This is a genomic window from Massilia timonae CCUG 45783, from assembly GCF_000315425.1.
Lineage (GTDB): Bacteria > Pseudomonadota > Gammaproteobacteria > Burkholderiales > Burkholderiaceae_D > Telluria > Telluria timonae.
The window spans coordinates 946,971-1,060,842 of sequence record NZ_JH992924.1 but is presented as its reverse complement, the minus strand read 5'-3'; the positions used below and the strand labels follow the sequence as shown (position 1 = coordinate 1,060,842).

At 66.5% G+C, this 113,872-nt stretch carries 101 protein-coding genes and 1 tRNA gene (1 of these 102 running past the window's edge); 26 read left to right on the top strand and 76 right to left on the bottom strand.

Annotated elements, in window-relative coordinates:
• The 6 genes in view from HMPREF9710_RS19845 to cobA are tightly spaced (at most 30 nt apart) and all read left to right on the top strand, a layout consistent with a single transcriptional unit that may run on beyond the window.
• Window positions 1–207, top strand: the end of a protein-coding gene (locus HMPREF9710_RS19845; RefSeq protein ID WP_005669312.1) for a nitrite/sulfite reductase. It extends 1,482 nt beyond the left edge of the window; 207 of the gene's 1,689 nt are visible here — the last part of the coding sequence; its start codon lies beyond the left edge, outside the window; its stop codon occupies window positions 205–207.
• Window positions 200–769 (top strand): DUF934 domain-containing protein, encoded by a 570-nt coding sequence (locus HMPREF9710_RS19840; protein WP_005669310.1) that lies wholly within the window; start codon window positions 200–202, stop codon window positions 767–769. The genes HMPREF9710_RS19845 and HMPREF9710_RS19840 overlap by 8 nt, the downstream gene beginning before the upstream one ends.
• Before the next feature lie 11 nt (window positions 770–780).
• Complete coding sequence (locus tag HMPREF9710_RS19835; RefSeq protein WP_005669308.1) at window positions 781–1,497, top strand: phosphoadenylyl-sulfate reductase; 717 nt, start codon at window positions 781–783, stop codon at window positions 1,495–1,497.
• 30 nt (window positions 1,498–1,527) lie between these two features.
• Window positions 1,528–2,463, top strand: a complete 936-nt coding sequence (gene cysD, locus HMPREF9710_RS19830; RefSeq protein ID WP_005669306.1) for a sulfate adenylyltransferase subunit CysD — start codon at window positions 1,528–1,530, stop codon at window positions 2,461–2,463.
• The gene (locus HMPREF9710_RS19825) at window positions 2,463–3,779 is read left to right on the top strand and encodes a sulfate adenylyltransferase subunit 1 (protein WP_005669304.1); all 1,317 of its coding nucleotides are present in this window, start codon (window positions 2,463–2,465) and stop codon (window positions 3,777–3,779) included. The genes cysD and HMPREF9710_RS19825 overlap by 1 nt, the downstream gene beginning before the upstream one ends.
• 18 nt (window positions 3,780–3,797) lie before the next feature.
• Entirely contained in the window at window positions 3,798–4,514 is a 717-nt protein-coding gene (cobA, locus tag HMPREF9710_RS19820; RefSeq protein ID WP_005669302.1) for a uroporphyrinogen-III C-methyltransferase, read from the top strand.
• Between the two features lie 9 nt (window positions 4,515–4,523).
• Here cobA and HMPREF9710_RS19815 read toward each other — a convergent pair whose 3' ends face one another.
• The 4 genes from HMPREF9710_RS19815 to lptF all read right to left on the bottom strand — a co-directional run bounded on the left by HMPREF9710_RS19815 (window position 4,524) and on the right by lptF (window position 9,239).
• Window positions 4,524–6,383, bottom strand: coding sequence for a DUF4214 domain-containing protein (locus HMPREF9710_RS19815; RefSeq protein WP_005669300.1), 1,860 nt, complete (start codon window positions 6,381–6,383; stop codon window positions 4,524–4,526).
• Window positions 6,384–6,517: 134 nt separating this feature from the next.
• The gene (locus tag HMPREF9710_RS19810) at window positions 6,518–6,901 is read right to left on the bottom strand and encodes a sirohydrochlorin chelatase (protein ID WP_005669298.1); all 384 of its coding nucleotides are present in this window, start codon (window positions 6,899–6,901) and stop codon (window positions 6,518–6,520) included.
• The gene (gene lptG, locus HMPREF9710_RS19805) at window positions 6,901–8,085 is read right to left on the bottom strand and encodes an LPS export ABC transporter permease LptG (protein ID WP_005669296.1); all 1,185 of its coding nucleotides are present in this window, start codon (window positions 8,083–8,085) and stop codon (window positions 6,901–6,903) included. Before lptG ends, HMPREF9710_RS19810 begins: the two co-directional genes overlap by 1 nt.
• Window positions 8,082–9,239 carry an LPS export ABC transporter permease LptF gene (gene lptF / locus HMPREF9710_RS19800; RefSeq protein ID WP_005669294.1) on the bottom strand — a complete coding sequence of 386 codons (1,158 nt, stop codon included), beginning with the start codon at window positions 9,237–9,239 and terminating at the stop codon, window positions 8,082–8,084. Before lptF ends, lptG begins: the two co-directional genes overlap by 4 nt.
• A gap of 64 nt (window positions 9,240–9,303) precedes the next feature.
• Between lptF and HMPREF9710_RS19795 the strand changes: the two genes are divergently transcribed.
• Window positions 9,304–10,797 (top strand): leucyl aminopeptidase, encoded by a 1,494-nt coding sequence (locus HMPREF9710_RS19795; RefSeq protein ID WP_005669292.1) that lies wholly within the window; start codon window positions 9,304–9,306, stop codon window positions 10,795–10,797.
• Between the two features lie 60 nt (window positions 10,798–10,857).
• On the opposite strand, the gene HMPREF9710_RS19790 is transcribed toward HMPREF9710_RS19795, so the two are convergent.
• From HMPREF9710_RS19790 to HMPREF9710_RS19780, 3 genes are all read right to left on the bottom strand, one after another.
• Entirely contained in the window at window positions 10,858–11,244 is a 387-nt protein-coding gene (locus tag HMPREF9710_RS19790; protein WP_005669290.1) for a hypothetical protein, read from the bottom strand.
• A 138-nt stretch (window positions 11,245–11,382) separates the two neighbouring features.
• Window positions 11,383–11,589 (bottom strand): DUF1653 domain-containing protein, encoded by a 207-nt coding sequence (locus HMPREF9710_RS19785; RefSeq protein WP_005669289.1) that lies wholly within the window; start codon window positions 11,587–11,589, stop codon window positions 11,383–11,385.
• 10 nt (window positions 11,590–11,599) lie between these two features.
• Window positions 11,600–11,947: a phiTE_015 family protein gene (locus HMPREF9710_RS19780; protein ID WP_005669287.1), complete on the bottom strand. Its 348-nt coding sequence runs from the start codon at window positions 11,945–11,947 to the stop codon at window positions 11,600–11,602.
• A 456-nt stretch (window positions 11,948–12,403) separates the two neighbouring features.
• Between HMPREF9710_RS19780 and xth the strand changes: the two genes are divergently transcribed.
• Complete coding sequence (gene xth / locus HMPREF9710_RS19775; RefSeq protein WP_005669285.1) at window positions 12,404–13,171, top strand: exodeoxyribonuclease III; 768 nt, start codon at window positions 12,404–12,406, stop codon at window positions 13,169–13,171.
• Window positions 13,172–13,236: 65 nt separating this feature from the next.
• Here xth and HMPREF9710_RS19770 read toward each other — a convergent pair whose 3' ends face one another.
• From HMPREF9710_RS19770 to prpB, 5 genes are all read right to left on the bottom strand, one after another.
• On the bottom strand, window positions 13,237–15,852 hold the full coding sequence (locus tag HMPREF9710_RS19770) for a sensor domain-containing protein (protein WP_005669284.1): 2,616 nt from the start codon (window positions 15,850–15,852) through the stop codon (window positions 13,237–13,239).
• Between the two features lie 143 nt (window positions 15,853–15,995).
• On the bottom strand, window positions 15,996–17,186 hold the full coding sequence (gene prpF, locus HMPREF9710_RS19765) for a 2-methylaconitate cis-trans isomerase PrpF (RefSeq protein ID WP_005669282.1): 1,191 nt from the start codon (window positions 17,184–17,186) through the stop codon (window positions 15,996–15,998).
• Window positions 17,187–17,200: 14 nt separating this feature from the next.
• Window positions 17,201–19,807 (bottom strand): Fe/S-dependent 2-methylisocitrate dehydratase AcnD, encoded by a 2,607-nt coding sequence (gene acnD, locus HMPREF9710_RS19760; RefSeq protein ID WP_005669280.1) that lies wholly within the window; start codon window positions 19,805–19,807, stop codon window positions 17,201–17,203.
• A gap of 11 nt (window positions 19,808–19,818) precedes the next feature.
• Window positions 19,819–20,979, bottom strand: coding sequence for a bifunctional 2-methylcitrate synthase/citrate synthase (gene prpC / locus HMPREF9710_RS19755; protein WP_005669276.1), 1,161 nt, complete (start codon window positions 20,977–20,979; stop codon window positions 19,819–19,821).
• Window positions 20,980–20,991: 12 nt separating this feature from the next.
• Window positions 20,992–21,882: a methylisocitrate lyase gene (gene prpB / locus HMPREF9710_RS19750; RefSeq protein WP_005669275.1), complete on the bottom strand. Its 891-nt coding sequence runs from the start codon at window positions 21,880–21,882 to the stop codon at window positions 20,992–20,994.
• Between the two features lie 268 nt (window positions 21,883–22,150).
• On the opposite strand from prpB, the gene HMPREF9710_RS19745 reads away from it, so the two are divergent.
• The 3 genes from HMPREF9710_RS19745 to HMPREF9710_RS19735 all read left to right on the top strand — a co-directional run bounded on the left by HMPREF9710_RS19745 (window position 22,151) and on the right by HMPREF9710_RS19735 (window position 23,861).
• Window positions 22,151–22,453, top strand: a complete 303-nt coding sequence (locus HMPREF9710_RS19745) for an ArsR/SmtB family transcription factor (RefSeq protein WP_005669274.1) — start codon at window positions 22,151–22,153, stop codon at window positions 22,451–22,453.
• 62 nt (window positions 22,454–22,515) lie between these two features.
• Window positions 22,516–23,505, top strand: a complete 990-nt coding sequence (locus tag HMPREF9710_RS19740; protein WP_005669273.1) for a zinc-dependent alcohol dehydrogenase family protein — start codon at window positions 22,516–22,518, stop codon at window positions 23,503–23,505.
• A 29-nt stretch (window positions 23,506–23,534) separates the two neighbouring features.
• Window positions 23,535–23,861, top strand: coding sequence for an antibiotic biosynthesis monooxygenase family protein (locus tag HMPREF9710_RS19735; RefSeq protein ID WP_005669272.1), 327 nt, complete (start codon window positions 23,535–23,537; stop codon window positions 23,859–23,861).
• A gap of 54 nt (window positions 23,862–23,915) precedes the next feature.
• On the opposite strand, the gene HMPREF9710_RS19730 is transcribed toward HMPREF9710_RS19735, so the two are convergent.
• Together HMPREF9710_RS19730 and HMPREF9710_RS19725 are read right to left on the bottom strand one after the other, a co-directional pair.
• Entirely contained in the window at window positions 23,916–25,574 is a 1,659-nt protein-coding gene (locus HMPREF9710_RS19730; protein WP_157225678.1) for a cation acetate symporter, read from the bottom strand.
• A complete protein-coding gene (locus tag HMPREF9710_RS19725; RefSeq protein ID WP_005669270.1) occupies window positions 25,574–25,882 on the bottom strand; it encodes a DUF485 domain-containing protein in 309 nt (102 codons plus the stop codon). The genes HMPREF9710_RS19730 and HMPREF9710_RS19725 overlap by 1 nt, the downstream gene beginning before the upstream one ends.
• A gap of 164 nt (window positions 25,883–26,046) precedes the next feature.
• Between HMPREF9710_RS19725 and prpR the strand changes: the two genes are divergently transcribed.
• From prpR to HMPREF9710_RS19710, 3 genes are all read left to right on the top strand, one after another.
• On the top strand, window positions 26,047–27,651 hold the full coding sequence (gene prpR / locus HMPREF9710_RS19720; RefSeq protein ID WP_005669269.1) for a propionate catabolism operon regulatory protein PrpR: 1,605 nt from the start codon (window positions 26,047–26,049) through the stop codon (window positions 27,649–27,651).
• A 156-nt stretch (window positions 27,652–27,807) separates the two neighbouring features.
• On the top strand, window positions 27,808–29,187 hold the full coding sequence (locus HMPREF9710_RS19715) for a pyridoxal-phosphate dependent enzyme (protein ID WP_005669268.1): 1,380 nt from the start codon (window positions 27,808–27,810) through the stop codon (window positions 29,185–29,187).
• A complete protein-coding gene (locus tag HMPREF9710_RS19710) occupies window positions 29,184–30,365 on the top strand; it encodes a trans-sulfuration enzyme family protein (protein WP_005669267.1) in 1,182 nt (393 codons plus the stop codon). The genes HMPREF9710_RS19715 and HMPREF9710_RS19710 overlap by 4 nt, the downstream gene beginning before the upstream one ends.
• A gap of 7 nt (window positions 30,366–30,372) precedes the next feature.
• Here the strand turns inward: HMPREF9710_RS19710 and HMPREF9710_RS19705 are convergent, their stop codons facing one another.
• The 5 genes from HMPREF9710_RS19705 to clpS all read right to left on the bottom strand — a co-directional run bounded on the left by HMPREF9710_RS19705 (window position 30,373) and on the right by clpS (window position 35,564).
• The gene (locus HMPREF9710_RS19705; RefSeq protein WP_005669266.1) at window positions 30,373–31,968 is read right to left on the bottom strand and encodes a methyl-accepting chemotaxis protein; all 1,596 of its coding nucleotides are present in this window, start codon (window positions 31,966–31,968) and stop codon (window positions 30,373–30,375) included.
• A gap of 150 nt (window positions 31,969–32,118) precedes the next feature.
• On the bottom strand, window positions 32,119–32,433 hold the full coding sequence (locus HMPREF9710_RS19700; RefSeq protein WP_005669264.1) for a helix-turn-helix domain-containing protein: 315 nt from the start codon (window positions 32,431–32,433) through the stop codon (window positions 32,119–32,121).
• Window positions 32,430–32,777 carry a hypothetical protein gene (locus HMPREF9710_RS19695; protein ID WP_005669263.1) on the bottom strand — a complete coding sequence of 116 codons (348 nt, stop codon included), beginning with the start codon at window positions 32,775–32,777 and terminating at the stop codon, window positions 32,430–32,432. The genes HMPREF9710_RS19700 and HMPREF9710_RS19695 overlap by 4 nt, the downstream gene beginning before the upstream one ends.
• A gap of 187 nt (window positions 32,778–32,964) precedes the next feature.
• Window positions 32,965–35,265, bottom strand: a complete 2,301-nt coding sequence (gene clpA, locus HMPREF9710_RS19690; RefSeq protein ID WP_005669261.1) for an ATP-dependent Clp protease ATP-binding subunit ClpA — start codon at window positions 35,263–35,265, stop codon at window positions 32,965–32,967.
• Window positions 35,262–35,564 (bottom strand): ATP-dependent Clp protease adapter ClpS, encoded by a 303-nt coding sequence (gene clpS, locus HMPREF9710_RS19685; RefSeq protein WP_005669260.1) that lies wholly within the window; start codon window positions 35,562–35,564, stop codon window positions 35,262–35,264. Before clpS ends, clpA begins: the two co-directional genes overlap by 4 nt.
• 318 nt (window positions 35,565–35,882) lie before the next feature.
• On the opposite strand from clpS, the gene cspE reads away from it, so the two are divergent.
• On the top strand, window positions 35,883–36,086 hold the full coding sequence (cspE, locus tag HMPREF9710_RS19680) for a transcription antiterminator/RNA stability regulator CspE (RefSeq protein ID WP_005669258.1): 204 nt from the start codon (window positions 35,883–35,885) through the stop codon (window positions 36,084–36,086).
• 52 nt (window positions 36,087–36,138) lie between these two features.
• Here cspE and HMPREF9710_RS19675 read toward each other — a convergent pair whose 3' ends face one another.
• Window positions 36,139–36,447, bottom strand: coding sequence for a hypothetical protein (locus HMPREF9710_RS19675; RefSeq protein WP_005669256.1), 309 nt, complete (start codon window positions 36,445–36,447; stop codon window positions 36,139–36,141).
• 29 nt (window positions 36,448–36,476) lie between these two features.
• A complete protein-coding gene (gene icd / locus HMPREF9710_RS19670; RefSeq protein WP_005669254.1) occupies window positions 36,477–37,730 on the bottom strand; it encodes an NADP-dependent isocitrate dehydrogenase in 1,254 nt (417 codons plus the stop codon).
• Between the two features lie 129 nt (window positions 37,731–37,859).
• On the opposite strand from icd, the gene HMPREF9710_RS19665 reads away from it, so the two are divergent.
• A complete protein-coding gene (locus HMPREF9710_RS19665) occupies window positions 37,860–38,405 on the top strand; it encodes a pseudouridine synthase (RefSeq protein ID WP_005669252.1) in 546 nt (181 codons plus the stop codon).
• A gap of 51 nt (window positions 38,406–38,456) precedes the next feature.
• Here the strand turns inward: HMPREF9710_RS19665 and HMPREF9710_RS19660 are convergent, their stop codons facing one another.
• Window positions 38,457–40,688, bottom strand: a complete 2,232-nt coding sequence (locus HMPREF9710_RS19660) for an NADP-dependent isocitrate dehydrogenase (protein WP_005669250.1) — start codon at window positions 40,686–40,688, stop codon at window positions 38,457–38,459.
• A gap of 387 nt (window positions 40,689–41,075) precedes the next feature.
• Window positions 41,076–41,342 carry a 30S ribosomal protein S20 gene (gene rpsT / locus HMPREF9710_RS19655; protein ID WP_005669248.1) on the bottom strand — a complete coding sequence of 89 codons (267 nt, stop codon included), beginning with the start codon at window positions 41,340–41,342 and terminating at the stop codon, window positions 41,076–41,078.
• 259 nt (window positions 41,343–41,601) lie between these two features.
• Between rpsT and murJ the strand changes: the two genes are divergently transcribed.
• A complete protein-coding gene (gene murJ, locus HMPREF9710_RS19650) occupies window positions 41,602–43,158 on the top strand; it encodes a murein biosynthesis integral membrane protein MurJ (protein WP_005669246.1) in 1,557 nt (518 codons plus the stop codon).
• An 8-nt stretch (window positions 43,159–43,166) separates the two neighbouring features.
• Here the strand turns inward: murJ and HMPREF9710_RS19645 are convergent, their stop codons facing one another.
• The gene (locus HMPREF9710_RS19645) at window positions 43,167–43,799 is read right to left on the bottom strand and encodes a redoxin domain-containing protein (protein WP_005669244.1); all 633 of its coding nucleotides are present in this window, start codon (window positions 43,797–43,799) and stop codon (window positions 43,167–43,169) included.
• A gap of 23 nt (window positions 43,800–43,822) precedes the next feature.
• Entirely contained in the window at window positions 43,823–45,883 is a 2,061-nt protein-coding gene (locus HMPREF9710_RS19640) for a protein-disulfide reductase DsbD family protein (protein ID WP_040777117.1), read from the bottom strand.
• A 257-nt stretch (window positions 45,884–46,140) separates the two neighbouring features.
• On the opposite strand from HMPREF9710_RS19640, the gene HMPREF9710_RS19635 reads away from it, so the two are divergent.
• The 3 genes from HMPREF9710_RS19635 to HMPREF9710_RS19625 all read left to right on the top strand — a co-directional run bounded on the left by HMPREF9710_RS19635 (window position 46,141) and on the right by HMPREF9710_RS19625 (window position 48,678).
• Window positions 46,141–46,716 carry an outer membrane beta-barrel protein gene (locus tag HMPREF9710_RS19635; RefSeq protein WP_005669239.1) on the top strand — a complete coding sequence of 192 codons (576 nt, stop codon included), beginning with the start codon at window positions 46,141–46,143 and terminating at the stop codon, window positions 46,714–46,716.
• A gap of 100 nt (window positions 46,717–46,816) precedes the next feature.
• Entirely contained in the window at window positions 46,817–48,049 is a 1,233-nt protein-coding gene (locus HMPREF9710_RS19630) for a sensor histidine kinase (RefSeq protein WP_051205145.1), read from the top strand.
• Window positions 48,046–48,678 carry a response regulator gene (locus HMPREF9710_RS19625; protein WP_005669235.1) on the top strand — a complete coding sequence of 211 codons (633 nt, stop codon included), beginning with the start codon at window positions 48,046–48,048 and terminating at the stop codon, window positions 48,676–48,678. Before HMPREF9710_RS19630 ends, HMPREF9710_RS19625 begins: the two co-directional genes overlap by 4 nt.
• A 6-nt stretch (window positions 48,679–48,684) precedes the next feature.
• On the opposite strand, the gene HMPREF9710_RS28025 is transcribed toward HMPREF9710_RS19625, so the two are convergent.
• Genes HMPREF9710_RS28025 through gspG form a run of 11 tightly spaced genes read right to left on the bottom strand, consistent with a single transcriptional unit; the run spans window position 48,685 to window position 58,065 of the window.
• The gene (locus HMPREF9710_RS28025; protein WP_005669234.1) at window positions 48,685–49,368 is read right to left on the bottom strand and encodes a type II secretion system protein; all 684 of its coding nucleotides are present in this window, start codon (window positions 49,366–49,368) and stop codon (window positions 48,685–48,687) included.
• Window positions 49,368–49,742 carry a type II secretion system protein gene (locus tag HMPREF9710_RS19615; protein ID WP_143054623.1) on the bottom strand — a complete coding sequence of 125 codons (375 nt, stop codon included), beginning with the start codon at window positions 49,740–49,742 and terminating at the stop codon, window positions 49,368–49,370. The genes HMPREF9710_RS28025 and HMPREF9710_RS19615 overlap by 1 nt, the downstream gene beginning before the upstream one ends.
• 5 nt (window positions 49,743–49,747) lie before the next feature.
• On the bottom strand, window positions 49,748–50,236 hold the full coding sequence (locus HMPREF9710_RS19610; RefSeq protein WP_005669230.1) for a type II secretion system protein: 489 nt from the start codon (window positions 50,234–50,236) through the stop codon (window positions 49,748–49,750).
• Window positions 50,233–52,260: a secretin GspD/PilQ domain-containing protein gene (locus tag HMPREF9710_RS19605; protein WP_005669228.1), complete on the bottom strand. Its 2,028-nt coding sequence runs from the start codon at window positions 52,258–52,260 to the stop codon at window positions 50,233–50,235. The genes HMPREF9710_RS19610 and HMPREF9710_RS19605 overlap by 4 nt, the downstream gene beginning before the upstream one ends.
• Window positions 52,260–52,796 (bottom strand): hypothetical protein, encoded by a 537-nt coding sequence (locus HMPREF9710_RS19600; RefSeq protein WP_005669226.1) that lies wholly within the window; start codon window positions 52,794–52,796, stop codon window positions 52,260–52,262. Before HMPREF9710_RS19600 ends, HMPREF9710_RS19605 begins: the two co-directional genes overlap by 1 nt.
• A complete protein-coding gene (locus HMPREF9710_RS19595; RefSeq protein WP_005669224.1) occupies window positions 52,793–53,353 on the bottom strand; it encodes a hypothetical protein in 561 nt (186 codons plus the stop codon). Before HMPREF9710_RS19595 ends, HMPREF9710_RS19600 begins: the two co-directional genes overlap by 4 nt.
• Window positions 53,350–53,895 carry a PilN domain-containing protein gene (locus tag HMPREF9710_RS19590; protein ID WP_005669222.1) on the bottom strand — a complete coding sequence of 182 codons (546 nt, stop codon included), beginning with the start codon at window positions 53,893–53,895 and terminating at the stop codon, window positions 53,350–53,352. Before HMPREF9710_RS19590 ends, HMPREF9710_RS19595 begins: the two co-directional genes overlap by 4 nt.
• On the bottom strand, window positions 53,892–54,707 hold the full coding sequence (locus HMPREF9710_RS19585; protein ID WP_040777114.1) for a hypothetical protein: 816 nt from the start codon (window positions 54,705–54,707) through the stop codon (window positions 53,892–53,894). The genes HMPREF9710_RS19590 and HMPREF9710_RS19585 overlap by 4 nt, the downstream gene beginning before the upstream one ends.
• Window positions 54,700–56,385: a GspE/PulE family protein gene (locus HMPREF9710_RS19580; protein ID WP_005669217.1), complete on the bottom strand. Its 1,686-nt coding sequence runs from the start codon at window positions 56,383–56,385 to the stop codon at window positions 54,700–54,702. The genes HMPREF9710_RS19585 and HMPREF9710_RS19580 overlap by 8 nt, the downstream gene beginning before the upstream one ends.
• Window positions 56,382–57,569, bottom strand: a complete 1,188-nt coding sequence (locus HMPREF9710_RS19575) for a type II secretion system F family protein (protein ID WP_005669215.1) — start codon at window positions 57,567–57,569, stop codon at window positions 56,382–56,384. The genes HMPREF9710_RS19580 and HMPREF9710_RS19575 overlap by 4 nt, the downstream gene beginning before the upstream one ends.
• 52 nt (window positions 57,570–57,621) lie before the next feature.
• Window positions 57,622–58,065: a type II secretion system major pseudopilin GspG gene (gspG, locus tag HMPREF9710_RS19570; RefSeq protein WP_005669214.1), complete on the bottom strand. Its 444-nt coding sequence runs from the start codon at window positions 58,063–58,065 to the stop codon at window positions 57,622–57,624.
• 395 nt (window positions 58,066–58,460) lie between these two features.
• Here gspG and HMPREF9710_RS19565 point away from each other — a divergent pair, with 395 nt between their 5' ends.
• Both HMPREF9710_RS19565 and HMPREF9710_RS19560 read left to right on the top strand, forming a co-directional pair.
• Entirely contained in the window at window positions 58,461–59,201 is a 741-nt protein-coding gene (locus HMPREF9710_RS19565) for an NF038120 family PEP-CTERM protein (protein WP_005669212.1), read from the top strand.
• Window positions 59,202–59,252: 51 nt separating this feature from the next.
• Window positions 59,253–62,399, top strand: coding sequence for a S8 family peptidase (locus tag HMPREF9710_RS19560; protein ID WP_005669210.1), 3,147 nt, complete (start codon window positions 59,253–59,255; stop codon window positions 62,397–62,399).
• An 84-nt stretch (window positions 62,400–62,483) separates the two neighbouring features.
• Here the strand turns inward: HMPREF9710_RS19560 and HMPREF9710_RS19555 are convergent, their stop codons facing one another.
• On the bottom strand, window positions 62,484–62,897 hold the full coding sequence (locus tag HMPREF9710_RS19555; RefSeq protein WP_005669208.1) for a hypothetical protein: 414 nt from the start codon (window positions 62,895–62,897) through the stop codon (window positions 62,484–62,486).
• A 303-nt stretch (window positions 62,898–63,200) separates the two neighbouring features.
• Between HMPREF9710_RS19555 and HMPREF9710_RS19550 the strand changes: the two genes are divergently transcribed.
• Window positions 63,201–63,548 (top strand): hypothetical protein, encoded by a 348-nt coding sequence (locus HMPREF9710_RS19550; RefSeq protein WP_005669206.1) that lies wholly within the window; start codon window positions 63,201–63,203, stop codon window positions 63,546–63,548.
• Between the two features lie 16 nt (window positions 63,549–63,564).
• Here the strand turns inward: HMPREF9710_RS19550 and HMPREF9710_RS19545 are convergent, their stop codons facing one another.
• From HMPREF9710_RS19545 to HMPREF9710_RS19490, 12 genes are all read right to left on the bottom strand, one after another.
• Window positions 63,565–64,155 carry an NF038129 family PEP-CTERM protein gene (locus HMPREF9710_RS19545; RefSeq protein ID WP_005669203.1) on the bottom strand — a complete coding sequence of 197 codons (591 nt, stop codon included), beginning with the start codon at window positions 64,153–64,155 and terminating at the stop codon, window positions 63,565–63,567.
• Between the two features lie 11 nt (window positions 64,156–64,166).
• Window positions 64,167–67,148, bottom strand: a complete 2,982-nt coding sequence (locus HMPREF9710_RS19540) for an ExeM/NucH family extracellular endonuclease (RefSeq protein ID WP_005669201.1) — start codon at window positions 67,146–67,148, stop codon at window positions 64,167–64,169.
• Window positions 67,149–67,333: 185 nt separating this feature from the next.
• Window positions 67,334–68,047, bottom strand: a complete 714-nt coding sequence (locus HMPREF9710_RS19535; RefSeq protein WP_005669199.1) for a PEP_CTERM-anchored TLD domain-containing protein — start codon at window positions 68,045–68,047, stop codon at window positions 67,334–67,336.
• 53 nt (window positions 68,048–68,100) lie between these two features.
• Window positions 68,101–69,519, bottom strand: coding sequence for a mannose-1-phosphate guanylyltransferase/mannose-6-phosphate isomerase (locus HMPREF9710_RS19530; protein WP_005669198.1), 1,419 nt, complete (start codon window positions 69,517–69,519; stop codon window positions 68,101–68,103).
• Window positions 69,516–70,688 (bottom strand): nucleotidyltransferase family protein, encoded by a 1,173-nt coding sequence (locus HMPREF9710_RS19525; protein ID WP_005669196.1) that lies wholly within the window; start codon window positions 70,686–70,688, stop codon window positions 69,516–69,518. Before HMPREF9710_RS19525 ends, HMPREF9710_RS19530 begins: the two co-directional genes overlap by 4 nt.
• Before the next feature lie 16 nt (window positions 70,689–70,704).
• Window positions 70,705–71,703: a UDP-glucose 4-epimerase GalE gene (galE, locus tag HMPREF9710_RS19520; RefSeq protein ID WP_005669194.1), complete on the bottom strand. Its 999-nt coding sequence runs from the start codon at window positions 71,701–71,703 to the stop codon at window positions 70,705–70,707.
• Between the two features lie 103 nt (window positions 71,704–71,806).
• On the bottom strand, window positions 71,807–72,553 hold the full coding sequence (locus HMPREF9710_RS19515; RefSeq protein ID WP_005669191.1) for a WecB/TagA/CpsF family glycosyltransferase: 747 nt from the start codon (window positions 72,551–72,553) through the stop codon (window positions 71,807–71,809).
• A gap of 40 nt (window positions 72,554–72,593) precedes the next feature.
• Window positions 72,594–74,600 (bottom strand): heparinase II/III family protein, encoded by a 2,007-nt coding sequence (locus tag HMPREF9710_RS19510; protein ID WP_005669189.1) that lies wholly within the window; start codon window positions 74,598–74,600, stop codon window positions 72,594–72,596.
• Window positions 74,601–74,631: 31 nt separating this feature from the next.
• Complete coding sequence (locus HMPREF9710_RS19505; protein WP_005669186.1) at window positions 74,632–75,729, bottom strand: glycosyltransferase family 4 protein; 1,098 nt, start codon at window positions 75,727–75,729, stop codon at window positions 74,632–74,634.
• Window positions 75,730–75,839: 110 nt separating this feature from the next.
• Window positions 75,840–77,123, bottom strand: coding sequence for a phenylacetate--CoA ligase family protein (locus HMPREF9710_RS19500; RefSeq protein WP_005669183.1), 1,284 nt, complete (start codon window positions 77,121–77,123; stop codon window positions 75,840–75,842).
• Window positions 77,123–78,343 (bottom strand): glycosyltransferase, encoded by a 1,221-nt coding sequence (locus HMPREF9710_RS19495; protein ID WP_005669180.1) that lies wholly within the window; start codon window positions 78,341–78,343, stop codon window positions 77,123–77,125. The genes HMPREF9710_RS19500 and HMPREF9710_RS19495 overlap by 1 nt, the downstream gene beginning before the upstream one ends.
• Before the next feature lie 81 nt (window positions 78,344–78,424).
• Window positions 78,425–78,937 carry an MgtC/SapB family protein gene (locus tag HMPREF9710_RS19490; protein ID WP_005669177.1) on the bottom strand — a complete coding sequence of 171 codons (513 nt, stop codon included), beginning with the start codon at window positions 78,935–78,937 and terminating at the stop codon, window positions 78,425–78,427.
• Window positions 78,938–79,095: 158 nt separating this feature from the next.
• Here HMPREF9710_RS19490 and HMPREF9710_RS19485 point away from each other — a divergent pair, with 158 nt between their 5' ends.
• Window positions 79,096–79,524 carry a VOC family protein gene (locus tag HMPREF9710_RS19485; RefSeq protein ID WP_005669174.1) on the top strand — a complete coding sequence of 143 codons (429 nt, stop codon included), beginning with the start codon at window positions 79,096–79,098 and terminating at the stop codon, window positions 79,522–79,524.
• A 9-nt stretch (window positions 79,525–79,533) separates the two neighbouring features.
• Here HMPREF9710_RS19485 and HMPREF9710_RS19480 read toward each other — a convergent pair whose 3' ends face one another.
• From HMPREF9710_RS19480 to HMPREF9710_RS19400, 17 genes are all read right to left on the bottom strand, one after another.
• Window positions 79,534–80,391, bottom strand: a complete 858-nt coding sequence (locus HMPREF9710_RS19480) for a beta-1,6-N-acetylglucosaminyltransferase (RefSeq protein ID WP_005669173.1) — start codon at window positions 80,389–80,391, stop codon at window positions 79,534–79,536.
• Window positions 80,392–80,468: 77 nt separating this feature from the next.
• Complete coding sequence (locus HMPREF9710_RS19475; protein ID WP_005669171.1) at window positions 80,469–82,703, bottom strand: heparinase II/III domain-containing protein; 2,235 nt, start codon at window positions 82,701–82,703, stop codon at window positions 80,469–80,471.
• Between the two features lie 287 nt (window positions 82,704–82,990).
• The gene (locus HMPREF9710_RS19470) at window positions 82,991–83,821 is read right to left on the bottom strand and encodes a glycosyltransferase family 2 protein (protein WP_081589965.1); all 831 of its coding nucleotides are present in this window, start codon (window positions 83,819–83,821) and stop codon (window positions 82,991–82,993) included.
• Complete coding sequence (locus HMPREF9710_RS19465) at window positions 83,757–85,037, bottom strand: glycosyltransferase family 4 protein (protein ID WP_005669167.1); 1,281 nt, start codon at window positions 85,035–85,037, stop codon at window positions 83,757–83,759. Before HMPREF9710_RS19465 ends, HMPREF9710_RS19470 begins: the two co-directional genes overlap by 65 nt.
• 262 nt (window positions 85,038–85,299) lie before the next feature.
• Entirely contained in the window at window positions 85,300–86,937 is a 1,638-nt protein-coding gene (locus HMPREF9710_RS19460; RefSeq protein ID WP_229409863.1) for an oligosaccharide flippase family protein, read from the bottom strand.
• On the bottom strand, window positions 86,823–88,370 hold the full coding sequence (locus tag HMPREF9710_RS19455) for an O-antigen ligase family protein (protein WP_005669164.1): 1,548 nt from the start codon (window positions 88,368–88,370) through the stop codon (window positions 86,823–86,825). Before HMPREF9710_RS19455 ends, HMPREF9710_RS19460 begins: the two co-directional genes overlap by 115 nt.
• Window positions 88,371–88,388: 18 nt before the next feature.
• On the bottom strand, window positions 88,389–89,129 hold the full coding sequence (gene epsI, locus HMPREF9710_RS19450) for an exosortase-associated protein EpsI, B-type (protein ID WP_005669163.1): 741 nt from the start codon (window positions 89,127–89,129) through the stop codon (window positions 88,389–88,391).
• On the bottom strand, window positions 89,126–90,142 hold the full coding sequence (gene xrtB / locus HMPREF9710_RS19445; protein ID WP_005669161.1) for an exosortase B: 1,017 nt from the start codon (window positions 90,140–90,142) through the stop codon (window positions 89,126–89,128). The genes epsI and xrtB overlap by 4 nt, the downstream gene beginning before the upstream one ends.
• Window position 90,143: 1 nt before the next feature.
• Window positions 90,144–91,013, bottom strand: a complete 870-nt coding sequence (epsG, locus tag HMPREF9710_RS19440) for a chain length determinant protein tyrosine kinase EpsG (RefSeq protein ID WP_005669158.1) — start codon at window positions 91,011–91,013, stop codon at window positions 90,144–90,146.
• Window positions 91,014–91,042: 29 nt separating this feature from the next.
• Window positions 91,043–92,461 (bottom strand): chain length determinant protein EpsF, encoded by a 1,419-nt coding sequence (epsF, locus tag HMPREF9710_RS19435; protein WP_005669156.1) that lies wholly within the window; start codon window positions 92,459–92,461, stop codon window positions 91,043–91,045.
• Between the two features lie 66 nt (window positions 92,462–92,527).
• A complete protein-coding gene (epsE, locus tag HMPREF9710_RS19430; RefSeq protein ID WP_005669154.1) occupies window positions 92,528–93,316 on the bottom strand; it encodes a polysaccharide export protein EpsE in 789 nt (262 codons plus the stop codon).
• 42 nt (window positions 93,317–93,358) lie between these two features.
• On the bottom strand, window positions 93,359–94,378 hold the full coding sequence (locus HMPREF9710_RS19425) for an EpsD family peptidyl-prolyl cis-trans isomerase (protein WP_229409862.1): 1,020 nt from the start codon (window positions 94,376–94,378) through the stop codon (window positions 93,359–93,361).
• A 102-nt stretch (window positions 94,379–94,480) separates the two neighbouring features.
• Window positions 94,481–95,533 carry a GDP-L-fucose synthase gene (gene fcl / locus HMPREF9710_RS19420; RefSeq protein WP_005669150.1) on the bottom strand — a complete coding sequence of 351 codons (1,053 nt, stop codon included), beginning with the start codon at window positions 95,531–95,533 and terminating at the stop codon, window positions 94,481–94,483.
• 294 nt (window positions 95,534–95,827) lie between these two features.
• On the bottom strand, window positions 95,828–97,210 hold the full coding sequence (locus tag HMPREF9710_RS19415; protein ID WP_005669148.1) for an undecaprenyl-phosphate glucose phosphotransferase: 1,383 nt from the start codon (window positions 97,208–97,210) through the stop codon (window positions 95,828–95,830).
• Between the two features lie 18 nt (window positions 97,211–97,228).
• Window positions 97,229–98,377: an XrtB/PEP-CTERM-associated polysaccharide biosynthesis outer membrane protein EpsL gene (epsL, locus tag HMPREF9710_RS19410; protein WP_229409861.1), complete on the bottom strand. Its 1,149-nt coding sequence runs from the start codon at window positions 98,375–98,377 to the stop codon at window positions 97,229–97,231.
• A 111-nt stretch (window positions 98,378–98,488) separates the two neighbouring features.
• On the bottom strand, window positions 98,489–99,214 hold the full coding sequence (locus tag HMPREF9710_RS19405) for a CAAX prenyl protease-related protein (RefSeq protein WP_005669142.1): 726 nt from the start codon (window positions 99,212–99,214) through the stop codon (window positions 98,489–98,491).
• A gap of 37 nt (window positions 99,215–99,251) precedes the next feature.
• A complete protein-coding gene (locus tag HMPREF9710_RS19400) occupies window positions 99,252–101,174 on the bottom strand; it encodes an ATP-binding cassette domain-containing protein (protein ID WP_005669140.1) in 1,923 nt (640 codons plus the stop codon).
• A 228-nt stretch (window positions 101,175–101,402) separates the two neighbouring features.
• Here HMPREF9710_RS19400 and HMPREF9710_RS19395 point away from each other — a divergent pair.
• A tRNA-Arg gene (locus tag HMPREF9710_RS19395) sits at window positions 101,403–101,477 on the top strand.
• Window positions 101,478–101,545: 68 nt separating this feature from the next.
• Here the strand turns inward: HMPREF9710_RS19395 and HMPREF9710_RS27320 are convergent.
• From HMPREF9710_RS27320 to HMPREF9710_RS19370, 6 genes are all read right to left on the bottom strand, one after another.
• Complete coding sequence (locus HMPREF9710_RS27320; protein WP_081589964.1) at window positions 101,546–101,812, bottom strand: PAAR domain-containing protein; 267 nt, start codon at window positions 101,810–101,812, stop codon at window positions 101,546–101,548.
• Between the two features lie 3 nt (window positions 101,813–101,815).
• A complete protein-coding gene (locus HMPREF9710_RS19390) occupies window positions 101,816–103,417 on the bottom strand; it encodes a T6SS immunity protein Tli4 family protein (RefSeq protein ID WP_157225646.1) in 1,602 nt (533 codons plus the stop codon).
• A gap of 9 nt (window positions 103,418–103,426) precedes the next feature.
• A complete protein-coding gene (istB, locus tag HMPREF9710_RS19385) occupies window positions 103,427–104,212 on the bottom strand; it encodes an IS21-like element helper ATPase IstB (protein WP_005663619.1) in 786 nt (261 codons plus the stop codon).
• The gene (gene istA, locus HMPREF9710_RS19380; protein ID WP_005663623.1) at window positions 104,209–105,288 is read right to left on the bottom strand and encodes an IS21 family transposase; all 1,080 of its coding nucleotides are present in this window, start codon (window positions 105,286–105,288) and stop codon (window positions 104,209–104,211) included. The genes istB and istA overlap by 4 nt, the downstream gene beginning before the upstream one ends.
• Before the next feature lie 67 nt (window positions 105,289–105,355).
• Window positions 105,356–107,113 (bottom strand): esterase/lipase family protein, encoded by a 1,758-nt coding sequence (locus HMPREF9710_RS19375; RefSeq protein ID WP_005669136.1) that lies wholly within the window; start codon window positions 107,111–107,113, stop codon window positions 105,356–105,358.
• A gap of 20 nt (window positions 107,114–107,133) precedes the next feature.
• The gene (locus tag HMPREF9710_RS19370) at window positions 107,134–109,878 is read right to left on the bottom strand and encodes a type VI secretion system Vgr family protein (RefSeq protein WP_005669134.1); all 2,745 of its coding nucleotides are present in this window, start codon (window positions 109,876–109,878) and stop codon (window positions 107,134–107,136) included.
• Between the two features lie 408 nt (window positions 109,879–110,286).
• On the opposite strand from HMPREF9710_RS19370, the gene HMPREF9710_RS28935 reads away from it, so the two are divergent.
• Entirely contained in the window at window positions 110,287–110,553 is a 267-nt protein-coding gene (locus HMPREF9710_RS28935; protein ID WP_005669132.1) for an AraC family transcriptional regulator, read from the top strand.
• Window positions 110,554–110,559: 6 nt separating this feature from the next.
• On the opposite strand, the gene HMPREF9710_RS19360 is transcribed toward HMPREF9710_RS28935, so the two are convergent.
• From HMPREF9710_RS19360 to HMPREF9710_RS28285, 4 genes are all read right to left on the bottom strand, one after another.
• Window positions 110,560–111,087, bottom strand: coding sequence for a MarR family winged helix-turn-helix transcriptional regulator (locus HMPREF9710_RS19360; protein WP_005669130.1), 528 nt, complete (start codon window positions 111,085–111,087; stop codon window positions 110,560–110,562).
• Between the two features lie 8 nt (window positions 111,088–111,095).
• Window positions 111,096–112,724, bottom strand: coding sequence for an AMP-binding protein (locus HMPREF9710_RS19355; protein ID WP_005669128.1), 1,629 nt, complete (start codon window positions 112,722–112,724; stop codon window positions 111,096–111,098).
• Window positions 112,725–112,835: 111 nt separating this feature from the next.
• Complete coding sequence (locus HMPREF9710_RS19350) at window positions 112,836–113,540, bottom strand: response regulator (protein WP_005669126.1); 705 nt, start codon at window positions 113,538–113,540, stop codon at window positions 112,836–112,838.
• 62 nt (window positions 113,541–113,602) lie between these two features.
• On the bottom strand, window positions 113,603–113,872 hold a 270-nt coding region (locus HMPREF9710_RS28285; RefSeq protein WP_005669124.1), incomplete at its 5' end, for an Hpt domain-containing protein.

Sequence of the window (113,872 nt, the reverse complement as noted above, 5' to 3'; positions counted from 1 at the left end):
ATCGGCAAGATCATCGGCCCGTCGTTCTCGGCGGTGCAGATGCCTGAAGTCATCGGTCGCCTGCTCGAAGTCTATGTCCGCTGTCGCGTCGAGGGTGAGCGCTTCGTCGACACCGTGCAACGCCTGGGGATCGCCCCATTCAAGGAACACGTCTATGCCACGCCGATCGCGGCGGGCGAACTGGTTGGAGAGGACCACTATGCTTGACCGACACCCACAGATCATCAAGGGTCGCGAAGTGGTCGATGACGACTGGAGCGTGCTGAAACTCGACGAGGGACAAACCGCCGACAGCGTCGACGTCCCGGCCGGCAAGATCATCGTGCCGCTGACCGTGTGGCAAGCCCAGCGTGAAGCGCTTGCACAGCGTGCAGAACTGGGCGTGTGGCTGGCGCCTGACGAAAGCGCGGCCGTGCTGAAGGACGACCTGCAGCGCTTCCAGGTGATCGCCATCGACTTCCCGAAATTTACCGATGGCCGCGGCTATTCGATCGCCTACAACCTGCGCAAGCGCCTGGGCTGGACCGGCGAATTGCGCGCGATCGGCGACGTGCTGCGCGACCAGCTGTTCCAGATGGCGCGCTGCGGCTTCGACGCCTACGCCACCCGGCAAGACCGCAGCATCCACGACGCGCTCAAGGGCCTGTCGGTGTTTTCGGAAACCTACCAGGCGACGGTCGACAATCCGATCCCGCTGTTCCGCCGGGCTTCACGGGAACACTCGCGCGACACCCCGGCGGAGCACCGCGACGTCGGCGCCGGCATCTAGGAGCTTCCAGCATGAGCGACCTGCATCATCGCGTGGAAGAAACCCACGCGATACTGACCCGTATTGCCCGCGACTTCACGCCGGCCGTGTTCGCATCGAGCCTGGCGGCCGAAGACATGGTGCTGACCGACCTGATCCTGAAAGCGAAATTGCCGATCGCGATCTTCTCGCTCGAGACCGGCCGCCTGCATGCCGAGACGCTGTCGATGGTCGAGCGCGTCAAGGAAGCGTACGACTACGATATCGCCCTGTACCGCCCGCAACCCGAGGCGGTGGAGCGCTACGTCGCGGACCACGGCCTGAACGCCTTCTACGACAGCGTCGAGATGCGCAAGGAATGCTGCCGCATCCGCAAGGTCGAGCCGCTGGGCCGCGCCCTGGCCGGCAAGCGCGCCTGGATCACCGGCCAGCGCCGCGCCCAGTCGAGCACGCGCGCCGAGCTGGCGGTGCAGGAAGACGATGCTGCGCACGGCATGCAGAAGTTCAATCCGCTGGCCGACTGGAGCGAGCAGAACGTCTGGGACTACCTGCGCAGCAACGACGTGCCCTACAACGCCCTGCACGACCGCGGCTATCCGTCGATCGGCTGCGAGCCCTGCACCCGGGCCATCCAGCCGGGCGAGGACGTGCGCGCCGGACGCTGGTGGTGGGAAAACCCGGAATCGAAGGAATGCGGCTTGCACGTGGTGGACGGCAAACTTATTCGCATCAAATCCGTGGCTGCTTGAGCCACGACCGAGAAAAGAACAGGCACAGCAATGACAACTATCAGCGACAACGTAATACTGAGCGACGTGAACGCCGCCCACCTGGACGCGCTGGAATCGGAAGCGATCCACATCCTGCGCGAAGTGGCGGCCGAATGCAGCAACCCTGCCCTGCTGTTCTCGGGCGGCAAGGACTCGGTTGTCCTGCTGCGCCTGGCCGAGAAGGCTTTCCGCCCGGGCAAATTCCCCTTCCCGCTGGTGCACATCGACACCGGCCACAACTTCGACGAAGTGATCGCCTTCCGCGACGCGCGTGCGGCTGAACTGGGCGAACGCCTGATCGTCGGCAGCGTCGAAGACTCGATCAAGCGCGGCACCGTGCGCCTGCGCAATCCGCAGACGGATTCGCGCAACGCGGCCCAGGCGGTCACGCTGCTGGAGACCATCGCCGAGCACGGCTTCGACGCCTGCATCGGCGGCGCCCGCCGCGACGAAGAAAAAGCGCGCGCCAAGGAACGCATCTTCTCGTTCCGCGACGAGTTCGGCCAGTGGGACCCGAAAGCCCAGCGTCCCGAGCTGTGGGACCTGTATAACACCCGCGTGCACCCGGGCGAGAACATGCGCGTGTTCCCGATCTCGAACTGGACCGAGCTGGACGTGTGGCAGTACATCGCCCGCGAACAGCTGGCGCTGCCGTCGATTTATTTCGCCCACCAGCGCGACGTCATCCCGCGCAACGGCCTGCTGGTGCCGCTGACCCCGCTCACCCCGGCGCGCGAAGGCGAAACCGTCGAAAACCGCACCGTGCGCTTCCGGACCGTCGGCGACATCTCCTGCACCTGCCCGGTGGCATCAAGTGCGGATACGGTGGCCGGCATCATCGCCGAGACCGCCGTCACCGAAGTGACGGAACGCGGCGCGACCCGGATGGACGACCAGACTTCCGAAGCCTCGATGGAAAAACGCAAGAAAGCAGGATACTTCTGATGAACGCCATGACTGAACAACTCAAGCAACAAGCCGGTTCGACCCTGCTGCGCTTCATCACCGCCGGCTCGGTGGACGACGGCAAGAGCACCCTGATCGGCCGCCTGCTGTACGACAGCAAGGGCATCTTCGCCGACCAGCTGGCCGCCGTCTCGCGCGCCAAGCACAAGCGCACCGTGGGCGACACCATCGACCTGTCGCTGCTGACCGACGGCCTCGAAGCCGAGCGCGAACAGGGCATCACGATCGACGTGGCCTACCGTTATTTCGCCACGCCGAAGCGCAAGTTCATCATCGCCGACACCCCGGGCCACGAGCAATACACCCGCAATATGGTCACCGGCGCCTCGACCGCCGACGCCGTCATCATCCTGATCGACGTGTCGAAGGTGAAGCTGGGCGACGACGGCAGCGTCCAGCTCCTGACGCAGACCAAGCGCCATTCGACCATCGCCAAGCTGCTGCAGATCGAGCACGTGGTGGTGGCCCTCAACAAGATGGACCTGGTCGACTACGATCGCAACGTCTACGAGCGCATCGTGGCCGAATACGAGAAATTCGCCGCTTCGCTGGGCCTGAAGGACATCACCGCGATCCCGCTGTCGGCGCTGGCCGGCGACAACGTCGTCGATCGTTCGGAAAAACTCGCCTGGTACGAAGGCCCGACCCTGATCGAGCTGCTCGAGTCGCTGTCGGTCTATGACCAGTCGCACGCCGCGCCCTTCCGCTTCCCGGTGCAGCTGGTGGCGCGCCACAACGGCCACGAGGCGAACGACTTCCGCGGCTATATGGGCCGCATCGAATCGGGCGTGGTCAAGGTCGGCGACAAGCTGACCGTGCAACCCTCGAACCAGAGCGCGACGGTGAAAGAGATCGTCACCTTCGATGGTTCGCTCGAATCGGCCGTGGCCGGCCAGTCGGTGACCCTGGTGCTGAACGAATACGTGGACGTCTCGCGCGGCGACATGCTGGCCGGCAGCGAGCAACCGGCGACCCTGCTCAAGCAAGTGACGGCCGACGTGTGCTGGATGGCCGACGAGCCGCTCGACCTGCGCCGCAAGTACTGGATCAAGCACGGCACCCGCCAGACCGCGGCCAAGGTGGCGCGCCTGGACACCATCCTGGACGTGAACACGCAACAGCGCCATCCGGCCGAAGGCCTGAAGCTGAACGACATCGCGCGCGTGCAGTTGACGGTCCAGCAGCCGCTGGCGGCCGACGCCTACGCCGACATCCGCGCCACCGGCGCCTTCATCCTGATCGACGAAGTCACCCACCAGACCGTCGCAGCGGGTATGATCCGCATCGAAGAGTAATCGTTACAAGAGGACTGTATGGCGGCGCTGGGCAAGGTATATCTCGTGGGAGCCGGTCCCGGCGCGGCTGACCTCATCACGGTGCGCGGCGCGCGCCTGCTGGCCGAGGCCGACGTGGTGCTGTACGACGCCCTCGTCACGCCCGAGATGCTGGCGTTGTGCGCACGCGCAGAAAAGATCTCGGTCGGCAAGCGCTCCGGCCAGCGCTCGACGGCGCAGACCCTGATCAACGAACAACTGGTCGAGTGCGCGAAAAAACATGAGCTGGTGGTGCGCTTGAAGGGTGGCGATCCGATGCTGTTCGGGCGCGCCGACGAGGAATTGCGCGCGCTGGAGCTTGAAGGCATCGAGGTCGAGGTCGTCCCCGGCATCACCACCGCCGTCGCCGCGGCTGCAGCGACCAAGCAGCCTTTGACCAAGCGCGGCCTGGCGCGCAGCGTCGCCTTCTTCACCTCGAGCACGGCGCCGGACGAACCCGATCATCCTGCATTGCCCGAAACCGACACCCTGGTCCAGTACATGGGCGGGCGCGAAGCCGCCGCCACCGCCGAGCGCCTGCTGGCCGAGGGCCGGCGTCCCGACCTGCCGGTGGTGGTGGTGGAAAACTGCAGCCGCGCCGACGAGCGCATCCTGCGCCTGACGCTCCTCGAGCTGGCGCGCGGCCTGGAGCCGGGCCACGGGCCGGTGCTGGTGATGATGGGCGAGGCGCTCGCCAAACGCGAACACCAGGCCTGACGCCGGTCCTTATCCGCCCCACGGCGTGAACGCGATCCCGTCCTGGATCGACCCGATCACCTGCGCCTGGTTTTCCGGGCTCTCGCTGAACTGCACCAGCAATTCCTCGCGCGGCGCGTGATGCGCCTGCATCGCATCGACCCAGAACTGGCGTCCCGCCGCATCCGGCGCGCGGTGCAGCGTGTTCTGGTACAGCAGGTCGACGAATTGCGCATCGCTCGTGTGGGCGCCATACAGGTCGGTGAATTCCTGGCTGCCCGTGAATCCGGCGGCGACCGCCTGCAGGCTCACGCCCCGGTCCATCGCGGCGATCCAGTAGCCCAGCCCCGCCGGGTCGGGCGTGCGGTCGAAGGCCGCCGCGTACAGCCGGTAGGCTTGTCCGGCGGCGCCGTCGATGTCGAGCCTGAGCGCCTGCGGCTGCTCCTGCGCCTCCGGCACGGCGCCGGCCAGCACCCGCATCTCGATCCGGGTCTCTATCCGTCCAGCGCCATCGGCCTGGGCGTCGACCCAGGCCGCGGCGAAGCCGCCGTCCGCCAGCGCGCCCAGCGCCGGGCCGGCCTGGTCGCCCTGGCGCAGCTCGTTGATCGCGAACTCGCGCGCATCGAGCGCCTCGCCCCGGGCGTCGAAGCGGCGTCCGACAATCCCGTTGCCATCGAAGTCGCCCGCCTGCCAGGCCACGACGAAGCTGCCGTCGGCGAGCGCCGTCACCTGGGCGTCGAACCGACCGCCGATGCTGAAGTCGGTGTTGACCTGGGTGATGCCGCCCGCCGGCTGGCCGGCGGCGTCGTAGCGCTGGAAAAAAATATCGCTGCTGGCGAAGCCGAAGGGGTTGTTGGCATAGCTGTCCCAGGCGACCACGAAGCCGCCGTCCGCCAGCGCGGTCATGCCGGGCAGCGGCGCGCCGGTGCCGGCGCTGGCCGCCATGCCGTCGCCATTGACGGCGACCGGGGCCGCGCCGGCGCGCGCCAGGTAGACGTTGCCGTCGCCGATCTCGCCCCAGGACACGGCGTAGCCGTCGCCGTGCGCCACGACCTGGGGACTGTAGGCCGTGCCGAGCGCGCCGAAGGTCTCGACGGCGCCGCGCGGCGCGCCATCGGGCTCGAACTGGCGCACCGCGACCTGCCCGCCTTCGCGCCAGGCCAGGGTGAAGGAACCATCCTGCAAACACGCCAGGTCGGGCATGGCGGCGTCCGCATGCGCGCCGGTGTCAAGCCTGTGCGCTTCTCCGATGCCGCCGTCGGCGCCCACGATGCGGTAGGCGATGCCGCCATCCACGCCGTAGGCGAGCACGAAGCCGCCGTCCGCGAGCGCCGCCACCGCCGGCTCGCGCGCGGCGCCGCCGATCCCGGACACGACATCGCCGATCCGGGCCGTCAAACCGGCGCTGCCCGCCTGCCATACGGCGACCAGGCGGCCATCGGCCAGCGTGGTCATGGCCGGATCGCTCGCGGCGCCGTTCGCGCCCGCCGCGAACTCGGCGCCCAAGCTGGCCAGGTCTTGCGTGCGTCCCGCCTCCACCGCATACACCAGCGTCTCGGCGATGCCGAGGCCGAGGTCGGGCAAGGGATTGCCGCGCGCGTCGAGCTGATTGTGGTCGTAGTAGTGCACGGTCACCGAGGTCGACCGGCCTTCCTCGAGCAAGGCCGCATTCGCCACGATCAGCCGCGCCGACGTGTCGAGCGCGGGATCGTAGGCGATGCGGAACAGGCCGGGCTGCGCCTGGCCATCGATGACCCAACGGCCGCCGGTCAGCGGACCGGTGTCGATGGCGCGCAAGGTGGCGGCGATGTCGCCGTCGTGCAGGGTGGTCAGCAGCGTGTCGCGGTCGTCGACGATGCCGACCGGTGCGTAGTCGAGTTCGGTGCTCATGCGGATATCCTGAAGAAGACTTCAGGCGATCATGCACCAGGCAAGCTGTTCCTGATAGGGTGACACTAAATATTATGCGGCCTTATGACATAAAACCAACATATTATTTGAACATAAAGCCGACAAGGCAAATATTAATTGCCGAGCGCCGCCACGCAATAATCGGTCATGGCGCGTTGCACACCCGGGTCTTCGCCGATCGCGCCGACCACGTTCAGGTTCAGGCCGGGATGCGCGGCGCGGATGGTGTCGCACAGGGCCGGCAGGTCGCGCAGCAGGTGGCCGCCCTGCCCCAGGAATACTGGCACCACGGTGACGTGCGCGATGCCGCGCGCGACCATCGCCGCCACCGTGTCCGGCAGGTTCGGCGTCATCAGTTCCAGGAAGGCCAGCGTCACCGCGCAATCGGGCGCCTGCGCCTGCGTGGCGTCGCGCAGGCGCTCGAACGGCGCCGCCCAGCTGGCGGCGCGCGCGCCGTGAGCGAACAGGACCAGGCCGCGCTGGGTCGAATGCGTCATCAGTGCCTTTCCACCCACCATAGCGCCCCGAGCGCCATCAGCAGGAACAGCAGGCTGGGCGCCACCGCCGTCAGGAAGGCCGGCAGGATGGTCAGCACGCCCAGGTGCGAGAACAGTGAATTGATGAGCAGGAAGCTCACCCCGATCATGATGCCGATGAAGATCTTGAGGCTGACGCCGCCGCTGCGCGTGTGCAGGTAGGCGAACGGCAGCGCCAGCGCCATCAGCACGAAGATCGAGAACGGATCGATGACCTTCTTCCAGAACGCGACCTTGAATCGTTCGGTCTCTTGGCGGTTCTCGGCCAGGTGGCGCGTGTACACGGCCAGTTCGGCGGCCGACATGCGTTCGGGGTCGGAGCGCGACACCGACAGGATCTTGGGCGTGATCTCGGAAACGAGCACATAGCTGTCGAGCTTGCGGGTCGAGACCGAGGCCGTTTCCTGGCCATAGGTGCTCTGGATGGTCTGTCCGGCCGGGACCTTTGATCCGGGCGCCGGCAGCTCGCGGCTATTGGCGAACATGGTCTCGGTGACGTCGGAAAGGCGCCAGGTATTGTTGCCGCCATAGGTGCCGCGCGCCGCCGTGACCACCGAGCGCATGCGCATATTGTTGTCGAACTCGTAGAGGCGCACGTCTTCGAGCTGGCCGTCGGCCGCGATGCGGCGCACATTGAAGAAGCGCGAGCCGGTGATGTTGCCGCGCACGCCGTCCGCGTGCACGCTGTCCTTGGTCCACATGCCCGAGCGGAACTCGGCCGACACCGAACCGCCCTTGGCGGTCAGGCGCATGCGCTCGGCGATCGGCGCCGTGCGCGGCGTGATCAGCTCGCCGAACACGAAGGCGACCAGGACGAATACCGCGCCGATCTTGAACAGCATCATGGCGGCCTGGCGGGTCGACATCGACGAGGCGCGCATGATGGTGAATTCCGAGCTCGAGGCGAATTGCGCCATCGTATAGATGGTGCCGATCAGGGCGGCCACCGGCATCACCTGATAGACATTGCCCGGCACCAGCAGCAGCACGTACAGCAAGGCGTGCTGCATGCCGAAGTCGTTCTTGCCGACCGACGGCAGGATGCTGGTCAGGTCCATGAAGGCGACCAGGGCCAGGAAGGCGGCCAGCACGAAGGCCACCGCCTGGAAAATATTGACGGCGAAATAGCGTTGGAGGATTTTCATTCCGCGCGCGCCTCCTCGCGCTTGGCGACCGGCGATTTCTTCAGATGACGGCGGCGCTTGAAGGCGCTGATCAGGACCAGCGGATGATAACGGTGGTTCACGTTCAGGCGCCATGCGAACAGCCCCACCACCACCAGCAGCGCAGTCAGGTGCAATGGCCACCAGCCCATGGCGAAGGCGAGCTTGCCCTGCTTGACGCTGGCCTCCGACAGGCGCACCAGGTTGTTATAGGTGAAGAAGATCAGCAGCGCGACGATCAGGTTGGCCGACGACCCCGCGCGCGGATTGACGAAGCCAAGCGGAATCGCCAGCAGCATCAGGACGAGGCAGGTGATCGGCGCCGCGATGCGGGCCAGCAGCTCGGCCTGGGTAAAGCGGTTGGGCGCGACCAGCAGCGCCGGCGTGGACAGCGCCGATACCGGCACGTCGGCGCCGATCATCGGCGCCTGGGTCGCCACGCGCATGCTGTAGCGCTCGAATTCCATGGTCTGGAAATCGGCCTGGCCCGGCACGCCCTCGTAGCGGCGCCCGTTGCTGAGCACCAGGAACTGGCCGCCCTTGCCGTCCGATTCGATCACGCCCTGCTTGGCCACCACCACCGAGTGGCTGTCGCCGTCGACACCGCCGACGAACACGTTCTGCACCACGGTCGAGCCCTCGGCGCTGCGTTCGACGAAGAACACGCGGTCGCTTGAGCTGGATTCGCGGAACTGGCCCGGCGCCACCCGCTGCAGGTCTTCGCGCTTCTGGAAGCGCTCGACGAATTCGGCGCTCTTCATCTTGGCCCACGGCGTGACGACGAAGGACAGCGCGCCGACCAGGGCCACCATCGGCAGGCCGAGCGTGAGCACCGGACGGATCCAGCCAAGAAGGGATTGCCCCGACGCGAACCAGACCACCATCTCGGAATCGCGGTAGCTGCGCGTGATGGTCGCGACCACCGCGATAAAGGACGTCAGGATAAGGATGATCGGCAAGAGCTCGGCGCTGCGGAAGACGATCAGCGCCAGCACGTCGCCGGATGCCACCTTGCCGCCCGCGGCCCGGCCGAGGATGGCGATCAGGGTCCAGGTGACGAGGATGGAAAACAGCACCGTGAAAGTGGCGCCCGCGGCGCTCGCCAGTTCACGTTGCAGGGAACGTCGGAAAATCATTCAATAGAGTAGTTATAATTGCAGATTAGGCAGTCCGCCGCCAAACATCGAAACGGAGAACCAAATGGACTTTAGCATAAAAGCATTCGACACAAAAAACACCCTGGCCGCTGCGAAATCCGGCTGCATCGCGGTTGCGGTGTACGAAAACAAGAAACTGTCGGCTGCGGCAAAAGCACTCGATGTGAACGGCGACATCAGCGCGGCGCTCAAGTCGGGCGACATCAGCGGCAAGCCGGGTTCGACCCTGCTGCTGCGCGGCGTGGCCGGCGTGGCAGCTAGCCGCGTGCTGCTGGTCGGCCTCGGCGCCGATGAAGTCGTCAGCGAGAAAAGCTTTGCCACCGGCGTCACCGCCGCACTGAAGGTGTTCTCCACCCTGGGCGCGGCGGACGCCATTATCGCATTCCCGCTCGACAGCGTGAAAGAGCGCGACGCAAACTGGGCGCTGCGCGCCCTGGTGATCGGCGCCAGCGATGCGGAATTCCGTACCGACGGCCAGAAGAGCAAGAAGGATCCGGCCATTGCCGGCGTGCGCAAGATCGTCGTTGCCGCACCAAGCGCCGGCCTGGACAAGGCTGCCCTGACCCAGGCCGCGGCCATCGCCAACGGCATGAACCTGACGAAGGAACTGGGCAACCTGTCGCCGAACGTGTGCACCCCGACCTTCCTCGCCACCACCGCGCGCAAGCTGGCCGACGACTATGGCTTCGACATCGAGGTCCTGGAACGCAAGCAGCTCGAAGCGCTCAAGATGGGCAGCTTCCTGTCGGTGGCCAAGGGCAGCGACGAAGCGCCGAAGTTTATCGTCCTCAAGCACAACGGCGGCAAGGCGAAGGACGCGCCGGTGGTCCTGGTCGGCAAGGGCATCACCTTCGACACCGGCGGCATCTCGCTCAAGCCCGGCCCAGGCATGGACGAGATGAAATACGATATGTGCGGCGCCGGCTCGGTGCTGGGCACCTTCCGCGCCATCGGCGAGATGGGCCTGAAGCTCAACGTGGTTGGCATCGTCGCCGCCTGCGAGAACATGCCGTCCGGCCGCGCCAGCAAGCCGGGCGACATCGTCACCGCGATGAACGGCACCACCATCGAGATCCTGAATACCGATGCCGAAGGCCGCCTGATCCTGTGCGACGCCCTGACCTACGCCGAGCGCTTCAAGCCGGCCGCCGTGGTCGACATCGCGACCCTGACCGGCGCCTGCATCGTGGCCCTGGGCCACCACACCAGCGGCCTGTTCACCCGCGACGACGCCGCCCACGACGCGCTCGCGACCGAGCTGCTGGACGCCGGCAAGCAGGCCGGCGACGTCGCCTGGCGCTTCCCGCTGGGCGAGATCTACAACGACCAGCTCAAGTCGAACTTCGCCGACCTGGCCAATATCGGCACCCCGGGCGCGGCCTCGATCACCGCGGCCTGCTTCCTGGAGAACTTCACCCGCAAGTACACCTGGGCCCACCTGGACATCGCCGGCACCGCCTGGAAATCGGGCGCGAACAAGGGCGCGACCGGCCGTCCGGTGCCGCTGCTGACCACGTTCCTGATGAACCGAGTGTAATTGCCACCTGAGGCGTGTAACGAAGACGGCCCCGCTTGCGGGGCCGTTGTACTTGGTGGGTCAGAATACCCGCGTCTCGAGCGGATGCGCGCCCGCGGCCTCGGGCGGCGGCGCGGACGGCTGCATCACGACGGTCAGGATGGCCGGATAACCATACCCGGCCCCCGAATGGCGGTCGACGAAATACCCGAGACCCGCGCTGATGGCCAGGTTGCCCATCAGGTTGCCGGTGTCGAGCCTGGCCTGGACCACTTCGGCGGTGGTGGCCGCCGAACCCTTCTTGCAGCTGATCGACAGCGGCTGGCTGCTGCGGGTGACGGTCACGCGCCCGGGCGCGATCATGTACCAGCGGCCGACGTCATTGCTGAGGATGCAACCGACCCCGCCGATCTCGCGGTAATCGAGCACGGCGCGCACCTCGAGCTGCTGCACGGGGAAATCGGACATGGTCGCGCATCCGCCCAGGGCAAGGAAGGCGAGAGCGGCGACGGCAAACGGGCGGAATGGAAACGGCATGGCGAGCATCGAGAGGCAGATGCCTCGTTAACGGCAGGGGTGCGCCGTAACTGAAGCCCTGCCCGCTACTCACGCGCGCGGCGCGTCGAGCAGGGTGAAGCGCGGCAGGATCTTGCCGTCGACCGTCACTTCCTCGAAGAAGGCGTCACGGGGCCGTACCCACACGACACCATCCTGGCCGCGATAGACGACCACGGGTGTGTGATCGGCTTCGAGCACTGCTTCGCACACCAGCTCGTAGATGCCACCCTTGTAATGACGGTAACGCGTCGGCATGCGGACGAGGTCAAGCCTTCTCGGTCTCGGCCTTCTGCTTCTTCTTCAGGCCCTGGATGACCTTGAGCACGCCTTCCATGCCGGCGGTTTCGTCCAGTTCGCTGAAGGCGTCCAGCACTTCGTTCAGCACGCGATTGCGCACGGCTGCTTCGTCCTGGGCGATCGCCGGCTTCTGCTCGCCATCCTTGGCGAACTTCGACGGGGCATCGGCGGCGGCCTTGGCGCCATGCGCCAGCGCTGCCTGCCAGATCACCCAACGGCGCTGGGTTTCAAAAACGAGGTATTCCTCGGGCTTGTCTTCGCGGCGGCGAACAATATGACCCTCACGCTGGGCCCACGCTTCAAATGCACTGCGCATTTCTGTCCTTTTTCAAATCTGCGTTCGGATTATTAACTCGTGAAACCGAATATTTCACAATAGTACCACTACCGCGTGTCGATGGCCCTGGACAACTGTGCGGTCCGACCGAACCTGTTTCACGACCCGCTAATGGTACAATGGAAGTTGCCCTCACGCAATTTTATTATTACCGAAAAGCAACAAACTCACACTGCCGAGTTCGTTCACATCAACTCCACTGATCTGGTTTATAGCGCCGACCCGGCAATGGAGCAATACTCTTTGGCAATCTGTTAATCAATTTTATTATCACCTGTTGCGATTTCACCAAGGGACCAGCCTGCATCTCTCTCCCTGGAGAGGGCGGTCGCCCGATGGAACACCGCAAACTCGGTGATAATAGCTCGTTGGCAAGCAACTTGGCCGCACGACAGTATGTTACAGCCAACACTCTACCATGACACACATAGAACAATGAAAATAGTTACCTGGAATGTTAACTCCCTGAAAGTCCGACTCTCGCATCTTCTGCAATGGCTTCAGGCCAATCCGGTCGACGTGCTCTGCATCCAGGAGACCAAGCTCACGGATGACAAATTCCCCCTGGCCGAACTGAACGCCGCCGGCTACCAGGTCGCGTTTTCCGGGCAGAAGACCTATAACGGCGTGGCCATCCTGTCCAGGCACCCGATCGAGGATGTGGTCAGGAACAACCCGCATTATGAAGACGCCCAGCAGCGCCTGCTGGCGGCCACGATCCGGGGCGTGCGCTTCATTTGCGCTTACGTGCCTAACGGGCAGGAAGTCGGTTCCGACAAATATGCGTACAAGCTGGCCTGGCTGGACGCGCTGCGCACCTGGGTGGCGGCCGAAATGGCGGCGCACGAGCAGTTCGCGATCCTGGGCGACTACAATATCGCGCCCGAAGCGCGCGACGTGCACGACCCGGCCGAATGGGAAGGCCGCATCCACTTCTCGCTGCCCGAGCGCGCCGCGCTGCAGGAACTGATGGCCCTAGGCCTGTCGGACGCATTCCGCCTGTTCGAACAGCCCGAGAAGCAATACAGCTGGTGGGACTACCGCCAGATGGCGTTCCGCCGCAACCGCGGCCTGCGCATCGATCACATCCTGCTGTCGAAGGCGCTGGCCGAGCGCTGCACTGCCTGCCATATCGACCGCGAGACGCGCAAGTGGGAGCAGCCGTCGGATCACGCGCCGGTGGTGGCGACACTCACGGATTAAATGCCTATCCCGGTAGCGCGCAGGGTTGGCGGGCTCCCCGCCGACGCGCCCGGCGTGCGCTGGAATCACCCCGCCAGCAACCTGGCCACCTGCTCCGCCGGCAACGGCCGCGCAAACAGATAGCCCTGCGCATACTGGCAGCCGAAGGAGCGCAGCAAGGCATACTGCCCTTCGGTCTCCACCCCTTCGGCCACCACCGACAATTGCAGGCTGCCCGCCAGCGCCATCACCGCCGCCACGATGGCGCGGTCCTCGGTGCTGGCCTCCAGCTCGCGCACGAAGGCGCGGTCGATCTTGATCTTGCGTACCGGGAAGCGCTTCAGGTAGGCCAGGCTCGAATACCCGGTGCCGAAATCGTCGATCGACAGGCGCATCCCCATCGCGTTGATCTGGCGCAGGATCTCCAGCGTCTGGCCGCCGTGCTGCATCAGCGCGGTCTCGGTGATCTCGAATTCCACCAGGCCCGGCGCGATCCCGGTGTCGGCGACGATGGCGCGGATCGAGTCGACCAGGCCCTGGTGCATGAACTGGCGCGCCGACAGGTTGATCGCCAGCGGCACCACGTCCAGCCCCTCGCGCTGCCATTGCACGGCCTGGGCGCAGGCGCTGCGGATCACCCACTCGCCGACTTCCATGATCATGCCGCTCTCCTCCAGGATCGGGATGAACTCGTCCGGCCCCACCAGCGCGCCGCCGCGGCGCCAGCGCAGCAGCACTTCCAGCGCGCTCGGACGGCGCGTTTCGGTGCACATGATCGGCTGGAAATACAGCGCGAACTCCTCGCGCGCCAGCGCGCCGCGCAAGCTCGATTCGAGCTCGAAATGGCGCGCCGCCGCCAGGTTCATGCGTTCGGTGAAGAACTGGTAATTGTTGCGGCCGGCCGCCTTGGCCTGGTACATCGCGGCGTCGGCGTGGCGCATCAGGGTCTCGACGTCGACGCCGTCGTCCGGATACAGGCAGATCCCGATCGAGGGCGAGATGTGCAGGCAGTGGCCGTCGATCTGGCAAGCCATCGACAGCGCGGCGATGATCCGCCCGGCCACCTCGGCGGCATCGCCGCCGCCGGCGATCCCCGGCATCAGCACCACGAACTCGTCGCCGCCGAGACGCGCCACCAGGTCGCTGGGCCGCACCGCCGTCACCAGGCGCAGGGCGACGTCGCGCAGCAGCTGGTCGCCGACCATGTGGCCAAGGGTGTCGTTGATGTTCTTGAAGCGGTCGAGGTCGATGAACATCAGGGCGAGCTTCGCGCCCGCGTGCGGCGCGTCGCCTGCGGCCACGGCGCGCATCGCCGCCTCGAGCCGCTCGGACAGCATGGCCCGGTTGGGCAGCCCGGTCAGGCTGTCGTGGTAGGCCATGTGGTGCACGCGCGCCTCGGCCTGGCGCCGCTCGTTGATCTCTTCCTGCAGCAGGGCGTTGGCGCCGGCCAGTTCGGCGGTGCGCTCGGCCACCCGCACCTCGAGTTCGTCGCGCGCGCGCAGGATGGCGTCGGCCGCCTCGCGCTGGGCGGTGACGTCGTCCACCAGCCATACGCTCCTGCCGCCCGCCTGCGCCAGGTCGAACAGGCGGCCCGACAGGCGCGCCCAGAAGCGGCTGCCGTCGCGCCGCACCATCTCGTGCTCGGCCATGTGGGCCTGGCCCTGGGCGAACTGGCGTCCTGACAGCTCGCGCGCCTCCTTCCAGCTGGCGTGGTCGGGATACAGCGCGCGCACCGCGATGCCGTCCATGCCGCCCGGCGGCGCGCCGAACAGCTCTTCCATCTTGCGGTTGCAGTGCAGGGTGCGCCCCGCCTCGACCACGGCGATGCCCAGCACCGCGTTGTCGAGGATGGCGCGGTTTTCCATCAGCGCCTCGCGCAGCGATTGCTCGTCGCTGCGCTCGCGGGTGCGGTCCTCGAGCATCCAGATCGTGCCCTTGTCGGGGTCTTTCGCGTTGACCTGGTAGCCGATCATCTGGACCCAGGCCGGCGTGCCGTCCTTGCGCACCAGGGTGCGCGAGGTGGTGAACGGCCGGCCCTGGGCCAGCTGCGGATAGGCCTCGGCGCCGAGCTGGCGATAGGCGGCTTCGTCCGGGTAGATCACGCGCGTGGACACCCCGATCGGCTCGCCCTCGCCGTAGCCGAACATCTGGCAGAAGGCGGGATTGGCGCGCCGGATCACGCGGTTGCGGGTGAACATGATGCCGATCGAGGCGTTGGTCATGATCGCCTGCACCTCGCCCGTCGCCTGGCGCGCCTCGGTCACGTCCTCGACGATCCAGATGGTGCCGGCGCCGCGGTTGCCCGGTTCGACGGCGCAGCCGCGCAGCCGCGCCCAGAAGGTGCTGCCGTCGCGGCGCCGGAACTGCTGCTCGGTTCTCTCGAACAGGCCGCCCCGGGCCAGCACCGCGAACGCTTCGCGGATCAGGTCCTGGTAATCGTCGGGCGAGATGCACACGTCCATCGGCGAAATCCGGCCGACTTCTTCCGGCGCGAAGCCGAACATCTCGCCCGCGCGCGGGTTGAAGGAGCGGATCTGGTCGGGCTGGGTGACGGCGATGCCGACCGGCGCGTTCTCGAACACGGCGCGCTGCTCGCGCACCATGCGCCGCAAGGCGGCCAGGTCCGCCAGCTGCGCCGGGTCCGCATCGTAGCCACGGGGCTGCGCAACGTCAGCTAATTGCAGGTTCGAAAATCCATCCATCGGTGGTTGCTGTCGCGGCTAAAGCTCATGGTTGCCTTGGGTTGCCGAGCGGCAACAAGGGCGATCATCATACCGCGAAATGGGCCTGCAACTGAACTGCTTGCGGCAAGAAAGCGACACCGCGTCGATGCCGCCCCGGGGCTTCAGAACGCGTCACCCGGCACGCATACCCGCCCTTCCATCAAGACCCGCGCGCTGCGGCTCATGATGGCCTTGCCGACGCGCCAGGCGCCGCCCTCGTGAACCGCTTCGGCGCCCACGCGCAGGGTGCCGGACGGATGGCCGAAGCGCACCGCGCTGCGCTCGCCGCCGCCGGCCGCGAGGTTGACCAGGGTGCCGGGAATCGCCGCCGCGGTGCCGATCGCCACCGCCGCCGTGCCCATCATCGCGTGGTGCAGCTTGCCCATCGACAGCGCGCGCACCAGCAGATCGACGTCGCCCTGCGCCACCTGCCTGCCGCTGGACGACAGGTAGCCGGCCGGTTTCGCGACGAAAGCGACCTTCGGGGTATGCTGGCGCTTGCCGGCGTCCTCGATGCTCGCGATCAGGCCCATGCGCAGCGCGCCATGGGTGCGGATGGTCTCGAACATGGCCAGCGCGCGCGCGTCGCCATTGATCGCGTCCTGCAGCTCGGTGCCGTCGTAGCCGACCGCACCCGCTTCGATGAAGATGGTCGGGATGCCGGCATTGATCATGGTCGCGCGCAGGACGCCGACGCCGGGCACGTCCAGTTCGTCGACCAGGTTCCCGGTCGGGAACATCGCACCGGCACTGCCCTCTTCTTCGGCCGCCGGATCCATGAACTCGAGCTGCACCTCGGCCGCCGGGAAGGTCACGCCATCGAGTTCGAAGTCGCCCGTTTCCTGGACCTGACCATCCGTCATCGGCACATGGGCGATGATGGACTTGCCGATATTGGCCTGCCAGATGCGCACGACCGCGACGCCGTCGCGCGGCACGCGCGCCGGGTCGACCAGGCCGTTCGCGATGGCGAAGGGGCCGACCGCGGCCGACAGGTTGCCGCAGTTGCCGCTCCAGTCGACGAAGGGCTTGTCGATCGCCACCTGGCCGAACAGGTAGTCGACGTCGTGGTCGGGACGGGCGCTGCGCGCAACGATCACGGCCTTGCTGGTGCTGGACGTGGCGCCGCCCATGCCGTCGATCTGCTTGCCGTAGGGGTCGGGGCTGCCGATCACGCGCTGCAGCAAGGCGTCGCGCGCGGCGCCGGGCTCGCGCGCCGCTTCGGGCAGGTCTTGCAGCGTGAAGAACACGCCTTTGCTGGTGCCGCCGCGCATATAGGTCGCGGGAATCCTGATCTGGGGAACATGGGACATCGTGCGCTTCTCCATCAAGCCGCCGCCTTCGGCGCCGACGATTCAAGGAAGTCCTGGGCAAAGCGCTGCAGCACCCCGCCCGCTTCATAGATGGCGACTTCCTCGGCCGTATCGAGGCGGCAGGTCACCGCCACCGCGAGCTGTTCTCCAGTCTTGCGATGGATCACCAGCGTCAGGTCGGCGCGCGGCGTGCGCTCGCCCACCACGTCGAAGGTCTCGGTGCCGTCGATGCCGAGCGTGATGCGATTCACGCCGGGCTTGAACTCCAGCGGCAGCACGCCCATGCCCACCAGGTTCGTCCTGTGGATGCGCTCGAAGCCTTCGGCCACGATCGCCTCCACGCCCGCCAGGCGCACGCCCTTGGCCGCCCAGTCGCGCGACGAGCCCTGGCCATAATCGGCGCCCGCCACCACGATCAGCGGCTGCTTGCGTTCCATGTAATGCTCGATCGCTTCCCACATGCGGGTCACCTCGCCCGTCGGCTCGATGCGCGCCAGCGAACCGGCAACCACATTGCCCAGGCCATCCTTCACCATCTCGTTCCTGAGCGTCGGATTGGCGAAGGTGGCGCGCTGCGCCGTCAGGTGGTCGCCGCGGTGGGTGGCGTAGGAATTGAAGTCTTCTTCCGGCAAGCCCATCTTCGCCAGGTACTCGCCGGCGGCCGAGTCGAGCAGGATGGCGTTCGACGGCGACAGGTGGTCGGTGGTGATGTTGTCGCCCAGGACCGCCAGCGGGCGCATGCCGGAAAGTAGGCGTTCGCCCGCCAGCGCGCCTTCCCAGTACGGCGGGCGGCGGATATAGGTGCTCTGTGGCCGCCAGTCGTACAGCGGGCTGACCCTGGCGCCATCGTCGACGACGCGCGCGAACATCGGCGTGTACACCTTGCGGAACTGCTCGGGCTTGACGCTGGCGGCGACCACCGCGTCGACCTCTTCGTCCGACGGCCACAGGTCGGCCAGGCGGATCTCCCTGCCCGCGGCGTCCAGCCCCAGCACGTCCTTCTCGATGTCGAAGCGGATGGTGCCGGCGATCGCATACGCGACCACCAGCGCGGGCGAAGCCAGGAAGGCCTGGCTTGCGTACGGGTGGATGCGGCCGTCGAAGTTGCGGTTGCCCGACAGGACGGCGGTCGCATACAGGTCGCGCTCGATGATCTCTTGCTGGATGGTCGGGTCGAGCGCGCCGCTCATGCCGTTGCAGGTGGTGCAGGCGAACGCCACGACGCCGAAGCCCAGCTTGTCCAGCTCGGGCGTGAGGCCGGCTTCGTCCAGATACAGGGCGACAGCCTTCGAGCCTGGCGCCAGCGAACTTTTCACCCAGGGTTTGCGCAGCAGGCCCGCGCGGTTGGCGTTGCGCGCCAGCAGGCCGGCGGCGATCATATTGCGCGGGTTGTTGGTGTTGGTGCAGCTGGTAATCGCCGCGATGATCACGGCGCCGTCGGGCATCAGGCCCGGTTCGTCTTCTACTTTGCCCGCGATGCCGCGCGCCGCCAGTTCCGAGGTCGGCACGCGCTTGTGCGGATTCGACGGCCCGGCGATATTGCGCACCACGCTCGACAGGTCGAACGACAAGGTGCGTTCGTACTCGGCGTTTTTGAGGCTGTCGGCCCACAGGCCGGCCTGCTTCGCATAGGTCTCGACGAGGTGCACGGTCTCGTCCTCGCGCCCGGTCAGGCGCAGGTACTTGATGGTCTGCTCGTCGATGTAGAACATCGCGGCGGTGGCGCCGAATTCGGGCGCCATGTTCGAGATCGTGGCGCGGTCGCCCAGGGTCAGCGCGGCTGCGCCCTCTCCGTAGAACTCGAGGTAGCTCGATACGACCTTCGACTTGCGCAGGAACTCGGTCAGCGCCAGCACGGTGTCGGTGGCGGTGATGCCGGGGCCGGGCTTGCCGGTCAGTTCGACGCCGACGATGTCGGGCAGGCGCATGTACGAAGCGCGGCCCAGCATCACGCTTTCGGCTTCCAGCCCGCCGACGCCGATCGCGATCACGCCCAGCGCATCGACCATCGGCGTGTGCGAATCGGTGCCGACCAGGGTGTCCGGATACGCCACGCCGTTTTCCACCTGGATCACGGGCGACATGCGCTCCAGGTTGATCTGGTGCAGGATGCCGTTGCCGGGCGGGATCACGTCGACGTTCTGGAAGGCCTTCTTGGTCCAGTCGATGAAATGGAAGCGGTCTTCGTTGCGGCGATCCTCGATCGCGCGGTTCTTGCTGAACGCGTCCGGGTCGAAGCCGCCGCATTCGACGGCCAGCGAGTGGTCGACCACCAGCTGGGTCGGCACCACCGGATTGACCAGGGCCGGGTCGCCGCCTTGCGCCGCGATGGCGTCGCGCAGGCCGGCCAGGTCGACCAGGGCGGTCTGGCCGAGGATGTCGTGGCAGACCACGCGCGCCGGGAACCAGGGGAAGTCGAGCTCGCGCTTGCGTTCGATGATCTGCTTGAGCGCATCGTTCATGCAGGCTGGCTCGCAGCGGCGCACGAGGTTCTCGGCCAGCACGCGCGAGGTGTACGGCAAGGTGTCGTAGGCCCCCGGCTGGATGGCGTCGACCGCGGCGCGGGTGTCGAAATACTCCAGGTCGGTGCCTGGCAGGGGTTTCAGGTGATTCGAATTCATGGCGATGCTCTTTATTTGCGCTCGGCCAGCGGCACGAACGCCAGGTCTTCCGGACCGACGTAATTGGCGCTCGGGCGGATGATCTTGTTGTCGATGCGCTGCTCGATGACGTGGGCGGCCCAGCCCGAGGTGCGCGAGATGACGAACAGCGGCGTGAACATGGCGGTCGGCACGCCCATCATGTGGTACGACACGGCCGAGAACCAGTCCAGGTTCGGGAACATCTTTTTCACGTCCCACATCACCGATTCCAGGCGCTCGGCGATGTCGAACATCTTCATCGAGCCTGCATCAAGAGACAGCGAGCGCGCCACTTCCTTGATCACCTTGTTGCGCGGGTCCGAGATCGTGTACACCGGGTGGCCGAAGCCGATCACGACTTCCTTGTTGGCCACGCGGTTGCGGATGTCGGCTTCGGCTTCGTCGGCGTTTTCATAACGCTTCTGGATGTCGAGCGCCACTTCGTTGGCGCCGCCATGCTTCGGACCGCGCAGCGCGCCGATGGCGCCGGTGATGGCCGAGTGCATGTCGGAACCGGTGCCGGCGACCACGCGCGCGGTGAAGGTCGATGCATTGAATTCATGCTCGGCATACAGGATCAGCGAGGTGTGCATCGCCTGCACCCAGGACTGGCTCGGCTTGACGCCGTGCAGCAGGTGCAGGAAGTGGCCGCCGATCGAATCGTCGTCGGTTTCCACGTCGATGCGCTTGCCATTGTGGCTGTAGTGATACCAGTACAGCAGCATCGAGCCGAACGAGGCCATCAGGCGGTCGGCGATGTCGCGCGCGCCGGCGATGTTATGGTCGTCCTTCTCGGGCAGCACGCAGCCCAGCACCGACACGCCGGTGCGCATCACGTCCATCGGGTGCGCGCCGGCCGGCAGCGCTTCCAGCGCGCTTTTCACCGCCTGCGGCAGGCCGCGCAGCGACTTCAGCTTGGCTTTATAACCGCGCAACTCGGCCTCGTTCGGCAGCTTGCCGTGCACCAGCAGGTAGGCGATTTCCTCGAACTCGCAGGCGTCGGCCACGTCCAGGATGTCGTAGCCGCGGTAGTGCAGGTCGTTGCCCGATTTGCCGACCGAGCACAGCGCGGTATTGCCGGCGGCGACGCCGGACAGGGCCACGGATTTCTTCGGCTTGAAGGTCGGGGTTTCGTTGTTCTGGGTCGTCATCCTCGGTTCTCCTTATTTCGCTTTGTTCTGGGCGAACAGCGCGTCGAGCTTCTGTTCATAGCTATGGTAGTCGATGCGGTCGTACAGTTCGGCGCGCGTCTGCATGGTGTCGAGCACGTTCTGCTGGGTGCCGTCGCGGCGGATCGCGGTATACACGTTTTCGGCAGCCTTGTTCATCGCGCGGAAGGCCGACAGCGGATACAGCACCAGGCCGACGCCGGCACTTTTGAGCTCATCGACGCTGAACAGCGGGGTCGCGCCGAACTCGGTGATATTGGCCAGCACCGGCACCTTGACCGCATCGGCGAACCGTTTATACATCTCGAGGCTCGTCATCGCCTCGGGGAAGATCATGTCGGCGCCGGCTTCCACGCAAGCCACGGCGCGTTCGATGGCGGCGTCCAGTCCTTCCACCGCCAGCGCATCGGTGCGCGCCATGATCACGAACTCGTCGTACGGACGGGCGTCGGCGGCCGCCTTGATGCGGTCGACCATCTCGTCCTTGCTCACGATTTCCTTGCCCGGACGGTGGCCGCAGCGCTTGGCGCCGACCTGGTCTTCGATGTGGCAGGCGGCGGCGCCGGCCTTGGCCAGCGTGCGCACGGTGCGCGCGACGTTGAAGGCCGATGCGCCGAAGCCGGTGTCGACGTCGACCAGCAGCGGCAGGTCGCACACGTCGGTGATGCGGCGCACGTCGATCAGGACGTCGTCCAGGTTCGAGATGCCGAGATCGGGCAAGCCCAGCGAACCCGCCGCCACGCCGCCGCCCGACAGGTAGATCGCCTTGAAACCGGCGCGCTTGGCCAGCAGGGCGTGGTTGGCGTTGATTGCGCCGACCACTTGCAATGGGGATTCTTCCTGCATTGCCTTGCGGAATGCGGCGCCGGCGGAGAGCTTGGTCATGCGGTGTCCTTTCAGATGCGGTGGATGTCGATGCTGATATTGCAAAGCGCGTGCCAGGTCGATGCCAGTCCCTGGCGCGCTGACAGTTCCCTTTATATTCAGTTACTTAGCGCGAGCTGCACATACGATCCCGGCATCTCTGTTTGCCACCGCCCTCGATCTCGTTTCACATTGAAACGATGAGATGCAACACTTGAAACGATCAGGCCGAGCTTGACAGCGTAGCGGGTGTCTTGACATATCGGGATTTCCCGATATACTCGAACGTATGGAACTGCTCGACATCTTCAAAGCCCTCTCCAACCGCACCCGCCTCGATATCCTGAAAGGCTTGAAGGACCCGGAGAAGCATTTCCCTCCGCAAGACGAGGGCGACGTGCACACGGTCGGCGTTTGCGTGAGCAGTATTCAGGAAGGCGTCGGCCTGTCGCAGTCGACCGTGTCCGACTACCTTGCAACGCTGCAGCGGGCTGGCCTGGTCGAGGTGCGCCGTATCGGCCAGTGGACGTACTACAAGAGGAACGAGGCAAACATCAGCGCCCTCGCCGAGATCATCGGCAAAGAGCTGTAAATTTTTTAGGCATGTATATCGATTATTCCCGATATCCCTTTTTAACGAAACGAGGAACAATCATGAAAGCACAACTACTCAGTTCATTTGGCGGCCCGGAATCGTTCGAACTGCGCGATGTGCCGAAACCCGTACCGCAGGCCGGCCAGGTGCTGGTGCGGGTGCAGGCCACTTCCATCAATCCGCTGGACTACCAGGTCCGCCGCGGCGACTATGCCGACCTGGTGCCGCTGCCGGGCATCACCGGGCACGACGTCTCGGGCGTGGTCGAGGAAGTCGGACCGGGCGTGACCGCGTTCGCGCCGGGCGACGAAGTCTGGTACACCCCGCAAATCTTCGATGGTCCCGGAAGCTATGCCGAATACCATGTCGCCTTTGAAAACATCGTCGGCAGGAAGCCCGCATCGCTGACCCATCTCGAAGCCGCCAGCCTGACCCTCGTCGGCGGCACCGCCTGGGAAGCCCTCGCCGTCCGTGCACAACTGAAAGCCGGTGAAAGCATCCTGATCCACGGCGGCGCGGGAGGCGTGGGCCACGTCGTGATCCAGGTCGCCAAGGCCATAGGCGCGCGGGTGTTCACCACGGTGAAGGAAGAGAATTTCGAGTTCGCACGTTCCCTCGGCGCCGATGTGGTCATCGACTACACGAAAGAAGATTACGTCGAGGCCGTCGGGCGCGAGACCGGCGGCCATGGCGTCGACGTGGTGTTCGACACCATCGGCGGCGACACCCTGACGCGCAGCCCGGACGTGCTGGCGCAACTCGGTCGCGTGGTCTCGATCGTGGACATCGCGCAGCCGCAGAACCTGATCCAGGCCTGGGGCAAGAACGCGAGCTACCACTTCGTCTTCACCCGCCAGAACCGCGGCAAGCTCGACGAACTGAGCGCCCTGATCGAGCGCGGCCAGCTGAAACCCCACGTCGGCGCCGTCTATTCGCTGGCCGACATCCCGCTTGCGCATGCGCGGCTGGAAAGCCGTGATAACGGCCTCAGGGGCAAGATCGCGATCGCGGTGGGGCCACTGGCCGATCGCACGAGCGCGCAAGTCTGAGTCGTTTGATTCACTTCGAAAGGAATATCATGGTTTACGAAATCGCCACCCTGCTCGTTCGGCCTGAACACACCGACGGCTTCAGACATGCATTCGCCGAGGTCGCTCATCTGCTCACCCGCGCCAAGGGTTATCGGGGCCATTTGCTGGCGCCCGGGATCGAGCTGCCGCAACAATTCACACTGATCGTGCGCTGGCAGACGCTGGAAGATCACACTCCGAACTTCGAAACCAGCGACGACCACCAGGCATTCATGGCGGGCTTGCAGGGCTACCTCGCCGGCGAACCCGCTGTCCGCCACATCGAAGGTGCGGCCTTCAGCATCGGGCCGTGGGATGCGACGTCGGGTAAATAACAAAGGGGGCGGCCCTCACAGGCCGCCCCCTTTTTTTACATACTCGACTGCGGTTTAGTGCGCCGAAGCACCCGCCGCACCGATACCGGTCTCGGCGCGCACTTCCTGCGCCTCGAAGCCGGCGCGGTCGATGCGGGCGCGCGGGCCCTTGTCGGTGATCGAGAAGATCCAGATGCCGAAGAAGCCGACCGCCATCGAGAAGATCGCCGGCGAGGCATATGGGAAGATCGCGGCGCTGTTGCCCAGCACGTCGACCCAGACCGATTTCGACAGCAGGGTCAGCACGACCGCGGTCGCCAGGCCCAGGAAGCCGCCCACGGTGGCGCCGCGGGTGGTGCAGTCTTTCCACAGCACCGACATGAACAGCACCGGGAAGTTGGCCGAAGCGGCGATCGCGAAGGCCAGCGACACCATGAAGGCGACGTTCTGCTTTTCGAAGGCGATACCCAGCAGCACGGCGATGATGCCGAGGCAGATGGTGGTGATCTTCGACACCTTCAGCTCGTCGGCGCTGTTGGCCTGGCCCTTCTTGAACACGGTGGCGTACAGGTCATGCGAGACCGCCGAGGCGCCCGACAGGGTCAGGCCGGCCACCACCGCCAGGATGGTCGCGAAGGCCACGGCAGAGATGAAGCCCAGGAAGACGTCGCCGCCCACGGCTTGCGCCAGGTGGACCGCCGCCATATTGTTACCGCCCAGCAGTGCGCCGGCAGCATCCTTGAAGGCCGGGTTGGTGCCGACCAGCACGATCGCGCCGAAGCCGATGATGAAGGTCAGGATGTAGAAGTAGCCGATCCAGGTGGTCGCCCACAGCACCGACTTGCGCGCTTCCTTGGCGCTCGGGACGGTGAAGAAGCGCATCAGGATGTGCGGCAGGCCGGCGGTGCCGAACATCAGCGCCATGCCGAAGGAAATCGCGGAAATCGGATCCTTGATGAAGCTGCCCGGGCCCATGATCGCTTCGCCCTTGGCGTGCAGCTCGGTGGCGCTCTGGAACAGTTGGGTCGGGCTGAAGTTATATTGCGCCAGCACCGAGAACGCCATGAACGAGGCGCCCGACAGCAGCAGCACGGCCTTGATGATCTGCACCCAGGTGGTGGCGGTCATGCCGCCGAACAGCACGTAGACCATCATCAGGATGCCGACCAGCACCACCGCGATCCAGTAGTCCAGGCCGAACAGCAGCTTGATCAGCTGGCCGGCGCCGACCATCTGCGCGATCAGGTAGAAGGCCACCACGACCAGGGTGCCGGAAGCCGCGAACACGCGGATCGGCTTCTGGGCGAAGCGGTAGGAGGCCACGTCGGCGAAGGTGAAGCGGCCCAGGTTGCGCAGGCGCTCGGCCATCAGGAAGGTGATGACGGGCCAGCCGACCAGGAAGCCGATCGCATAGATCAGGCCATCGAAGCCGTCCAGGAACACGGCGGCGGAAATGCCCAGGAAGGACGCGGCCGACATGAAGTCGCCCGCGATCGCGAGGCCGTTCTGGAAGCCGGTGATGCCGCCGCCGGCGGTATAGAAGTCGGATGCCGAACGGGTCTTGGCGGCAGCCCATTTGGTGATGTACAGGGTGCCCAGCACGAACACGCCGAACATGATGATGGCGGTCCAGTTGGTGGCTTGCTTGACGCCCTGGCCGAGGTCGGGGGCGGCCTGGGCGATGCCCGCGGCGGCCAGCAGGGCAATTGCGGCTGCGGTATGGAAGCGCTTCATCATGCCCCCACTTTCGCTTTGATGGCGTCGCTCAGTTCGTCGTAGTCGCGGTTGGCGCGGCGCACGTAGATGCCGGTGATGACCACGGTGAACACGATGACGAACAGGCCCAGGGGAATACCCCAGGTCATGACGCCTTCACCGATGCGGGAACCCATGAACTCCTTGTTGAAGGCGACCAGCAGCGTGAAGCCGTAGTACACGATCATCATGGCCCAGGTCAGCGTCCAGCCGAACCGGGAACGGGTCTCTTTGAGCTTGAGGTAATTCGGGTCGCTCTTGACCCTTTGTACGACGTCTTGATCCAATTTTGTCTCCTGATTTTTCTGGTATTGCCTTTGCGGCTGAGACCCATCCTACGGCCGGCCCCTTACCGGATTCTTACGGCATGGAAGTAATTGACCGCTCGTTCGCTTAGGTCATGGCGTTTCAAATTGAAACTTGGCGCTGAAAAATGCACTAGACTTGAAACATGAATGCACCTCGCTCCCCATTGGAGGCTGGCGACAAGCCGGTCATCTGGACCGTCTCCGTCTCGCGCCTGTCCGACCTGTTCCGCGACATCACCGTCGAATACGACCACTTAGCTTTGATCGAACCGCTGCATCTTGGTTTTGACGAGGCTGCGAAACATATCCGCGAGCGCCTGGCTCTTGAACACTGTGACGTGGTCATCGCGGCCGGCTCGAACGCCGCCTGGCTCAAGGGCCGCGTGTCGGTGCCGGTGGTGGCGGCCAAGGCCAGCGGCTTCGACGTGCTGAAGGCGCTGGCGCGCGCGCGGCGGGTCTCGCACCGGATCGGCGTCATCAGCTACCAGGCGCCGCTGCCGGAACTGGCCGACTTCGCCGCCACCTTCGGCCTCGACCTGGCCCAGCGCACCTACGTCACGCGCGAGGATGCGCGCGCCGCGGTGCACGAGCTCAAGGCCGAGGGCATCGCCGTGATCGTCGGCGCCGGATTGATCACCGACCTGTCCGAGGAAGCCGGGCTGACCGGCGTGTTCCTGTATTCGGCGGCCTCGATCCGCCAGGCCTTCGACGACGCGCTCGAGCTGGCGCGCCTGACCCGGCTCGAGGCCGGCCGCGGACGGCGCAAGGGAGCCGAACAACGCGCGCGGCGCGGCATGAACGACCTGCGCGGCGACTCGCCCGCGATGGAGCGCCTGCGCCAGACCGTGGTGCTGTACGCGCGCTCGCCCAGCACCGTCCTGATCGAGGGCGAGACCGGCAGCGGCAAGGAACTGGTGGCCCAGGCGATCCACCGCGAAAGCCCGCGCCGTGGCGCCAACCGCCCCTTCGTGGCGGTCAACTGCGGGGCGATCGCCGAGTCCTTGCTGGAGTCGGAACTGTTCGGCCACGAGGAAGGCGCGTTCACCGGCGCGCGCCGCGGCGGCCACGCCGGCCTGTTCGAGGCCGCCAACGGCGGCACCCTGTTCCTGGATGAGATCGGCGAAATGCCGCTGGCCCTGCAGACCCGCCTGCTGCGCGTGCTGGAGGAACGCGAGGTGATGCGGGTCGGCGGCACGCGCCCGGTGCCGATCGACGTGCGCGTGATCAGCGCCACCCACTGCGACCTCGAAGCGCGGGTGCGCGAGGGACGTTTTCGGGCCGACCTGTTCTATCGGCTGGCGGTGCTGCGCCTGGCCCTGCCGCCGCTGCGCGCGCGGGCGCAGGACATCGCGCCGCTGGCCGAATGGTCATTGAAGCAGGCGCTGGCCGCGCTCGATGCGCGCCCGCATCCGAACCTGGCGGCCGAGGTCAAGGCGTGCGCGCCCCTGCTCGCTTCCTATGCCTGGCCGGGCAATGTGCGCGAGCTGCGCAACCTGATGGAAAGGGTCGCATTGTTCCTGGCGGCCGAGCCGCTGCAGGCGCTCACGCCGGCCTTCATGCTGTCGGTGGCGCCGGAACTGGGGCGGCAAGCGGCGCCGGCCGTCGACGCATTGCCCACGCCCGGTGCGGCGCGCGAGTCGGTGGCGGCCGTGCTGGCCCGCTTCGGCGGACAGCGCGATCTTGCCGCGCAGCACCTGGGCATCAGCCGCACCACCCTGTGGCGCCGTCTCAAGGCCGAGGGCTCTTAACAAAAATTTAAGCTGATCCAAAGCAGCGCTCGACAAAAACTCGTATCATGAATCTTTAAAGTGCTGGCGCCTACCCGCGCCAGTTCGTCGTAGCACGCCGGCCTGCCGCGGTCTCTTGCGCTACCCGCGCCGGCTGGTCGGCTTAACGGAGGCAATATGCAACATGCGTCGCAAGCTGCACTGTTTTCGCTGATCGGCGATACCCCGCTGGTGGAGGTCACCCGGATCGATACCGGTCCCTGCCAGCTGTTCCTCAAGCTCGAATCGCAGAACCCGGGCGGCTCCATCAAGGACCGCATCGGCAAGACCATGATCGAGCAGGCCGAGCACGACGGCCTGCTGCAGCCCGGCGGCACCGTGATCGAGGCCACGGCCGGCAATACCGGCCTGGGCCTGGCGCTGGTGGCGCGCATCAAGGGCTACCGCGTGGTGCTGGTCGTGCCCGACAAAATGGCGGCCGAAAAAGTCCTGCACCTGAAGGCGCTCGGCGCCGAAATCCACCTGACCCGCTCCGACGTCGGCAAGGGCCATCCCGAGTACTACCAGGACTACGCAGCGCGCCTGGCCAAGGAGATTCCCGGCGCCTGGTTCGCCGACCAGTTCAACAATCCCGCCAATCCGCGCGCCCACGAAACCACCACCGGCCCCGAGATCTGGGACCAGACCAACCACAAGCTCGACGCCATCGTGGTCGGCGTCGGCTCGAGCGGCACCCTCACCGGCCTGTCGCGCTATTTCAAAAAGACCCAGCCCCTGCTCGAATTCGTCCTGGCCGACCCCAAGGGTTCGATCCTGGCCGAGTACGTCGAAACCGGCCACGTCTCGCAGCACGCGGGCTCATGGGCGGTCGAGGGCATCGGCGAGGATTTCATCCCCGGCATCGCCGACCTGTCGCGCGTCAAAACCGCCTACACCATCAGCGACGAAGAGAGTTTCTCGACCGCGCGCCTGCTGCTGCAGCAAGAAGGCATCCTGGCGGGTTCCTCCACCGGCACCCTGCTGGCGGCCGCGCTGCGCTATTGCCGCGCGCAGACCCGCCCCAAGCGCGTGGTCACCTTCGTCTGCGACACCGGCACCCGCTACCTCTCCAAGGTGTACAGCGACGGCTGGATGGTCGACCAGGGCCTGATCACGCGGCCGAAAACGGGCGACCTGCGCGACCTGATCGGCCGCCGCCACGATGCCGGCGAAGTCATCACGCTGTCGCCCGACGACACCCTGCTCACCGCCTTCAACCGCATGCGCTCGAGCGACCTGCAGCAGTTGCCGGTGGTCGACGCCGGCGGCCGGCTGCTGGGCCTGATCGACGAATCCGACCTGCTGCACCAGGTGACGCAAGATACCGCGCGCTTCAATGCGCCGGTGTCCGGCACCATGACGACCGAACTGCAAACCCTGCATCCGGCGGCGAGCATGGGCCAGCTGCGCGAGATCTTCGATCGCGGCCTGACCGCCGTCATCGCCGACGGGCCGACCTTCTACGGTCTGATCACGCGCTACGACCTGCTCAACCATCTGCGAAGGACCTTGTCTTGACCAATCCAATCGAATTCAAGCGCCATCTGGCCACCCGTGTCATCCACGGCGGCCAGGCGCCCGAACCGGCCACCGGCGCCGTGATGCCGCCCATCTTCGCCACCTCGACCTTCCGGCAAGAGAGCCCCGGCGTGCACAAGGGCCTCGACTACGGCCGCTCGCACAATCCGACGCGCTGGGCGCTCGAGCGCTGCGTGGCCGACATCGAGGGCGGCCGCGCCGCCTTCGCCTTCGCGTCCGGCCTGGCCGCGATCGCGGCGGTGCTCGAGCTGCTGCCCGCCGGCTCGCACATCGTGGCCGGCGACGACATGTATGGCGGCACCTACCGCCTGTTCGAGCGCGTGCGCCGCGACAGCGCCGGCCTGTCGTTCAGCTACGTCGACCTGTCCGACCCCGACGCGCTGGCCGCCGCCATCAGGCCCGAGACGCGCATGGTGTGGGTCGAGACCCCGACCAACCCGATGCTCAAGCTGGCCGACCTGACGGCGATCGCCGGCGTCTGCCACGCGCGCGGCATCATCAGCGTGTGCGACAACACCTTCGCCAGTCCGATCAACCAGCGCCCGCTGGAACACGGCTTCGACATCGTGGTGCACTCGACCACCAAGTACATGAACGGGCACTCGGACGTGATCGGCGGCGTGGCCGTGGTCGGCGCCGGCGACGCCCAGACCGGGCTGGCCGAGAAGCTCGGCTTCATCCAGAACGCCGTGGGCGCCATCCAGGGCCCGTTCGACAGCTTCCTGGTGCTACGCGGGATCAAGACGCTGGCCCTGCGCGTCGAGCGCAGCAACGCCAACGCCCTGCTGCTGGCCAGCTGGCTCGAGCAGCAGCCGCAAGTGCGCAAAGTGTACTACCCGGGATTGGAATCGCATCCCCAGCACGCGCTGGCGCGCCACCAGATGCACGGCTACGGCGGCATCGTGTCGATCGACCTCGACACCGACATCGCCGGCGCGCGGCGCTTCCTGGAGGCCTGCGAAGTGTTTACCCTGGCCGAGAGCCTGGGCGGCGTGGAAAGCCTGATCGAGCATCCTGCCCTGATGACCCACGCCACCATTCCGCCGGAGCAGCGCGCCGAACTCGGCATCGGCGACGGGCTGATTCGCCTGTCGGTGGGCATCGAGCACATCGACGACCAGCGCGAGGATCTGCGCCGCGCATTGGCCGCGATCTGAACGTCGATCAAGCCGCTTCGAGCAGGCGCTGATGCGGCTGCTCCGACGCGGCCAGCGCGCTGCGCAACTTGAACGTCGCCACCAGCGCCGACAACTCCGCCGCCTGCTGGCGCATCGAGGCCGCCGCTGCGGCGGCTTCTTCCACCATCGCCGCGTTCTGCTGGGTCGACATGTCGATCTCCGCGATCGACTTGCTGACCTGGGTGACACCCATGGCCTGGCCCGCGCTGGCGGTGTGGATCTGGCCGAGGATGCCGGCCACCTCGTGCACGTGCTGGAGCATGGCGCGCATGGTCGAGCCGGCCGATTCGGCCATGCCGGTGCCGGCCTCGATCTCGCTCGACGACTCGCCGATCAGCTTCTTGATTTCCTTGGCCGCGCCGGCCGAGTGCTGGGCCAGGTTGCGCACCTCGCTCGCCACCACCGCGAAGCCGCGACCTTCGCTGCCGGCGCGCGCCGCTTCCACCGCCGCGTTCAGCGCCAGGATATTGGTCTGGAAGGCGATGCTGTCGATCATGCCCGTGATGTCCACGATGCGCGCGGCCGAGGCCTTGATCGCTCCCATGCGCGCCACCAGTTGCTCGACCGCCCTCGCGCCTTCGGTGGCCACGCCGGACGCGGTCTGGGCCAGGGCATTGGCCTGGCGCGCATTGGCGTTGTTGCTGGCGATCGCCTCGCTCAACTCGTCCATCGCGCTCACGGTCTGGCGCAGCGCGTCGGCCTGGCGCTCGGTGCGGGTCGACAGGTCCTGGTTGCCTTCGGCGATCTCGCTCGAGGCCGAATCGATCGCCTGGGCGCCCACCAGCACCTGCGACACGGTGCTCGAGACGCCATGGGTCATGCCATTGAGGGCGTCGAACAGGCGGCCGATTTCGTCGCTGCGCCCGTGCTGGATGGTCGGACGCAGGTCGCCTTTCGCTACCTGCTCGGCCAGCATGGCGGCGCGCTGCAGCGGCGCCACCAGGTTGCGGCTCAAGGCCCAGGCCAGGCCGACGCCGACCAGCAGCGCCGCGCCGCCCAGGCCCAGCAGCAGGATCTTGCTGAAGCTCGATGCGGCGCTCGTTTCGTCGGCCAGGCGGTGCGCCTCGCTGCTCTCGTAGGCGAGCAAGGCTTCGAAAGCGCCGACCTTGGCCTTGTAGCCCGGTTCCCATTGCCTGGTCAGGATTTCCTCGACCAGGCCGGTCTGCCCCAGGTCCTTGGCCTTGAACAGCGCTTCCTGCACCGTGCCCAGCGCGGCCTTGTGACGGGCCGCATCCTGCAGCAGCGCGCGTTCGCGTTCCGACACCGGCAGCTTGGCCAGTTTCTCCTCGATGGCGGCGATGTTCTTGCGGCCTTCGGCCAGCTGGGCCTGGAAGTAGTCGGCCAGTTCCAGGCTGTCGCTGCGCGCGATCGAGACGGTGCGCGAACCGTTCAGGCGTTCGATGCCGAGCAGGTCGGACACCAGCTGCTGCTTGGCCAGCTTGTCGTCGACCAGATTGGAGGTGATGACATCCGCCGCGTGCATGCGCCATACCGCGACGGCGGCGATGATCACGATGACGAGGGAGAGGATGCCGAAGGCGCCGATGAGCTTGGCGGAGGTGTTGAGCTGTGCAAGTCGCATTGGTGGTCCGTGAGAAGGTGGGACAACGATGCGAGGAGTGTAGAAATGTTATATGACACCGTCATGAACTCACATTTCCAGAATTACCATGGTTCTTTATAAATCTTATTGCATAAAAATCCACTGAGTTTTCAAAATAACCACGTCTCCTCAAAGTGCCGCAATGTCGTCGATCAGGCTGGGGTTTCGATCAATCAGGCTGAGGAGAATGGCGGCTTGGGCATTCGGCTTTGCCGTACCCTGCTCCCAGTTCTTGATCGTCTGCGGATTGGTGCGCAATTTGCGTGCGAATACCGGTTGCGATACGCGAAGCTTTTCCCGCACCGCACGCACGCCGGCCGCGGTCATGACAGGCGGCGCCTTCAGTTCCACCTCGGTCGCGCGTAGGGTGACTTTCCCTTGCCGAGCATCTTCCAACGCATCGAAGCCTTCCATCAACTCAGTAAAAATATTTCGCTTGGTCATTTTTCGGTACTCCTTGCCTTGATTTCCAACTCAAGTCGTTGTTTCAGCAATCTGCGTTCGCTTGCCGTGAGATCGTCGGCCTGATCCTTGTCGTAGACGGTGAATAGCCAGAACTGGTCGTTGGCATCTTTCCAGAAATAGATGACGCGCAGGCCGCCGCGCTTTCCCTTGCCACGCCGTTCATCGCCATACCGGATTTTCCGAAGTCCTCCCGTGCCCTTGATGACAGCCCCGGCAACCGGGTCCTTCATCATCTCGCTTTGCAGATCCTTGAACGATTCGTCGTCGAAGTATGCGTTGCGCAGCCGCTCGAACGGGGGAAGTTCGATGAAGGTCGCTTTCATATAGTGTACCCAAATTGGGGATATTTTGTCTGGCTTTCACACTTTAGCTGCGCCACTCCCGATCATTATTGCGTTACACCTGCCCATGACAAAGTCATGCGACACAAAAAAAGCCCGCGACACTTTCGTGTGCGGGCTTGCTTGGACAAGGCGGCATGCCGCCCCGTTCCGGCTCAGTCGAGGGCAATCACTCGATCTCGACCGTCTCTGCCGGCGCCGGTGGCGGCAGTGCGTCGCCTTCCGGGAACTCGAGGACCACGTCGTCCTTCTCGTTCAGGTCGACCGTCACGCGGCCGCCGTTGACCAGGCGGCCGAACAGCAGCTCGTCGGCCAGCGCCTTGCGGATCATGTCCTGGATCAGGCGTGACATCGGACGCGCGCCCATCGCCGGATCGAAGCCTTTCTGGCCGAGGAACTTGCGCAGCTTCTCGGTGAACACCGCTTCGACCTTCTTCTCGTGCAGCTGCTCTTCGAGCTGCATCAGGAACTTGTCGACGACGCGCAGGATGATGTCCTCGTCCAGCGCGCGGAAGCTGATGATCGCGTCCAGGCGGTTACGGAACTCCGGCGTGAACATGCGCTTGATGTCGGCCATCTCGTCGCCGGTCGCACGCGAATCCACGAAGCCCAGCGAACGCTTGGTCAGGCTTTCGGCGCCCGCATTGGTGGTCATGATGATGATCACGTTGCGGAAGTCCGCCTTGCGGCCGTTGTTGTCGGTCAGGGTGCCATGGTCCATCACCTGCAACAGGATGTTGAAGATGTCGGGATGGGCCTTCTCGATCTCGTCCAGCAGCAGCACGGTGTGCGGCTTCTTGGTGATCGCCTCGGTCAGCAGGCCGCCCTGGTCGAAGCCGACGTAGCCCGGCGGCGCGCCGATCAGGCGCGACACGGCATGACGCTCCATGTACTCGGACATGTCGAAGCGCACCAGCTCGATGCCCAGGATGAAGGCCAGCTGTTTCGCCACCTCGGTCTTGCCGACGCCGGTCGGACCGGAGAACAGGAAAGAGCCGATCGGCTTGTCGGTCTTGCCCAGGCCCGCGCGCGCCATCTTGATCGCGGCCGACAGCGCCTCGATCGCCGGGTCTTGGCCGAACACGACGTTGCGCAGGTCGCGGTCGATCGTCTGCAGCTTGCTGCGGTCGTCCTGGTTGACCGTTTGCGGGGGAATCCGCGCGATCTTCGCGATGATGTCCTCGATCTCGGTCTTGCCGATGGTTTTCTTCTGCTTCGACTTCGGCAGGATGCGCTGGGCCGCGCCGGCTTCGTCGATCACGTCGATCGCCTTGTCCGGCAAATGACGGTCGTTGATGAAGCGCGCCACCAGTTCGGCCGCGGTCGACAGCGCCGACGCCGAGTATTTCACGCCATGGTGCTCTTCGAAGCGCGACTTGAGGCCGCGCAGGATCGCCACGGTCTGCTCGACCGACGGTTCATTGACGTCGACTTTTTGGAACCGGCGCGACAGCGCATGGTCTTTCTCGAACACGCCGCGGAATTCGGTGAACGTGGTCGCGCCGATGCACTTGAGCTGGCCATTGGCCAGTGCCGGTTTGAGCAGGTTCGATGCGTCGAGCGTGCCGCCCGAGGCCGAGCCGGCGCCGATGATCGTGTGGATCTCGTCGATGAACAGGATGCCGTTCGGGGTGTCCTTGATCTGCTTGAGCACGGCCTTCAGGCGCTGCTCGAAATCGCCGCGGTACTTGGTGCCGGCCAGCAGCGCGCCCATGTCGAGCGAGAACACGACGGCGTTCTGCAGGATCTCGGGCACGTCCTCCTGCACAATGCGCCAGGCCAGGCCTTCGGCGATCGCGGTCTTGCCCACGCCGGCCTCGCCCACCAGCAGCGGGTTGTTCTTGCGGCGGCGGCACAGGATCTGGATCACGCGGTCGACTTCTTCCTCGCGTCCGATCAGCGGATCGATCTTGCCGTCGGCAGCCGCCTTGTTCAGGTTCTGGGTGAACTGGTCCAGCGGCGACTCTTTGGCCTGGCCTTCGACCTGCGCTTCTTCCACGCCTTCGGACGCCTTCTGGGTGTCCATCTGCTGGTCCTTGCGCACGCCGTGCGAGATGAAGTTGACGACGTCGAGACGGGTCACGCCCTGCTGGTGCAGGTAGTAGACGGCGTGCGAATCCTTCTCGCCGAAGATCGCGACCAGCACATTGGCGCCGGTCACTTCTTTCTTGCCGTTCGAAGCCGACTGCACGTGCATGATCGCGCGCTGGATCACGCGCTGGAAGCCGAGCGTCGGCTGGGTGTCGACCTCGCCCGTGCCTGGCACGGTCGGGGTGTTGTCACCGATAAAATTAGTCAAGGTCTTGCGCAGGTCTTCGATATTGACCGCGCACGCACGCAGGACTTCGGCGGCCGATGGATTATCGAGTAGCGCGAGCAGCAGGTGTTCCACGGTGATGAACTCGTGGCGTGCCTGTCGTGCCTCGACAAAGGCCATGTGTAGGGATACTTCAAGTTCCTGCGCAATCATACTTCCTCCATCACGCACTGCAGGGGGTGCCCGGCCTTGCGCGCATGCGTTAAGACAAACTCCACTTTGGTACACGCTATATCTTTGGAAAACACCCCACACACACCCTTACCATGACGGTGAACAGAGAGCATGATCTGGGTTGCGGTTTCGCGATCCTTGTTGAAATACTCCTGGATCACGGCCACCACGAACTCCATCGGCGTGTAGTCATCGTTCAGTAGCGCCACCTGGTACAGCGGAGGCGGTTTGATGGTCTGCCGCTCAAGCAGTTGTTCAGTATCGTGCTTCGTTGCCATGGGGTTATTCTAATACTTCCGAGGTTGGTGCCAAGCGTAAACATCAGCTCGTTTTCTGGTGCTTCCATCTTACGCGTTTTCGGATATTTGCGCAGATGGCGTTCCGATTGCGGAAATCAAGACCGTGGATGGGTTGGTCCGGAAATATTTGGCAATGGGCACGCAAAAGCGCTTGACTTCATTGATTATTCCACCAACAATGCAGTTATTGACATTGTACTTATGTACTTGTTGATAAGAAGTGAGCAGGCTGAGGAGGGGGCAAGAAGCTTCTTGCTTTTATGGCTCGTGTGATTTGTTAAATTTGAAAGTTCTTTTATGGCAACTGGTACTGTTAAGTGGTTCAATGATTCCAAAGGCTTTGGCTTCATCACTCCTGATGACGGCGGCGAGGATCTGTTTGCTCACTTCTCCGCGATCAACATGAACGGTTTTAAGACCCTCAAAGAAGGTCAAAAAGTCCAATTCGAAGTCACGCAAGGCCCTAAAGGCAAGCAAGCTTCCAACATCCAGGGTCTGTAATCTCTCCCCTCCCGGAAGCAAGGAACCCCGCGCATGCGGGGTTTTTTTTCGCCTACCGGTCGTGCCCTTGTTCATGCGTCCAGCCGCTCTCGCGCACGAAGGCCTGCGCGTCGGCGAGAATCGCCTGCAATTGCTCGTCGCTCACCGCATCGAGCGTGCCCGCGAGGCTGTTGCGCTGGATCGCCTCCAGCGCCTCGTCGTAGCGGCGCACCAGCGCCGCCGCACGCTCGGCCAGGTCGGGCGGGAGCACACCGGTCGCGGACGCCGCGCGCAAGCGCTCCGGATCGGCATGCCTCTGAAACGCATACATAAAACGTCCGATTCTCTCGTATTTGGCTTGGGTGATCGATGCTTCGCTCACGGCCTCTCCTCATGCGAATTAAATGACGCCTACATGTTTTCGATCATGACCTCGCCGAAGCCGGAACACGACACCTGGGTCGCCCCTTCCATCAGGCGCGCGAAATCGTAGGTCACCTTTTTCGACACGATCGCCCGGCCCATCGCCCCGATAATCAGGTCGGCCGCCTCGCTCCAGCCCATGTGGCGCAACATCATCTCGGCCGACAGGATCAGCGAACCGGGATTCACGTAGTCCTTGCCCGCGTATTTCGGCGCCGTGCCGTGGGTCGCTTCGAACATCGCCACCGAATCGGACATATTCGCGCCCGGCGCGATGCCGATGCCGCCGACCTGGGCCGCCAGCGCGTCCGAGATATAGTCGCCATTCAGGTTCAGCGTGGCGATCACGCTGTATTCCGCCGGACGCAGCAGGATCTGCTGCAGGAAGGCGTCGGCGATCGAATCCTTGATCATGATGTCGCGCCCGGTCTTCGGGTTTTTCACCTTGCACCACGGACCGCCGTCGAACAGCTCGGCGCCGAATTCCTTCTGCGCCAGCGCGTAACCCCAGTCGCGGAACGCGCCTTCGGTGTACTTCATGATATTGCCCTTGTGGACCAGGGTCACCGAAGGCTTGTCATGGTCGATGGCGTACTGGATCGCCTTGCGCACCAGGCGCTCGGTACCTTCGCGCGAGACCGGCTTGATGCCCAGCCCCGAGGTGTCCGGGAAGCGGATCTTGTTGACGCCCATTTCTTCGGCCAGGTAAGCGATCAGTTTCCGCGCGCCTTCGGAGCCGGCTTCCCATTCGATGCCGGCGTAGATGTCTTCGGAGTTCTCGCGGAAGATGACCATATCGGTCTTTTCCGGCTGCTTGAGCGGCGACGGCACGCCGGCGAAGTAACGCACCGGACGCAGGCAGACATACAGGTCGAGTTCCTGGCGCAGCGCAACGTTGAGCGAGCGGATGCCGCCGCCCACCGGCGTCGTCAGCGGGCCCTTGATCGAGACCACGTACTCCTTCAGCACGGCGAGCGTCTCGTCCGGCAGCCAGGTGTCCGCGCCGTAGCGCTGCGTCGCCTTCTCTCCGGCAAAGATTTCCATCCAGCTGATCTTGCGCGCGCCGCCGTAGGCCTTGTCCACCGCTGCGTCGACCACCTTGATCATGACCGGCGTGATGTCCACGCCGGTGCCGTCGCCCTCGATATAGGGAATGACCGGATTGTCCGGGACGTTCAGGGTGAAGTCGGCGTTGACGGTGATCTTCCGGCCAGCGGCCGGGACGGTGATATGCTGGACCATCCATTCCTCCAGTTAAGGCGGCGGCCGGCGGCGCGAACTCGCTTACAATGACGCCCGGCATGCCGCCACGAGACATCGGCGTGCCCTGCATTATGCCTCAGCTATCCTCATCCGTTCACACGCTTTCCCATGCCCCTGATTCTCTTTAACAAGCCATTCCAGGTCCTGTGCCAATTCTCGCCGCAGGAGGGCCGCGAATCGCTGGCCGATTATCTCGATATTCCAGGCATTTATCCGGCCGGCCGGCTGGACGCCGACAGCGAAGGCCTGATGCTGCTGACCGACGACGGCAAGCTGCAGCACAAGATCGCCCACCCCGACCACAAGGAAGCCAAGACCTATCTGGTGCAGGTGGATGGCGTGCCGGACGCCGCCGCGCTGGCGCGCCTGCAGGCGCCGCTCGACCTGGGCGACTTCGTCACCCAACCCTGCCGCGCGGTGCGCATCGCCGAACCGGAATGGCTGTGGCCGCGCAATCCGCCGATCCGCGCGCGCCAGGACAAGCCGACCGCGTGGATCGCGATCACGCTCGAAGAAGGCAAGAACCGGCAGGTGCGGCGGATGACGGCGGCGGTGGGCTTCCCTACCCTGCGCCTGGTGCGCAGCAGTATCGGGCCGTTTTCGCTGGCGACGCATCCATTGATGCCGGGTGAATATACCGAGGTAACGATGTAAAAAAACCCGCCGACCTCACGGTACGGCGGGTTTCTTCATTGGCGCTTCGGATTACGCCAGCGATTGCAGCGCAGCGTTGAAGGTCACGCTCGGACGCATCACCGCGCCCACCTTGGCTTCGTCCAGCTTGTAGTAGCCGCCGATGTCGGCAGGTTTACCCTGCACTTCCAGCAGTTCGGCAACGATCTTGGCTTCGCTCTCGCCCAGCTGCTTGGCCAGCGGCGCGAACTTGGCGGCCAGTTCGGCATCCTCGGTCTGCGCGGCCAGCTCCTGCGCCCAGTACATCGACAGGTAGAACTGGCTGCCACGGTTGTCGAGCTCGCCGGTCTTCGGCGATGGCGACTTGCGGTTGTCCAGCAGCTTGCCGGTGGCCGAATCGAGGGTCTTGGCCAGCACTTTGGCCTTGTTGTTGCCGGTCTTGATGCCGAGGTCTTCCAGCGAGACGGCCAGGGCCAGGAACTCGCCCAGCGAATCCCAGCGCAGGTGGTTTTCTTCGACCAGCTGCTGCACGTGCTTCGGCGCCGAACCGCCGGCGCCGGTTTCGTACATGCCGCCACCGGCCATCAGCGGCACGATCGACAGCATCTTGGCGGACGTGCCCAGTTCCATGATCGGGAACAGGTCGGTCAGGTAGTCGCGCAGGATGTTGCCGGTCACCGAGATGGTGTCCAGGCCGCGCTTGACGCGCTCGAGCGTGTAGCGCATCGCGCGCACCTGCGACATGATCTGGATGTCCAGGCCGCTAGTGTCGTGCTCCTTCAGGTAGACCTTGACCTTCTTGATCAGCTCATTTTCGTGCGGACGGTACGGATCGAGCCAGAACACGGCCGGCATGCCCGAGTTGCGGGCGCGGGTCACGGCCAGCTTGACCCAGTCGCGGATCGGCGCGTCCTTGACCTGGCACATGCGCCAGATGTCGCCCTGCTCGACGTTTTGGCTCATCAGGACTTCGCCGGTGGCGAGGTCGGTGATGTTGGCCACGCCGGCCTCGGGAATCTCGAAGGTCTTGTCGTGCGAGCCGTACTCTTCGGCTTGCTGGGCCATCAGGCCGACGTTCGGCACGGTGCCCATGGTCTTCGGATCGAAGGCGCCATGCCATTTGCAGAAGTTGATGATCTCCTGGTAGATGCGGGCGAAGGTGCTTTCCGGGATGACGGCCTTGACTTCCTTCAGGCGGCCATCGGCGCCGTACATCTTGCCGCCGGCGCGGATCATCGCCGGCATCGACGCGTCGACGATCACGTCGTTCGGCGAATGGAAGTTGGTGATGCCCTTGGCCGAGTCGACCATGGCCAGCTCGGGACGGTGTTCCTGGCAGGCGTGCAGGTCGCGGATGATTTCCTCGCGCTGCGACGACGGCAGGTCGGCGATCTTGTTGTACAGGTCGGCCATGCCGTTGTTGACGTTGATGCCGAGGCTGTCGAACAGGGCGCCGTGCTTTTCGAAGGCTTCCTTGTAGAACATGCGCACGCAGTGGCCGAACACGATCGGGTGCGAGACCTTCATCATGGTCGCCTTGACGTGCAGCGAGAACAGCATGCCGGTCTGGTGCGCGTCTTCGATCTGGGCTTCGTAGAAGTCCAGCAGGGCCTTGCGGCTCATGAACATCGAATCGATGATCTCGCCGGCCTGCAGGGCGACCTTCGGTTTCAGGACGATGGTCTGGCCGCTCTTGGTGACCAGTTCCATCTTGACTTCGCGCGCCGCGTCGAGGGTCATCGACTTTTCGCCGTGGTAGAAGTCGCCATGGGTCATGTGCGAGACGTGGGTGCGCGACGCCTGCGACCATGGGGCCATCGAATGCGGATTCTTGCGCGCGTATTCCTTGACGGCGCGCGGTGCGCGGCGGTCCGAGTTACCTTCGCGCAGGACCGGGTTCACCGCCGAGCCGATGCACTTGCCGTACTTGGCCTTGATGGTTTTTTCTTCGTCGGTCTTTGGATCGGCCGGATAGTCGGGGATGTTGTAGCCCTTCTCTTGCAGTTCCTTGATCGCGACCGTCAGCTGGGTGACCGAGGCGCTGATGTTCGGCAGCTTGATGATGTTGGCTTCCGGCGTGAGCGTCTTCTTGCCCAGCTCGGCCAGCGCGTCGGGCACGCGCTGTTCCGGAGTCAGGTTCTCCGGGAAGGCAGCCAGGATGCGGGCCGCGACCGAGATATCGCTGGCCTCGACCGTGATGCCGGCCGGCTTGGTGAAGGTGCTGACCACAGGCAGGAAGGCGTGGGTCGCCAGCAGCGGCGCCTCGTCGGTCAGGGTGTAGATGATGGTCTGATCACTGCTCATGCACATTTTCCTCGGTAGTCGCGAACGCTGTCGCGAGTATAAAACTGACAATTGGCCACAGGCCAAGACCTTGGCGCTCCGCCTTGGCGCTCCGCGCTGATGCCGGACATTCTACCCCTCCGGACTCCGGGATGGCAGATCGCAAAGGAGTGATCACATCCACCCTGCGGCGTCGCGGTCGGCGCCGCAAGTCTTCTATAAGACATAAGACGCGCCATATTATGCCCGAGCTTTGCGCGGCTTACCAGTTTTTAAGCGTTCGACAACCCAGGACGTGAAAAATGAAGCACCAAGCAAAAAAACCGCCAGGACCGAAGTCGGGCGGGTCTTTCCAACTGCACAGAACTTTGCCGTCGCGGCCCATCGGGCCGCGTCGCAAACGGGCTATTAAGCCGACAGTGCTTTCAGGGCTGCAGCCAGGCGGCTCTTGTGACGCGCTGCCTTGTTCTTGTGGATGATCTTCTTGTCAGCGATGCTGTCGATCTTCGACACGGATTGCTGGAAGATGGTGGTCGCGGCAGCCTTGTCGCCAGCCTGGATGGCTTTGCGGACGGCCTTGATTGCGGTGCGCAGGGTCGAACGCTGCGACGAGTTGTGTGCGTTTTGCTTAACTGCTTGACGAGCGCGTTTGCGCGCTTGTGCGGTATTTGCCATGGAATTTCCTAAATCGGGGTCAAGTTGCGTTTGCAAACATTAGCGACTGTCAAACTGGCGCCGGGGTTGGCTATGCGGTGCCTGCCCAACGATTAGTGTCTGCTAACAGAATTCAGTACAGCCCACGATTATAGCGAAGGTTTCAATTCGGAGCAATTCATAATTCAAAGATTGTCGGTTTACTGTGCCTTTCGGAGCACCGTCCGATACCTGTCATTCGTGTCCGTACGGACGAGTTGCCCAAGTATAATCTTGCGCCATGAACCTGCTCAGAACCCTCGCCGCCATCTCCAGCATGACCATGCTGTCGCGCGTCACCGGCCTGCTGCGCGAAAGCCTGTTCGCGCGCGCCTTCGGCGCCTCGGCCTATACCGATGCCTTCATCATCGCCTTCCGCCTGCCGAACCTGCTGCGCCGCCTGTTCGCCGAAGGCGCGTTCTCGCAGGCCTTCGTGCCGATCTTGTCGGAATATAAAACCCAGCATGGCGAAGGGGCCACCAAGACCCTGGTCGACCACGTCGCCACCGCCCTGATCTGGGCCACGGTGCTGACCAGCATCGTCGGCATCGTCGGCGCCCCGCTCCTGATCACGCTGCTCGCCGGCGACCTGCGCGAGACACCCGGCGCCTACGACGCCTCGGTGATCATGACGCAGATGATGTTTCCGTACATCGCCTGCATGTCCTTCGTGGCCCTGGCCGGCGGCATCCTGAATACCTGGCGCCAGTTCAAGGTGCCTGCTTTTACCCCTGTGTTGCTGAACCTGTCCTTCATCTTCGCCTCGCTGGTGCTGGTCAACTACCTGGAGCAGCCGATCTATGCGATGGCGATCGCGGTCTGCGTCGGCGGCCTGTTGCAGGTGGCGATCCAGATTCCTTCGCTGGTCAAGATCGGCATGTTGCCGCGCATCTCGCTCAACCCGATGCACGGCCTGCGCGACGCAGGCGTGCGGCGCATGCTCAGAAAGATGGGCCCGGCCGTGTTCGCGGTGTCGGCGGCCCAGATCAGCCTGCTGATCAATACCGGCATCGCCGCCAGCCTGGCGGCCGGCGCCGTCTCGGCCCTGCAGTATGCCGACCGCCTGATGGAATTTCCGACCGCGATGCTGGGCGTGGCCCTGGGCACCATCCTGCTGCCGTCGCTGTCGAAAGCCAATAGCGAAGGCAATACCGAAGAGTATGCGGCCCTGCTCAACTGGGGCCTGCGCCTGACCTTCCTGCTGGCGCTGCCGGCGGCGGTGGGCCTGGCGACGCTGGCCGAGCCGATGATCGCCACCCTCTTCCACTACGGCAAATTCGACGATGCGGCGCTGGCCAACTCGGCCATGCCCCTGATGGCCTACAGTGCCGGCCTGCTCGGCATCATCCTCGTGAAAATCCTGGCGCCGGCCTTCTATGCGCGCCAGGACGTCAAGACGCCGGTGCGCATCGCGATCATGGTGCTGTTCGCGACCCAGCTGATGAACCTGCTGTTCGTGTACCTGCTCGACCTGGGGGTGGCGGGCCTGGCCCTGTCGATCGGCCTGGGCGCCTGCATCAACGCCACCTGCCTGTACGTGGGCCTGCGCCGGCGCGGCATCTATGCGCCGCAGCCGGGCTGGCTGAAATTCTTCATCAAGCTGGCCGTCGCGGTCGGCGTGATGGGGGTGCTGGCCTGGTTCGGCCAGGCGCAGTTCGACTGGGCGGCGATGAAGGCGACCCCTGGCCTGCGCATCGGCGCCCTGCTCGCCATCATCGGCGCCTGCGCCTTCGCCTATTTCGCCGTGCTGGCCGTGCTGGGCTTCCGGCCGCGCGACTTCCGGCGCCGCGCGGCCTGAGTCCGCGATCAGGACTTGTACTTGACGTTGCAGCCGTAAGGACGGGTGGTGGCCTGGGCCACGTTCCCGCCCTTCACGACCGCTTCCATCGCGGTCTTGAACAGCGGACTGGCCTTCTCGATGTCTTCCAGCTTGGCCGACGCGATGCTGTCGATGCCGCCCGCGTAGCGCAGCACGCCTTTCGCATCGATCACGTACATGTGCGGCGTGGTGCGCGCGTCATACGCCTTGCCGACCGTGCCTTGCGGGTCGAGCAGCACCGCCGTCGGCGCGGCATTGCGGCTGGCGGTCAGCTCGTCGGCCTTCTTGCCGTCCACATGGCCCTGCTCGCCCGGCGCCGACGAAATCACGCTCAGCCACACCACGCCCGCATCCTGCGCCTGCTTCTGCAGGGCCGGCATGTTCGCCTGGTAGTGCTTCTTCACGTAAGGGCAATCGTGGTTGGTCCATTCCAGCACCACGACCTTGCCCTTGTAGTCGACCAGGCTGTGCTGCTTGCCCTTGCTGTCGACGGCCGTGAAGGCGGGGGCCGGCTGGCCGATGGCGGGCGCGGCGAACGCCGGCGCCGCAGCGGCGCCCAGCAGCAGGGCGGCCATCGATACCGTGGTGCGCAGCATGGCGCGACGTGGGGAAGCTTTCATGATCTCTCCTTGTGAGTAAATGATTACTGCTCGAACGACTCGGTGACGATGGACTGGGTCAGCACCGGCGGCAGGACCACCGGCTCTTTCCTGGCCGGGTAGAAGGCATAAAACGGCAGGCCGTCGCGCTGGAACGATTGTAAAAACGCCGTGATGGCGGGATCGCGGTTGGTCCAGTCGCCCTTCATGTAGACCACGCCGCGCTCGCGCATCGCCTGCTGGACGGCGGCCGTCGACAAGGTCGTGCGCTCGTTCACCAGGCAGGTGATGCACCAGGCCGCGGTCATGTTGACGAATACCGGTTTACCTTCGGCGCGGAGAAAGGCCAGGCGCTCGGCGCTGTAGGGTTCGGCCTGCATGGATTGCGCAGGGGCCGCGGCCACCGGCCCGGCGCCATGCAGCGCGGCCATCAGGCCCACGATGCCGGCAACGCCGGCCACTGCCGCCCCGCGCGGCCACCAGCGCTTCCTGGTCCCATGCTGGCCGAGGCCGACCAGCCAGGCCACCAGGCCCACCAGCACCAGCCCGGCGAGCGCCATGCGCAGGCCTGCCTCGCCCGCCTGCTGGGCCAGCACCCACAGCAGCCAGGCGGCGGTCGCATACATCGGGAAGGCCATCGCCTGGCGCAGCGTCACCATCCACGCGCCGGGCCGCGGCAGGCGCCGGGCGAGCGCCGGGAACATCCCGAGCAGCAGGAACGGCAGGGCCAGGCCGAGGCCCATCGTCGCGAACACCGCCAGGCTGACATAAGCGGGCGCCACCAGCGCCGAGCCGATCGCGGCACCCATGAACGGCGCGGTGCAGGGCGTGGCCACCACCACCGCCAGCAGGCCGGTGAAGAAGCTGCCGGCATGGCCCTTGCGCTCGGCGAGGCCCTGGCCCGCGCCGGCAAGTGCGCCGCCCACCTCGAACACGCCGGACAAATTCAGGCCGATCGCCAGCATCAGCCAGGACATCGCCGCCACGAACAGCGGCGACTGGAACTGGAAGCCCCAGCCGACCGCGCTGCCCCCCAGACGCACGGCCAGCAAGGCCAGGGCCAGCGCCATGAAGGCGGCCAGCACGCCAAGCGTATAGAACAGGCCGGACAGGCGGACCGCGCGCCGGTCGCCGCCCGACATGCCGGCCACCGCCGTGGCCTTGATCGCCAGCACCGGGAACACGCAGGGCATCAGGTTCAGGATCAGGCCGCCCAGGAAGGCGAACAAGGCCATCTGCCACAGCGGCAACGCGGCCGGCGCCCCGGTGGCGGGCGCGGGAGCGGCCGGCGTGAGCTCGAGCGCGAACCAGCGTTTCTGTCCGCCGCCGTCCGTGATCGCCAGCAGGCCGGCGGATGGCCCCGGCGTGTAGCCCTGGCCCTTGGTCGTCGCCAGCGTGAGCCTGCCCTCTTCCACTGTCAGGGCCTGGTCGGCCACGTGGTCGACGACGCCCCAGCTGTCCGGGAAGTACAGCGCCGATCGCACGGATGCCGGCGAAATGCCTTCGCCCTCGACCGCCAGTTGCAAGGTCGATTCGCCGGCGCTCACCGAGGCGCGCCAGTCGGCAGGCTGCGGCTGCGGCTGGCGCGCGTCGGCGCTCTTGAAGGCGGCCAGGATCCCGGCGCTGGCCGGACGTGCGCTCGCCTCGACCGGCAAGGCCAGGCGGAACTTGCCTTCCTCGGGAATGCACTCCTTCTCGCACACCACCCAGTCGGCATCGGCCTCGAGAACCAGCTGGCTGCCGGGCCGCGCATCCCGCGGCACCGTCAGGGTCATCGGAAACACGATCTCGTTCTCGTAGCCGTAGCTGGCGACCGGACCGATGATGAAGCGGTCGGGGCCCGGCCAGGCGATCTCGCCGACCGTGGCTCCTGGCGGCGCATTGAATGCGATGCTCGGCGGCGAACCGGCGTCGCCGGGATTCTTCCAGTAAGTGTGCCAGTGCGGCGCCAGGCGCTGGCGCAGGCCGATGCGCAACGCCTGGCCCGGACTCACGGCGGCGTATTCGCTCACCAGCGACACCGTGGCGCGCGGGCTTTGCTGCACATTGCTCTCTGCCGCCACGGCCAGCGCCGGCGTCAATACGAGAGACAGTGCAGCGATCAAGGTGCGCCAGGAAGACCGGGCGGCGGTTAGAAAAGATCCGGGCATCAGTTGCTAATGCGTGGGTCAATCAATGGGTTCGACGGTCGGTGACAAAGCTAACACGTTCCCGCGTCGCCCGGCAATCATCCCGATACTGTAAAGACACCGATTCGCATCCTGACTTTCGGCACATGCGGACCTTCGCGCGGCTTCGGATAATCGCCCCACTCGCAGCGCCTCGGGGGCGCCGCGATTCAACCAGAACCGGAAAAACAACCATGCAAAAATTCGTCCATGCCGCCGTCCTCATCGCCATTCTCGCCGTCGCCGGCGCCGCACGCGCGCAGGAGCGCGGCTACATCGGCCTCGCCGTCGGGCCTTCGAAAGCCAGCGTCACCAACGGCGATGGCCAGCGTGTCGACCGTGACAACGACGTCGTCGCGTTCAAGGGCTATGCCGGCTACGACTTGAACCGGCACCTCGCCATCGAGGGCGGTTACGCTGGCACGACGGGCAAGCTCCGCTTCGACGGCGCGCGCTTCGGCGTGGCCACCGATCCGCGCGCCGGGATGAGCGCCTTCTATGCGGCGCTGCGCGGCAAGGTCGCCGTCGGGGCATCGGTCGACCTGTTCGCCAGGCTTGGCGTGGCGCGCAACCGGTTCGAGCTCACCGGCGCCGGCGCGCAAGACTTCCACGTGACCGCCGTCAAGCCGATGGTGGGGGCCGGCGTCGCCTGGCGCGTGTCCGACCAGGTGGCGCTGACGGCCGAGCTGGAACACTACGGCCGCGTGCGCGAAGGGAACCGCCGCTTCGTCCAGAACCGCGCGCAGCTCGGCGTCCAGTTCGGCTTCTGATGGCGCCGGCAAGAACGAGCAGACTTTCCTCAGTGCATCTGCGAAAATACTGCTCCCTTTCCCCATGCGAACAATGATGCCCGCGCCCACCGCCCCCAGCATGCCGCATATTCCACCCTGGGCGTTCGCCGGCGTCGCCGCGCTGCTGTTCGCGGTGCTGGACATCGCCGCCGTCCTGGCCGCCGGCGTGGAGCGGGCGCCGCTGCACAACCCGATCGGCCTGGCCGCGCTGGCGGCTGTCGTCGGGACACAGGACTGGCTGGCCTGGACTGGCGGCGCGCAGCGGCCGGCCGTGTTCCAGTGCTATGCGATCGCCAAGACGGCGGTGGCCGTGCTTGCCGTGGCGGCGGCCGCCGCCGCCTGCGCGGCCCGCCTGCCACGGCGGCGTGCGGCGCTGCTGGCGCTGCAGATGGCGTGCGCGCTGGCGCTCGATTCCACGCCCTTCCACCTGCTGGTGGCCGTCCAGATCGGCATGCTGCTGCCGCTGCGCACGGCGCTGGCGTGGCTGGCCATCCAGTACCTGCTGGGCGCCGGCGTCGATCTGCTGCTGGTGCTCGACCTCGCGCAGCGCCAGGCGCAGCCGGCGCAGTGGTCGCTGCTGGGTTACCTGTGCGCCGAGCGCGCCGTCGTCGTCGCCGGCTTCGCCGCCGTCGGCCGCCTGGTCCTGTACGAACGCCGCACGCGCCAGGCGCTGGCTGCCGCCCATGCCCAGGTGCTGGCCACCCAGTCGCTGCTGGCCGACACCGTGCGCGGCAGCGAGCGCCTGCGCATCGCACGCGACCTGCACGACACGGTCGGCCATCACCTGACGGCCCTGAACCTGCATCTCGACCTGGCGCTGCGCCAGGCCGGCAGCGCCGCCCCGCCTGCCCTGCCGACGGCGCGCGCCGTCAGCCAGGATCTGCTGGCCCAGGTGCGCGGCGTCGTCACCAGCACGCGCGATGACCGCCCGATCGACCTGGCGCAGGCCTTGCGGATGCTGTGCGCGGGGCTTCCGGCCTTGAAGGTCGACCTGCGCGTCGACGCCGCAGCCGCATGCCAGCCGACGCCGGTGGCGCACGCGCTGTTTTGCTGCATCCAGGAAGCCATCACGAACACGCTGCGCCACGCGCAAGCAAGGCGTCTGGACATCGTCCTCGAGAACCGCGACGGCATGACGGTTGCCCGCGTCGCCGACGACGGCTGCGGCAAGCCCGGCGCCGCCGAAGGCAACGGCCTGCGCGGCATGCGCGAGCGCCTGGCCGAACTGGGCGGCACGCTGAGCTGCGGGCCCGATGAGGGCAAGGGATTCAGTCTCGAGATGCGCGTGCCGCAGGCCGGGAGCGCGGCATGATCCGCGTCGGCCTGGTCGACGACCAGACCCTGGTGCGCAGCGGCATCCGCGGGCTGCTGGACCTGACCGACGACATCCGCGTGGTCGCGGAAGCGGCCGACGTCGACGCGGCGCGCGCGATGCTGGCCACGCACGCGCTGGACGTGCTCCTGCTCGACGTGCGCATGCCGGGCTGTGAAGGGATCGACCTGTTGCGCCGCCAGAGCGCCGCGCTGCCGCCGACGATCATGTTGACGACGTTCGACGACGACGCGGTCCTGTTCGAGGCGATGCGCCTTGGTGCGCGCGGCTTCCTGCTGAAGGACATTTCGCTGGAACGGCTCGCGGAGGGCCTGCGCGCCGTGGCCGGCGGCGCCACCCTGTTCCGGCCCGGCATGACGGAACGCGTGCGGGCATCCTACCAGCGCACGCATGGCGCAACAGCAGCCGCCGGCGCGGCCGGACTGACGCGCCGCGAAATCGAGATCCTCGCCCTGATGGCCGGCGGACTCAGTAACGCCGAGATCGGCGCCGCCCTCGGCGTGAGCGAGGGCACGGTCAAGAACCATGTGTCGAGCATCCTGTCCAAGCTCGGCGTACGCGACCGCGTACGCGCGGTCCTGCGCGGCATCGAGCTCGAACTCGTCTGACGCCGCCTAGGCTGGCGACGCGGCTTGTTCCGCCGGCTCGGGCTCGGGCTCGGGCTCGGGTTCGGGCTCGGGTTCGGGTTCGGGCACGGGTTGGGGTTCCGGCTCGGCTTCCGGTGCGGGTGCGGGCGGCGGCGGCGCCACGGCCGGCGCCGGTTCCTGGACCGGTGGCGCCGGCGGCGCGCCCGGCCCGCCCGACTGCGTCGTCGGGACGGCAGGCGCCAGGCTGCGCTCGCCCGCGCTGAAGCGCCACTCCGAGATCATCTCCTTGTTATCCAGGCCCTTGAAGCGGCTGTCGAAGTTCGCGATCTTCAGCGGCCTGGCGGTCGACAGGCTGTGGATGGCGACCACGCCGGTCTCGCCGCCGCCCAGGTAGACGATGCCCCACTCGGCCTTGCCGGTCAGCGGATCGACATAGACCTTGCGCAGGTGGCGCCGCACGGCGGGCGAGCGCGGGTCTTTCAGCAGTTCGGCCAGCGACGGCGGATACGGCGAGCCGCCGCGCGGGGTGGCGGCGGCGTAGCTGTCGAGCGCGGCGCTGAAGGCGGCGCCGATCTCCAGCAGTTCTTCCTCGGCGGCGGCGCGCTGCAGGAGCGAACCGATCTTGAGCGTGGCCGCCCCCACCAGGCCGATGATGGCCACGAAGATGATCAGGCCGAGATAGGTGAAACCGGCCTGGCGCCGCGCTTTCACTACCACTCCAGGTAGGGACGCCCGCGCCGGTCGTTGCCGGGCGCGCCGCTGCGCAGGTTGGAAAAGCCCCCCTGCTCGCCGTCCTGCGGCGCCTCGAGTATCCAGGTCTCGCGGCTTTCGGTGACCGGGTCGAGCGGGATCTCGCGCAGGTATTTTTCGTCGACCAGCTGCTCGAGCGATTCCGGATAGCGCCCGGTGTCGGAGCGGTACTGGTCGACCACGGCGCGCGTATTGCGCAGGTTGTCGGCCAGGATGGTCTCTTTCGCGCCGTCGATGCTGGGGAAGAAGCGCGGCACGGCCAGCGTCAGCAGCAGGGCCACGATGCCCAGCACCACCAGCAGTTCGATCAGCGTGAAGCCGCGGCGTGGTCTCATCGGGTTCACCATTTGTTGTAGGGGATGCCGTTCAGGCCAATGCGCTGCGAGGTCGAATACACGTCGTAGACGTCGTCGCCCTCCTTCGGCTCGTCGGGCTCGCTGGCGTAGCTGCGCTTGCCCCAGGTGGCGGCGTCCGACAGCTCGGCATCGGGATTGAAGGGGTCGCGCGGCAGGCGCCGCAAAAAGTAGATGTTGGCCTGCTTCGGGCTGCGCAGGTCGGGCACGCCTTCGACCAGCAGCTCCAGGCGTTCCGGGTAGCCGCTGGCGTCCGCCGCCTTGCTCACGCGGCCTTCGTCGCCGGCCTTCTTGTAGGCGTCCAGGCCGGCGCGGATCTCGCGCAGCGCGCGCCGCAGTTCCTGTTCGTCGCGGCGCTGCACCGTGACCTCGGCCACCGGCAGCACCAGGGTGCCCAGCAGCGCGAGGATGGCCAGCGTGACCAGCAGTTCGATCAGCGTGAATCCAGTGGCTGCGCGCCGCGCCTGCACCTTCATCGCTGCGGGATCGGCGGATTGACGCCCGGCGGGTAGGCGGCCGGCACGACCTCGGGTTCGGGCGCCGGCGCCGGTTCAGGCGGCGGCGCCGGCGCGCCCGGCGGCGCCGATGGCGGCGAGCCCAGTTGCGGCGTGGCCGGCAAGGCGGATGGCGGCACCGAGAAGCTCGGGGTAGCGTCCGGCGGCGGCGCGACCGGGGTCGTTTCGACCGCCGGCGCCGGGGCTGGCGCGCGGATCGGCGAACCCGTGACCTGCACCCGCACCACGTTGTCGGGCCGGCGCCGGAAGCTGGCCTCGGTGCCGGCGCCGAATTCCGACGCCGACGCCGGCGGGCGCTGCACGGCGCGCACGATGCGCGGCGTGATCGACAGCACGATCTCGGTGCGGTCGCGCTGGTCGCGCTGGCTGCCGAACAGGCGGCCGACCACCGGCAGCTCGCCGATGCCCGGCACCTTGCTGCCGCTGCTGCGGTCTTCGTTGCTGATCAGGCCCGCCAGCACCTGGTTCTCGCCATCCTTCAGTTGCAGGAGCGTGTTGGCCGAACGGGTGCCGATGCGGTAGGCCACGGTGCCGCTGGTGGTGCGCACCGATTCGCCCAGGCTGCTGACCTCGAGCCCGATGCGGATCGCCACCTCGTTGTTGAGGTAGATGGTCGGCTCCACGTTCAGGGTCAGGCCGACGTCGATGTAGTTGATATTCTCGGAAGCGAAGCCGCCGATGCCGGACGACACCGTGGCCGAGATGTTCGGGATCTTGTCGCCGATGACGACCTTGGCTTTCTCTTTGTTGCGCACGCGGATGCGCGGATTGGCCAGGGTATTGGTGTCGCCGTCGGTCTTGTTGGCGTTGAGCGACGCGCCAATGCCGCTCACCTCGATATTGCTGCTGTTGAAGTTGCGCAGGTCGTCGATCGTCAGCGGGGCGCCGTTCAGCGTCTGCAGCGGCGTGAACGAGAGCCCCGCCGGCCAGGCGATGCCGAGGTCCATCACGCTGCTGCGGCGGATCTCGAGCACCTCGACGTCGAGCATGACCTCGGGCTCGGGCACGTCCTGCAGGGCCACCAGCTGGGTGGCGATGCGGATCGCTTCCGGGTTGTCGCGCAGGATCACCAGGTTCAGCTTCTCGTCCACCACCACGTCGCGCGCCTTGAGGATGGTCTTGAACGTGTTGGCGATGCTCTTGGCTTCGGCATTGGCCAGGAAGAAGGTCTTGACCGTCATCTCCTGGTATTCGCGGACCTTGGCCGCCACGTTCGGGTAGATCAGGACCGTGTTGCCGTCCATGACCTGGCGCTCGAGCTGGTTGGTCATCAACAGGTAATACACCGCCGCCTCGACCGTGCTGTTCTTGAGGAAGATCGAGGTGCGGGTGTCGGCCTTGACGTCCTTGTCGAAGATGAAGTTCAGGCCCGAATGGCGCGCGATGACCTCGAACACCTGCTTGAGCGGCGCCTCGCGGAACTCCAGGCTGATGGGTTTGCGGTAGCTGGCCGCCAGCGCCGCCTGGCCCTTCGGCGCGGCCGCCGCCTTGGCGTCGACTTCCTGCATCAGCTGGCGCGCCGCCTCGTGCGCGGGGCGTTCGGTGAGCACCGCCGCCAATAGTTGCCGCGCGGTCTCGGGTTCGTCCTTGTCGAGGGCGGCGCGCGCTTCGACGATGGCGGCCGCGTGGCGGCGCTCGGCCTCGACCTGGCGCAGCCCGGCGCGGGCGCGGTCGTTGACGGGGTCGATCGCCAGCACGCGGCGGAAATCCTGGGTCGCCAGGTCGACCTGGCCGGCCGCCAGCGCGCGCTCGGCCTGGTCCACCAGGCGCGCGGTGGCGTTGTCGCGCGCGCGCAGGAAGGCCGCCCGGTAGACCGGGTTGTCCGGCTCGGACGCCAGCGCTTCCTGGTACTTGGCCAGGCCGGCGCCCACCTGGTCCCGCGCCACCAGCTCATTGCCTTCCTGGTAGGCGCGCTGGGCCGCGCAGCCTGCCAGCAGCAGTGGAAGCAGCAGCAGGCCAAGACCTTGAATCCGGGTTCGCACCATCAGTCGAATACTCCAATATTGAGCTGCTGTCGTTGTTCCAGCGGCAGGTAAGTCAGGGTCAGCACCGGTGGACGGATCGCGTCCACGCGGTAGGTGCCATCGATGGTTTCGCCATCTTGCACGAGATAGGTGCGTTCGCCGCGCGCCAGGTAGATTTGCCACACACCGTCCTGCAGCGACTTGCCGAGATAGGTGAACGGCAGCGGCGGCGCGCTCGGCGGCGGTGGCGGGGGCGGTGGCTCGTTCGATGGCGGCGGCGGCGGCGGCGTCCAGTCATGGCGCGCGAACAGGCTATTCTCCCCTTCCCCGAAGCGGTCGCCGCTGGCGCCGATCAAGGTCTCGCGCGGGATCAGGCGCGCGATGGCCACGTCGTCGCCGGTTTTCCTGATGGCCGGCGCGGCGCTGCGCAAGGGGGCCGTGGCAGCCGCGCGCTCGACCGGCTCGGCCAGTTCCGTCTCCGGCGCGTTGTCGCCAAAGACGACCAGGCCGGCGGCCAGCGCCAGCGCCACGCCCATGGCAATGTGGCGCGGCTTCACGACTTGCTTCCTTCCGTGAGATAGAAGGTCAGGCGCAGGCGCGCCTCGACCCCGGCCTCGCCCACGCTGTCGCGGCGAAAAGCCACGTCGTCCAGCGAGGCATGCGGAATCGCGCGCAGCACGTCCATCGCGAATTCCCAGATCGCGCCATAACTGCCCTTCACCGGCAGGTTGACCTGGTAGGCCACCAGCTTCGCATTGCGGTCGTTGGTGGCCCGGTATTCGCCCTGGCGCAGCGCCAGGCCGTGGCGCTCGGCCAGCGCGAACACTTCCTTCAACTGACGCTCCACGCCGCGGCGCTCGCCCAGGGTCGCATAGAAGTGCCGCAGATTCTGGTCGCTGCTGGGCGGCGCCGCCGCCGGGACAGGCTGCGGCGGCAGCGGCGTGCGCGCCGCCCGGCGCGCCGCCTCGTATTCCGCGTCCAGTCGCGCGCGCGCCGGCACCAGCGCCGCCTGGACCGCGGCGCCAGCCAGCATCAGCGCCAGCACCAGGGCCACCAGCGGATCGACGCGCGCCAGCAGCAGGCGCGCGCGCAGCAGCAGTGCGCCCGTCTTCACGCGCTCTCCCACTGCACGCTGACCTGGAACCGCAACGGGCGGTTCGGGTCCTGCTCCATCACCTCGTGGCGCAGCAGCACCACGCTGCTGAACCATTCCTCGGCCTGCAGGCGCGTGATATAGGCCAGCATCTCGTCGCTCGAGCGCGCCTCGGCGCTGATGCGCACCGTGCGCCGCTTCGCGTCCGGTTCCAGCGCCAGCAGTGCGATCGTGTTCGGCGTGGCTTCGCCCAGCGCCGCCGCCAGGTCGCGCCACGGCAGGTTCAGTTGCAGGATGGCGGCATTGACGGCCCCGGCCTGGGTCGGAGACACGGCGATCGGCGCGGCCGGCGGCGCGGCAACTAGCGCCGGCGCGCTGCGCGCGGCCAGCGCCGCCTGCAGATCGCGCACTTCTTCCTGCTGTTCAAAATAGCGCTGGGTCATGAACAGCGCCGGGATGCACAGCGCCAGCACGCCCGGCAGCGTATAGGCCAGGGTCGGCGGCGCGCGAAACAGCGTGCGGCGCAGGCTGGGCGGCGCGAAATCGATGCGGGTGCGCTTCATGCCGGCACCCCGGTGCGGGCCAGGCGCGCCAGTTCCGACCAGTCATCAAGCTGCTCGAGCAGGCTGCAGGCGAATTTCAGCCGTCCCGGACTGCTGGCCCAGGCGGCGGGCGCCGCGCCGGAAAGCTGCAGACGCTCGGGCCGCGCGATTCCGACCCGCAGCGCTTCGCGCGCAATATGGGATTCGAGCCAGTCGCGGTCGGCCCCCGCCGGGATCGGGGCGCTTCTCACCGCCGCCAGCTTGCGGCCCTCGTAGGCCGCGAGCGACAGCACGCCGCCATGGACCAGGCCGAACCAGGCGCCGGGCCGGCGTTCGCGACGCCAGGCGTTCATGGCGGCGACGAATTGCGGGCTCACCTCGACCAGGTGGAAACCGTGCTCCCGGGCGGCCGCCGCCAGCGCGTCGAGCAGCGCCACGGGCGCCGCAGCGGCCAGGAAGGGATCGACCGCATCCCAGTCGGCGCTGATCTTCCAGTCGGCGCCGGACGCCCCGAACAGGTGCTGGAAGCGCAGCGCGGCGGCCGCCTCCAGGTCGCCCATGCGGGTGGCGCCCGGCGGCGGCGGCACTTGCCACAGGCGCACCAGCTCGTCGGCCAGCACCACGCTCACCGGCCAGCCCTTGACCGGCAGGTCGGCAAACAGCATCGGGAGGCCACGCGCCAGCGCGTCGGGCGCGAACAGGTCGAGCGGCTGTTCCGACAAGGCCAGCGGCGCGCCGCCGAACAGGCGGCTGGTCTTGACCAGGGCCAGGCCGCCCGCGGCCACGCCCAGGCGCAAGGCTTGTCCGATGGGAGGAAAATGCAGTCTACGCATGCAGGGTCACCCGCTTGATCTCGTCGATCGTGGTGGCGCCGCGCCGCACCAGGTCGAGCGCCGCCAGGCGCAGGCTGCGGGTGCCGTTGGCGTGGGCCGCGGCCTTGATGCGGCGGATCGGCTGCTTGTCGACGATCAGTTCGCGGATCTCGTCGTTCAGGGTCAGGATTTCGGCGATCGAACGGCGGCCCTTGTAGCCGGTGCCACGGCAGTCGCCGCAGCCCTTGCCGCGCATGAAGACATAGTCCGCCACTTCTTCGCGCGCCAGGTGCACCGAGGCCAGCTCGTGCGCGTCCGGCTCGTAGCGCTCGGCGCAGCGCGGGCAGCACATGCGGATCAGGCGCTGGGCCCAGATGCCGTTCAGGGCCGAGACGAAGGCATACGGATCGATGCCCATGTGGGTGAAGCGGCCGAACACGTCGAACACATTGTTGGCGTGGACGGTGGTGAGCACCAGGTGGCCGGTCAGGGCCGACTGCACCGCGATCTCGGCGGTCTCGCGGTCGCGGATCTCGCCCACCATGATCTTGTCGGGGTCGTGGCGCAGGATCGAACGCAGTCCCTTGGCGAAGGTCAGGCCCTTCTTTTCGTTGACCGGAATCTGCAGGATGCCCGGCAGCTGGTATTCGACCGGGTCCTCGATGGTGATGATTTTCTCGCGCCCGTTGTGGATCTCGGTCAGCGCCGCGTACAGGGTGGTGGTCTTGCCCGAACCGGTGGGGCCGGTCACCAGCAGCATCCCGTACGCCTCCTGGGCCAGCTGGCGCAAGCTCACCAGGGACGGCGCGTCGAAGCCCAGCGCCTCGAGCGTGAGCGCGCCATAGGCCTCGATCATGGCGCGCTTGTCGAGGATACGGATCACCGCGTCCTCGCCGTGGATGCTGGGCATGATCGAGACCCGCAGGTCGATGTCGCGCCCGCCCGCCTCGACCCGGAAGCTGCCGTCCTGCGGCACGCGGCGCTCGGCGATGTCGAGTTCGGCCAGCACCTTCAGGCGCGAGATGATGTGCTCGGCCAGCTCGATGCCGCCCACGGTGGCGGCGTGATCGAGCACGCCGTCGACCCGGTACTTGACGGCCAGCCCGCCGGCGGTGCTCTCCAGGTGGATGTCCGAAGCGCCGGCCTTCAATGCGTCGTACAGGGTGGAGTTGACCAGCTTGACGGCCGGGCTGCCCGCTTCCGACACCGAGGCGAACGACAGCACGGTGCCGGACTTGCCGTCGCGCCGCGCGTCCTGGGCGCCGCCCACCAGCGAGTCGACGGCGCGCGCCGACTCTTCCTGCTTCGACAGATAGGCCTGGATGTCGGACTGCAGCGCCAGGCATACATCCAACGGGTTCCTGGCGCTGGCGCGCGCCTGGGCCCCGAGCCAGGTCTGCAGGTCGAGGTCGAAGGGATCGGCCAGCACCCCGGTCAGGCGCCCGTCCGGGTGGCGCAGCAGCGCGCAGTGGCGCGACAGCGCCTGGGCCAGCGGCAAGAGTTCGAAGGCCGGGGCCAGCGCCAGCATGGCGCCGGTCTCCATCACCGCGAGGCCGAACGGCGCGGCCAGTTCGCGCACCAGCTCGCGCGGATCGCGCCCGGTCAGGGCTTCGAGCTCGAGCACCAGGCCGCGCCGCGAGACCGCGGCGGCGGCGCGGGCGCGCGCCAGCAGCGCCGTGTCGAAGGGTTCCGCGTTCACGACATGTCTCCCGCCAGGTCGAAGATCGGCATGTACAGCAGCACCACGATGGCGCCCACCACCAGGCCGATGGCCGCCATCAGCAGCGGCTCGAAGGTCCGCGTGAAGCGGTCGATCCAGCGTCCGATCTCGCCATCGTAGAAGGCGGCGGATTGGGTCAGCATCGGCCCCATGTCGCCGGTGCGCTCGCCCACGCGCAGCATGCGCAGCGAGATTGGCGTGGTCAGGCCGTGGGCCTCGAAGGCGTTCGACAGCGGCTGGCCGGCCTCGATCGCGGCGCGCGCCGCGGCCAGGTTGCGCGCCAGGTGGCCTGACACCATCGGCTGCACCGTCTCGATCGCGCCGACGATGGTGATCCCGCCCTCGGTCAGCATGCCCAGGGTCAGGTACAGGCGCGACAGCTCGTAGACGCGGGCCCGCTCGCCGATGCCGGGCAGGCGCGCCAGCAGGCGCGCCATGCCGCCGCTGCGCAGCAAGTGGCGCACGGCGGCGGCCAGGCCGGCCACCAGCAGCGCCGCGACGACCAGGATCGCGCCGCCGTGGCCGGCCGCGAACTGGCCCCAGTCCAGCAGCAGTTGCGACATCCACGGCAGGTCGCGCCCGGCGCCGTGGTAGACCTCGGCGAATTTCGGCACCACGTAGCCGATCAGGAAGGCGCTGACGCCGCCGCCGACCATCAACAGGATCACCGGATAGATCGAGGCGCTGACGATCTTGGAACGCACGGTGTCGATGCGCTGCTGGTAGTCGATGTAGCGCGCCAGCGCGCGCGGCAGGTCGCTGGTGCCTTCGGCGGCGCGCACGATGCCGACGTACAGCGGGGGGAACAGCGCCGGCTGCGCCGCCAGCACGCTGGAAAAGCGCTTGCCCTCGCGCAGGCCGGCCAGCAGGCGCTCGAGCACGGCGCGCGTGGAGGGCGCGGCTTCCTTCTCGAGCAGGGCCTCCAGGCTTTCGACGATGCCCAGGCCGGCGTTGAGCAGCGCCAGCAGCTCCTGGCTGAACAGCACGAGAGAAAGCTTTCCCCCGCGCGGGCGCGCCAGCGCCGCGCCGCGCGCCGGCTCGACGGCGCTGACGAACAGGCCGCGCGCCTCGACCTGGCGGCGCGCGTCCTGGGCGTCGGGCGCATCGACGACGATGTTCGAGATCGACATGTCGGGCGCGAGGGTGCGAACGGCGAACTGCATGGGATGCCCGGCGAGGTTGCGGTGAAGCGAAATAGGAACGTTCAGTTCGTGCTCAGTTGGTGATGTCGGCGTTGTCGCCGGCGCCGCCAGGTTGCCCATCCTTGCCGAGGGACAGCACCTCGTACTCGCCGCGGGCGCCCGGCGCCCGGTACTGGTAGGGATTGCCCCAGGGGTCGAGCGGAATCGCCTTCTTCAGATAGGGCCCGTTCCACTTGGCGCCGGCGCTCGGCGGCGCCGTCATGAGGGCGGCCAGGCCTTCTTCGGTGGTTGGATAGCGGCCGACGTCGAGCCGGTAGGTGTCGAGGGTCTTGTCGAAGGCGTCGATCTGGGCGCGGGCGGCGGTGACTTCGGATTTGCCGAGCTGCGAGAAGTACTTGGGTCCGACATAGGCGGCAAGCAGGCCGATGATGACGATCACCACCAGCAGCTCCAGCAGCGTGAAGCCCGCGCTGCGTCCGCGACGGACGTCGGCGCCCTGTTTCATAGCAAAAACCATCAAGCGACTCCTAGATTGCTTCTTTGAAATCCTGCCCGTGAAAGGTAACACGCTGCCGAGCGCGACGACAACTGTTCTTTTCAAAAAAACACCATCGTGATGCAAGACGTACGGCGCTTGATCTTGTGCAATAAAACTTTCTTATTTACAACGATGCATATTTCAAACAGGTGACAGACAGGTGGAAATAATGATTGCCCATAGGAGAAACCAAATTTAATCAGTGCAAGTTGTGGAAAGTCAAAATATTGCTCGTTAAACTTTTTTACACTTTTCTTAATTCAATTGATATATTTCTTGGCAACCTGAACCTCAGGTGCGAAACGCAGTGCCCCGCCGTATCCAGGCGAGAGAAATCCCAACCACAAAGGCAAATCATGACTCGGAAATCGCATATGGCATTACCCTCCCTGACCAGCCCGCTCGCCAAGTTCGCCGCCGCGGCCCTTGGCGCCGCGGCCATCGCCGCTCCGGCCCAAGGCGCGACCATCAATTTCGATGCCGGCGCAGGCATGGTGTTCGGCAGTGGCGACAGCTGGCAGGAGCAAGGGTACAAGCTGAGCTTCGAAGCCTACAATCCGGCGGATGTGGGCAGCCTGGTCGGCGCCATCGTCGACACCAGCGATCCGAGTTATTGCATCGGCATGGCGTGCCCGGTCAACGGCGAAGGCGGCTATTACGGCGCCTTCAACGACAGCATCGTGTGGGTCGAGTCCGAGACTGCCGCTTCCTTCATGGTGAAATCGATCGACGCCAGCTTCATCGGCCTGGATGCGGCCCTGGGTGGTTATCCGATCTATTCCGGCCTGCTGCGGATGCAGGGCTTCCTGGCCGACGGCAGCTATATGCTGCAAGACCTGCTGCTCGACGGTCCCAGCGATCAGGGCTTCCTGTTCGGCCGTTACTCGCCGTTCGAGACGTTCGCCAACACCGCCTTCGTGAGCGTCGCCCTATTCGGCTTTACCTGCGACAACTCGGGCAGTTGCCTGGCCTTCGAGAACAACCGCGGCCAGTTCGCCATCGACAACCTGGTGCTCGAAGACGCCCTGGCCGAGGTGCCGGAGCCGGCCAGTCTCGCGCTGTTCGGCCTCGGCCTGCTCGGCTTCGCCGCCCGGGCCCGCCGCCGCAATGCCTGAGCACGCCGTCACATCACAGCCGAACCCCGCAGAATCCAAGGACACGCATCCATGAAACTCCGCCCAATTTCCGCAGCCATCCTGTTCGCACTGACCAGCCTGTCGCTGTCTGCCCAGGCCGACGACGCGCGCCGCCCCTATGTCGTGCAACTGGCCGACAAGCCGATCGCCTCCTATGACGGCAGCGTCAACGGCCTGGCCGCCACCCAGCCGCGCGCCGGCCAGCGCCTCGACCTGAACAGCGCCAGCGTCCAGCTCTACAGCGGCTACCTGGCCCAGAAGAAGGCCGCCGTGCGCGCCGCCATCGGCAACGCTCCCGTCGTGCACGACTACAAGGTGGTGCTCAACGGCTTCTCCGCCATGCTGACCGACGCCGAAGTGCGCGCCCTGGTCGGCCGCGGCGACGTGCTGGCGGTCACGCCCGACGTGCCGCGCGAACTGACCACCGTCTCGACCCGCGACTTCCTCAAGCTGACCGGCCCGAACGGCGCCTGGTCCAAGCTCGGCGGCCTGGCCGAGGCCGGCGAAGACATCATCATCGGCATCGTCGACGGCGGCGTCTGGCCGGAACACCTGTCCTACGCCGATCGCGTGGACGCCAACGGCAAGCCGACCCACGACACCAGCGGCAGCCTGGCCTATTCGGCGGCGCCATCGCGCTGGCAGGGCGATTGCCAGACCGGCGAAGGCTTCACCACGGCCCACTGCAACAACAAACTGATCGGCGCGCAGTATTTCGACGACATCTACCGGAGCACCGGCCGCGTCAGCCACTGGAGCGAATTCCGCTCCTCGCCGCGCGATTCGCTGGGCGGCGACGTCGGCGAAGGCAGCCACGGCACCCACACCTCGACCACCGCCGGCGGCAACTACGGCGTGGACGTGACCATGGCCGGCGTCAACATCGGCGAGATGTCGGGCGTCGCCCCGCGCGCACGCCTCGCTTCCTACAAGGTGTGCTGGACCTATGTCGACCCCAGCGTGACCATCGGCCGGCGCAACAGCTGCTACGTCGGCGACAGCGTGGCGGCAATCGAGAAGGCCGTCGCCGACGGCGTCCACGTGATCAACTTCTCGATCAGCGGCGGCACCACCCTCACCGATCCGGTCGAGCAAGCCTTCTTCGGCGCCGCCAATGCTGGCGTCATTGCAGTGGCTTCGGCCGGCAACGACGGCCCGGGCAACCAGGTGGCCCACATCAGCCCGTGGCACACCACGGTCGGCGCCTCGACCCATAACCGCGAGTTCCAGGCCACTGTCACCCTGGGCAACGGCCAGAAATACACCGGCGCCTCGATGAATACCGAACCGCTGCCGGCCGAGCCGGTGGTCGACGCCTCCACTGTCGGCCTGCCGGGCGCCAACGCCTCCCGCCTCGCCCTGTGCTACAGCGCCTCGTTCAACGGCGGCCAGCCCGTGCTCGATCCGGCCAAGGTGGCCGGCAAGGTCGTGATCTGCAACCGCGGCGAGAACGACCGCGTCGACAAGAGCCGCGCGGTGCGCGAAGCCGGCGGCGTCGGCATGATCCAGGTCGACAACGGCAGCGGCCTGGTCGCCGACATGCACTCGGTGCCCTCGGTCCACGTCACCCAGGCCGACGGCCAGGCGATCCGCAGCTACGCGGCCGCGGGCGCGGCCAGCGCCACCGCCGCGATCAGCAAGTTCGTGGTCGGCGTGTCGAAGCTGAACGCCCCGATCATGGCCAACTTCTCGTCGCGCGGCCCGAACCGCGCCGATGCCAACGTGCTCAAGCCGGACGTCACCGCGCCGGGCGTGGACATCATCGCCGGCGGCACGCCGGGCCTGAGCGAGGAGGACCATGCCGACATCGTCAACGGCACCATGGTGCCGCCGGTCGAGTTCGTGTCGATGCAGGGCACCTCGATGTCGGCGCCGCACGTGGCCGGCGTGAGCGCCCTGCTGCGCCAGAAGCATCCGACCTGGTCGCCGGCGATGATCAAGTCGGCGCTGATGACCACCGCGACCGACACCTTCCCGGACACGCTGACCGGCGACATCCGCGGCCAGCTGCCGTTCGCCCAGGGCGCGGGCCACGTCAACCCGACCGCCGCGCTCGACCCGGGCCTGGTGTACGACATCGGCGAAGCCGACTACCGCAAATACCTGTGCGGCGCCGGCGTCACCACCCAGTGCGCGGGCGGCCAGATCCCCGGCTATGACCTGAACCTGCCGTCGATCGCCGTCGGCAACGTGCTCGGCTCGGTGACCATCAACCGCTCGGTGACCAACGTCAGCGCCAGCACCTCGAGCTTCAGCGGGCAGATCTCGGTGCCGGGCTACGAGGCCGTGGTGACCCCGGCCACGCTGGCGATCGAGCCCGGCCAGACCCGGTCGTTCACCGTCACGCTGACCCGCACCAGCGCGCCCGAGAACACCTGGCAGTACGGCACCCTGACCTGGACCGGCGGCGGCCATACCGTGCGCAGCCCGGTCGTGGCCCGCTCCGGCAAGCCGATCATCGCACCGGTATTCTTCTCCAGCGACCGCGCCAGCGGCAGCAAGGCCCTGGCCGTCACCACCGGCTTCGCCGGCAAGATGGGCTCGAGCGTCGGCGGCCTGAAGGAAATCGTGCGCACGGCAAACACGATCGCGCCGGCGCCGGAAGGCAGCCTCGACACGCTGGCCCAGATGGCCGACGCCTGCCACCGCGGCCTGTACGGCGCCCGCGTGCTGCCGGTGACCTTCACCGCCGACACGGTGGCGGCGCAGTTCGAACTGTTCGACCGCGATACCAGCGGCCAGGGTGGCGACGACCTCGACCTGGTGATGGTGAACGCGGCCGGCCAGTTGGTCGCCTACTCCGCCACCTACGGTTCGGACGAGACGATCGCGCTGGCGGCCCCGCCGGCAGGCAACTACCGCGTCTGCACGCTGGGCTACAACACCGCGTCCGGCGGCACCACCTCGTACGGCCTGCATGCGGCGGTCGTGAACACCAGCGACAAGGGCGGCAACCTGCGCGCCCTGGTGCCGGCCAACGTCTATGCCGGCGGCAAGGCGACGGTGGCGGTGAGCTGGTCCGGCCTGCCGACCGGCAAGCGCTTCCTGGGCGGCGTGCGCCTGCTCGACGCCAGCGGCGCGGTCGGCTCGACCACCGTGCTGCAGGTCGAGACCAACCAGCCGGTGCCGAAGGCCGAGCGTCCGCAACGCGTCAAGGCGAAGGACGTCGGCGTGTAATCGACAGGTCCGGGGCCCCTGGCCCCGGTTGAAAAGACAAAGCGCGCCACGGCGCGCTTTGTCTTTTTGAAGGAATGGAAAGACTCAGGCTGCGGGCGAACCCAGCTGGCAGGCGCCGGCGACGCAGACGGCGCCCGGGTCGGGGCGATGGATGCAGATCGACATTTCGCCGGTGCGCTGGATCTCGGCCTGGCGCTCGGTCTTCGAACGCTCGGCCAGGGCCAGCAGCGCCTTCTCGTCGGTCTTCGCGGTCGAATACGGCAGGTATTCCTGCGGGCCGCCGCAAGCCAGCGCGCCGACCGGGAGCGAGCGGCATTGCGCGTTGTCGCTGCAGGTGGGCGTGCCGATCAGGCGCTTGATCTCGGACACGGTGGCGCCGGGTTGGAGCGCGACGACCGGGGGCGCGCCGTCCTTCACCGGCGGCTGGACCGGATCGTGGGCCTGGGTGGTGCAGGCGGCGCTGGCGCCGAACAGGAGGATGAGGATGAGTTTTTTCATGCCGCCATCTTCGCGCGCACGATACAGCTGGTCAAGCGGATCACCTTGACTGACTGTTACCAAATGTGTCGTCCCACCTGTTGCGCGCTTCTTACGGAACACGGCAAGCTCCGTAAACTTACCTCAGAACATCTTAAATTTCCGTGAGGATATATTTCTCATTTGCAGGCAAAAGGCATGAACGTCGCGCATCCCGTTTCCATCGAATGATAACTTGGATGTTCGCAAATGTAAAAAATTGAGCGCAGGAAAAATTTACTCACTACAATAGCTTTCGTTAAAGACGAGCTTGTTCGAGTTCACATGACCTTCCTGCGCACCATCATCGCCCTCTCCCTGACGTCCGCCCTGGCTGCCTGCGGCGGCCAGTACGACCTCGATACGACCGTCCAGACTGCGTCGGCCAGCACGACCGCCAGTGCGCCCATCCTCGCGGGAACGCCGGAAACCGGCCCGAACGCGGCCCCGGCGCCGGCGCCGGGCGCCCCAGTTATCGCCACCATCGCCACCATCGCCTCGGCGACGATGCCGGCGCCAGACTGCGCCGCCGAAGGCTGCGCCAGCCTGCGCATCATCGACGGCAATGCCGAAGCCTGGCGCATCGATGCCCAGCGCCGCGCCGCGCTCGAGGCCAGCCTGCCCCGATCCTGAGCGCGGGACGCCCGCGTCAGCGCTGCTGGCGCAGACGGCGCGTCGCGGCCAGCAACAACAGGCCGCTCGCAACCAGCAGCCAGGCGGCCGGCTCCGGCACCTCGGCCACGCTGGCGAAGGCCGCATCCACCAGTTGCAGCTCGACACTCTGGCCCGCGACCACGTTCATCTCGAGCACATTGCCGGCGGCGCCCAGGTAATTGAGGGCGTCGTCGACGAAGGCGACGCTGAACAGGCTGCCATTGGCGCCCTCGCCCAGGTCGAACTCGACGTCAAAGCTGAACAGGCCGCCGAACGTGACCAGCTGGTCGAAGAAATTCCACTCCGGACCATTGCGCAACACGACGCCATTCACGACGTCGCCGCTGACGTCGCCCGACGTCATGCCGCCTTCCAGGAAGGCGCCGCTGAAGTTGCCGAGGCGGGCCACCGTCGGCGCCGCGTCCAGCGGACCGTTCAGGCCCAGGTCGAGGTAGCCGACGGTGCCGGCCAGGGCCGAGGTATCGAGCGAGACCCGGTACAGCGGGCCAGCCAGGGCCGCCGGGGCGCCGGCCGCGATCGACAGCGCCAGCAAGACACGGAACAACAGGGATACGAGGTTCGACATGGTGTTTTCCTTTAGAACGCGCCGGAGACCAGCTGCGGGGTATAGGTGAAGTTACGCTTGGCGCCATTGCTGAACGCGGTGGCGATGGTGACCGTGGCGCCCGGCGCGATGCCGGCCTGCGGCAGCGTGATGTAGGGCGCGCCCTCGTGGACGCCGGCCGGATTGTCGAGCGTGACGCCGGACGGCAGGCTCCGCAGCACCAGGTGCAGCGGACCGTTCAGGGTCTGGCCGCTGGTATTGGTGATGGTGACGTTGCCGGTGGTCTTGCCCGTCGCCCGATTGATGCTGAAGCCGCCGATGACGATCTTGCTGGACGCCGTGACGTCGGCATGCGAGCCGGCCAGGTTCAGGCTGACCACCAGCGGATCGTGGTCCGAGGCGCGCCAGGCGTTCTTGCGGTACGGGTCTTGCGCCGTATCGCCAAGGTTGTAGTCGATGGTTTCCGGCTCGTCGGCGTTGCTGTGCCATTCGGCCGCGCCCGCCACCTGCGGCGCCAGCGAGCCGCTTGCCAGCGCATGGTCGAGGTAGCCGGACAGGCCGTCGAACACATACGAATACGGCATGCCGTGCGGACGCACGAAGCGCTCGAGCAGGTTGACCATGCCGGCCTGCTGGGTCAGGTGATTGATCGGACTCTCGAAGGCATACGCGTTCAGGTCACCGATCACCAGCACGTCCGGATCCCCGGCCGCCTTGACCACCTGCGGGATGAAATAGTCGCTCAGGCGCCGGGCCTGCTCGGTACGGGTGCGGTCCCAGCAGCCTTCGCCATTGCCCGGGTCGGTGTCACCAGGACCGGCGCCACTGCAACCGCCCTTCGATTTCAGGTGGTTCACGATCACCGAGAACGTGCCGCCGCCCTGCTTCGCCTTGAAGGCCTGGGCCATCGGCGGACGGTTGTTGATCTCGTGGCCATCCGACAGCGCGCTGCCGGCCAGGCTCAGCTTGGCGGGCTTGTAGATCATCGCCACCCGGATCGCGTCGGTGCCCAGCGCCGCCGGCTTCGGCACCACCGCATAGGTGCCGGCCGCGGTGGCGGCATTCAATTGCTCGACCAGGTAGCCGACCGCGACGTCGCCATTGTTCTGGATTTCCATCAAGCCCACCACGTCGGCATCGAGTTCGGCCAGCGAGGCGACGATCTTGTCGCGCTGGCGCACGAACTCGGCCGTGTTGTCGGCGCCGCGGCACTCGCCCGCCGAGGTGCGGTTGCCGATGGTGCAGCCCTGGCCGCTGCGGCCCCAGGCGTCGCGGCCATCGGTGAAGGTGGTAAAGAAATTGAGCACGTTGGCGCTGGCCACCTTGATCGCGCCGGGCAAGGCCGGGGCCGGGGTGCGCTCGTTGGTGCGCGCGAAGGTCGGCGTGACGGTCGGCTGCAGCTTGAAGCCGGCCCCGCCGCCGCCCAGCGCGCCATAGTCGACCACGCCGGTCAGGTCGTGCACGGTGTCGCCCACGCGCACGGTGCCGTCCTCCGCCAGGTAGGGGATGGTGGCCGGGGCCACGAAGATGCCGTCATCCAGCACGATCTGGTTGCTCGCATGTTCGCGGGCGAGCGCGAGCGCCTCGGGCGAGCCGAGCGGATAACGGTTGGTCGGGTTCTCGCGGCGGCCGTTGGCGAGGATCAGTTCGCCGCGGTCGCCGAGGTTGCGGTTACCGTTGACGGTCAGCGGCGTGGTGAAACGCACCAGCATGCCTTCCACGTCGGCCAGGTTGGCGTTCGGCAGCGCGATATTGGTCGGCACGATGGCCGGGCCGGCGCCCAGCGACACGATGCCGCTGACATCCTTGAACTCGGTGTAGCTGCGGGTCGCGCCGCTCGGCCGGTATTCCTCGACCGTGCCGGTCACGCGCACCAGGGTGCCGACCGGCAAGTCCGTGGTCTTGCCGTAGATGTACAGGCCGTCCGACGTCGACGGATCGCCGTCGCCCTGCGGGTCCTGGATGAAGAAGCCGGCGCCGACCTTGGCGGTGATCACGCCTTGCGTGGTTTGCACGGTGCCGACATAGGCGCTGGTCGGGCCCGAACCCTGGATCGCCGGGATGCTCAACTGGCCCGCGACGTCGACGGTGACGGTGCAGCGCTCGGTGTCGCCCTCGGTGTTGGCGAACTCGACCTGGACCGGATACCGGCCGCCGGCCAGCGCGTCGCCGATGAGCAGGCGCGCCGTCGCCGTGCCGCCGATGGCGTTCGCAGGCGCGAAGTCGGCGAGGCTGACGCCGGGCACGGCCCCGGCCACGATGGCGGCCCGCGTCACCATGCTGTCGGCGTCGACCGCCGACAGCTGCGCCGAGGACGCGCTGCCCTGGGCGACCTGGACCGCCGCCGGGCAGCTCGGGACGATCGGCTTGACGACCGGGCCGCCGCTGCCGTCGCAGGGCGCCAGCGGGGAACGGGTGCTGCGCGGACCGTCGACCGGGCCGGCGACGAAGTCGTCGCGGTTATTGTCGGTATCCTGGCAGCCCTGGGCCAGGCGCGCGATCGCGTTGACGGTCGACGGCGCCGGCGCGGCCGCGCCTTCGTAGCGGTTGGCGGTGCCGAAACCGACCAGGTCGACCAGGTTGGCGCCTTCCGGCGCGGACATTTGAGTGCGTCCATTGACCAACGCCACCTTGCCGGCAGCGCCCGCCATATCGAGGCCGTTATTGAAGAGATCGCCCTCGCCCACCGCATTCGTGCCACCGCCATTGCGGCCCAGCACCAGGAAATACTGGCCCGGCGCCAGGGTCACATCCGGCAAGACCGTGACCGAACCCCAGTTACTGCCGGTCGCCGACTGGTATTGCAGGCTCAGGCCGTCGAGCCGCACCGGGGCATCGCTGCGGTTGAACAGCTCCACGAAGTCGTGGCTCCACTGGCCGCCGGCGTTGTTCGATGCGCCGTACAGCTGGCTGATTACCACGTCGCCGGGGGCGGCATGGGCGCTGGCGGCAAGGCCTGCCAGCAAGGTCGCCAGCAGCGTGCGCCGCGGTGCGAAGGATGCAAAAGTCGTCATGGGTTCCCCATTGGTTATCGCACAAGATGTGCCTGCTACGTTCATTAGCAGAATGATAGTAAATGCGGAGATTGACAACATGATGACCAGAAATTAGCCACGGTGGATAATTTCTAGCTTAGCGGCAAATCAACACGCGAGGGTCGAGTTTCCGCAGGGAATCGGTAGAGAGCTTGGCGCGGGTGTCAGCGGCGACGGCGTCGTGCGGCCCAGGCGGCTACCCCGAGGCCGCCGACCAGCAGCGCATAGGCGGGTGGCTCGGGCACGAGCGAGATGGCGTAGGTTTCGAGCGCTTCGACCCGCCTGAATTGCCCGCCGTAGGTGCCGTCGATGATGCTGCGGCCTTCGAAGGCGGGGTCGCCATAGCTCAGTTGCCAGGAAATGGAAGTGGTCAGCCGGTCGTCGACGAAGAGATCGGGCCCGGCGCCGAAGGTGGGGCCGTGATCGGGCCAGTTGTAGGTCTGGCGCGAGCCCTGGCTGGGCAGGACGTTATCGAGCAGCAGCTGGCGGTACACGGCCGGGTCGGTGTAGTTGAACAGGAAGGCGGTGCGTTGCCAGTCGCGCTCGGAGACGTGCCAGCCGGCCGTGGAAGACCAGCTGCGCGGGTTGTAGCCGCCCACCACCCAGCTGTCGCCGGCGTCGTTGGCGACGCGCATCAAGGTGAAGTTGCTGCCGCGCCCATCTGCAGCGGCATGGAAGTCGAGCGAGTCGTCGCCCGGCTGCCGCGTGTAGATGTTGTCGAGATAAAGGGGGCCGGCGCCGAGCCAGCGTTCGAGCTGGCCCTGCAGGCTGGGGTCGAGCAAGGGAGGTTCGTCTTGTGCCACAGCCGGCGATGCCGCGATGCCAGTGGCCGCAACCAGGATGGCGGCCGCACCGCCCCGTGCCAGGATCTTGTTCATGCAACGTCAGACTGCACGTTGCCGGACAAGTTCCAGGCGCGTGGCCGGAGGACTCAGGCGCGCTTGTAGATGTCCTCGAAGCGGACGATGTCGTCCTCGCCCAGGTAGCTGCCCGACTGCACCTCGATGATGTGCAGCGGCAGTTTGCCCGGGTTTTCCAGACGGTGGTTCATGCCGATCGGGATATAGGTCGATTCGTTCTCGGACAGCAGGCTGACGGTATCGCCGCAGGTAACGCGGGCGGTGCCCGACACCACGACCCAGTGCTCGGCGCGGTGGTGGTGCATCTGCAGCGAGAGCTTCTCGCCCGGCTTGACGGTGATGCGCTTGACCTGGAAACGGTCGCCCGCATCGATGCCCTCGTAGTGGCCCCATGGACGATAGACGCGGGTGTGGTGCAGGTGCTCGGTGCGCTCCTTGGACGCCAGGTGTTCGACCACCTGCTTGACGCGCTGCACCTTGCTCTTGCAGGTGACCAGCACCGCGTCCTGGGTCTCGACCACGACCACGTCTTCCAGGCCCACCACCGCAACGATGCGGCTTTCGGCGCGCACCAGCGAATTCTTGACGCCGTCCAGGTAGACGTCGCCGCGCTGGGCGTTGCCGTTGGCATCCTTGGCCTGGGTTTCCCACAGCGCCGACCACGAACCGACGTCGTTCCAGCCGATATCGGCCGGCACCACGGCGGCGTCGCGGGTGTGTTCCATCACCGCGTAGTCGATCGAATCGGACGGGCAAGCCGAGAACGCGCTCTCGTCGAGGCGGCAGAAATCGAGGTCGCGGTAGGCCGCGTGCATGGCCTGGCTGGCGGCGCTGGCGATGGCCGGCGCGTGCTGCTCCAGCTCTTGCAGGTAGCGCGCGGCGGCGAACATGAACATGCCGCTGTTCCAGTAGTAGCTGCCCTCGGCCAGGAAGCCTTCGGCCGTGGCGGCGTCGGGCTTCTCGACGAAGCGCGCCACCTTGTAGCATTCGCCGCACTCGTCCACCTGTTCGCCGCGGCGGATGTAGCCGTAACCGGTTTCCGGCGCATTGGGCACGATGCCGAAGGTTGCCAGCGCGCCCTTGGCCACCAGGCGGGTGGCGCGGTCGACCGCTTCACGGAAGGCTTCGCCGTTCTGGATCACGTGGTCGGCCGGCAGCACCAGCATGACGGCCTCGGGGTCGATCGCCTGCAGGTGGTGGGCGGCGGCGGCCACGGCCGGCGCCGTGTTGCGGCCGACCGGCTCGAGCAGGATGCCCAGCGGCGTGATGCCCACTTCGCGCAATTGCTCGGCCACCATGAAGCGGTGGTCATTGCCGCACACAACGAGCGGCGCCATCATCTCCGGCCAACCGGCCACGCGCAAGGCGGTTTCCTGCAGCATGGTCTTGTCGGCAACCAGCGGCAGCAACTGCTTCGGCAAAACCTTGCGCGACAGAGGCCACAGGCGGGTGCCGGCGCCGCCGGAAAGGATGACTGGATAGATCTTCATGCGCTGACTTTCTCTTTCTCTAACTCGTTGGTGTCGTGGTCCGCGACTTCCTTGCGCCGGGAGCGGCGACGGTCGCGTGCATTGAGCCATTCCTCCGAAGAATACTCGGAAGCGTGTTTCATTTCGCCTTTTCGGTCGACACTATATTCCTTAAAGACAATCATTTCATTCAATGTTACATCATGCAACACGCGGGTGTACTCGAACAGCACGCTGCGCACGATCTCGGCGCCTTCGCAGATATGGCTGCCGTGGCCGATCCAGGTCGGACCCACGATGCGGGCGCCGGCTTCCACTTTCACCCCGGAGCCGATGTAGACGGGACCCTCGATGGTCGTGCCTTCCCAGTCGATGCTGGTGTTCAGGCCCACCCAGACGCCTGGCTTGATCTCGATGCCGGGCACGTCCATATTGTTGACCTCGCCGGTGATCACCGACTGCAGCACTTCCCAGTAGTCGCCCATGGTGCCGATGTCGAGCCAGTTGAACGGGCGGCCCTGGGCATAGAACGGCAGGCCGCGCTCGGCCAGCAGCGGGAACAGCTCGGAACCGATGTCGAACGGCACGCCCGACGGGATCAGGTCGATGACTTCTGGCTCGAAGATATAGATGCCGGTGGAAATGAAGTTGGACTTCGCCTCTTGCTGGCTCGGCTTTTCCTGGAATTCCAGGATGCGGCCCTGCTCGTCCGAGACCACCACGCCATACGACGAAACTTTGTCCCATGGCACTTCTTTGGTGATAACGGTGGCCATCGCGCCCTTGCGGCGGTGCTCCAGCAGCGCGGCCTTGAGATCGAGGTCGATCAGGGCGTCGCCGCACAGCACCACGGTGGTGTCGTCGAAGAAGCCGCCGAATTCCTGGATTTTCTTCATGCCGCCGGCCGAGCCGATCGGTTCGGGGACGACTTCGCCGTCGTCCTTCGTATAGCCTTCGAAGGAGTAGCCGATCTGGACGCCGAACTGCTCGCCTTCGCCGAAATACTCTTCGATTTTTTCGTGCAGCCAGCTGACGTTGACCATGATTTCGGACACGCCATTTTTCTTGAGGTGTTCGATCAGGTAAGCCATCACGGGTTTGCCCAGAATCGGGATCATGGGTTTTGGCAGGTCGTAGGTGAGCGGACGGACGCGAGTGCCTTTGCCTGCGGCGAGAATCATGGCTTTCATTAGACTATCCTTTGCATTATTTGGCTGTGGTTTGGTAGCGCCATACGTCAGCGCACATTTGAGCGACATCACGTTCGGCACTCCAGCCCAGCTCCTCGCGGGCCAGGGCCGGATCGGCGTAGCACTTGGCCACGTCGCCGGGACGGCGGTCGACGATCTGGTAGGCGACCGGACGCCCGCTGGCCGCTTCGAAGGCGCGTACCATTTCCAATACACTGTTGCCCCGGCCAGTGCCGAGGTTGTAGGTGACGATGCCCGGGCCCTTGTTCAGGCGATCCAGGGTCTTGACGTGGCCGATGGCGAGATCCACCACGTGGATGTAGTCGCGCAGGCCGGTGCCGTCCGGGGTGTCGTAGTCGCCGCCGAACACCGACAGCTTGTCGCGCTGGCCGTTGGCGACCTGGGCGATGTAGGGGACCAGGTTGTTCGGGATGCCGCTCGGCTCTTCGCCGATCAGGCCGCTTTCATGGGCGCCGACCGGATTGAAGTAGCGCAGCAGCGCGATGCGCCAGTCGGGCTCGGCCTTTGCCAGGTCGCGCAGGATGTCTTCGATCATCAGTTTGCTGCGGCCATAGGGGTTGGTGGCCGACAGCGGGAAATCCTCGCGGATCGGCACCGAGGCCGGATCTCCGTACACGGTGGCCGAGGACGAGAACACCAGCGATTTACAGCCGAACTTGGCCATGGTCTCGAACAGCACCACGCTGCCGTTGACGTTGTTGTCGTAATAGCGCAGCGGCTGCGCCACCGATTCACCGACCGCCTTCAGGCCGGCGAAGTGGATCACCGCCTCGGGCTTGTGCTCGGCGAACGCGGCCTCCATGGCCGAGCGGTCGCGGATGTCGGCCTGGACAAAGGCGAACGGCTTGCCGGTGATGCGCCGGACGCGCTCGCAGACCGACTGCTGAGCGTTCGACAGGTTGTCGACCACGACCACGTCGTGCCCGGCGTTCTGCAGTTCGACGACAGTATGCGACCCGATATAGCCCACACCGCCAGTAACCAGAATCTTCATGTCTTTCGCTCTCTGTTAATAAATAATTTGATGACCCATGGACCGGTTGCGGCCCTTTGTTCTTGTCGGCGCAACGAAGTGCTGCTGCGCCGTGATCCCAGTTTTAGTTGTTTGTTCTGGCCGCTTCCTTGATCAGGAGCCAGAGAAACGCCATGTCGTCGATAAAGTAACGCCGAAACATCCGGCGCGGTTCCTGCAGGAATCGGAAGAACCACTCGAGCCCGGCCATCTGCATCCAGGCCGGCGCCCGCTTGACCCGGCCGATCGCCACGTCGAAGCTCCCGCCTACCCCCATCGCGAACGGTATCCGCATCTCGGCCTGGTACAGACCGAGAAATTGTTCTTTCTTGGGCGAGGAAATCGCCACGAACAGCAGGTCGGCCCGGCTCTCGCGCACCTGGCGCACCACCTGCGCTTCGGCGCCCTCGCCCTGCCAGTAGCCGTCATGCACGCCGGCCAGCACCAGGCCAGGATAGCGGCGGGCATAGGTCGCGGCCACCTCGCGCACCACGTCGGCGCGCGCACCCAGCAGGAACACCCGCCAGCCTCTCTGCGCCGCGCGCCGCATCAGGGCCTCGAAGAGGTCGATGCCGGCGACCCTTTCCTTGAGCGGCTTGCCCAGCAGGCGCGAGGCCCACACCACCGGCATGCCGTCCACATTGACCAGGTCGCATTCATTGATGATGCGGCGCAGGTCCTCGTCGCGGCTGGCCTTGACCAGCTTGTCGACATTGACCACCACATGCTGGTGTGGCCGCCCGCTGCGCACGAAACCCTCGACCCGCTCCAGGGTCTCTTCCATTGAAACGTTATCTATATTACAACCAAACAGCGTGACGCGCTCGTTCATGCGTGCCTCCGGTCCGGTGCGTGACGTTTCTTGACATTAATTATTTATCATCGACAAAGGTGATTGTAAACCTGCATTCGATGGGAACGGCGGACGATACGGTCGTGATGCGCAGCACTTCGCACGGCGTTTTCGATTCATAGGCGGCCGAATACCAGCCCAGCGGCGGATTCTCGGCGCCGCGCACCAGCTCGAGGTGCAGGTCTTCGCCGCTGGCCTGCATCTGCAGCACGAAACGCTTGCCGCGCACCGACAGGCCGTGGCTGGTCAGGCGCACGTCCAGGCCGGGTGCGAAGTGCCAGAAGGCCTCGACCTTGTGGTGCTTCCTGGCGGCAACCTCGTCGCGCACGGTCAGGGTATTGCTGGCGCCGTCGAAGCGCACGCTGCGCAGGTGCAGCACCGGGTCCGGCAGGCGCGCATAGCCGTCGTGCGAACCGCGGAAGTCGAATTCCTGGGGCGAGGCCGGCATGCGCTCGATGCTGGCGCGCGCCTTGCGCAGCCACATGAAGCGCCCGCCCGATGCCGACTGGTCGAGGCCGTCGACGCGCACGGTGTTGTGGCTCGAGGTGCCGCGGAAGTAATCGCGCCATTTCTGGTCTTGCCAGTACGAGTAGGTGCCGGAATCGACCAGGCAGGCTTCGCCCGCCACCGACAGGCTCAGGGCCAGCGCATCGGCGTGCCCATGGGCGGCGATGCCGAGATAGCCCAGCGGGCCGCAGTCGAGCACGCCTTTGATCTCGTTCACCTCGCCGAAGTGGTTGCCGAACAGCAGGTAGCCGCCGTCGGGGAAGGACCATCCGGACTCGACTTCGTGCGGATCGCAGTCGGGCCGCCCGCCCGGCAGCGCGTGCAGCAGCCAGCGCACGCCCGGGTGGTGGTCGGGCTGGCCGCCGAACACGGTGTCGCCCAGCGCCAGCAGTTGCGCGGCGCGGTCCGGGCCCGGCCGCCCGGTGCCGGCGTGCAGGCGGAACACGCAGCCGTCGTCGGCATCGCCGACCATCGGCAGGCCGCCGTCGACGTCGCGCACCGAGCGCAGGAAGCGCAGCGCGCGCTGCAGCACGGTCCAGTAGGCGCGCGAGAAAGGGCGGCTGCGCGCTTGGCCGCGCGCCTGGCCGTGCGCCTGACCCAGCAGTCCGGCCACGAACAGGCATTCACAGGAAAACATATGATAGGCAAACGCCTGCTCGCGGTTGACGCCGTCGCGCGAGAACTGGGCCTGGGCCTCGTGCTCCAGTTCGCGATGCGCCTGGGCTTCCCAGTCCTTCGATTCCTTCCAGCACGGCCAGGTGACGGCGCCGGCATACAGGCCGGCCATTTCGGCGATCAGGTGGTTGTTGGCCGAGGAATGGCGCGACGGGTGGCGCGCAATGGTGCGGCAGTGGGCGTGGATGCTGTCCAGCCAGTCGGCACGCAGGCGCTGCCCGCCATCGCCTTCGAACAGGGCGCTGTGTTCGCCGCCCACCAGTTGCCAGATCAGGCTCCAGTTGACGAGGCGGATGCCGAGCTCCATCGAGCTGGTCCAGTTGGGTCCCGTGAGCGGCGGACAGGCTTCGAACCAGCTGCGCAGGTTGTGCGCCAGCGCGTCCAGCCAGCGCGCCTCGCCCGTCAGGGCCCAGGCCTGGGCCAGCGTCACCAGGTGCAGGTGGCGGTTCAGTTCCCACACGTGCTTGATGTCGCCCACCAGTTCGCGGTCGCCGATGGCGATGTCGCCGCGGTACAGCGACGGCGCGACGACGCCGGTCTCTGGATCGCGGTTCCAGGCGGTCGGCACGCCGACGTCGAAGCGGCGTTCTGCGAACAGCACCACGTGGCCCGCCTCGATGCGCTCGGCGTCGAGCAGCAGCGCCTCGACCTCGGCCCGCTCGAGCGCCGGCGCGCCGCGCACGCCCAGGCTCAGGGTGCGCGGCAGCGGCGGCGGCGCGGCGCGGCCGACCGAGCGGCGCGCCAGGCGGATCGTCGCCGCCTGGCGCAGCCGGTAAGCCAGTTCCGGCACCGACATGCAGCGCAGCCGGTTGACCAGCCACGCCATGCGTACTGTTGCGTTCATCGATTTTCCCTCACCGTTCTTTCATCGCGCCTCATTGCGCGCTTATCGCGTTCTCTTCCAGCAATTGCGCGTACAGCGCGGACAGTCTGGCGCACACCACGCCGGCCGCGTAGTGTCGCTCGACGGCGGCGCGCGCCGCGCACGCCAGCCGCGCGCGCAATCGCGCGTCGTCCAGCAGGCGTCCGATGGCGCAGGCCAGCGCCGCCGCGTCGCGCGGCGCGACCAGCAGGCCGCGCGCGCCGTCGGCCAGCGCTTCGGGGATGCCGCCGACCCGGGTGGCCACCACCGGCGCCCCCGCCGCCATCGCCTCGAGCACCGACATCGGCAAGCCTTCGGCATGGGACGGCAGGCAGAACAGCCAGGCGCGCGCCAGCTGCGCATCGCGCGCAGCGGCGTCCAGCCAGCCCGGCGTCTCGACCCGGTTGGCGACGCCGAGTTCGGCGGCGCGGCGCCGCACCCAGTCCAGGTCGCCGCTGCCGCCCAGCACCAGATGCAGCCCCGGGTGGCGCGCGGCCAGGGCGGCGCAGGCTTGCAGCAGTTCGTCCACGCCCTTGGCCGGGTCGAGGCGGCCCAGGAACAGGATACGGCCGGCTTCGGCCTGTCCAGGCGCCGCCGGCGCCGTCAGGCGCACCGGATTGGCAAGCACCTCGACCCGCGCGCGCGGCGCGCATTCGCGCACGCAGGCGGCCCAGGCGGGCGACAGCGCGATCACGCGCGAGCTTGCTTCCAGGGTGTGCCGGATCCAGCGCCGCAGCAACGGTCCGGCCTCCACCAGCGCGTAGCGCCGAAAGCCGCCGCCATGCAGGTGGAACACGGTGCGCGCACCGCCCCTGCGCGCCATGAGCAGCACCAGCGACTTGCGCAGGAAACTGGCATGCGATCCGGCGTGCACATGGACGATGCCCGGCTTCTGCCCGGCGCCGAGGCAGGCCTGCCCGGTGCGCCACAGGCCGCGCAGCGCGCTGCCGAGCTTATGCAGGCGGCGGCCCTCGGCGTGGGTCGCGACGTAGGCGATGCCCTCGCGCTCGAACAGGCCGTCGATGCGCAGCACCTCGACCATGCTTGCGATGCCTCCCCTGCCCCCCAGCGCGGTTCCAACCATCAACACGCGTGGGGACGCCACGTTCATGCAGGCGCCTTTGAGAAATGTGTCGCAATCCTGATCATGAGGTTCATGCACTTATGAAAGGGACAATATTTACGATCATACATGGCAACTTGTCGAATCTCGCGCACGATTCAACCGTCGACGGCGATGAACTCGAACTTGCCGTTGGCGCCGCGTGGAATCGCCTCGACCCGCTCCACCGCCACCTGCACGCCGGGCACTCGCTGCAGGAATTGTTCGCGCAGGGCGGCTTCGTCGCCGCTGCCGAAACCGTCGGCCGCGACGACCCGCAGGGTGAAGCGGGCCTGGCCGTGGTAGCGCACCTGGCCCTCGAGCAGGCGCAGGCCGCTGCCCTGGAACACGCGGTCGAGGCGCGCCACCATGCGGCCGTCGGGCAAGGTGAGGATGCGCTCCTGGCGTCCGATCACGGCATCGAGCGTCGGAAACACACGCCCGCAGGGGCAAGGATCCGCCTTGCCCACGCGCACGGTATCGCCGGTACGGTAGCGCGCGAGCGGCATCGCGGCGTTGTTCAGGCTGGTGCCGACGAGTTCGCTGCTGCCGTCGGGCAGCGCCAGCAGTTCCACGCCGCCGTAGTCGCTCAGCAGGTGGTAGCGACCGTGCTCGCAGGTGCCGATGGCGGCGACCCGCTCGGCCTGCCCATACCAGTCGTACACGACGACGCCGAAGGCGCGCATGACGGCCGCGCGCACGTCCGGCTCCAGGGTCTCGGACGAGGTCATCACGCCGCGCAGGGCCCGGCCCGCATAGCGGCGCCCGGCCGCCTCCAGCCAGTGGGCGATGGCCTCGACCGACGATGGATAGGCGTGGATCACCACCGGATCGTAGGCTTCCAGCGCCGCCACATAGGCGCCGATGGTCGCGTTGGACAAGTGATAGGACGACATCACGAGCAGCCTGCCGACCGGGTCGCGCCGCCAGTAGCGCCCGTCATGGGGATGCTCGTCGCACACGAGGTCGCCGCGGATCCAGGCGCGCCGCTGCCCCGGGCGCCAGCCGATCCAGCGCAGCTGGCGCTGGATGAAGGCTTCTTCGCGGATCACGGCGCCGAGCGACTGTACCAGGGTGAGCGGTGAACCGGAAGTGCCGCTGGTGCGGATCGTGTTGCGCAGCAGCGAGCCGAAGCGGCGCGGCCGCAGGTGGCGCGCGGGGTCCTGGCGCAGGGCCGGCTTGGCGAGCAGGAAGGCGCCGGGCGGCACCGCGTGCAGCCGGGTCGCGTCCGGCGGCACTTCCACGCCGAGGCGGCGCGCGCGCCGCGCCACGTAGGCGTTGAGAATGGCCCCGGACCGCTCGTTGCGCATGAGAGAAGGCAGCACCAGCAGCCGCGCCGGCAGGCCGCGCGCCAGCAGGCGGCCGAGCGACCTGAACGCCAGCGCGAGCGTGCGCGCATCCATCAGGCGCCCCGCCCGGCCAGGATGCCGGCATAGGCCTCGGCCACCACCCGCCCCAGGATCGCGTAGCTGCGGTGTGCCCTGACCCAGCCTGGTCCGCGCGCGCGACAGGCGGCGGCCAGGCCGGGTTCGTGCAGCAAGCGGCGCACGGCGCCGGCGAAGGCCGGCGCCTCCATCGGCACGCACAGCCCGGCCCCGCTCTCGGCCAGCACCCGGGCCTGGTCCGGGATGTCGTTGGCCACGCCGGGGATGCCCAGCGCCAGGTACTCGACCAGCTTGGTCGGCGAAGAAACGTCGTACAGGACGCCGCGCGGGATCGGCGACAGGCCGACCTCGGCCCGCACCGCATAGCCGAGCGCCGCTTGGCGCGGCAGCCAGCCGGTCAGCAGCACGAGCCGTTCCAGCTTGCGGCGCGCGATCTCGGCGCGCATCCAGGCCATTTCGTCGCCCGAGGGGGCGTCGCCGGCGATCACCAGCAGGATATCGGGCACATCAAGGGCGAGCTGCTCGACGACGTCGAGCAGGAAGCCGGAGCCGCGCGCCTGCGCGACCCGGCCCAGGTAGAGCAGCACCCGCCGCCCGTCCAGGCGCGGATCGAGGCTGGGCGCGACCCGCGCGCGCGCACACAGCGTGAGATCGACGCCCATCGGCACCGCCGTCATGCGCGTGCGCGCGAATCCCTTGCCTGCCAGCCAGTCGGCCATGGCGTCGCTCTGCACGAACACATGGCGCGCGCCCGGCAGCACCAGCCGATACAGCAGCCAGCGCGAGGCCGCGGCGCGCGCCGCATGCGCCAGCCAGCGCGGCCCGCGGCCGCGGCGTGCGATCTCGTCGCGCCGCGCCTCGAAGCCTTCGACGATCGGGAACGACATCCAGTACAGGAAGGGCACGCCGAGCGCGGCGGCGGCCAGGCGGCCCAGCAGGCCGGACGCGATCTTGTCGCGCACCTGGATGCCGTCCGGCCGGCGGCGGCGCCAGGCGCGCGCCAGGCCCAGCAGGTCCCAGGCGGGCGCCAGCACGCTGGCGTAGCGGCTGCCCAGGCTGCCCACGGCGTGCATGCCGCCGCCGCCCCACTCCGGCGGGCCGGCGCCGCCGGACTGGCCGACCAGCTCGCTATCGACGCCATGGCGCGGCATCTCGGCGCCGAACAGGGTCAGCAGGTCGGCGCGCACCGGCGGCAAGGGGTCGCGCACGATGAAAGCGATGGAACACGGCTTGCGCATGGCGCCTCGTATCGATGGGTGGGACCTACGATACTAGACCGGCGCCCGACGCAAACGTTTCAGCTATCGCAGACTTGCGCGCTAGCGTCCGGCGTCGCGGTCGTCCTTGCCGTATTCGCCCGCCTTCTTGGCCGGCGCGCGCAGGATGGACAGGATCACCAGGCCGAACAGCGCGCTGAGGATGGCCGTGGCTTCGCGGCCCATGCCGGCGGCCACGCCGATGGCGGCCGTCATCCAGACGCTGGCGGCGGTGGTCAGGCCGCGGATGTCGTTCTGTTCCTTCTGCTTGAGGATGGCGCCGGCGCCCAGGAAGCCGATGCCGGCGGTGACGCCCTGCAGCACGCGCGACAGGTCCGACACCTCCATCCCGGCCTGCAGCGGGATCAGCACGAACAAGGCCGAGCCGACCGAGACCAGCATATGCGTGCGCAGGCCGGCCGAGGCGCCGACCGTTTCGCGCTCGTAACCCAGCATTCCGCCCACCAGGGCGGCCACCAGCAGGCGCACCACGATGACGGTCACGTCTTCGGCATTGCCCAGGTCGGAAAATTCACGCTGTATTGTCAGCCAGCTTTGTGTCCACCACACTTGCATTCCTCCATCCTTTGTCCGGTTCGATTTCCGGTAAATCATGCCATCCATGCAAGATCCGTGTCGCCACGCTCGGCCGTTGGCGCCTGCGTAAAGACGCGGCATGCCGTTGCGCTTTTCGTATAATCGGCAGCGCAGCCAACCTTCACGAGGAGAACCTGATGGAAACGATGGAGATCTATCGCGGACGCCTGATCGACCACATCCAGCTGGTGGTGCGCGACCTGCCCGCTTCACGCACGTTCTATACGGCCGTGTTCGATGTGCTGGGCATCCCGCTGGCCGGCTCGGGCATTGATTATTTCTGGCCCGACGAGTTGTTCGTCTCGACGGCGGACAGCGAAGCGGCCCAGGGCCAGTTGACCGGCCGCCATCACCTGGCTTTCCAGGCGCGCGACCGCGCCATGGTCGACGCCTTCTACCGTGCGGCGCTGGCGGCCGGCGGCAAGGACAATGGCGCGCCGGGCGAACGGCCCTATCATCCGGGCTATTACGGCGCCTTCGTGATCGATCCCGACGGTAACAATATCGAAGCCGTGTACCACGGCGAAGCGACCTTCAGCGCGCGCGAGATCAAGATCACTTTCTGACCAACAGCGTCACGCCAGCCGGTCTTGCTTCCATGCCAGCAGGCGTGGGAGCAAGGCGGCGCTGGCGTGACTGTCCAGTTTGCGGCAGAAGTGGGCGCCGGAAGCCTTGACGCGCTCGAAGTCGCCTTCGTCGAGCACCTTCGGATGGCAGGCGCCGCCTTCCGGCCACGCGATGTAGCGAAAATTATGCGGCAACACACGATCGGCGAACTCCGAACGCATCACCAGCGTCTGGAAGAACAGCTCGTCGGGCGACTGCACGCTGCGGCAAAAACGCAGCAGGCGAGGATGTGCGTCGGCAAGGCGCAGCAGCGCGCGCGCACAGTCGCGTGACAGGGTCCACCAGCACGAGCCGCCGTAGGGGACCAATCCGTCTGGCAAATGCCGGGTGCGCCGCAGCAGGCGCAGGCCGCGGTTGGCGGCGGCGCAGGCCAGTCGTTCGGCCAGCATGCCGCCGTCGCGATGGAAATAGGCGTAACGGTGCATCACGCGCCAGCCATGGGCCGCAATCGGCGCGGTCTCAATCAGCTCGTAACCGCGCATCCTTGCCAGCTCGGCTTTCAACAATGGATTCGGCAACAGCGGGAAGTCCTGGGCCGACATGAGGATGAGCTTGTCGAAATCCGGGGCTTCAGGCAGGATCTGGCGCATCGATGCCAGCGTGGACTCGACCTGGGACACGTCGCCCCAGCGCACGGCGACCCGCTCGCGCACGAGGCGGGCATGCGGATGCAGTCGCGCCGGGTCGAGCGCGCTCTTGCCGTCCAGGTGCACATAGACCAGGAAATCGGGATCGCACAATTGCCCGATCAGCCTGTTGAGCTGGTCCATGTCCTTGTGCGCACAGATCAGGAACACCTGTTTCATCGGCGAGCGCGGCTCCACTCATGCGCGCCAGACTAGCATCGCGCATGAATCGAGCGCGCCACCTAGGCGCCAGGCTATTAGTTCAAGGTCACGCTCTGGCCGGCGACGGTCACGGTGCGCACGGTGCCCGAGGTGGCGATGCTGACCGGCGGCTTCTTGCAGCCGACGTCGAGCAGCACCAGGAACTCGGCGGTCGACTTGCCGTCGTTCTTGAGGTAGAAGGCGCCGTGGTCCTCGATCACGTTCACCTTGGCGCCCGGCCCGATCCACTTGGCGAAGCTGGCGTCCGCGTTGAGCGAGCGCAGGCACAGCGACTGGCCGCCGGCCGACACCTTGACGTTCTGCGCGTTCTCCACCGTCATGATGACCGGGGTGTGGATATTCCACTCGTAGGTGCGGGCGATCGTGCTGGCCAGGCGGTCGCGCACCAGGATCGCATTGCCGGCATTGCGCAGGTGCCAGACCTGGCGCTTGGCCATGGTCAGCTGGCCGCCATAAGAGGCGGTGGCGTCGCCCTCGACAAAGTCGTAGGCGGGCTGGGCGGCGAAGCCGGTGATCTTGCCGTTGCGCTGCAGCTGTTCGCGGTAGCCGGTCACCAGCTGGCCCTTGCCGCCGTCGAAGGTGATCGCATTCTGCGAGCGGGTCTGGTGATACCAGTCGCTCCAGTAAGGCGAACCGTACCAGTCATACCAGCCGGCCTTGACCAGCAGCGGCTGGCCCGCGCTGGACAGCAGGATGCCGTTCTGGTCGCCATGGCTGTGGTTGAACGAACCGTAGGGGCTGGACTTGAAATACAGCGAGGTGCGGCTGCTGGAGCCGATGTCGGTGTGCATCGAAGCCCAGCCGATGCTCGGATAATAGGCCGAGTTGGTCGGCGGCGTCTTGGTCATGGTGCCCTTGATCGGCATCGGGTACGGCGCTTGCAGCAGGCTCAGCGTATCCTCGGTGCCGCCCAGGCTGGCCACGTACCAGGCCGCGCGCGGCGACACCATGCGCGAGCCGAAGGCATGCCAGACGCGGGTGTCGGGCTTGGTCTCGGAGCCGTCGCCGAAGGCGTGCACGCGCGAGCCCGGCGGCGTGAACTGGGTGGCGAAGTCGAGCAAGCCCTGGGCCCAGGGCTTGGCATAGAAATTCACGCCCGACGCCTGCGACATCGGATCCCACAGCGCGACCAGGTAGCCGGCCGCATATTCGGCATAGGCGGTGCCGTTGGCGTAGCCGCCCTCCTCGCCGCTCCAGGGCGACGGCGAGTTGGCATAGGCACGGAACGAGAAGTCGAACCACTTCTGCGCCTCGGGAATGTCGCCCAGCGCCAGCGTCGAGATCAGCGACAGGAAGATCAGGCTCGTGTTGCCGTGCGAATCGAAGGGATACTGGTCGAGGCGGCCATTGTCGCCGGCCAGGTTGCCGTAGATTTCCTCGGCGCGGATCCTGACCGTGTTCAGCCAGCGCGCGCGGCGCGGCGCGTCCAGGTCGGCGGCCAGGATGTCGACCGCCTTGATCAGCGAAACCGAGATCTGGCGCGTGGCCTGGTCCTGGTTGGCGTAGCTGGTCGGCCCTTTCGGGTCGAGGGCGGCCATCTGGTCGCCGCGGCGCAGCGCTTCGTCGAGGAACAGGCGGTCGCCCTTCATGCGCCACATCACGGCCGCGGCCTCGAGCTGGCGGCTGGCTTCGTTGATGCGCTGGCGGATGTCGGTCTGCTGGCTGGCCATGGCGGCCGTCAGCGGCGAGCTGATCACGATCGGCCAGCGCGCATCGCTCAGCGCCGGCACCGCGTTGATCTGCAGCTTGATCTCGTTCATCATGCGGCTGACGTAGGGGTCGAGTTCGGCGCGCTTGGCGCTGTTCCAGCTGGCATACGGTGTAAACGACGACGGCAGCGCGCGCGGACGCGCCTTGGCCGTGATGCGCGCGCGCAGCGTGGCATTGTCCGGCACCTCGAACAGGTTCGACCTGCTGGTGATCGAGAAGGCGCGCGGCGTCGACCAGTCGTCGCTGCCGACCGGACGCACGCGCCAGGTGTACTTGCCCAAGGCCAGGGCCTTCGGCGGCAGGTACCAGTTGCGCTCGGTGACGACCTTGCTCGGCGCACCGCCGCTCGGCGTGATCTCGAGCTCGTAGGCGGCGGGGCCGTTGGCGTGGCGAGCCCAGGTGAATCCGGGCGGATTCTGGGCCTGGACCTGGTTCAGGTCCGGGCTGGGTTGGACGACCAGGGGATCGGGGGACTGGGCCCAGTCCGCGCGCGCGCTCATGCATACGAAGAGCGACGCCAGCGCCAACGCGTGGACCAGACCTTTCCGGTGAAAATTCATGCTGAAGCTCCGAGAGAACGAGAATTGTTCAGGGATCGCGCCGCGATCGGGCGCTGGATCGATACCTGCTGCAGGCGTCGGGCGACGCTTGCTTGACGGGAACAATGTTACCGCAGGTTTTTTTGAACAAAATCAACTTCCCCAAGGAAACAAGAGGTTTATTTGCTTTCGCGCCCTCCATTCGCACGAATCCAACACGACGGATTTAACATTTGGTGAACAGGATGTTCTGTCCAGTAACTGTCGTGCTCGATGTGGAAAGACTGTGCGATAACTGGGAGCATGCGCTAGCTTTGCGCCTGGCCATCCGCGCTGCGTTGCAGACGGCGCAAGGCATGCATGCGCTTCAGGTAGCGCAGGCAATAGATGCCGAACGACAGCGGCGCCTTGTCCGCATGGCGCCGGCGCACGGCGAACTCCTCGCGCCGCGCCGCGATCCGGTTGCGCGACGAGACGCTGCCGGCATGGTCGCGAAATACGGCCAGCACCGCATCGACCAGCGCCGGCCGGCTGAGCGCCCCCAGCCGCAGCCACAGGTCGACGTCCATCGCATAGCGCAGGCGCTCGTCGAAGCCGCCGACCAGGGCGAACACGTCGCGCCGCACGAACACGGCCGGGTGCGGCACCCAGGCGCGGCCGGCGGCGTAGGAGCGGTAGGAGAACGGCGGCATCGCGTTCGGCGGCAGCAGGCGGCCCTCCCTGAGCACCTGGATGTTGCCGACCACCCAGGCCGGCGGGCAGCCGCCGCCCGCGTCGCCGTCGCCGTCGCCGTCGCCGAGTATGCCGCCAAGCTCTTCGATGCGCCGCCCGACCGTGGCCAGCACCGCCGGGCCGGCGTAATAGTCGTCGGAGTGCAGGTGGGCGACGTAGCGGCCGCCCGCCGCGGCGATGCCCTGGTTCATGGCGTGGCCGATGCCGCCCCGCACGTCGCGCAGCACGCGCTTGGCGCCGGGATAGGCGGCGATCATGTCCAGGGTGGCGTCGCTCGAGCCGGCATCGACGAAGATGTGCTCGAGATCGCGGCAGGTCTGGGCCTGGACCGAGGCCAGCGTGTCAGCCAGCGTAGCCGCGCTGTTCCAGGTGCAGGTGACGATCGAGAAGGTCGGCTGGTTCGGCATACAGCTCCAGTAAGGTGGGCAGCAGGCGGGCGGCGTCGGTTCCGAAGTCGGCCGGCGGCGCAATGCGTGGCGGCGGCGCCGCCGCGAGCAGGCGCGCCAGCCGTGCGACCAGCGTCGGCATGGTGCGGGCCAGCGCCAGCTGGCCCGAATACTGGGCGTACTGGGCCAGCTCGGGCGTGCCGCCGCGCGCCAGCGCCAGGCAACCGCGGCCCAGCGCCAGCGCTTCGAGCACCGTGGTGCTGCAGGCTTCCTCGCACAACGACGGCACCACGCACAGGTGGGCGCGTGCGGCCAGGGCCAGGGTGGCGGCATGGTCTTGCCAGCCGAGGAAGCGCACCTGCGGACCGGCGTGGCGCCGCTCCAGCGCCGCGCGCTGCGGACCGTCGCCGACGACGGTCAAGTGGGTATGGGCTGGCAGGTGGCCGGCGGCGGCGTCGAGAAATTCCGCGAACCCCTTGCCGGTGTCGATCCTGCCGGCCAGCACCACCTCTCCTGCCTGCGGCGCCGGGGCGGCCAGGGCCAGCGCGCGCAGCGAGGAATAGTCGACCAGGTTGTGGATCACGCGGCTGCGCGCCAGGTCGGCATCGGGCACCGCGCGCAGGAAACGGCGACGCAGGAAGTGGGACACGAACACTGTCTTGTGGCGGGCGAAGGCGCGCGCGGCCTGGCTGCGGTAGCCGCTGACGGCGAGCGCCGTCAGCGCCGTGCGCACCGGGCCGGGACTCGGGGCGGCGTGGCGCGCGCTGCACGCCGTGCACGCGCCCGGCGCCAGCCGCTCGCACACGGCGTCGTCGACGAAGCGCAGGTGGGTCAGGCATTCGCTGCCCTGGTCGTGGCGGGTCTGCACGAAGTTGATGCCGTCCCGGACGTACAGGCCCGTCATCGGCAGGTGGCCGTGGTAGTGGACCACGTCGAAGCCGGCGGCATGGGCATCGATGGCGCGCGCGATGCGGCGCGCAAACCAGGGCCGCTTGAGCGGATTGAAGACGCCCAGCTGCGCCTCTTTCCAGCCGGGGCGCACGATGGCGAAACCGGGCCGGAAGCGTCCGGCGAAGCCGATCTGGCGCGCGGGGTCGGCCGAGGGCCGGTCGGCGCGGCCCAGGATCTCGACCGCATGGCCCTCTTGCAGCAGGCGGTTGGCCAGGGTCACCACGTGCTTGCCCAGGCCGCCCACTTGTTCGCCTGGCAGATCCTCGGACACCATCAGGATGCGCATGCCTCACCCCCGCTATCAAAGACGTGAGCTCTCGGGCAGGACGACTGCCGTGCCCTCGAGGCGAATGTACCGTGGCGACATGCAAGGCGTCCTGACAGCACCCTTTCGCTCGAAACGCGGGAGATACGCCCGTGCGCTGGCGCGGTGTATGGCCCGACCGTCACGCTGCCGCCGAAGGTGCCGAATCGGTGATGTCGACTGTCCGCCACCGCATATGGTTGGACATCCATGGCGCTACTTGAGTTCAGCGCCCCGGCCATCCTCAACCGGCCCTGGCGCGCGCCGGCTGGCAGCGCGTCTTGAGGCGGGCCCAGGCCAGGTCGCGGTCGCCGCGCTCGATCACGAACAGCGCTCCATGCAGGGCCAGCAGGAGCACGGTGGCGGCCAGGATCGCGAGGAAGGCGCCCAGGCTATCGTCGAGCAGGGCCTCGGCCGCGCCGGCGGCGATGGCGACGGGCGCGATCCCGGCCAGCCCCGGCACATAGCCATGGACCAGCAGGCGCCGCAGCGGGGTCGGGACGGTGCGGCCATGGACGTAGACCAGGAATGCCGTGGCGAACAGCAGCGAGGTGGCCAGGTGACCCCAGGCGGCCCCAAGGATCCCCCACCCGGCCACGCCGGCGTAGACCATGCCCAGCCCGGCCAGCGCGCGCACCACGGCGAACAGCCCCGAGACGCGCGGGTGGCCCATGCCGTCGTTGACCAGAGACGGCAGGCTGGTCAGGGAATCGACGAATTGCGACAAGGCCATCAGCGCCAGGATGGTGGCGCCGTGGCGCGCGAAGGCGGCGTCCATCCAGTAGCCCAGGATGCGATGGGCGAACACGGTCAGCAGCACCAGGATCGCCGCGTTCAGGTAGACCACGTAGCGCGTCGCCTTGAGGTAGACCGCGTCCAGGCGCGCCAGCTCGCCCCTGGCCGCGAGCGCGCTGGCGGCCGGGAAGGCCACGGCCGACAGGCGAAAGCTCAGTCCCAGCACGCGGTTGGCCAGGGTGGCGGCGACCGTGAAATACGCGAGGCCGGCGACGCCGACCAGGGCCCCGATCACCAGCTTGTCGGCGTGGGCGTACGACAGCGCGGCGAAGCGCGACAGGAAAGTCCAGCCCGAGAAGCGCAGCAGGGCCGCGCGCACGCCGGCGCCCGGCCAGCGCCAGCGCCAGTCGGGCAGCAGGCGCCGGACGGCGCGCCACAGCACCAGAGCGTGGATGGCGCTCGCGACCACGCGCAGCAGGACCACCTCGAACAGGCCGCCGCCCAGGGCCAGCACGCCGACCGTGGCCAGCGGCACCAGCGTCCCGAACGCCATCTCGAGCCGGCCTGAAATATCGTAGCGCATGAGCGACTGCGGCACGCTGTTCAGGTAGATCTGCAACTGGCCGCACAAGAACGCCAGCGCGGCCAGTTGCAGGGTCGCGCTCGCCTCGAGGCGCAAGGCCGCCGGCACCGCGAACACGGCCTCGATCAGCCAGGCCGCGCTCAGCCAGATGCCCAGCGCGCCGAGCAGGCCGATGGCGACATAGGTGGCGAGGCCGAAGGACAGGGTCTCGGCGACCTGCCGCGCGTCGCCGTTGGCCCGGTGCTGGGCGATGTACTTGACCGAACCGGCCGTGAGGTTGATGTCGATCACCGCGAAATAGCCGACGATGGCCGTCACCAGGGAGTACACGCCATAGCCGGCCTCGCCCAGGCCTCGCACCACCAGCGGCACCGTGCCCAGCATCACCAGCGCGGGGACCGCCGCCCCGAGCAGGTTGGACCAGGCGTTGAGGGCCAGGCGCAGCTTCATCACGCCGGCGCCATTGGGCGCCGCGGCGCGCGCTGCCAGGCCGGCCGCTGCCAGGACGGCCGCTGCGCCGCTTCTTGCGCGGCCGCCAGCGCCAGGTAGGGCAGGCTCAGGCATAGAGCCAGCATCTGGGTGGTGCGCACCTGCGGGAACGGCGTGCCGATCAGCAGGTCGGGAATCATGAACGCCAGCCCCGCCGCCCCGGCCGCGCCCAGGCCCAGCAGCTCGGGCGGCAGGCTGCGCAGCGCCCGCTGCGCGCCCACGACGAAGGCGACGATGGTGCCGGCCAGCAGCACCGTGCCGAGCAGGCCGCTCTTGAGCGCGATGTGCAGCACCCCGCTGTGCAGGAACAGCCCGCCGTCCGGGTTGCCTTGCCATGAAATGGCCTGGTAGCCATGGTAGCGGCCCCAGGCGCCGATGCCGGCCAGCGGGTGCGCCAGGAAATCGGCGAACGCCAGCTTGAGTTCCAGCACCCGTTCGCTTTCCGGACCGAAGCGGCGCGACTGCATGTCGTACAACAGCCCACCGACCCCGCCGCCGCCCCCGCCCGCCTCGCCTGCGGCGCGCGTCTGCGCCAGGCGCCGCGCCGCCACGAAGGCCATGGCCGCGCCGGCCAGCGGCATGGCGGCCAAGCCCAGCTGCAGGCGGCGCGCGGGCGGAAAGCGCCACAGCACGACTGCGAACGCCAGCAGGAAGCCGATCCAGGCGGTGCGGCGATAGGACAGCACGACGCACAGCGTGGTGGCAAGCAAGGTGGCCCACGCCAGCGCGCGCCACGGCCGGCCTTGCGCCGGCGTCGGCGCGCCGGATGGCGCCTGGAACAGCGCGACGGCGGCGATCGCGAACGCCAGCGTGCACAGCAGGCTGTCGTTGATGTCGAAGAAGGTCAGGCGGATCTGGATCGCATTCATATTGGCATACACATTGTTCGGGTCGCCGCCCGATACCGCCCAGCGGCCGAGGCCGAACAGCGCGCGCGCCAGACCCGCCAGCATGATGAAGCGCGCCAGCTCGAGCGCCTGCTCACGGGTGCGGAAGGCCAGCAGCATCAGCGAGACGAGCGGCGCCATCCAGACGATATTCGAGAAGCCCGACGGCGCCAGCGACTCGGCCAGCGGCACCCCGGTGGCCAGCCCGACGCCGACGTGGGCGGCCAGCAGGACGGCCCAGGCCAGGAACCAGGGCCGCAGATTGCAGGCCGGCGCGGCCTGGCGCGGCCGGCCGGGCGCGAAGTTGTTTGCGCTGCCGTTCACGCAGTGATTCATGAAACTGGCGGACATGCGGGCGCACAGCCAGGCGCCGAGCACATACCACAGCACCACGCCGAAGAACAGCATGCCCGAGCCCCGGCTGTAGATGCTGCGTGACGCGAACACGGCCAGGTTGCCATAGCTGGTGGAATTGACCCAGAAAAAGACCAGCAGATAGGGATAGACCAGGAAACGCGGCCAGACCATCCCGACACCGATCCCCAGCACGGCCGCGAGCGACAGTCCGATGACGAACAGCCACGGCAACGAATAATAGATATAGGGCAGGATGTCGTTCATCGCCGCGCCGTCGCCGGGTCAGTGGCGCGCGCTGCCGACGGCGCGCGACGCGTCGGCCGTGGCGCGCACGGTGTCGGCGCCGATCAGGTGGGCGCGGTCTCCCGGCGCCAGCACCGCGAGCAGGTCGAGCACGAAACGGTCTTGCACCCGCCAGGCGGCATGCTCGTCGGAACCGATGGTCGATACCCGCACCAGCATGCCGTCCGGGATCTCGCCCGACAGGCCGTAGGCGAGGCGGCGCAGCTTTTGCTGGATGCCGGCCTTGGTCGCCTTGTCGCCGATGGTGATCCAGTAGGTGATCGGCTCGTTACGCTCGCTCAGGCGCGCCACCAGGCGCTTGACCGGCAAGCGGCCATGGCGGGTGGGCAGCAGGTCTTCGCTGTCCTCGACCAGCTCGAAGCCCTGGGCCACGTAGCAGACCTCGGGCAGGTGCAGCTGCAATGCCCTGCTCTGGTCGCCGCCATAGGCGATCGACAACATCACCCGCTGGCCGTGGGCGTCGATATAGGTGCGCGACAGGGTCTGGTCGTAGATCTTCGCGAGCACGCCCTGCTGCTCCGGGTCGGGCTGCAGGGGCACGACGCCCGGGTCGACCGTCCAGGCGCCGAAGCGTTGCGGAATCATCTGCTCGAGGCTGAAGCGCTCGTGCGGCAGCGGCGCGCGCGGCGCCGGCGTCAAGGCCCCGGTCAGCGCCGAGGTGGCGGCCATGGCCAGGCCCAGCACGATGCTGACGGCCAGGTGGCGGCGCGCCGGTTTCATCGGGCGCCCCCGCGCAGTGGACTCGGCGAGTTCGGCGAGTTCGGCGAGTTCGGCGGGTTTGGCCAACCGTGGCCGGGATGGCGCGGCTGCTCGCGGCGCTTGATGAACCACTGCAGGGCCGCGTCGAGCGCCAGGATCATCAGGAGCGCCGTCACGAACAGCACCATGCCGGCAAAGCCGTGCAGGAAGCCCTGCCCGGCCGCGTCACCGAAATAATAGGTGATCAGGGTCAGCGCGATCACGCGGATCACGTTCGCGGTAAACGAGACCGGGACGATCAGGATCGCCAGCGCCAGATTGCGAAAGGCCGACGGATGGCGCATCAGGTTCAGGTAGAACAGGCCCAGCGCCTCGAGGGTCAGGAGGGTCTGCAGGCCGGCGCAGGCATCGGCCACCAGCAGCTGGTACTGGCCGATCTGCAGCACCACGCCGGAGCGCGAAATCGGACAGCCGGCCGCGAACAGCAGGTGTTCGGTGGCCCAGGACACGGCCATCTTCATCGGCATCGTCACCGCCGCCACCAGCTCGCTCGGCAGGGGCACCATGAACAGCATGAAGAAGAACGGGAACCACAGCAGGCGCAGGGCGCGCGCGCCCAGCTTGAGCAGGACGGTTGCCGCCAGCACCGCGAGGATCGAGGCGACCTCGAACATCAGGATCTTTTGCGAACGGCCCAGCAGGTGGATGCCCAGGCCGAACACCAGCACCGCCCAGCCGATCCAGTGCGGCCGCGGCGGCGCGCTGGCCGCCCGCACCTCGGGCCACTTGCGCCAGATCAGCCACAGGGACAGGGCGAAAATGATCGGTCCATGGCCCTGCTCTTCGCCGATCCAGGCGCCGCTGAACAGGTCGCGGAACGTCGGCCCGAACAGCAGGGCCAGGCCCAGCATGACCGGCCACCATTCGGGCAAGGCCTGGCGCAGGCCGGCGCCCAGGCCAGGGTCGCGGCCAGGGTCGGGGCCAGGACCGGGGCCAGGACCGGGGCCGGGATGCACGCCGTGCCGCGGGTCCATGCTAGAACTCCATCACCACCGAACCGACCACTTCGGCGCCGGCATCGACCATCTGCCCGGCCATGCGCGCCATGTCGGCGATGCGGGTGCGGTGCTTGCAGGCCACCAGCAGCACGCCGCCGGCCCGGCCCGCCACCGCCAGGGCATCGGCGCCGGCCGTAAACGGCGGCAAGTCGAGCAGCACGACGTCGTGGCGGCTCTCCAGCTGCGCCGCCAGGGTGCGAAAGCCTGGCCGCGCCAGCAGTTCTTGCGGATTCGGCGGCAAGGTCCCGGCCGGCAACACCGACAGGTCGGCAAAGGACGGCACGCGCAGGATGGCGTCCAGGTCGGCCCGCCCCGCCAGCATATCGGACAGACCCTGGCGCGGCCGGAGTCCGAACAGTTCATGCTGGCGCGGCGCGCGCAGGTTGGCGTCCACCAGCAGGGTCTGCTCGCCGAGCTGGGAAAACACCAGCGCCAGATTGGCGGCGAACAGGCTGGCGCCATCGTCCGGATCGGCGCCGGCGATCGCCAGCGCGCGCCGCCCGCGCGCGAACCAGCGCAGCGTCAGCTGGCTGCGGATCGCGCGCAAGGCCTCGACCTGGGGCGCAAACGGTTCGTAGGCGGCGACCAGCCTGGGCGAGAGCCTGGCCTGCCCTTTCTGCAGATAGGGATAGGCGAACTGCCGGGCCAGCGCCTGCTGGATGTCGTCCTCGCTCACCAGGCCGAGGCGCAGCGCCGCCTCACCGAAACGGATGCCCAGGTCTTCGTGGGTGCGCAGCACGCGCTCGGCGTCATCGACGCTGAGCTTGCCCGCATCGACCAGCAGCGCGCCCATGCTGGCGTCGCGGCCGGGGCCGCTGTGCAGGGCGGATAGCACGGATGAGTTCATGGCGAGTCCTCGGCTCAGCTCAGCTCTGTTCAGTTCAGGCGCGGTTGCCGGCCGGGCGCCATCAGCCGGCGAAGACGGCTCTCCCGCGCGGGCGGCGCCTGCCAGGCGATGGCGCCCAGTACCGGAATGCCCAGCATGTCTTGCAGGTCGCTGCTGGAGCGCACCGGCCGCGCCAGCAATTCCAGCAGCAGCGCCAGGCCGACGCCGAGCACGGTGCCGAGCACGATCGCAGCCAATGTATTGAGCAGGATGCGCGGGCCACTCGGCGTCGTGGGGGCCACGGCCGGGTTGAGCACCGAGACGTCGGATTGCTCGGACAGGGCCTCGATCCGCGTCTGCGAATAGCGCTGGCTGGCCGCATCGAAGGCGCGCTGCGCGCCTTCGAGGTCTTTCAGCAAGGGACCGAGCTCGTCGCGGGTGCGGTTGAGCTCGAGCACGCGTTCCTTCTGCGCCGCCAGCTCGCTGCGCAGCTCGGCTTCACGCTGGCGGTAGACGTCGGCGTTGGCGCCGACGCTGCGGCTGACGCTGCCCAGCGCACTGCCGAGCTCGGCACGCAGCTTGCCGGCTTCGGCGGCCGCGGCCTGGTATTGCGGGTGGTTGCGCCCGAAGCGCGCCCCGGCCTCGGCCAGCTTGGCCTCGGCGCTGGCCAGGTTCATGCGCAGGTTCTGGATCAGGGTATTGTTGGCGACGTCGGGCGAATCGACGGCCGCGCCGGCGGTCCCGGCCGCCCTTTCACGCGAGCCCGCTTCCATGGCCGCAGCCTGGGCCACCACCAGCTGGGCGGCCAGGTCGTTCAGGCGCGACAGCTCGACATCGACCCGGTTGTTGTCGAGGCTGACGATGCCTTTTTCTTGCTGGTACTTCGACAGGCGGGCCTGGGCCGCCTCGAGGTTGTCGCGCAACTGCCTGGTCTGTTCGTTGAAGTACAGCGAGGCGTTCTTGGCCGGCTCGGTCTTGAGCTGCACGCCGACCCGCCGGTATTCCTCGGCGAAGGCGTTCGCGACCGCGGCCGCGAACACGGGATCGGCGCCGCTGAAGCTGATCTCGACCACGCTCGACTCGCGCGACGGCATGATCTCGAGCTTCTGGAGCAGCAGGTCGGCCAGCCAGTCGCGCACCGTCCCCCTGCCCTCGTTGGCTTCCTGGAATTGCTGGACGACGGCCGGGCTCGACGCCAGCCGCAGCGTGTCGACGACGCGCAGCGCCACGTTCTTGCTGCCGATGATGTCCATTTGCGTTGCCATATATCCCGGCATCAGTTGCCCTGGCATGGTCAGGCCGGTGAGCGGATCGACGCCCTTGTAGTTGAGCAGCACCGATGCCGTGGCCTCGTAGGTCTTTTGCTGCACCACGCTCCAGCCGAGGGCGAGCAGCACCGTGACCAGGAGCGTTCCCAGGACGATTTTCTTACGGGCCAGCAAAATCAGCAGAAATTGATGCACGCTCATGACTCACCTTTGCATGCGGGGACCGCGTCCAAGCCCGGCGAGAAGCCGATGCCGGACACGCTGCCGTCAGAACCAGCTTTCGCGCACCACGATCACGTCGTCGACCTGGACCGTATCACTGGCCTGGACGTCCAGCGTGACCGGCTTGCCGCTGGGGTCGCGGCGCGTGACCTTGATGCCGTTGTCGCTGCCGCGCGGACTCAGGCCGCCACCGGCCGAGATCGCCTGCTGGACCGTCATGCCGCGCTCCAGGCGGAACGGCCCGGGACGGCTGACCTCGCCGGTGACGTAAGCGCGCGGCGCCCGCTCCACGAAGATGATGTCGCCGCCGGCGACCTCGTAGTCCTTGTCGAGCTCGCCCTTGCGCACCATGTCGACCACATCGATGGTCTCGCGCGTCGTCTTGCCGTCACGCGTGCGCACCAGGCTGATCATGTCGCCGCCATCGCCATGGATGCCGCCGGCCAGCGCCAGCATGTCGAGCACCTTGCGCCTGCCTTCGACCGGATAGCGGCCCGGCCGGTTCACCTGGCCCAGCACCGACACCTGCTGGCTGGCCAGCGTGGTCACCAGCATGTTCACCTGGGCCCGCTTGATGTAGCCCCCCTTCTCGAGCTGGCCGGCGATCTTCTTTTCGGCGGCGGCCACCGACAGGCCGCCGACAGCCACCTGGCCCAGCAGCGGGAACGTGATGTGGCCACTCTCGCTGACGCGGGTCTCGATCGACAGGTCGGGGCTGCCATACACGGACAGCTTGACCACGTCGCCGGCGCCCAGCAGCACCTCGGTCGCACCGGCCACGCTCATGCCCAGCATGAAGGCGGCCCCCGTCATCCACTTGATCCAGCGTTTCATCGTCAGTCTCCAGGCACGTCGTTGGGAAGTCCTTCGCAAGCCCTACTTGAGGCCGGCCACGCCGCGGTCGAGCGCCGCCTTGTCGGCGCGCGCGTCCTCGTGCACGGTGTCGGCCACCGGGCCGATGTCGCCGTTGCCGTCGCCGTCGCCCGCACCCGCACCCGGTCCGGCGTGCGCCGGCGTGGCGGGCATGCCCGCCAGCGCCGCCGGCGCCGCGGCCGGGAGCGCGCCGGGCGTGGCGGCGTCGGGCGCCAGGTCCTTGTTCAGGTAGTCGATCTTCGCGGTGGCGCGCAGGCGCTGGATTTCGGCCTGGGCCAGTTCCTTGTTCTTGCGGTTGGCCAGGTATTGCGCGATCTGCGGCGCGGCGATCGCCAGCGACACCGGCGCGTCGCGCACCTCGTCGATCGAGGTCAGGAGCGCGCGCTGCCCTTCCTGCACCAGGAACAGCTGGCCCTTCGGCATCGACAGCAGCTTCGCGGCCAGCTCGGGCTTGAGGTCGGCAGTGCTGCGCGTGACCTGGGCGCGGCCGTAGGCGACCTGCCTGGTGTCGAGATAGGCGGCCACGTCCTCGAGCGAGCGGGCCTTGTCGGCGGCGGCGCGCAGCTCGGGCGTCACGCTGGACGCCGGCAGCACGAGCTGGTTCATCGCGAACTGGCGGCGGTTGGCGAAGAACTGGGGATGCTTGTTGAAATAATCCTCGATCTCGGCCTCGGTCGGCCGACCGACGTCGCCCACCCGCTTCTGCATATAGGCCTGGGCGATGATCAGGGAGCGCGCGCGCTCGATCGCCTGCATCACCTTGGGATCGCGGTCGATCTTTTCCTTGGCCGCCGCGCTTTCGAGCAGTTCGCGGTCGATCAGGGCTTGCAGCAACTGCTTGCTGGCGGTTTGCTGCTGGGCAGCCGGGACGCCGGCACGCTGCATTTCTTCATTCAGCTGCAAAACCGTGATCTCTTCGCCGTTGACGCTCGCCAGGGCCTGGCCGGGCTTGGTCTCGGGCACCGGCTTGTCGCGGTTGCAACCGGCCAGCGCGACGCTGGCCAGCACCAGGACCGCGCACACGGCCCGCCTCGGGCTGAACCTCGGTGCGAATGGATGCGGCAAGTCTGTGACATTGTGGTACGAGCTCTGCATGGTGTTCTCCGGCGTGGACGGCATTGGCCCTCAGGCATGCGCAGTCCGGTGTGAAATCCGCCATTCTGGACCGCTTGCGCCATCTGTTCTGTTGTGCATCTCACATCGTGCGTCGGGATCGCCACCTGCGCAGAGGTGCGCCAGATACGCGCGATAAGCACGCTCCAGCCCCTCGGCCAGCGGCGTGCTGGCGCGCCAGCCCAGCGCCGCCAGCTTGGAGACGTCGAGCAGCTTGCGCGGCGTGCCGTCGGGCTTGCTGGCGTCGAAGACGATCTCGCCCCGGTACCCCACGGTCTGGCCCACCAGGCACGCCAGCTCGGCGATGGTGACGTCCTGGCCGGTGCCGACATTGATGTGCGAATGCATGGGGTCGGTAGCCGCCGCATACGCCTCGGGCGCCAGCGCCATCACGTGAACGCTGGCGGCCGCCATGTCGTCGACGTAGAGGAATTCGCGCATCGGCTTGCCGCTGCCCCAGATCACGACCTCGGGGGCGGCGCTCGCCTTGGCCTCATGGAAGCGCCGCAGCAAGGCGGGAATGACGTGGCTGTTCTCGGGATGGTAGTTATCGCCGGGACCGTACAGATTGGTGGGCATCACGCTGCGATAGTCGGTGCCGTACTGGCGGTTATAGCTTTCGCATAGCTTGATGCCGGCAATCTTGGCCATGGCATAGGGCTCGTTGGTCGGCTCGAGCATGCCGTTCATCAAGTATTCCTCGCGGATCGGCTGCGCCGCCAGGCGCGGATAGATGCAGGACGAACCAAGGAACAGCAGCTTGCGCACGCCCGCGCGCCAGGCCTCGTGCACGACATTTGCCTGCACCATCAGGTTGTCGTAGATGAACTCGGCCGGATAGGTATGGTTGGCGTGGATGCCGCCTACCTTGGCCGCCGCCAGGTAGACCTGGTCGATGCCTTCGCTGCGGAAGAACTCGCGCACTTGCGCCTGGTCGGTCAGCTCGAGTTCGTCGTGGCTGCGGGTGACGATCTCGGCCTTGTCTGCGGCGCCCAGCGCGCGCACGATGGCCGAGCCGACGAGGCCGCTGTGGCCGGCGACGTAGATGCGTGGCTTGTTGTGCACATTGCCTCCCGTGATCAATGTCGATGTGTCGCCGCCCCTATTGCAGCAGCGAAATCGGCCATTGTTCTTGCATTGTGGTTAACGATTCTACCCAGCCCGGATGGCCGCGCAAGCTTGTCGGGAATCGTCCAGATCAAAGAGCGCGTCGATTAGCGCTCATCCGTTTCTAGGACAAAATTGATTGGCTCGAAAGCTCGGCCGGAATCCCCGCCACCCCTGCCATTCGATGCGCGCGAAGCCCGACGGTTCATTTTTCTCGCGCCGCGCTTCGCCGGCGGCGCGCCGGGATAGGCATCAGTGCGCGTTCTCGCGCGTGAGGACGACCTTGACGGTCTTGAGGATGATCCACAGATCGAGCCACAGCGACCAGTTGCGCAGGTAATCGAGGTCGTACTGGATGCGCGCTTCCATCTTGTCGAGGGTGGCCGTCTCGCCGCGCAGGCCATGCACCTGGGCCCAGCCGGTAATGCCCGGCTTGACCTTGTGGCGCAACATGTAACCCTTGATGAGCTTGCGGTATTCCTCGTTGTGCGCGACCGCATGCGGACGCGGTCCGACCACGCTCATGCGTCCTTGCAGCGCATTGATAAACTGCGGCAATTCGTCGAGCGAAGTGCGGCGCAGGAAGTGGCCGAGGCGGGTGATGCGGCGATCGTCGGCCCTGGCCTGGACGATGGTCGGCCCGTCGTCCAGTACCGTCATGGAGCGGAATTTATAGATATAGATCTCTTCGCCATACAGCCCGTAGCGGCGCTGCTTGAACAGCACAGGGCCAGGCGAACCGAGCTTCACGGCAAGGGCGATCACCAGCATCAGCGGCCCCAGCAGCACCAGGGCCAGCGCGCTGACCACGACGTCGGTGCCGCGCTTGAGCACGCTGTTAAAGCCCATGAACGGCGACTCGCTGATCGCGATCACCGGCATCCCGCCCACGGTATCGAAACGCGCCTGCATCAGGTCGAACACGTACACGTCGGGCAAGAAATAGACCGAGGCGGTGGTGTCCTTCAATTCGTCGACCAGCTGGCGGATGCGCGGCTGGGCCGAGACCGGCTGACTGATGAAGATCATCTTGATGTTCTTGCGCCGCACATAAGCGGCGACGTCTGCCATCTTGCCCAGCATCGGATAGCGCAGGCCGGGCGGCTTGCGACCGTCGGTACGGTCGTCGAAAAAGCCCTGCACCTGCATGAACAGGTTCGGATAGCGCTCGCACACGCCGGCGAACTTGATGCCGGCATCGTTGGCGCCGACCACCACGATCGAGCGCAGCTCACCGGCGTGCTTGCGGTTGCCGGTGGCGAAGCGCACCGCGATATGGCTGGCCAGGATCGTCAGCGGCGTCGCCAGCGCCCAGGCCAGCAGCACCCGCTCGTCGTAGTAGTACCTCATGCCGCTGGCCGAGCCGAGGAAATACAGCACGGCGAGCGTCAGGCACCAGCCGAATACCGTATCGCGCGCATAGGCCAGCATGCGGCCGCTGCGCCAGGTGCGGTAGGGATCGATCTGCTGGTAGACGGCCGACGAGATGAAGAAGGCCAGGATCATCAGCACCAGGCAATAGCCGGAGAACGGTTCGCCAAAGGCCAATGTCGCCAGGTACAGGCTGCCCATCACGATCAGCGGATCGAGCACGCGCTGGAAGAACGAAATAATGGGAATGTCATTGACCGTCATGCGCCGCCACATCCATCATCAGAACAGCACATTGGCGCTCAGTTGCACCATATTGGCGTCGAACTTGCCGGTGCCGAGTGCCTGCGAACCGGTGCGCGACTCGTAGGCGTAGCCGGCGATCACTTGTACCTTGGGCCGGACCTGCCATGACGCCCGTACGGTGGCGCTGCGGATCGCGTCGGTCAGGTCGTCCAATCCGGCAAACACGTCGCGCGCCGTATAGTCGCGCTTCTCGTAGGCGGCGCGGGCGTCCAGCCGGATGCGGTCGGTGGCAAGCCAGGTGGCTTGCAGGCTCGCTCCCTTGTTCAGGGTCGTGCTGACCCGCGAGCTTTCGATCGGCGCGAATTCGCGCCACAGCGACGCGCCATAGCTGATCTTGCCCTGCGGCTTGTACAGCCAGGTGACACGGCCGTTGACGCCGCTGGTGCGGCCGTCGTCGTACGAGGGCTGGTCGCGCCGCGCATAGCCGACCAGCGCCTGCACCGTCGTCGAGCCGCTCGCCAGCCAGTCGACCCGCGCCTTGAGCTCGTCCTGGGTGAAATCGTCGGTGAGCACGCTGCTGTTGTAAGGTCGCCGGTACGGATAGTTGCCCTTCAGGCGGCGCGCGACGAGGCCCACCGTGCTGCCGCTTTTTGGCCGGTACTGGAGCTCGACCTCATAGGCTTTTTCGGTGCGGTCGTTGTAGCGCTGGGCCAGCAACTCGTAGGTGTACTTGTCGCGCGCGGCGCCGACGCGCAGCTTCCAGCTTGGATGCAGCTTCCAGCCGGCATCGAGCAACTGGCGCCGCTGCCGGCGCAGGTTGCGTTCGTCGCTGTCGAAGTCGGTGTATGGCGCCAGCGTCTTGATGTACAACGCTTCGACACGGCCCTCGAACTGCTTGCCGGCTTGCCACAACCAGCTCGCCTGCAGGTCACGTCCGTCGTAGTCGAGCTGGTCGAAGTGGTCGAACTTGACCTTCGACACCTTGGCGGTCGCCGCGATGCGCTGGCGGCTGATGGTCTTGTCGAGCACGACGCCGGCGTCGAGCGTGCGATAGGAATCGCTGCGCTGGCCTTCGAACGGTTGCTCGTCGTCGGCCACACGAAAAATATTGTCGTCGTAGGCCCAGCCGATGCCGCCAAGCAGCCGTATGCCGTCTTCTTGTCGCGCGTCGTTCGGCGCAGACACTGCTGGGAAGGAACATAACACCGTCGCCAGGGCCGCCACGGTTCGAAGCCGATGCGCTGCAGGGTTGAAAGGCATGTTCTACATTTCCCGGTGGATGCTGCGCCGAAGGAATTACCAGAACTGCCAGCCTCCGGTATGCACCACCCAGACTCCCAGCAATCCATTGGTGATAGCGTGAGCCAGTATCGGCGACCACAGCTTGCGGTGCCGCATATACAACAAACCATAGGCGACGCCGGCCATGACGCCGGCCAGCCAAAGATGGTGTTCGAATCCGAACAACAGGCATGGAATCACGAAAGCCTTGAAGCCGATACGCGCCGGATCAAGCGACATGAAGTCGGATCGCTCGACCCACCGCATCAAGAAAGAGCGCCAGAACAGCTCTTCCATCACCGGCACGATCAGGGCGGCGCCGGCAATGCGGATCGTCACCAACAACCAGTCGATCTCGCCTTGTGTGCGCGGGTCGTAGCCGGGCGCGCTGCCAAGCGTCATCCAGGGGGCGTCGAGATGCACCCACAAGACCAGCACCACGACGCCGGCGGCGCTGGCGGCCAGCGCCTGCCTCAGCGACAGCGCGAAACGGTGCAGCTCGTCATAGCCGCGCCAGAACGCGGCCAGCAGCGCCAGCACGGCGCCGACCTGCACCGGATACAGCCAGCGCAGCTCGGCGCGGCCGACACCGATCCGCTCGAGCATGTCGGCAAGGATAATGAAGAAAATATAGGTGCCGAAAGGCAGGATCCGCATCCAGGCGGCGCGGTTGAGAAGGGGTTCGTCGGCCGCGAACGCGGCCGGTGGCGGGACAGCATGTGGTTCATCGCGTTCGGTCATCGATGCCGTCCCTTCATTGCCTCATTGAACGTCGTGCTTATTCGCCCCTGGCGCGCGCCTCGATGCGCTCCCAGCGCTCGAGCGCGTCGAGCAGCAAGTCGTCGATCTCGGCATACCGCGCATTGATGCGCTTGGCGTCGGCCGGATTCGTCTTGTAGAAATCAGGCGCGTTCAACTGCTGCGTGATCGCGGACTGCTCGTCTTCGAGCGACGCGATCAACTGCGGCAACTCTTCGAGCTCGCGCTGTTCCTTGTAGCTCAGCTTGACCTTCTTGCCCGCGCCCTGGGCCGGCGCCTCGTCCACCTTGGCGGCGCTGGCCTTGGCCGCGTTCGGCGCAGGCGCCGGCGCAGACGCCGCCGGGGCCGCCGCCCTGACGCGCTCCCAGTCAGTATAGCCGCCGACATATTCGCGCCACTTGCCGCCGCCCTCGGCCACGATGACCTGGGTCACGACATTGTCCAGGAAGGTACGGTCGTGGCTGACAAGGAAGACGGTGCCGGTGTATTCCTCCAGCAATTCTTCCAGCAGTTCGAGGGTGTCGATGTCGAGGTCGTTGGTCGGTTCGTCCAGCACCAGGCAGTTGGCCGGCTTGGCGAACAGGCGCGCCAGCAGCAGGCGGTTGCGCTCGCCGCCCGAGAGCGACTTGACCGGCGAACGCGCCCGTTCCGGCGAGAACAGGAAGTCGTTCAGGTAGGTCATCACATGCTTGCGCTGGCCATTGATCTCGACCCAGTCGCTGCCGGGAGCGATGGTGTCGGCCAGGCTCGCCTCTTCGTTGAGCTGGGTGCGCATCTGGTCGAAATACGCCACGTTCAATTTGGTGCCGAGGCGCACGGCGCCGCTGTCGGCCGTTTCCTCACCCAGGATGATCTTGAGCAAGGTCGTCTTGCCGGCGCCGTTCGGCCCGATCAGGCCGACCTTGTCGCCGCGCATGATGGTGCCGGTGAAACCGTCGACGATCACCTTGTCGCCATAACGCTTCGACACGCCTTCCAGGTCGGCGACGATCTTGCCCGAGCGCTCGCCGGTGGCGACGTCGAGCTTGATCTGGCCCTGCTGGTCGCGGCGCGCGGCGCGCTGCAGGCGCAGCGCTTCCAGGCGGCGCACGCGGCCTTCGTCGCGGGTACGGCGCGCCTGCACGCCCTTGCGGATCCACACTTCTTCTTGCGCCAGGAATTTATCGAACTTGGCGTTCTCGACTTCCTCGTTGGCCAGCAATTCGCGCTTGCGCTCCTGATACGTCGAGAAATTGCCCGGGAACGAGAGCAGCTTGCCGCGGTCGAGCTCGATGATGCGGGTGGCGACATTGTCCAGGAAGCTGCGGTCGTGGGTGATGAACAGGATCGAGCCGCGGAACTCACGCAACAGGCTCTCCAGCCACTTGATCGAGGTAAAGTCCAGGTGGTTGGTCGGTTCGTCGAGCAGCAGCACGTCCGGCGCCGACACCAGGGCCACGGCCAGCGCCACCCGCTTTTGCATACCGCCGGACAAGGTGCCCATTTTCGCGTCGCCCGCCAGGTTCAGGCGGCCCAGCGTGGTCTCGACCTTGTTCGCCAGGTTCCAGCCGTCGGTGGCGTCCAGCCTGGTCTGCAGCACGTGCATGCGTTCCATCAGCGCATCGTCGTCGCCCTGGCCGAACTTGCCGGTGAGTTCTTCATATTCAGTCAGCATCGCCTGCTGGTCGCCCATGCCGAGCGCGACCACGTCGAACACGGTCATTTGCGGGTCGAACACTGGTTCCTGCTCAACGTAGGCGATGCTCACGCCCTGCTGCATGACCAGCAGGCCGTCGTCGAGTTTCGAGCGGCCCGAGATGATCTTCAGGAGCGAGGATTTGCCGGTGCCGTTACGGCCGATGAGACCGACGCGCTCGCCGGTTTCCAGCGAAAAGTCGGCGTGGTCGAGCAGCGGGACGTGGCCGAAGGCCAGTTGCGCGGAAGTGAGGGAGATGACTGCCATGTTCGGTAAGCGTTCCGTCGCGCGGTGTTGCCGGCGCGGGATCGGAAAAATGTGCGTTAATTGATTGAGGCGCACATTGTACCGACTGGCGGGCCTGAACTTGCAAAACTCTTGCTATCCTCGGCTATAATTGCAGTCGGTCCATGGTCGCGGTCTGTCTTGCAGGCGTGGCCACCGGATTGCAAGCTTGTCTTGCGAGGCGTCGTCAGTGATGGCGGAACCTGCCTCCTCCCCGTAGCACAATGGATAGTGCACATGCCTCCTAAGCGTGGGATACTGGTTCGATTCCAGTCGGGGGGACCACCCCTTTAAATCGGAATGTTTCACCGCATCTCACCATATGCGCCTGAAGTATCAGAGGGTCGGGTTCTTTATTGCCCACTGAAGTTTCCGATAGAAGCAATCAGGCTTGCTCCACACGTCGTCTTATGCCCGTCGTAGGCAACGGCAATGCCGTTGATGACGTGGCTCGGATCGCCTTCAGCAATCGTGCATTTGTCATGTCCCTTGATGGGACAACTGCACGCATCACCGACGCAGGCGACCGGGACCCCGTCAACCGTGAAGTACGTGGCGCTCACACTTTCGACCTTGCCACCATGAGACGTTGCGTCACCTAATCGAATCACATTGGGCATCGCTCAGCCTTTCTCATTGGGTGGGGTTCCTTCGCCACGGCCACCGTGTGGCCTGGGATCGGTAGCGTCTTTCGGAAGGTCATCAGGGGGAGAGATTTCCACGATTGAGGTTGGCTGCCCCGCCGTGTGTGCAAGAGTAGGCGCATCATCGTAGCTGACCAGTTTCCAGACTGTCGCCGCTCGGTAAGAGGGCCGTTGCCCCTTGAGTTTTTGCCAGATCGACGGCTCGCCAATCACAGCCACATGCGGCATACGGTCGCCGGCCCGGATGTGTTGACGCCGGCTATCCCCCGTCGGCCCCGGCCTATCGTGCTCCCACAATCCGGTCTGCGGGCAGGTGCGCCCGGTTGCCGCGAGTTCGCCCAGCGGCAGGCGTGGACCGGTGTCGGCGGATTTGGCGGGCACGGCGCGGGTCGGGCGCACGCGGATGGTGCTGATGATCTTGTCCCAGACTGCGATGGCTTCTTCGTCGGTCAGACTGGCCTTCGTGGAGCCGGCTGCGTTATCGCCGACGCCGGTTTGGAGCTGGATATCGGCGTACGGTCTGAACGGGTCGTGGGGAACGCCCGTGAATTTGGCCTGAAAGTCGTGATAAGAATGGACGTGTTCTTCGTCGGGATTACGCAAGAGGACCTCGTAGCCGGTCTTCCATTCATGTATCTGGCGCGGGCTCTCGCGGAAAAAATCAATCTTGGCAAGCGCCGCTTTCTCTTCGGGCGTGGTTGGGCTTTCCTTGATACGCTTCCACTGGGCCCGGAGCGAGTCGCCTTCAGGGTTGGGGGGATTCGATGGTGCGACATAAATTGAAAAATGCGTATCGGGGAACTCTTTTAAACGAAAGCCAATACGGATGTGTTCCATAAGATCATCGTGTGTTGGATTTTGCTTATCTGGCAAAAAAAAGTGTTCGATGCAGTTGCCGGGCTCGATGGGGATTTCATCTTCTGGACGCTGGCGCATACGGCGTGCAATGCTTTTTATGTCTGTGATAGTCTCGTCTTTCTGTTCTTCTAACGGACGCGCATCAATGATAACGCTGTCGTTGTTCATCCTGAAGTAGCCGTTTATTTTCAGCATACCAATCGCTTCAAAACCATCGTAGCCAGTTACGATTTTTCCTTCGGGCTGGCGCATGTCGTCCACCGAAATCAGCAAGGGGACGTTGTTGAGGTAAATGGCCTTTTCGCTTTTCAGCTCGTCGACGAACTTCTGCATCAAGGCCTTTACCTCATCCACGCCGTCACGGTAAATGGTCACGCCCAGCGGAACATCGGTACCGCCCCATGCGACGGTAGCCGATGCGGGTACATCGACCATGAAGCGGCCAAAGCAGACGGTTTTCGTTTTGTCAAACACAGGTTGCAGGCGGGACGTAAAGGAGGTCATGTTCGGCGTCTTCCATTCTTTCGGGTGGTGGTCGCATGCTGCGAGCAACAGGCTCGCGGCAGCAAGCGGAAAAAGGAACAGGCGTCTGATGGCGGTCGGGCACATGGTATCCCTCTCAGCATTCCCAGCTTGCGTGCTGGATGTCAACGGCGATTGAAAACTGATACAGATTTCGTCGTCCCAGCGATTTAAAACTGATACACCGCCGTCGCCGAACACCGTCCGTGTTCAGCCCATTTCTGCAACATCGCTCCCCCTCATCATCCCGGCCTGTCGCTGGTGCTTCAGCCGGTAGCTCTCACCTGCAATCGGCACGATATGCGCATGGTGCAGCAGCCGGTCGAGCAGGGCCGCGGTGAGCGTCGTATCCTGCGCAAAGGTCGTGTCCCATTGTCCGAACGGCAGGTTACTGGTCACGATCAGGCTGCTGCGCTCATACAAGGCCGCGATCACCTGGAAGAACAGGTTGGCCTGTTCCCGGTTCATCGGCAAGTAACCTATCTCGTCGATGATCAAGAGCCGATATGCCTTGATCGCGCGGTGCATCACCGCTTTCAAATTGTTCTGCGTATGCGCCGTCGTCAGTGCCAGCATGAGGTCGGCCGCCGTCGTGAAGCGCGTCTTGATGCCGGCCTGCGTGGCCTTGTAACCCAGTGCCATCGCCAGGTGCGTTTTGCCTACACCGCTCGGCCCGACCAGTACCACGTTCTCATGCCGCTCGACGAATCCCAGGCCGGCCAGCTCCTCGACTTGGCTGCGCTTTACGCCTTTGGCGAAGTCATAGTTAAATTCGTCCAGCGTCTTCACCACGGGGAATCCTGCCAGACGGGTCATCGTGTTTTGCTTGCGCACGTTGCGCCCAGCTGCTTCCTCCCTCAGCAGCCCCTCCAGGAAGTCGCTGTAGGCCATCTCCTGTTTCGCTGCTTTCTGGGTTGCGGCGCCGTAGCCCTGTGCCACGAACGGCAGGTTCAGGCTCTCGCACAACGCCGCGATACGCTCATGCTGCAGGTTCATGCCGCCACCCCTTCCGATACCCGCACCAGCAGCGCGTCATACACCTGCAACGGATGCTGTACCGGAGAAGGTTGCGCGATCCGCTCCACCACTGCTGCCGGCCGCGGCGCCGCAGGTGCTGCAGCAGCCGGCTGCGGCCTGGCTGCCGCGATGTCCGCCCGCCACGGTGCCGGCAGCGCTTGCAGGTGCTCCACTTCCCGCTTCAAGGCTTCGGCTGGCGGTTCTCCGGTCGTGCCGTGGATGCGCGCATTGGCCACTTCGCGCAGCCAGTGGGCCACCTCGACGTTGGCCGTCACGACGTCGAGCTTCTGGCCGCTCTGTGCCAGCCGGCTCGCCAGCGGCACATAGAACGATCGGCGCAGGTAGCCGTTGAACCGCTCGACCTTACCCTTGGTCTTGGCCCGGTACGGCTGGCACAGCTTGATCACGAAGCCGCTATGCCTGGCATAGTCCAGGAAGCCGGCGTGGAAGCGGTGCTCGCCCTCACCGTACGCATCGCGCTCCAGTACCACCGTCTTCATATTGTCGTACAGGACCCGCCGCGTCACGCCGCCGAACGCTGCAAAGGCGCGCTCGTGGCAGGCGATCAGGGTATCCACCTTCATGTTGTTGACGAACTCCACGTAGCTGGCCCGGCTAAAGCCGAGCGTCGCGCAGAACGCGTGCAATGGCGCGCTGCCTTTACGAAATTCGACCCAGTCCACCTGCAGCTGCTCACCCATCGCCGTCTCGAAACGCACCACCGGATCGGCGGGAGGCGCCGGGCGCAAGGTGCGCACGAAGGCCCTCAACTGGCTCATGCCGCCCTCGTAGCCGCGCGCGGCAATCTCGCGGTACAGCACGGTGGCTGGAATCACGTCGGGCTGAGCAGCTTGCTGCCGATCCCTCAGGTACTGCTCGAACTGCGCCAGCTTCGTCTGGCGTTTGACTTTGCGTTCGTACTTCGGCACGGCCTCCAGGGCCAGGTGCCGGCGCACCGTGTTCACTGCACAGCCTACCTCGGCGGCGATCTGCCGAAGGCTTAACCCATGCTTCTTCAGTAGTTGGATTTCCACGTACACCTCTTTGGGTTTCAAGGCCGCTCCGCAAAGCGGCCATCTTCTCAAAATGGTGTATCAGTTTTCAATCGCTGCCTGTATCAGTTTACAACCGCTGCTGACACTGGACGATGCGCACGATGCTATACAAGGTCGACGCAATGGCCTGCGGGTCCTTGTAACTGGACTGGTGTTCGTAACCGGTCTGGCGGAACACGCCCTTGAACGTGCCGCTGTTCAACTGGTGGTCGGCGGATTTGGCGGGCACGGTCTGGTCGCCTGGCGCCGACGGCGCGAGTATCGTTGCGTGCATCGGTACAGGCCTACTGTCATTGAACGGCAGTGCCCCGATATTATTCGCTCCATCTGGGTCCCACGAAGTGAATTCAAGCCTGCCCTGCCGGCTGTCGCGGACGACAGACCAGTTCTGCCAGCCGCTAGGGTCGGCACAATTCCTGATTTCCCAAACCACCTCGCCGAAGCTTTGCCGTCCGCCGTCGGCGCCGTAATGCGCATAACTGTTCGGGTGATAGGTGTTTGCAATCGTCTGATGAAATTGCCTTGCCTGATCGAGAAATCTACATGTTCGTGCAAACGTTCCGCCGTCTTTCTTTGGGGGAACGTTGGACGGATTGATCCAGTCCTCCCGGAACAACGCATACCATTTGCCGCGCAGCTTGTAGATTTCGCTATAGGGATCGCCCTGCTTCGGCCAGGCTTCCAGATCCCGCCCATTGTGTCTCACGCGCAGCCAGCCGTTGCCGTAGGAATCGCTAGGCAGCAGCTGCAGTGCGCCCGTGGCATTCGCCAGCACCGCCGTGACTTCGTCGCCATAATTGCCGGCTACCTTTGCGCCAATACTTGCTTCAATGATGCTTGGGCTAATGCTCATCAGGCCCGGGTCCTCGAATCCTGCCCGCATGCGCTTATAGGCGGCCGGCGCACCGATTGCCGGCATCACGCCGTGCACAATGCCGAGCACTTTGTCCTGCAAATTGCCATAGGCCGGATGCACCAGCGCCCGCCCGACAAGCCCGCCCATCGAATGGGTTACAACGATCACCTTTTCGCATTCGTAGCCGGACGCGGTCAGCTCACCGATGACCTTGTTAATGCGTGCGGCGATAATCTTCGCGCTTTCGCCATTCGACTGCAGCCAGTTGTAGCCGAACGAGTAAACGGCAAACCAGCAGCCGGTGACCGCCTTTTTAAGTTCGTCCTCAGTCAATACTTGCTGCGGCAGACTGGGGTCGGACCTCCATACCTTTGGATCAACGCCAACGACATCGCGCCACTCGGACCGTATTTTTCCATTGGCGAACGTGTTGTTCAGGCGAGATTCGAGGTGTTGCAGCAACTCGCCATAACTCTTGAAAAATACTTCGCCCCAGCCGCGTGCCCGTGCCTTTTGGACCGCGGTACGTCCGTTCGGCATAGTCGGCGGGTCGCTCGTCAGCAAGGGAGAATTAAAGTTCTCGGCCAAGGCCACATTATCATGCCGTCCATCGCCCGTGACGTCAGACGGCCCGGACGGATCGTAGATATCGACCGTGGTTTGCAGCGGATCCAGTCGCAGTTGCCGCTCACGCGGCGGGCTATTCGCATTCTTGCTGATGTTCGATACCCCAAGCGCATCTGGCCGCCACGCAATATTGTCGCTCTGCTTCAACTCTCTCTGCCGCTCGGCGCTCAACCGCAAATTCGACCCCATGATGCCCGGAAGAAAAATTACCGGCAGCACCCGCTTCGGCAACATCCGCGCGCACTGCGGCTTCTTGTCCTGCTTCGGTGTCGCAAACCCTTCAGCTTTGCGAGCCGCGTGGGCATGATGTTGCGCAGGCAAAGGATGTTCGGCAGTCGTCATCGCATGCTCCCCATGGTGTATCAGTCGTCCAATGCCTCGATGCTGTAGCGCCCAAACGAAATGGCGCTGCTAAAACGCTCGGTCAGCCCGTTCGCATCTGTCCGCCCCTCGAAGCTGCGGCCGTCTTCGGTGGTGATGCGATAGCGCTGGTTCTGCATCGGCTCATCGGTCCCGATCCAGCGCAGCACGGTCTGCTGGTCGTGCTGCGCCTCGCTCTTCGGCGGCGTCACGGCGGCCGGGTTGCCGCCTCCCGGTCCGATATGCGCGAACTTCGACGATTTGATCGTGTGTTCGCCGCTGCTCTGCTGAGTGATGACCCCGGCGCCGATATCCACCTGGGCGCCCTGCGCCACGATGCGGACCTTGGGCGCCTGCAGCACGATCTCGTCGGTGGCAGTCAGCACGATGCGTTTGGAGGAAGTGACCTCGATATCGTCGCCGTGTGTCTGCAATTCCAGCTTGCCGCTGGCGGCAATCAGCTTGATACCGAGCCGGTGTGCGAACAGGCTGATGCTTTCCGAAACACGCGCCAGCAGTTTCCTGCCGACCGATAGCTGGGTATTGCCGATGCTGAGCACATCGATATGCGTCTGCGCGCCGATCGCAATATTGTCCTGGCTGGTCATGGCGACGCCGGCCGGCGCGGATAGCGCCACCACGGGCTGGCCGCCGGCGCCGTCCTTTTCGGTATTGCTGCCGGCTTCCCACTGCTTCAGGTAGCCGATCAGTTGTTCGAGCTCCCCATCGTCGGTACTGTCCGCGTGATGCGTCGACGCCAGTTCAGCCAGTTGCCTCTGCAGTCCCTGCAAGGCCTCGGCAAGGCCGAGAAGCTCGCTGCGATCCAGTTGTTTTCCGCCGGCATGCTGGCGCGCGGCGGCGCTGATCAAGACCCCTTGCGCGCCCCGGAGCGCGACGGCAAGGTCGCTGCGCAGCTCCGCGCCTTCGCCGCGCGCCTCGCCCTTGCCGTCCTTGCGCGGGTGGGTCAGCCACCCCAGGTTCAACTCGCTATGACCGTGCTGGGACGACAGCTGTGCATTGATCTGGCCCGACGTGTCATCCAACCGCAACTGGTTGTAGCGGTCGCCGCCGACCTCCTTGCTCTTGATGCCGGCAACGTATCGGTTTCCAGGCAGCGCCCCGGCATGACTGAACGCGGGCGGCGGCGCCATGCGCCCGTAGACCTGGCCAACGATGATCGGCTTATCCGGATCGCCACCGAGGAAGCCAACCAGGACCTCATCGCCGACGCGCGGCAGCGTGATCGTCCCCCACTGATTGCTGGCCCAGGTGCTGGCGACCCGTATCCAGGCGGAGTCCCGGTCGCTGCCGCTGGCACCCGCGCCTTGCGCATGCTCGTGGTCTTCAACCCTGGCGCCGGGAAAGCGTACCTTGACCCGCCCGTGTTCATCGCAATGCACTTCTTCGCCGGGCGGGCCGACGACGATCGCACTTTGCAGCTGTGGACGCGGCAGATCCGTACGCGGATCGAATGCCGGCACGATCGGAATGCTGCGGCGAACGCAGGCAAAGCGGTTCATGTAGCGCATGCCGCGCTCGGCGCTGGCCTGGTGCAGACCGCTGTCGAAATAGGTTTCATCCCACCGGTTGAGCGCAAACAGCCGCTGTATCCGCTCATCGAGTGTCTTCGGCAGGTTGTTCTGCGCATCGACCTCCAGGCGCGTGATGACAAATTCCCGTTCCTGCGGCGAGTGGGTGTCGATATCCGGATGGCCGCTCAAGGCGATCCATTCTCCGATACAAAGAGCGCGCACACTTCCTTCGCCATAAAAGCATTTGGACTCGTACTCATGGCGCTTCATGCGTAGTTCGCCAAGCTCGCGGTAGTCGTCGCCGTCCGCCCCAGCATGCGGCACGTCGATCAGGTAGTCATCGAGACCGAGCGCGAAGCGGTTACCAGTCGCCCCCTGGTCTATACATGACGGCGTATTGGCGGTCATCGGCCGGCCCTGCAGGTAGTCCCAGCTGAGACGGTTGAGATTGCCCGGGACGAGCTTGCGTACCGGGCTCCACGCGAAGATGGTATCGCTTTGCTCGGTACCGTCGTCCCGGTGATAACGCACCACGCCCGCGGCATTTTGCGGCAGCGTGAACCCATCGTCGAACAACACCAGCGTGTGCGCCGGCATGTCCTCGCCCTGGGATTCGCTAGCGAGCCCTGAACGCATGAACCACGCGATGCCGCGCCGTTTCCACAAGCGGCGCAAGAAGTCGGCATCGGACTCGTTGTGCTGCATGGTGAACTCGCGGGCCGGGAACATGCCTTTCACATGCGACCACTCCACGTCGAATGCCCTGGCCAGCACCGGATTGTTCCGACGCCACTCGCCCACAATGACCTGAGTGATGTCCAGTTCGTTCATGTTGCGGAAGACCCGGGTACTGGTGCGCTGCTCCATCAGCGCCAGCGCATCGCGCAGCACCAGTTCATAGGTCGCCAGGCCACCATCGCTCTGGCCGGCAGCCGCTTGCGCGACGATGCCGCGCACCGCGCGCATGTTGCCGCGGTCCGTCACGAACTGCAGCTCGACCGGCAGTGCGATGAAGTCCTTCAGAGGGAGATCGGCGCGTGTCGACACGCACAGGAGCCGGTATTCCAGTCCGCCACACAGTGTTTCGGTTCCGCTGACACGCTGGACCAGCAGGACGTCGCCAGACGCTTGCTGTCCTCGCGAAAACCGCAAACGTATGGGGCGATGCGACTCGGTCAGGCTGGTAAATCCTTCAATCAGGTCCTTGAGGTTCATTTATCCGCCGTCGAGGCTGCTCTAACCCGATGACGAAATATGGCGACAGTGAGCATGCGTCCTCCGCTATACGTGTCTTCGCAATACATTCCAAGAATCAATGGTATGTACTTGGAACGACAATATCTTTGACATCAGATAAGCCCTCGCTCGTTCATGCTTTTAGTGTGGACGCGCGGATATACCGACGGACAATGCAACACATCCGACTGCGGTAACTTCACCAGCGGCCGCAGTTGTTGGTACTTTTGTGGTATTCGACTGGCAATGCTCAGCCTATTGACGCGCTCATGCGGGATTGCAGAGGCTCTTCTATTCCATGGCGAAGCAGGAATCCATCCGGTGATAGTCGCTGTGCGCGGGCAACGTTGACGACGTGCCCGCGGCGCACACCACCACGCACATCACTTGATCGCCACGCTCATTTCCCCATCCGCCATCACCACCGCGCCAACGAAGAAGCTGGCCTTGTCCGACGCCAGGAAGGCGGTGATCTCGGCGATCTCGCGCAGCTCGGCGGCGTCGGCCCGGGTGGGCTGTGAGAGCTCCTTTCACTTCAACCGCGCATTCAAGCGTTTTTTCGGCCGCAGTCCGCGCCAGGAGGCGCGCGACGTGAAGTCGGCATTCTCGCTGCTGCCGCCAACCCGGATCCGCGAGCAGCCGGACCGTGACTAGCAGCCCCTAGACTTCATCATCCACCCGCAGCTTGCGCTTCATGGTCGACAACAAGGCAATCATCTCCGCCTTGTCCTCGCCCGGCACATCCACCAGCATCTCCTCGATCCAGCGCTCATGCACCGCCGCCATCTCGGCGAAGGCCTTTCTTCCCGCCTCGGTCAGCTTGACCGCCGACGCGCGCCGGTCGCGTGCATCCTGCACCCGCACCACGAGTTCCTCGCGCTCGAGCTGGTCGGTGATCCCGGTGATATTGCCCCCGGTGACCATCATGCGCCGGGACAGCTCGCCCATGCGCAGCCCGTCCGGATGGCGCTCGAGCTGCGCCATCAGGTCGAAGCGCGGCAAGGTGATCCCGAAGGTGGTGCGCAGACGGCTGCGGATCTCGTTCTCGATCCGCGTCGTGCACGACAGCATGCGCAGCCACAGCCGCAGCGACTGGTGGTGTTCATCCGTCAGGCGGCTTTCCAGGTCCAGGTCGGCCGCCTCTCCCCCCTCGGCGTCGGCAGCCCGTATGCGCCTGTCGTCATCCATGCAAGTCCTCAAACCGCTTCAGTGCGTAATTTAAACCGTTGCAGTTTACCGGTTTCGGTCCGAGGCAGTTGTTCCTTGAACAGAATCGCGCGCGGGTATTTATACGGCGCAATCTGGCCCTTCACGAATTCTTGCAGCTCGTGGGCCAGTCGCTCGGTTCCCACGTGACTGCTGCGCAACACGACATGGGCTTCGACCACCTGCCCGCGTTCGGGGTCGCTCCGTCCCACCACCGCGCATTCGGCCACCGCCGGATGGTGCAGCAGCGCTTCTTCGACCTCGGCGCCGGCGATGTTGTAGCCGGCCGAGATGATCATGTCGTCGGTGCGCGAGCGGTAATAAAAATAGCCGTCGTCATCCATTTCGTAGGCGTCGCCGGTCAGGTTCCAGCCATCCTGGACGTAGTCGCGCTGGCGCTCGTCGGCCAGGTAGCGGCAGCCGGTCGGCCCCTTCACCGCCAGCCGGCCGATCACGCCCGGCCCCAGCTGCCTCCCCTGGGCGTCGAGGATGCAGGCCTGGTAGCCCGGCACCGGCTTGCCGGTGGCCCCTGGCCGGACGTCGTCGCCCGCGCTCGCGATGAAGATGTGCAGCAACTCGGTCGCGCCGATGCCGTCGATCATGGCCAGCCCGGTCGCCGCCTGCCAGGCTTCGCGCGTGGCCACCGGCAGCGCTTCGCCGGCCGACACGCTGGCGCGCAGGCTCGACAAGTCGAAGCGGCCAGCCTGCGCCGCCATCTGGCGGTAGAAGGTCGGCGCCGTGAAGCACACGGTGGCGCGGTGCTCGGCGATCGCGCCCAGCAGGGCTTCGGGCGTGAGCTTCTCGACCAGCACCCCGGCCGCCCCCACCCGCAGCGGGAACAGCAGCAGCCCGCCCAGCCCGAAGGTGAAGGCCAGCGGCGGCGTGCCGACGAAGACGTCGTCCGCCTGCGCACGCAGGGCGTGGCGCGGGAAGCAGTCGCAGATCGCCAGCACGTCGCGGTGGAAGTGCATGGTCCCTTTCGGCACGCCGGTGGTGCCGGACGTGAAGCTGATCAGGCAGACGTCGTCCTGCGCCGTGTCGGCGGCGACGAACGGCTCGCCATGGCGCGCCATGCGTTGTTCGAGGCAATCGGGGACCGGGGCGTCGAACACCAGCACCGGCACGGACAGGCCGAGCGCGGCGACCTCGTCCACCAGGGTGCCGGCGCACAGCATCGCGTTCACGCGCGCCTTGCCGGCGATGGCGCCGAGTTCGCGCGCGCGCAGCAGCGGCATGGTCGGCACCGCGATGCAGCCGGCCTTGATCACGCCCAGGATGCAGGCCGCCATCGTCGGGCAGTTGGCGCCGCGCACCAGCACCCGGTTGCCGGTGGCCAGGCCCAGGTCGTGGCGCAGCACGTGGGCGATGCGGTCGACCCGCTCCAACAATGCGGCGTAGGTCAGCCGCTCGCGCGCGCCGATCAGCGCCGTGCGCCCGCCCCAGCCGCGCTTGACGGCGCCGTCGAGCAGGTCGGCGACGCAGTTCAGGCGCGGCGGGTAATGCAGTTCGGGCAGGTCGAACAGGAACTCGGGCCAGGTGTGCGCCGGCGGCAGGTTGGCGCGGGCGAAACTGTCCGTGTGGCCGGACGGGAACAGCGTTGCGATGGTGGCGTCGTTCATGGATGGTCCCGGCTGGGTAAAACGAGGCGACAAGAACTCAAGCAACAAGCCAGGAATACTTTAAATCTAAAGCACCTGCCCGGCAAGCGGATTCGCCACCCCTTCTTGCGTTCAGCCATGCGCGGCGCGCCCGGCCTGGCGCGCGACCGCCGCGCCGGCCGTCGCCAGCGCCGCCGCCACATCGTGCGGCGCCGGGGAGCGGGCCTCGGCCACCGTGGCCAGCGCCGCGGCGGCGCCGTACAGGCCGAGCGTCTTGCAGCCTTCGCGCAGGCGGTTCAGGCGCGCCTGCGTTCCCTCGTCGCCGGCCGGCGGCTCGTGCATGGCCACCTGCAGCTGGCGCGCCAGGCCGTCCAGGTAGAGGCGCAGGCGCGCATGATCGATGCCGAGCCGGCGCGCCACCTCGTCCGGTGCTTCGTCCGGCGCTTCGTCTGCGGGTTGGGCGCCGGCCAGCGCCGGAAACAGGCGCGCGAACTGCGCGCGCACGTCTTCCTGGCGGAACGGCTTGACGATGTAGCCGCTGGCGCCCAGGGCCGCCGCTTCGTCCAGCGTCGCGCCGTCGGACGCGGCCGAAACCAGCACGAAGGGCAGCGCCGCCGTGTCGGCGCCGGCGCGCACCCGCTGCAGCAGTTGCAGGCCGGACAGGTGCGGCATGCGCAGGTCGCAGAACACGATGTCGGGCCGCAGGCCCGATTCCAGCTGGCGCCAGGCATCGGCGCCGTCTTCCGCTTCCAGGATCGCATGATTGCCGCAGCTGTCGACCAGATGCATCAGCATCATGCGCGCCACGATGTCGTCGTCCACTACCAGCACCTTCATTCGCTCTCCGCCAGTTCGGTCAAGACCTGCATTATAGGCAAGCATTCGGGACAGGCCGGAGATTAGCGCGCATCGAAGGCGTCGAGCAGCGTATGCAGCCGCGGCAGCCCGGCGCGCAGGCGCTCGTGGTCGCCGGCGTCGGCCGCCGCTTCCAGTTCGCCGCACAGCGTTGCCAGGCCTGGCTCCGCCAGGTGGACGGCGCTGCCGCGCAGGCCGTGCAGGATGCGGCCGGCGGCGTCCAGGTCATCGGACGCGACCGCCGCCGCCAGCTCCCGGCGCCGGCGCGGCAGGTCGGCGACGAAGGCGGCGCGCAGGCGCACCGCCAGGGCCTC

Bases quoted from the DNA above. Each gene is read 5' to 3' on its own strand.
- HMPREF9710_RS19840 (WP_005669310.1), top strand. From the start codon at position 200: ATGCTTGACCGACACCCACAGATCATCAAGGGTCGCGAAGTGGTCGAT.
- HMPREF9710_RS19835 (WP_005669308.1), top strand. From the start codon at position 781: ATGAGCGACCTGCATCATCGCGTGGAAGAAACCCACGCGATACTGACC.
- cysD (WP_005669306.1), top strand. From the start codon at position 1,528: ATGACAACTATCAGCGACAACGTAATACTGAGCGACGTGAACGCCGCC.
- HMPREF9710_RS19825 (WP_005669304.1), top strand. From the start codon at position 2,463: ATGAACGCCATGACTGAACAACTCAAGCAACAAGCCGGTTCGACCCTG.
- cobA (WP_005669302.1), top strand. From the start codon at position 3,798: ATGGCGGCGCTGGGCAAGGTATATCTCGTGGGAGCCGGTCCCGGCGCG.
- HMPREF9710_RS19815 (WP_005669300.1), bottom strand. From the start codon at position 6,383: ATGAGCACCGAACTCGACTACGCACCGGTCGGCATCGTCGACGACCGC.
- HMPREF9710_RS19810 (WP_005669298.1), bottom strand. From the start codon at position 6,901: ATGACGCATTCGACCCAGCGCGGCCTGGTCCTGTTCGCTCACGGCGCG.
- lptG (WP_005669296.1), bottom strand. From the start codon at position 8,085: ATGAAAATCCTCCAACGCTATTTCGCCGTCAATATTTTCCAGGCGGTG.
- lptF (WP_005669294.1), bottom strand. From the start codon at position 9,239: ATGATTTTCCGACGTTCCCTGCAACGTGAACTGGCGAGCGCCGCGGGC.
- HMPREF9710_RS19795 (WP_005669292.1), top strand. From the start codon at position 9,304: ATGGACTTTAGCATAAAAGCATTCGACACAAAAAACACCCTGGCCGCT.
- HMPREF9710_RS19790 (WP_005669290.1), bottom strand. From the start codon at position 11,244: ATGTCCGATTTCCCCGTGCAGCAGCTCGAGGTGCGCGCCGTGCTCGAT.
- HMPREF9710_RS19785 (WP_005669289.1), bottom strand. From the start codon at position 11,589: ATGCCGACGCGTTACCGTCATTACAAGGGTGGCATCTACGAGCTGGTG.
- HMPREF9710_RS19780 (WP_005669287.1), bottom strand. From the start codon at position 11,947: ATGCGCAGTGCATTTGAAGCGTGGGCCCAGCGTGAGGGTCATATTGTT.
- xth (WP_005669285.1), top strand. From the start codon at position 12,404: ATGAAAATAGTTACCTGGAATGTTAACTCCCTGAAAGTCCGACTCTCG.
- HMPREF9710_RS19770 (WP_005669284.1), bottom strand. From the start codon at position 15,852: ATGGATGGATTTTCGAACCTGCAATTAGCTGACGTTGCGCAGCCCCGT.
- prpF (WP_005669282.1), bottom strand. From the start codon at position 17,186: ATGTCCCATGTTCCCCAGATCAGGATTCCCGCGACCTATATGCGCGGC.
- acnD (WP_005669280.1), bottom strand. From the start codon at position 19,807: ATGAATTCGAATCACCTGAAACCCCTGCCAGGCACCGACCTGGAGTAT.
- prpC (WP_005669276.1), bottom strand. From the start codon at position 20,979: ATGACGACCCAGAACAACGAAACCCCGACCTTCAAGCCGAAGAAATCC.
- prpB (WP_005669275.1), bottom strand. From the start codon at position 21,882: ATGACCAAGCTCTCCGCCGGCGCCGCATTCCGCAAGGCAATGCAGGAA.
- HMPREF9710_RS19745 (WP_005669274.1), top strand. From the start codon at position 22,151: ATGGAACTGCTCGACATCTTCAAAGCCCTCTCCAACCGCACCCGCCTC.
- HMPREF9710_RS19740 (WP_005669273.1), top strand. From the start codon at position 22,516: ATGAAAGCACAACTACTCAGTTCATTTGGCGGCCCGGAATCGTTCGAA.
- HMPREF9710_RS19735 (WP_005669272.1), top strand. From the start codon at position 23,535: ATGGTTTACGAAATCGCCACCCTGCTCGTTCGGCCTGAACACACCGAC.
- HMPREF9710_RS19730 (WP_157225678.1), bottom strand. From the start codon at position 25,574: ATGAAGCGCTTCCATACCGCAGCCGCAATTGCCCTGCTGGCCGCCGCG.
- prpR (WP_005669269.1), top strand. From the start codon at position 26,047: ATGAATGCACCTCGCTCCCCATTGGAGGCTGGCGACAAGCCGGTCATC.
- HMPREF9710_RS19715 (WP_005669268.1), top strand. From the start codon at position 27,808: ATGCAACATGCGTCGCAAGCTGCACTGTTTTCGCTGATCGGCGATACC.
- HMPREF9710_RS19705 (WP_005669266.1), bottom strand. From the start codon at position 31,968: ATGCGACTTGCACAGCTCAACACCTCCGCCAAGCTCATCGGCGCCTTC.
- HMPREF9710_RS19700 (WP_005669264.1), bottom strand. From the start codon at position 32,433: ATGACCAAGCGAAATATTTTTACTGAGTTGATGGAAGGCTTCGATGCG.
- HMPREF9710_RS19695 (WP_005669263.1), bottom strand. From the start codon at position 32,777: ATGAAAGCGACCTTCATCGAACTTCCCCCGTTCGAGCGGCTGCGCAAC.
- clpA (WP_005669261.1), bottom strand. From the start codon at position 35,265: ATGATTGCGCAGGAACTTGAAGTATCCCTACACATGGCCTTTGTCGAG.
- clpS (WP_005669260.1), bottom strand. From the start codon at position 35,564: ATGGCAACGAAGCACGATACTGAACAACTGCTTGAGCGGCAGACCATC.
- cspE (WP_005669258.1), top strand. From the start codon at position 35,883: ATGGCAACTGGTACTGTTAAGTGGTTCAATGATTCCAAAGGCTTTGGC.
- icd (WP_005669254.1), bottom strand. From the start codon at position 37,730: ATGGTCCAGCATATCACCGTCCCGGCCGCTGGCCGGAAGATCACCGTC.
- HMPREF9710_RS19665 (WP_005669252.1), top strand. From the start codon at position 37,860: ATGCCCCTGATTCTCTTTAACAAGCCATTCCAGGTCCTGTGCCAATTC.
- HMPREF9710_RS19660 (WP_005669250.1), bottom strand. From the start codon at position 40,688: ATGAGCAGTGATCAGACCATCATCTACACCCTGACCGACGAGGCGCCG.
- rpsT (WP_005669248.1), bottom strand. From the start codon at position 41,342: ATGGCAAATACCGCACAAGCGCGCAAACGCGCTCGTCAAGCAGTTAAG.
- murJ (WP_005669246.1), top strand. From the start codon at position 41,602: ATGAACCTGCTCAGAACCCTCGCCGCCATCTCCAGCATGACCATGCTG.
- HMPREF9710_RS19645 (WP_005669244.1), bottom strand. From the start codon at position 43,799: ATGAAAGCTTCCCCACGTCGCGCCATGCTGCGCACCACGGTATCGATG.
- HMPREF9710_RS19635 (WP_005669239.1), top strand. From the start codon at position 46,141: ATGCAAAAATTCGTCCATGCCGCCGTCCTCATCGCCATTCTCGCCGTC.
- HMPREF9710_RS19630 (WP_051205145.1), top strand. From the start codon at position 46,817: ATGCCGCATATTCCACCCTGGGCGTTCGCCGGCGTCGCCGCGCTGCTG.
- HMPREF9710_RS19625 (WP_005669235.1), top strand. From the start codon at position 48,046: ATGATCCGCGTCGGCCTGGTCGACGACCAGACCCTGGTGCGCAGCGGC.
- HMPREF9710_RS19615 (WP_143054623.1), bottom strand. From the start codon at position 49,742: ATGAGACCACGCCGCGGCTTCACGCTGATCGAACTGCTGGTGGTGCTG.
- HMPREF9710_RS19610 (WP_005669230.1), bottom strand. From the start codon at position 50,236: ATGAAGGTGCAGGCGCGGCGCGCAGCCACTGGATTCACGCTGATCGAA.
- HMPREF9710_RS19605 (WP_005669228.1), bottom strand. From the start codon at position 52,260: ATGGTGCGAACCCGGATTCAAGGTCTTGGCCTGCTGCTGCTTCCACTG.
- HMPREF9710_RS19590 (WP_005669222.1), bottom strand. From the start codon at position 53,895: ATGAAGCGCACCCGCATCGATTTCGCGCCGCCCAGCCTGCGCCGCACG.
- HMPREF9710_RS19585 (WP_040777114.1), bottom strand. From the start codon at position 54,707: ATGCGTAGACTGCATTTTCCTCCCATCGGACAAGCCTTGCGCCTGGGC.
- HMPREF9710_RS19575 (WP_005669215.1), bottom strand. From the start codon at position 57,569: ATGCAGTTCGCCGTTCGCACCCTCGCGCCCGACATGTCGATCTCGAAC.
- gspG (WP_005669214.1), bottom strand. From the start codon at position 58,065: ATGGTTTTTGCTATGAAACAGGGCGCCGACGTCCGTCGCGGACGCAGC.
- HMPREF9710_RS19565 (WP_005669212.1), top strand. From the start codon at position 58,461: ATGGCATTACCCTCCCTGACCAGCCCGCTCGCCAAGTTCGCCGCCGCG.
- HMPREF9710_RS19560 (WP_005669210.1), top strand. From the start codon at position 59,253: ATGAAACTCCGCCCAATTTCCGCAGCCATCCTGTTCGCACTGACCAGC.
- HMPREF9710_RS19555 (WP_005669208.1), bottom strand. From the start codon at position 62,897: ATGAAAAAACTCATCCTCATCCTCCTGTTCGGCGCCAGCGCCGCCTGC.
- HMPREF9710_RS19550 (WP_005669206.1), top strand. From the start codon at position 63,201: ATGACCTTCCTGCGCACCATCATCGCCCTCTCCCTGACGTCCGCCCTG.
- HMPREF9710_RS19545 (WP_005669203.1), bottom strand. From the start codon at position 64,155: ATGTCGAACCTCGTATCCCTGTTGTTCCGTGTCTTGCTGGCGCTGTCG.
- HMPREF9710_RS19540 (WP_005669201.1), bottom strand. From the start codon at position 67,148: ATGACGACTTTTGCATCCTTCGCACCGCGGCGCACGCTGCTGGCGACC.
- HMPREF9710_RS19535 (WP_005669199.1), bottom strand. From the start codon at position 68,047: ATGAACAAGATCCTGGCACGGGGCGGTGCGGCCGCCATCCTGGTTGCG.
- HMPREF9710_RS19530 (WP_005669198.1), bottom strand. From the start codon at position 69,519: ATGAAGATCTATCCAGTCATCCTTTCCGGCGGCGCCGGCACCCGCCTG.
- HMPREF9710_RS19525 (WP_005669196.1), bottom strand. From the start codon at position 70,688: ATGAAAGCCATGATTCTCGCCGCAGGCAAAGGCACTCGCGTCCGTCCG.
- galE (WP_005669194.1), bottom strand. From the start codon at position 71,703: ATGAAGATTCTGGTTACTGGCGGTGTGGGCTATATCGGGTCGCATACT.
- HMPREF9710_RS19515 (WP_005669191.1), bottom strand. From the start codon at position 72,553: ATGAACGAGCGCGTCACGCTGTTTGGTTGTAATATAGATAACGTTTCA.
- HMPREF9710_RS19510 (WP_005669189.1), bottom strand. From the start codon at position 74,600: ATGAACGCAACAGTACGCATGGCGTGGCTGGTCAACCGGCTGCGCTGC.
- HMPREF9710_RS19505 (WP_005669186.1), bottom strand. From the start codon at position 75,729: ATGAACGTGGCGTCCCCACGCGTGTTGATGGTTGGAACCGCGCTGGGG.
- HMPREF9710_RS19500 (WP_005669183.1), bottom strand. From the start codon at position 77,123: ATGGATGCGCGCACGCTCGCGCTGGCGTTCAGGTCGCTCGGCCGCCTG.
- HMPREF9710_RS19495 (WP_005669180.1), bottom strand. From the start codon at position 78,343: ATGCGCAAGCCGTGTTCCATCGCTTTCATCGTGCGCGACCCCTTGCCG.
- HMPREF9710_RS19490 (WP_005669177.1), bottom strand. From the start codon at position 78,937: ATGCAAGTGTGGTGGACACAAAGCTGGCTGACAATACAGCGTGAATTT.
- HMPREF9710_RS19485 (WP_005669174.1), top strand. From the start codon at position 79,096: ATGGAAACGATGGAGATCTATCGCGGACGCCTGATCGACCACATCCAG.
- HMPREF9710_RS19480 (WP_005669173.1), bottom strand. From the start codon at position 80,391: ATGAAACAGGTGTTCCTGATCTGTGCGCACAAGGACATGGACCAGCTC.
- HMPREF9710_RS19475 (WP_005669171.1), bottom strand. From the start codon at position 82,703: ATGAATTTTCACCGGAAAGGTCTGGTCCACGCGTTGGCGCTGGCGTCG.
- HMPREF9710_RS19470 (WP_081589965.1), bottom strand. From the start codon at position 83,821: ATGCCGAACCAGCCGACCTTCTCGATCGTCACCTGCACCTGGAACAGC.
- HMPREF9710_RS19465 (WP_005669167.1), bottom strand. From the start codon at position 85,037: ATGCGCATCCTGATGGTGTCCGAGGATCTGCCAGGCGAACAAGTGGGC.
- HMPREF9710_RS19460 (WP_229409863.1), bottom strand. From the start codon at position 86,937: ATGCCTGAGCCTGCCCTACCTGGCGCTGGCGGCCGCGCAAGAAGCGGC.
- HMPREF9710_RS19455 (WP_005669164.1), bottom strand. From the start codon at position 88,370: ATGAACGACATCCTGCCCTATATCTATTATTCGTTGCCGTGGCTGTTC.
- epsI (WP_005669163.1), bottom strand. From the start codon at position 89,129: ATGAAACCGGCGCGCCGCCACCTGGCCGTCAGCATCGTGCTGGGCCTG.
- xrtB (WP_005669161.1), bottom strand. From the start codon at position 90,142: ATGGACCCGCGGCACGGCGTGCATCCCGGCCCCGGTCCTGGCCCCGGT.
- epsG (WP_005669158.1), bottom strand. From the start codon at position 91,013: ATGAACTCATCCGTGCTATCCGCCCTGCACAGCGGCCCCGGCCGCGAC.
- epsF (WP_005669156.1), bottom strand. From the start codon at position 92,461: ATGAGCGTGCATCAATTTCTGCTGATTTTGCTGGCCCGTAAGAAAATC.
- epsE (WP_005669154.1), bottom strand. From the start codon at position 93,316: ATGAAACGCTGGATCAAGTGGATGACGGGGGCCGCCTTCATGCTGGGC.
- HMPREF9710_RS19415 (WP_005669148.1), bottom strand. From the start codon at position 97,210: ATGACGGTCAATGACATTCCCATTATTTCGTTCTTCCAGCGCGTGCTC.
- HMPREF9710_RS19405 (WP_005669142.1), bottom strand. From the start codon at position 99,214: ATGACCGAACGCGATGAACCACATGCTGTCCCGCCACCGGCCGCGTTC.
- HMPREF9710_RS19400 (WP_005669140.1), bottom strand. From the start codon at position 101,174: ATGGCAGTCATCTCCCTCACTTCCGCGCAACTGGCCTTCGGCCACGTC.
- HMPREF9710_RS27320 (WP_081589964.1), bottom strand. From the start codon at position 101,812: ATGCCCAATGTGATTCGATTAGGTGACGCAACGTCTCATGGTGGCAAG.
- istB (WP_005663619.1), bottom strand. From the start codon at position 104,212: ATGAACCTGCAGCATGAGCGTATCGCGGCGTTGTGCGAGAGCCTGAAC.
- HMPREF9710_RS19375 (WP_005669136.1), bottom strand. From the start codon at position 107,113: ATGACGACTGCCGAACATCCTTTGCCTGCGCAACATCATGCCCACGCG.
- HMPREF9710_RS19370 (WP_005669134.1), bottom strand. From the start codon at position 109,878: ATGAACCTCAAGGACCTGATTGAAGGATTTACCAGCCTGACCGAGTCG.
- HMPREF9710_RS19360 (WP_005669130.1), bottom strand. From the start codon at position 111,087: ATGGATGACGACAGGCGCATACGGGCTGCCGACGCCGAGGGGGGAGAG.
- HMPREF9710_RS19355 (WP_005669128.1), bottom strand. From the start codon at position 112,724: ATGAACGACGCCACCATCGCAACGCTGTTCCCGTCCGGCCACACGGAC.
- HMPREF9710_RS19350 (WP_005669126.1), bottom strand. From the start codon at position 113,540: ATGAAGGTGCTGGTAGTGGACGACGACATCGTGGCGCGCATGATGCTG.